Source organism: Labrenzia sp. PHM005 (assembly GCF_006517275.1).
In the GTDB taxonomy this organism is placed as follows: Bacteria; Pseudomonadota; Alphaproteobacteria; order Rhizobiales; family Stappiaceae; genus Roseibium.
Genome location: NZ_CP041191.1, coordinates 460,975 through 576,317 on the forward strand (window position 1 = coordinate 460,975; position 115,343 = coordinate 576,317).

Genomic DNA, 115,343 nt, shown 5'->3' on the forward strand with positions numbered 1-115,343 from the left:
CATCAGCAGTTGTGGTCGCTGCAGACACGCTGTTCACCGCAACAGCCGTGATTGCCCAACCGGTCAGTGGTTATCTCCTGATCCGCGAAGTTGGCTATCCCATGACCAGCGGTTGGATCCTTGCATCGCTGGCGCTTTATGGGGTTGCCGGTGCATTCTGGCTTCCGGTTGTTTGGTTTCAAATCAGGATGCGGGATTTGGCTAAAGAAGCTGCTGCGAACGATACCCGCTTGCCTGTCGCCTATTACAAATTCTTCCGCTGGTGGTTCGCGTTTGGCTTTCCAGGTTTCGGATCTGTCATGGCCATTTTTTGGCTGATGATTGCCAAACCCGATTTATGGTAGGGATTATGCAGAAAATAGCCGTTTTAGGTGCCTCCGGCCTCATTGGTGAAGCCATCACGCATGCACTTCGGATCCAGGGACATGATGTCACACCGATTGCCCGGCGATTTACGACCGGTCAGATCCTTTCTTTAGAAACAGCCGTCGAAACTGATTTCACATCATTGGATGACAGCGACCTTTTTACCCTGATCGATAGCTTCGATGTCATCATCAATTGCGTCGGCATTCTCCAGGACACGCCCTCCGGCAACACAAAGGATGTTCACACTGAGTTCGTGAGCAGACTTGTTTCGGCAATGACGCAGGATGAAAAGCCACGTTTGCTGATCCATCTCTCCATCCCCGGACAAAAGGAAAACGATACAACGCCCTTCGCGACGACCAAGCGCGAGGCTGAAGGCGTTATCTCGTCCAGTTCCCTGGACCATATTATTTTAAGGCCTGGATTTGTTTATGCTCCCGGGGCTTTCGGCGGGAGTGCGCTCCTTCGGTCGGTTGCTGCGCTGCCGATCGATCTGCCTGATGAATACCGCGCAAAACCGTTTCGTTTTACGGCCCTCCAGGATATCGCAGATACTGTTTTGACTGTCATCGAAGCCCGCAAATCCGAGAAGAAGAGCTATCGCGAAATCTGGGACGTCATGTCCCCTGACCCTCAGACGGTCGGAACGACGGTGGATGCGCTGCGCCGCTGGTTAGGTGGGCCTGGATTCCGGATGTCGTCGCCAAAGTGGCTGATTGCACCTCTTGCAAAAACCGGAGATTTTGCAGCCAAACTCGGGTGGCGTCCGCCGCTCCGTACTACAGCTATTAAAGAGCTCGAACGGGGTGTCGAAGGCGATCCCAGCCGATGGCTGGAGGCGACTGGCTTAAAACCAACACACCTTCTCGATGCCCTTCAAATAAGACCTGCAACCATTCAAGAGCGTTGGTTTTCCCGCCTGTATCTTCTCAAGGCCCTCACCCTTCCGACGCTGTTTGTCTTTTGGACTTTGTCAGGATTGATCGCGCTGACCGTGGCCTTTGATGCTGCATCTAACATTCTCACATCCCACGGCTTCCCGCTTTGGGCCGCCTATGCGATTACTGTTGTTAGCAGCTTGATCGATATCCTTGTTGGCCTGGCAATTATTTGGCGCAGAACCTGCGCAATTGGTTTGTTGGCAGGTATTGGCGTTTCAATCTTTTACATGATTGGCGCCGCCATTTTGACACCGGATATGTGGATTGAACCGCTCGGAGCTTTGGTAAAGACCGGACCGGCGATAGTCCTCATGTTGGTTGGCCTGGCGATTTTGGATGACCGCTGATCAAAGGGATTGGCCGGTTTAAGCTGCGTCACACTTCTACATATGTGGCTTCGAAATTCACTGGAAAGTTTACAGACCGGGCGATGTAACAAACCTTGTGGATCTCATGATGAATGGCATCGGCCGCACCAAGATCGGTTCCGGACGGCACGGTGATTTTGGGTCGGAGGGTTGCACTTAAAAACCGGCCGGCACCGCTTGCTTCCGTTTCACCAACGGCAACTGGCACATCTTCGTAACCGCTCACGGCAATACCCGCGTTACTGGCCAGATGCAGATACCAGAGCATGTGGCAGCTAGAGAGCGCTGACACCAGCAGGTCTTCCGGATTGTGCAGTGCCGGATCGCCGCCCAGCAATGGGTCATTTGAGCAAGGCACGGGCGGTTTGCCGGGCGTCCGGATTTCCCAAGTCCGGTCGTAGCCCTTGTAGGTCCGGGTCCCCTCGCCGCGGTTTCCGGTCCAAACTATTTTGGACTGGTATTCGTGTTTCTTTGTCATTCAACACTCCAAATGTATACATTTATACATTTCATATTGTGCGCCACTGTCAAGTGCCTTATCCAAGGTTCAAAAAGCCATCAGAAGCTGGGGAGGAAGAATGTCTGCAGAGCGCATTGCCGATCGACTTCAGGCTGACATCATTGCGGGCAGCTACCGCCCTGGTACCGAGCTGAAACAAGGCGAGATTGCTGTGCGGTTTGATGTCAGCCGCATCCCGGTTCGCGATGCCTTGCAGCTGCTTGCCGCCAGGGGTTTGATCGACCTTGTTCCCAACCGGCGTGCCCGCGTTATCTCTTTATCGGTCGACGAAATTCGCGAGATTTACGACCTGCGGATCTTGCTAGAATGCGACTGTCTTCAGCAGGCCATCGGCAAGATGGACCAAGATGATTTGGATACTCTGTCAACGGCCCTGGAACACTCTTCGATCGATGCCAAAACGGCCCGTTGGGCGGACGGCGATTGGGAGTTCCACAAAACCCTCTACCAGCCCGCCAAAAAGCCGCGGCAACTCCGGATGATCGAAGACCTGCGGCGCACTTGCCGGATTCACATCGCCGGATACGGCATCTTGCCGAACCGGACATCCGACTGGCTGCAAGATCACGCAGACTTGGTCGATGCCTGTGCGAACCGGGCCTCAGAAAAGGCGGTTACAATCCTGAAACACCATATAGAAGCAGCCGGACAGACACTTACCGACGCCCTGTCCGATGGTATCCTACCCTGACACTGCCAGTGGATCGTGAGGACCTATGCCTCTTCCACCACAAGACCTATTTTTCCGGCATACCGCTTTGATAAAAAGGCCTCTTGCGCCTTCCGCATGTCTTTCAAAGCAAACGTTTTGGCCACCACTGGCGAGATTTCACCGCGCTCAATGTAACCCACCAGATCCTCAAAAACTCTCGGGTCTTGCTTGGTGCAGCCGAAGAAAGACAAATCTTTGAGGTAAAGGGTTCTCAAATCCAGTTCGACAATTGGGCCAGCAATGGCTCCGGCCACTGCATAGCGGCCGCCGCCCTTCAGCGCGTCAATCAGCAGCGGAAACTTTGGCCCGCCCACAAGATCCAGAACCACATCAAAAGATTGCTCCGGCAGCGCATCATTCCGGCCCAATGTTTCATCGGCGCCGATACCTTTGAGTTCCTCGGCCTTTTCCGGTGACGTAATTGCTGTGACATGAGCGCCCCGGCGCTTTGCCAGCTGGATCGCGGCAGACCCAACCCCCCCGGAGGCACCAGTAATCAGCACCCGCTCGGCCTTTAGGGAACATCGTTGGATCATGCCTTCAGCGGTCGAATACGCGCAGGGAAACGACGCCAGCTCAACATCGCTCAAACGCGAAGAGACTGCGAGAGCGTCTTCTGAATACGTGACAGCATACTCGGCAAATCCACCGTCATATTCAGAACCGAATGTGACAAGCGGCAAACCAGCATGCGCGCTCTTTGGCACCTGCATAGACCTGACGAGCACCCGCTCACCGATCCGCGAGTCCGCTACGCCGCCGCCAACAGCAACGATCACACCGCAGCAATCTGCGCCTTGAATGCGTGGAAACTGGAGTGCTCCGGACCAGGCCCCATCTGCATCGGTTTGCCCGCCATAGCCCTCTGAAGCTGCAGCGGCTGTATCACCGCGCACGCTTTTTGAATACCAGCCGGTCCGGGTGTTTATGTCTGTGTTGTTGATGGCGGCTGCGCCAACCCTAATCAGCACTTGGCCCGGCTCTGGTTGCGGTACGGACAAATCTTCGCGCCATTCCAGGCAATCAAGTCCGCCATGGCCGGTTAGAACCATACCGCTCATTTGGTCGGGAATATGTGGCATCGAGTTCTCCAGCCAAAATTCATCTCACCCACACAGGTAGAATGATCTTTCTACTTGGTCAACATCGCAATAATCCCGACCCGGGCTGAATGGCCTGGCAACATTTCCTTAGATCCAGAAATTCACCGCCATCGCGCCAAGTGCCGCCGCAATCACCCAATGAGTCGCGCGCCTGACAGAATCACGATTTTCGCTTCGTTTTAGATACTTAGGCCGACTGTTCTTTATGGATGGGCACTGAAGGTCCAGCCTGGAGAACGTCACCGTCAACGAGAGTGGGTGCTGATTTTGGTTTATTAACCTCACGGAGGCCCAATTTGTGAAGCACTGTGCCCAAACTCGGCAACGACCATTGTGCCAGAAAACAATTTGAGGTCACCCAACCGGTGACAATTGCCACGCCTAGGCCTGCCAATATGTCAACAAAGTAGTGACTTCCATGGGAAATGGCCGACAAAGCCATAGCAAGGGCTGAGAAACAAACCGGCCAACGTGCCCATTTGACTTTTCTTGCGGACCAAAAAACCCAGAAACCGACACCTGCGTGAACGGACGGGAACGAAAGAATTCCAGACAAGTTCACAACAGATATTGATTGCAGATGACCGCCATAAGCGATCTGAAACTGCTCCAAAAAACCATACCCGATTGTTGGAACCATATGCTCCAATTCGCTCGCAGGAACACCGTAGGAATAAAATGCCCCCATAGACGGAAACCATATCGATATCACGCTGGAGAAGAGTGACAGGAATTCGAATCCAAAAACAAATCCAAATGCAAGTTCGATTTTCCGGCTGAAAATCAACAACAGAGGTACAGCCAATATCAGAATGAAGAAAACATCATAGATTGCGGTAAAGAACTGGATCAGAAATAAATATTGGTCGATGAAATGGATGTAGGCGACCCAATCGAACCCAATGGCTCTGTCAGCAGCGATCAGCCAATCATCAGCAAGCGGCATACGAAGCGATATGGCGAGGAATGTTGACAAGAAAATCGGGACGACCAGTAAAAACAACGCGCCCAAGATCTCACAGACAGCCGAAACATATTGGTCCTTGATAAGAACCAATAATGCGGCGGCGAAATAGAATACCATGCCGACACCCCAAAACGGGGCGAAGGACATGTAGTCAATCTCAATGGCCCTGGTCCAACTTATGAGAGCCACCGCTGCCCATGAAATCAGTACGAAAACAAACAGCCCAATCCGCTGCGTGGAGGCGACAATACCGCACATAGCAAATACAACCAGTAATTAGCAATCAATCAGCTGCTATACTGATTTTTTTAACAATGTATAAATATCGTATATTCATGCGAGGTATCGTTGCTGACCTGAGAACGGAATCCAGCCACTCTCACAAATTCAAACATCGTAGTAATTTGGAAAAGTACAAAGTTTTAAAGCGCTAACGACACCGGCAAGAACGTGAATCGCAGCGCAAAATGGATAAGGGCAGCTTGGTGAGAGTGCTGGGTGTAGCCAGAGAGAGTTTCAGGTTACCTATAGAACAACCTGTCCCCTCTCGGCCCCATCCGGATCGAAGCTATTGACAGCTCAGAACGCAAATATCAATTCAAAAACACGCTCACCGCCATCGCGCTGAGTGCCGCCGCAATCACCCAAAGCGCCGCTCGGCCAGACCGGGTGTGGCGGGCTTCGGCCTTGCCAATCGCCTCGGCGGTCTCGTCACTGAAGCGCAGGCCTTGCGTGGTCATTTTTTCGATCTCTTCAGACATACGGCCAATGCGGTCGGCAAAGAGCGGCATGTCATTGGCAATCCGCGCCAGAGAGGAGATAACATCTCCGACATCCCGCATTTTGCCAACCGGCCCCAAATGTTCCGCGATCCAACTTCCGACGACAGGCTCGGCGGTCTTCCACATATCCAGACGCGGATTGAGCGAGCGGGCAACTCCTTCGACCACGACCATGGTTTTTTGCAGCATGATCAGCTGAGTCTGAGTACGCATCTCAAAGAGCTCGGTGACCTCAAACAGCTGCGTGAGCAGCCGCGCCATGGAGATTTCACTGGCATCATGGCCATGGATCGGCTCGCCGATTGCACGAATGGCCTGCGCAAACATGTCAACATCTTGGTTGGCAGGAACGTAACCCGCTTCAAAATGCACTTCCGCAACACGATTGTAGTTGCGAGTGATGAAGCCGAACAGAATTTCCGCCAGGAACCGGCGCTCACGTTTGTTCAGCCGGCCGACAATGCCAAAATCAACAGCAACCAAGGTGCCATCAGCTTCCACGAACAAATTGCCCTGGTGCATGTCGGCATGAAAGAATCCATCGCGCAGGGTATGGCGCAGGAAGCTTTGGATGACAGCATCGCCCAGCGCCACCAAGTCCTGACCATCTTCAGCCAATCCCTCGACATCCGACATTTTGCGGCCGTCGATCCATTCCATGGTGAGGACGCTCTTAGATGTGCGCACCCAATCGACTTCCGGCACCCGGAAGCCCGGATCATCAGCCGTGTTTTCCGCCATTTCCGACAGGCCGGCGGCTTCCAGACGGAAGTCCATCTCCATAGCGACAGATTGAGCCAGTGTATCGACGACAGCGACCGGCCGCAGCCGGCGCGACGGCTCGTGAAACCGTTCCGCCAATCGCGCCACCAAATAATAGCTCTCAAGATCACGCTTGAAACGCCGCCTGACACCCGGGCGCAAGACTTTCACGGCAACCTTGCGTTCAGTGCCGTCCTTGCCGCGGACAGTGGCCGGATGCACCTGTGCGATCGACGCGGCAGCGACGGCCTCGCCAAAATCCACAAACAGGTCTTCAATCGGCTGACCAAGCTGCTCGGAAATCACCTTGCGGGCTTCCTCATGATCAAAGGGAGCCAGCTGATCCTGAAGCGCGGACAGATCCCGTGCGGCTTCCTTGCCAACCACATCCTCGCGCGTGGCCAAAAACTGACCGAGCTTCACATAAGATGGCCCGAGCCTGTTGAGCGCATCAGACAGGCGAAGCTCTGCACTTTTGTTTTTGACTGACCGGCGTTCGATAAGGCGCGCAACGGCAATTGCAATGCGCGGACCAGCTGGCAGATCCGGAAGATGCGCCAAGCCGAACACGCCCTCGCGGGCCATCACAAAACCGGCCCGTACCAGACGGAAAAAAGGCATCACAGCAAAGGCCATGGATCAGAGTTTCCATCCGGAATGTAATGCGGCGATCCCGCCGGAATAATTGCGGTAATTGACCCGTTCAAATCCAGCGTCACGGATCATCTCGGCGAAGCGCTCCTGGCTCGGGAATTTGCGGATTGATTCCACCAGATACTGATACGGATCAGCGTCACCTGTCACCCATTTGCCAAGTGGCGGGATCACGTTGAACGACAGCATGTCGTACACTTTGTCGAGACCAGGAACATCCACTTCGGAAAATTCGAGGCACATGAACCGGCCACCGCGCTTCAAAACCCGGTGCGCTTCCCGGAGCGCTTTGGGAATATCGGGCACATTACGGATACCGAAGGCGATCGTATAAGCGTCGAAACTCTTATCCGGAAACGGCAGATCTTCGGCATTGCCCTGGGAAAAAGTGATGAGGTCCGACAGGCCCGCTTTCTCCGCCCGGTCGCGCCCAACGTTCAGCATGGAATTGTTGATGTCGCAGACAACCGCTTTTGCGCTCCTATTGGACCGCTCAACCACCCGGGTAGAAATATCGCCAGTACCGCCGGCAACATCCAAAAGCCGCCAATTGGAAGCAGGTGATTTGGGCGGTGCCAGATAGGACACCATCGCATCCTTCCAAACCCGGTGCAGGCCGCCAGACATCAGGTCATTCATCAGGTCATAACGGTCAGCGACCTTATGAAAGACATCATCCACGAGGGCTTGCTTCTGTCCTTCGCCAACCTTTGTGAAGCCGAAGCTGGTCGGCATATCTTCTGGCGTGCGGTTCTGGCTCTGTGCCTGTTGCGTCATCTGCGCGGCTCCTGGCGGGTCGAAGCGTCATTCTTTTGTTAAAAGTGCGCCGGACCATAGTACAAGCCTCTGCCGAGCGCTATCGTTGCCGGTCACGGAAACACCATATGCCGCAGGCCTATATCGCGCCGGACGAATGGAGACCAGAGAATAAATGCCTGAATTGCCAGAAGTGGAAACGGTGAAACGCGGATTGGCACCAACGTTTGAGGGTGGCCAGCTTGTCCGTGTAGACCAAAATCGCCCGGACCTGCGCTTTCCATTCCCCAGTGATTTTGTGGACCGGCTGACCGGGCGTGTTGTGACATCCCTATCCCGGCGGTCAAAATATCTTCTGGCCGACATTGATTGCGGTGATGTTTTGATCATGCATCTGGGCATGTCCGGATCGTTCCGGATCGAAAACGATGCAGACAACACAACGCCCGGCAGCTTTGCTCACGAACGCAGCAAGGATCCGAAACACGATCACGTGGTATTTCATCTGAAATCGAAGGACGGCGCAGCCGCCCGGATCATCTATAATGACCCGCGGCGGTTTGGTTTTATGGATCTCGTTGCAAGGCCGGAATTAGAAGCCCATCCATATTTTAAAGACCTCGGGCTAGAACCCCTTGGCAACGCTTTGAACGGAGACGTGCTGGCGGGCCTGTTTGCCGGCCGGAAATCTCCCTTAAAAGCCGCCCTTCTCAATCAAAAACTGATTGCTGGCCTCGGCAACATATATGTGTGTGAGGCGCTCTGGCGATCCGGCCTGAGCCCCAAACGGCTTGCAGGTACGCTCGTCACAAAATCCGGACGGCCCACCGCAAAAGCCAATTTACTTGCAGAAAACATCCGCCAGACCCTGGAAGATGCCATCAAGGCAGGAGGTTCATCTCTGAGAGACCACACCCAGGCAGATGGCTCCCTTGGGTATTTTCAGCACTCTTTCGCGGTCTACGACCGGGAGGGCGAACCCTGCCGCACGCCAAAGTGCAAGGGCACCATTGCCCGGATGGTCCAATCCAATAGATCGACCTTTTATTGTCCGCTTTGCCAAGGGTAGAACCGGGTGTAAGGACTACTGCGACGCTTGCCAGACCCCGCCCCCTCGGGTACCCATGGCCCAGACTTTATAGATATCCTGCTATGGGGAGCAGACACGATGGGATACGAAAACATCCGGGTTGAGAAACGCGGCAAGGTCGGGCTGATCACCTTGGACCGCCCCAAGGCGCTCAATGCTTTGAATTCAGCCCTGGTTGGTGAGCTTGGCGCGGCCCTAGACGCATATGATGCAGACGAAAAAATCGGCTGTGTGGTGATCACCGGCTCTGAGAAAGCCTTTGCCGCTGGTGCTGACATTAAGGAAATGCAGCCGCATACCTTTTCCTCTGCCTACCAAACCGATCTGATCACACCGTTTGACCGGGTGTCACAAAACCGCAAGCCGATCATCGCAGCGGTTGCCGGTTATGCGCTCGGCGGCGGCTGCGAACTCGCTATGCTCTGCGATTTCATCATTGCGGCCGACACAGCCAAGTTTGGCCAGCCGGAAATCACGCTTGGGGTGATCCCGGGCGCCGGCGGCACCCAGCGCCTGACCCGCTTTGTCGGCAAGTCAAAAGCCATGGACATGGTTCTCACCGGCCGGATGATGGATGCCGAAGAAGCAGAACGCAGCGGACTTGTCAGCCGTGTGGTTCCAGCGGATGATCTTCTGGAAGAAGCCCTGAAAGCTGCCGAGAAAATCGCGGACTTCTCCCTTCCTGTTGTCATGATGGCCAAGGAGAGTGTCGACCGGTCTTACGAGACGACATTGTCGGAAGGTGTGCGTTTCGAACGCCGTGTTTTCCATGCAATGTTTGCTCTTGAAGACCAAAAAGAAGGCATGTCGGCCTTTTCTGAAAAGCGCTCGCCGCAGTTCAACAACAAATAAACTTGAGGTGTCAGCGACAAAGCCGTTGACGCCAGCCTTTCACGCGATTATAAGCAGCGCCCAATCGGTGGCGGTTTTCTGCCGCCGTTGTTTTTTGATCGGGTCTCACCGCCACGGCGCCCAAGCCCCGATCGCCACCGGACACAAGTCCCATTATACCGATCAGGATTGAGCCCATGGCCAACACACCATCGGCCAAGAAGGCGGCCCGCAAGATTGCCCGCCGGACGGCCACGAACAAAGCTCGCCGGAGCCGCGTACGCACATACTTGCGCCAGGTTGAAGAAGCCATCGCTTCTGGAGATCAGGCTGCTGCAAACGACGCCTTTAAAGTGGCACAGCCGGAAATCATGCGCGCTGCCACCAAGGGCGTCATGCATGCCAACACGGCATCGCGGAAAGTTTCCCGCCTTAATGCCCGGATCAAGGCACTCGGCGCTTAAATTAGTCCTTAAATGGACCAACTGAAAGAACCCGGCCTCTGTGCCGGGTTTTTTTAGCCGCGTAATTTTGTGGATTGCTTTCAAACGCCCCCACACGCGGAAAGATTGTAAATTTTTACAGGTACGCCAATATCATAAGTTTTTTAATTATTTCAATATCTTACATACATGTAGGCTCTCAGAAACCCGATCAAACCGGATTCGATACGAGTCAAGGTATCTGATCCGAAATTTTTTTTAAAAAAGTCGAAACACCCCCGCTGCGCACCCTGAAATGGCAAAAAGTTATTGCTGGGAAAAGCGTTTGCTGCATCACCCACAGTGAGCCACAGATGTGTCATTTTGGGCGCATTTGGCGTCAGAATCGATAATCGGCGAAAGCGCCTGTTGAACCAGAAGCCCTGTCTGTATATTGTCTCATTGCTGGCAGACAAAAGACCGGTGAAAAACGAAAATCAGTGCTTGGATCCAAAAATGAATAAGTTGAAACCTAACATATCTAAGCACTTGCCCAGTAGAGCTGCGGGTGAATACATTATTGTATTCAATATACCCCACTCTTAGGGACTATCCAGACAAAATTCCATTTAACATTCCATAAAAAGACTTTAGATCAACAGCCCAACAGCTGTTGAAAGGGGGCGTTGTGTTTAGTGACTTAGGGTATGCTGGCGATGTAGATGCACAAGCCGCGTTTCAGGCACTTTCGGAGGTGCCGGGTGCGGTGCTTATCGACGTGCGGACACATGCAGAATGGACCTTTGTCGGGGTGCCAGATTTGCGCCCACTCAGCAAAGAAACCCTTTTTGCAGAATGGCAGAGTTTCCCCCCAAGCGGGCCGAATTCCGGGTTTGTTCAGGAGGTTTCTAACCTCTTCACAAAAAAAGGACTTGACCCAGACACGCCGATCTATTTTCTGTGCCGCTCCGGCGCGCGCAGTCAATCAGCCGCTCAAGCGATGACGCAGGCCGGCTACACGAAATGCTTCAACATATCTGATGGTTTCGAAGGCGCTCTCAACCCCGAGAGCCATCGCGGGACCCAGTCTGGATGGAAGGCCGCCGGACTGCCCTGGATACAAAGTTGAGAAATACCCCTGGAAACAGGGGCACATGAAAGGGCTTTGCCCGATCACTAATATAACCGTCCCAAAACCGGGACAATAAGCTGCAAAAGCGGCAAGGCGTTAAATGAACGAGGAACGGCTGTGGCGGACTGTTCTTCATATACAGGAGGCAGATAACATGCAGGTTCAGGAGGCAGGCGGCTCCGAACATTGGTCGCGGGTCAAGAAACAGCTCCGCGCTGAACTGGGGGACGATGTGTTCACCAGCTGGTTCGCGCGGGTTGATCTTGAGGAGCATCAGGACGGCACAGTCCGTTTGTCCGTTCCGACCCGTTTTTTGAAACAATGGATCCAGAATAACTACAATGACCGGCTGATGGGGCTTTGGCAGCGCGAATGCGACAACGTCCACCGCATCGAACTGACAGTTCGCGGCGCCATTCGTCCGCGCCAAGTCGCAGCGGTTCAACCGAGCCTTCCTGCCGGACCGGCAGGCGCTCAACCGGCTTCCATTGAAACCCGCTCTGAGGGACTTGGGGATGCATCTTTGGTCACCCGTGCCCAGGCTGCAACAGCAGCTGTTGGTCGCGGCGACACGGTGCCGGACAACGCCCGCGATGTTTTGCAAGGCGCGGCGCTCGATCCGAAATACACTTTTGAGACATTTGTTGAGGGCGACTCCAACAATCTCGCCCTTGCTGCAGCCCGGCAGGTCGCCGCAGGCGGCGCGGTGACGTTTAACCCGCTTTATCTGCATGCATCTGTGGGCCTTGGCAAAACCCACCTGATGCAAGCCGTTGCAGCAAAGGTACGCAACAGCGGCCGCAAGGTTCTCTACCTGACGGCTGAACATTTTATGTACAAGTTCGTTGCCGCGTTGAAATCTCAATCCGCCTTAGCGTTTAAGGAAAACCTGCGCACCATCGACCTCCTCCTGATCGATGACATGCAGTTTCTTCATGGCAAGCAGGTTCAGCAGGAATTCTGCCACACCCTGAACGCCCTGATTGATGGCGCACGCCAGGTGATTGTTGCAGCCGACCGCGCACCGTCTGATCTCGATACATTAGATGACCGCGTCCGTTCGCGGCTGTCTGGCGGTCTTGTAGTCGGCATCCAGGAGCCCGATTTCGTCTTGCGCCGGAATATCCTGGTCTCCCGGGTTGAAGCCGCGCACAAGTCTTACCCGGCTTTCGATGTTCCAGATTCCGTTCTGGATTACATTGCCCGCCACGTCGCATCTTCAGGCCGTGACCTGGAAGGCGCGCTGAACCGCCTGATTGCGCACAATCAGCTGACCAATCAGCCGATTACGCAGGAAATGGCGGAAATGACCCTGCGCGATCTGGTCCGCTCCAGTGAGCCGCGCCGGGTGAAAATCGAAGACATCCAACGGGTTGTCTCCAAGCACTATAATGTGACCAAGGCAGACCTTCTGTCCGCCCGCCGTACCCGCACGATCGTTCGCCCGCGGCAGATCGCAATGTATTTGGCAAAGGTCATGACACCACGGTCGCTGCCGGAAATCGGCCGCCGCTTTGGAAACCGTGACCACACAACAGTGTTGCATGCAGTCCGCAAAATCGAAGAAATGGCCCGTGCAGACTACGCGCTGGCGCAAGAAATCGAGCTTCTGAAGCGCATGCTGGACGCCTAAGACAAATAGACTGCCTTTTCAGCGAGAATTGGGGGCGTTCCAAGCGGACGCCCCCTTGCTTTTAGAGCCCGTTGAGGGCAGTGTCTTTCCCCCGCTCCCTTGCCGGAGCCTGAGAAAATCCTTGTTTGCCGGGTGTTCTATCCGGCGTTTCACGAGTACGGATGTAACGTATGAAAGCGACCCTCGAGCGGACCGACCTCCTCAAGTCCTTGACCCATGTTCACCGGGTGGTCGAACGCCGGAATACAATTCCGATCCTCTCCAACGTGTTGCTGCGCGCTGATGGCGGCGCCTTGAACCTGAAGGCAACCGATCTGGATCTAGAGATCGTTGAAACCGTTCCGGCCATGATCGAAATGCCGGGTGCCACCACCGTTCCAGCCCACATGTTTTATGACATCGTGCGCAAACTGCCGGAAGGCTCACAGGTTGTTCTGGAAACCACCGGCGACGACACCACTTTGGAAATCCGTGCCGGGCGCTCAAAGTTCACGCTTCAGATGTTGCCGGAAACGGACTTTCCCGATCTGACAGCCGGTGAGTTCAGCCACGGCTTTACCTTGAGTGCTGCCGACATTCGCAAGCTGATCGATACGACCCAGTTTGCGATCTCGACCGAAGAAACCCGCTATTATCTGAATGGTATTTACCTGCACACGGTCGACGCGAGCAATGGTCAACAATTCCGCGCAGTCGCTACAGACGGTCACCGGCTCGCCCAAGCCGAAGTTACCGCCCCATCCGGTTCATCCGGCATGCCGGGTATCATCGTGCCGCGTAAAACGGTTGGCGAAATCCAGAAACTTCTGGAAGATCCGGAAGCCGATGTTCAAGTCGAGCTGTCTGATACCAAGATCCGTATTACCACCGACACCATTGTTCTGACGTCCAAACTGATCGATGGAACGTTCCCGGACTATGGCCGGGTAATTCCGCAAGGCAACGACAAGGAAATGCGCGTTGACCGGGACGAGTTTAAAGAAGCCGTCGACCGCGTCTCAACGATCTCCTCTGAGCGCGGCCGTGCCGTCAAGATTTCGCTCGGCGATGGCCGTATGGTGCTGACCGTCAACAACCCGGATTCCGGCAGCGCGACAGAAGAGCTGGCGGTTGAATACGATTCTGACCCGCTCGAGATTGGCTTCAACTCCCGCTATCTGCTCGACATCGCCAACCAGCTCAGCAGCGACACCGCCCTGTTCCGGCTGGCCGATTCCGGCTCCCCAACCCTCATTCAGGACAACACGGTCGATGATTGCCTGTTCGTTCTGATGCCGATGCGGGTTTAAGCTGCGGCGTTAACATCAACGGAAGCTGGGTATGACTGAGTACCGGTCGGCACGCCTGACCCGCCTGACATTGACCGGCTTCCGCAACTATGCCGCCCTGTCGATCGATCTGTCGGCAAAGATGGTGGCCTTTGTCGGCGCGAATGGTGCCGGTAAAACAAATATTCTCGAAGCAATTTCGTTTTTGACCGCCGGCCGCGGATTGCGGCGGGCGGCCCTCGCCGACATTGCCCGTAAAGGCGGCAACGGCAGCTGGAGCGTTGCAGCCAAAATCCTACTCGACGGCATCGAAAGCAGCCTCGGCACCGGCGCCACCACGGGTGTGCCTGGCCGAAAAGTTCGGATCGACGGCGAGGATATGCGCTCATCCGAAAGTCTTTTGGATTACATGCGGGTTTTATGGCTGGTTCCAGCAATGGACGGCCTGTTCACCGGTCCGGGTTCTGACCGCCGCCGATTTCTTGACCGCCTGACACTGGCTATCGACCCAGCGCACGGACGGCGGGTCAGTGATTTTGAAAGCGCCTTGCGCCAGCGAAACAAGCTGCTGGATCAAGGTGCCTCGGACGCTTATTTGAGTGCACTGGAATTGCAAGTCGCAAGTTTGGGGACGGCCGTTTCCCTCGCGCGCCAGGAAACCGTTGGCTTGTTGCGGCAAATGATTTCTGACCAGCCGTTGGAAGGCTCAACTTTTCCACAAGCCAGCCTCTCGCTTGAAGGTGCTTTTGAAGCGGAAATGCTCGAAATGAGCGCGTCTGATCAAGAGGACCACTACTGCCGGCTTTTGGAGCAGGGCCGGCCTCGCGACAGGGCCGCTGGACGAACCCTCTCTGGCCCGCATTTGAGCGACCTGAAAGTCCGCCACGCCGCCAAGGACATGCCCGCCTCACAATCTTCCACCGGAGAACAAAAGGCACTTCTGATCGGCCTTGTTTTGGCGCATGCCGAACTCACAGCAAAGGTCTCTGGATTGACCCCGGTGCTGTTGCTCGACGAGGTCGCAGCACATCTCGATCCGGCCCGGCGCGCGGCCCTTTTTGCAAAGCTAGAGTCGCTTGGAGGCCAGGTCTTTATGACCGGGACAGACAGAGCTTTATTCGATGCACTTCCCGCTCAGTCTGAGGTCTTTGAAGTTGGCAATGACAAGGCGCACCTGAGCGGCGTGTGACAGCCCCATAAATCCGCCTGAATCATATGGTTTTCCACTATATTCCCACTGTGGAACTGCTTGCAGCCCGTGGGTGGTTTGAACGCCCGTTGGAACACCGTATAACGTGGGCGAGAAACAAAAACCGATTGGTGAATGATTCGCATGAGCGATATGTCAACGTCCGAGCCTGGCGCCACTCCCGAAGCTGAAAACGGAGCCGAATATGGCGCCGACTCCATCAAGGTCCTGAAAGGCCTGGATGCTGTTCGCAAACGCCCCGGCATGTATATCGGCGACACCGATGATGGCTCCGGCCTGCACCACATGGTCTATGAGGTTGTCGACAACGCCATCGATGAAGCTCTGGCCGGTCATGCGGACCATGTGACCGTAACCTTGAACCCTGACGGTTCAGTGACGGTGTCTGACAACGGTCGCGGCATTCCAACGGATCTTCACCCCGAAGAAGGCGTCTCGGCAGCCGAAGTCATCATGACCCAGCTGCACGCAGGCGGGAAATTCGACCAGAATTCCTATAAGGTCTCCGGCGGTCTTCATGGCGTTGGCGTTTCTGTGGTGAATGCGCTTTCCACAAAACTGGAACTGCGCATCTGGCGGAACGACCAGGAACACTTCATGGTCTTTGCTCATGGTGAAGCCCAAGGTCCTTTGGAGGTGGTTGGCCAGGCAAATGGCCAGAAGGGGACGGAAGTCACCTTCTTGCCGTCTCCGGAAACCTTCACCAAAACCGAATTTGATTTCGGCACGCTAGAACACCGCCTACGCGAGCTGGCGTTCCTGAATTCCGGCGTCCGCATCATTCTGACCGACAAACGTGGTGTCGAAGATGTAGTCGAGGAACTCTTCTATGAGGGCGGCCTTGAAGCCTTCGTTCAATATCTGGACCGAGCCAAGCACCCGCTGATCGAGACACCAATTGCGGTTCGCGCAGAAAAAGACGGCATCACGGTGGAAGCCGCGATGTGGTGGAACGACAGTTATCACGAGCAGGTGCTGTGCTTCACCAACAACATTCCGCAGCGCGATGGCGGCACCCATTTGGCCGGTTTCCGTGGCGCGCTCACCCGCCAGGTCACCGGCTACGCGGAATCGACCGGTTTGATGAAAAAAGAAAAGGTCTCCCTGTCAGGGGATGACTGCCGCGAGGGCCTGACCTGCGTCTTGTCAGTCAAGGTGCCTGATCCAAAGTTCTCGTCTCAGACAAAAGACAAGCTCGTCTCGTCAGAAGTCCGGCCAGTGGTGGAGAACCTCATTTCCCAGACCCTGGGCGAATGGCTGGAAGAAAATCCGGCACCGGCCAAGACAATCGTTTCCAAGGTGGTTGAAGCCGCCTCTGCCCGTGAAGCAGCCCGCAAGGCGCGTGAACTCACCCGGCGCAAAGGCGCATTGGATGTGGCCTCCCTGCCCGGCAAACTGGCGGATTGTCAGGAACGCGATGCCTCCAAGGCCGAACTCTTCCTGGTGGAGGGTGATTCTGCGGGCGGCTCGGCCAAACAGGGCCGGCACCGGGAAAATCAGGCCGTTTTGCCGCTGCGCGGTAAGATCCTCAATGTGGAAAGGGCCCGCTTCGACAAGATGTTGTCGTCAAACGAAATCGGCACCTTGATCACTGCGCTCGGCACGGGGATCGGCAAGGAAGAATTCAACATCGAGAAGCTGCGCTATCACAAGATCATCATCATGACCGATGCTGACGTCGATGGCGCTCACATCCGGACACTACTTTTGACCTTCTTCTTCCGGCAGATGCCGGAGTTGATTGAGAATGGCTACGTCTACATCGCGCAGCCACCACTCTATAAGGTCAAGCGCGGCCAGTCCGAACAATACCTGAAAGACCAGGACGCGCTAGAAAACTACCTCATCGCACAAGGCTCAGACGATACGTCCTTGAAACTTGCCAGCGGCGAAGTGCGCACCGGCCAGGATCTGCGCCTGGTGGTGGAAACCGCCCGCGCTATCGCTGACATTTTCGATGGGTTGCATTCCCGATACAACCGCGATGTGGTCGAACAAGCCGCCATTGCCGGTGCGCTGAACACGGAAATTCTGGAAGACCAAAGCAAAGCCGAAGAGGCGGCCGCCTATATTGCCCGCCGGATGGACATTCTGGCGGACGAGTTTGAGCGTGGCTGGACTGGCGAAGCGCAAGACGATGGCAGCCTGGTGTTCAAGCGCACCGTGCGCGGTGTTCAGGAAGTCGCCACCATTGACGCTGCCCTGCTTGGCTCCGCCGACGCCCGCCGCTTGGCCGCCCATGCCGAACATCTGCACGATGTCTATGGCAAGGCTGCCGTCCTACAGCGTAAGGACATTCCGACGGAAATTCGCGGTCCGCGCGCCCTCCTGCAGCACATCTTCTCCTACGGCCAAAAAGGCATTTCCCTGCAGCGCTATAAGGGTCTTGGCGAAATGAATCCGGACCAGCTTTGGGAAACGACGCTCGATCCGAACGTGCGCTCGCTCCTTCAGGTGAAAGTGCGCGAGGCGGATGATGCCGACGACATCTTCACCAAGCTGATGGGCGATGAAGTCGACCCGCGCCGCGAGTTCATCCAGGACAACGCGCTCGCCGTGGCCAACCTGGACATCTGATCAGCTCCACCGTGCACAAAGAAAAAGCGGCCTCATGGCCGCTTTTTTTCGTTGAAGTTGATTGGCTTCCAGTTAGCTGGCTTCCGGCCAAGGTTCTGGGCGGCCGAAATAAAACCCTTGCGCGGCTTCGATATCGAGAGAACTTAGGAATTCAGCCTCGTCTCTGGCCTCGACATGTTTGGCGATGGTTTTCAGGCCAAGCTCCCGCGCTGCCGAAACGAGCGCCTTGAGCAGGCTGGCCTTGGCCGGATCGTTCATGGCCTCTTGCGGGACACCGGCAGCCAACTTCAGCCAATCAACCCGCAGACCGGTTAGCCGGGACAGAACCGGCCAGTGTCCGGCAAAATCATCGATCGCAGTTTGACACCCCAAGTCCGATACAAACTTGATGAAATAACTGATGTCGGCCGGCTCCCGCAGAAAATCCTTTTCCGAAATCTCCAGACACAGACGTGACGCCAGCAGGGGATTGATCGACAAGCGCTGATAGAGACTATCCCGGAAGTTCGAATCTCTGGCCGATTCCGCAGACACATTCATCGTCAGTATGGTGCGTGTTGGAGACCGCTCGGCGGCGTCCAACACCTTGTCGAGGGTCCAGGAGTCGACTTGCGCGATAAATCCAGACCGTTCTGCCGCAGAAATCCACGCCTTCGACGAGAGCCCCTGTGACAAGTCGCCTTGAAGGCGCAATAGAATTTCTGCGCCGCAGTTTTTTTGTTTCTTCAAGCAAACAATCGGCATGGAATAGAGCGTCAATTCATTCGCTTGAAAGTTTCCGAACTCCGGCAAGGTCTCGACACAGCCGCCAACAGATGGGCAATCCCGCGCCTGCACCGAATGAACCTGAACGGATTGCCCGCCGAACCGTTTTCCGCGCAGACAGGCTCTGTCTGCCAAAGCCAACAACCCTGCCCCGTCGCAGTTTTCAGCCGAGGCCCAGTCGGCTGCATAGGCAACGCCGATGGATCCGCCAATGGTGAACACCCTATCAGCCACTTCCAGCCGGATTCGCGCAAAGGCTTCAAGAATGTTCTCAGCCACCGCCATTGCAGCTTCTTGATTAACCGCCGGAAGCATACCGGCAAATTCATCACCACCGATCCGGGCAGCAGTGCCAAATTCGCCTAGCGTCAAGGCTAAGCTGGACGCCACCCGCTGAAGCATGCTGTCCCCAGCATCATGCCCGCCCAGATCATTGACCTTCTTGAATTCATCCAGATCGATGTAAAATACCGCCAGCCCGCTGGTCTCGTCTTTGGCAAGACGCAGCAATTCCGTATCCAACGATTTGGTAAAGGCGCGGCGGTTGGCAAGGCTCGTCAAGGGATCCTGATAAGCAAGGCGCCGGTTTTCGGCAACCTCATGCGGACAATCGACATTCCTGCGGATAATCGCCATCGTGCCGGATTCGATTTCCTCCCCGGTGCCCGGAAGAGGTACAAGACGGATCTCGCACATCCGCCGGTCGGTTTCGGTCCCTTGCAGCAAGCCTGTTTCGGGAATGTAGAGCGTCTGCGTCACCCCGACTGGATGCTCACCCAATTGCGTTGCCAAATCGGCAGCATCATAGGCGCTGTCGATGGCCTGAAGGATCCGACCAGCCTTTTCCTTTGAAGAAGCTGCTGGATCAAAGACCAGAACGTCATCTGGAAAATGTTTCAACAAAGCGCCTTCGTCATCCGGGCGGTTGCTACCCATCCCCGACAAAAGCGAACCTGAACGCCGCCCGGCTGCACCGGTGTTGGTCTGTCCAATTGTTCTTTGTTCGAATTGAACCAGCACCGCAGGCTGGTCCTTCGCCAAGGATACAAAGGATGTGCAGACCAAATGATTGCAGAGCACAGCACCACAGTTGAATTCAATTGTACCGCTCGACAAAGCCGGAAGACCATTCAACGACATGGACAGGGCGGCCTGGCAATGGCCCCAGCCAGCCTCCGACAGCATGTCTCTTAAGTTTTGCGCCGCTGCTTCATAACCGGATGCCTTGCAGATTTCCGCAAATTTGGTGTTGCTCAACAGTATCCGGCCGTCCAGACGAATGTAGGCAGCCGGCGCCGGCAGAGCTTCCAGAAGGTCCGCGTAAAATTTCGCTCCTTCAAAATCATCTGGGGAATTGGACCGCGATTGCGGGACCCGCACCAATCCATGTCTGATCTGCACCAGAACATTCCTCTTCAAAAGGCTGCTTTAAAAGACGCTGAAACTAAAACACCTACGCGTCATCTTTGTTGCAGCATCTCTAACATAATATGATGCAGATTTTTGCGTTCGAATAACTACCCACAGATGTTCGCATTAATATAGTTAATCTATTTTTACTTTATTACTCGAATATTTTACTAAAATTTTATTCAAATAGACGTCGATCCATAATTTGCCACAGTTTTATCACGGCCAACGATTAAGACTGACATCAAACAGTGGTGCTTGTACCGACAATTCACCAGCTTCTGGAGACTACCGCCGTGAACCAAATATCCATGACTTTGCTCCAAAGATGGGCCCTTGGCGCAGCCGTGGTTTGCGCAGTCTTGTTATCCCCCCAGGAACCATCCGCCAGTGAATTTGTCCAATGCGGCAAAGCCTCCTGGTATAAATTGCGTGGCAAAACGGCCAGCGGTGAGCCCGCTGATCCCCAGGGATTAACCGCTGCCCACCGAAAACTGCCTTTCGGCACCTTGGCAACAGTGACAAATTTGGCGAATGGCCGGTCGGTCACGGTCCGTATTAATGACAGAGGCCCCTTTGCAAAGGGCAGGGTAATTGATGTAACTCAGGCTGCTGCTGTGAAACTCGGGTTTGTGCAGCAAGGAATTACCCGCGTGAAAGTTGTCGCAGACACGCCTAAAAGTAGCGAAACATCTCGGCAAAATTGCCAATAATTCGCCGTTTTTTGGTGGAAGACATTAAACTAGTGACATTTGGTTCACATTTTTCAATCACTTTAAGCATCTGAAATATATAGTACATTTTCGTTATTTTTTTTCACCCATCACGATCAAGAATGAATAACGATCAGTCGCATCGCAGTAAATCAAAAAATAAAATATTTTACGGTAATGACATTCTCATTATATGCAGCTAGAGTTGCGGCCGTGGTCGATGGGGCCACGTGCACAGTAACTTGTTTCGCGCAGTCTTTAATGGCTGCGCGTTTTTTTTATACCGATCACCGCAACGCACAGATACCGTTGCGTCAACGGTTGCGTTTACAGTGTTTTAACCTTGTAATTTCTACCAATTCGCGATCTGCTTGCTCGCAAGATCCCGGGATATAAGGCCCACTATTTGGCCGCTATTTCCGGCGCAATTTCAAAGTGGAAGAGAGCAAACAGGATTGCCTAAGCGTTATATTCAACGCGGAGGTTTTGCGGACACTGCTCAAATGAAACTTGTGCCCAGATACAAATGAAGATCTCTAACTAAGAAGCGCGGGCTGTTCGTCAGAGATTGCCCTGTTGGGCCGATGGTAGATGGGGAAAGCGGCCCACCTTTGTCAAAGGGTGGACGATCATTGGAAAATCAGCATCTACGCGCCTCGCTTTTTGACGCCGGCGGTAATGAGGCATTGCGGGAAGCTGTTGCTTTTTTGAAAAAGCCGTTGCCTCACGCCGCAGTCTCTTGTATCAGAGCCCTCTATTCGCCGCGCTGATCATAGTGCGTTGCGCTAGCACCCGTAGCTCAGCTGGATAGAGCGCTGCCCTCCGAAGGCAGAGGCCAGAGGTTCGAATCCTCTCGGGTGCGCCATATTTTTCAATGACTTAGCGGCAAATATCAAGCAAGCCAAATTATGCTAGCAATCACATAGCAATCACCAAAAAAGTGTTCTGATTGCCAAATGTGATCTTGACGGAAGTTCAATGAATTTAGATATAGATCACTGAGGTTCGCATCTTGCGATACTCTTTTGACGGTTGACCTGTCGGTAAACTGTCAACGTCGAACATTCGACTCACCACTTGTGGTGAACAGAGGGTTTTAAACCCCTCCTAGACGTGGTTTCTATCCGTCCTGGGCCCGTTCGACCTACGCTCAACTTTCCGAAGTTGAGCACCCTTGTAACCCAAGGGAGGTCGCGAAGCCAATCGGACAGCGATCTCCCCAAATGAACGGAGATCGGAATGGAAGAAACAAACCTTTCTCAATTTGATACCCAGCATCCAGCTAGTGTTGAACAGGCTATTTTGGTTCTGTTGCAACACCTTTCAGGGGTCAAAACGCAACCTCGCAATACCTCGAGATCGAAAACGGGCAGCTCTCAAGCACGCCAGTCTAGAGCAACCCGCAGCCGTAAGAAGCGCCTAGCATCCTCTGCAAGCAGCACACTGCTAACTCCAGCGCAGGCGGCGAAGCGGCTTAATCTCTCTCCCAAAACGCTCGCAAACTATCGCTCCCTAGGAATTGGCCCGAAGTTCGTCCGTCTTTCCGGCCGGGCGATTCGATACTGCCCTCGCGACCTACACGACTACGTGAAATGTAGACGCTTCGACAACACAAGCGCCGCGGACAGTCTAATTCGGAGCCAAGGTGAAAACGCCCGTAGGACTGGCCAATGACTGATCAGCTCTCACCACAAAAATCCAAATTCGAAACCTACCAGACAGCCAAGACACGCTTGAAGAAGATCCAAAGCAGGCTGACCAAGCTTGACGATCTATCTCCTGACCTGAAAAAGCTGCTCAGCTGCAAACCTGGTGACCGATGCAATACCGAGGCATGTCCGGTGTGCCTCAGACAGTTCCGCAAGCAACTGCCATTGGAAGCAGTCCGACTGGGAATATCTGACGGTGATTGGACTGCGGCCTCCATTATCCCGGCGGACATGGTCTATCCGAAGGGAAAGCTTCGCGATGCAGACCTAAAGGCGATCCGCAAACGTGTGTCCAAGTGGATGGACAGGTCTAAGCTATCGGACAAAGTTGTGATCGGAGGTATCGATATTTCCTTCAACACGAGGAGCAATGTGCCTATAGGCTGGCAGCTCCACCTCTACCTTCTGATCAAGGCGCCGTGCACAGAGGAATTGAAGCAACAGATCCGGAAAGCCTTTCCTGCCTCTATTGAGGCACCTCGGCCATATCGGATCAAAGCGGTCGCCTCCGGCTCCTTCAAACGAGTTTTGACCTATTCCTATAAGTCCGGATTCTATTGCCGGTCTCAGTTTGAGAAATCTGACTGGCTGAAACGGGATGGCACTCCAAGGGTGAAGACCAGGTCTTTGTCTCTGAAGTCGGAACAGGAATTGGAGCTTCTGGGCTGGCTCGCAGAACATGCCATCGGATCGAGGTTGATATTGCGCAATCTGCGCAGAGCCACTCCACCTGGGTGCAAAAATCTGCGTTTTAGCCCAACCGCTCCACTTGGAAAACTCGATGACGGTTTGTCGCCGAGGTCGAAGGGAAGAAAGCGACGAAGATAGCTCAACGCTATGCGTAGATGCATCTAACTCGCTTATCGTTGAGGTTTAGGACTGTGGTGTTTGGTAACACTACATCTTAGCCCCATCAGCGAACTCTTCCTTCAAATCAGCAACCAATCACCCCCTTTGAAAGTGCCGCGGCAGCTGCGGCGCTGCGGCAGAGCTTTGCCGCAAGCTTGCGAAAAAGGGACGCTCAAAAAGGCAAACTCAAATGAAAAATTCTATCACCTTCACACGTCTTCAGAACCTTCAAAACAAGAAAGACAGCGTGCTGGTCACATTCCCAAGAACGAATAATCGCGAAGCTGGCAAGCTTGTCGTTGCCGTGTCTGAGCTAAGTCGCCCCCAGTCGCTTCGTGAACAGCTTTTGGATTTAGGCGCAGACATTTCCTTGAAGGAGCGCTTCCTACCTGACGAAATACCTTTCTCAAAGGAGGTTGGGTTTCTGACCGTTACGCCCGGCTGGCTCCTTGGGAGCAAACAAGTATTTGTACTGCCAACTGTAGTAGTCGGCAATTCCACAGATAAGGTCATTCACTTCGACAATCAGGCTCTCCGCACGCCGTCCACCAGCTCAGCAGGTATTCTTGACAGTTGGAAAACAGAGGTCGCATTGCCTGCAAAGGACAGCCCAATTGCATCCTTCGCGATCATGGTTGCTCTCGCATCTCCGTTGCTGCGCTTCAGTGAACTGACAGAAGCTGCAATTTTTAATTTCGCCGGCAACAGCTCTGGAGGAAAAACGACGGCCTGCCGTGTAGCTCAGTCCGTATGGAGTGATCCGGACAAGATGCCGACCTGGAATGCGACTGAACGGGCCATGGTTGAATGTGCGGCAGGGCACTCTGAGATTGGGCTCATCCTCGATGACGTTGAGCAGGCATCGCAGAAGGTCTCCGAACGTTCAAAGAGGGTACACGAACTCACCCACCTCCTGACGTCCGGCACCGGAAAAGAGGTTACAAAAGCGCTTAACGGAGAGTATCCCGACCTGTCATTCAAGACGTTCATCCTTTCATCAAGCCCCTCATTGATCGCAGAGGAGTGCAAGAAACACGGCTATCCTCGAACCGATGGGGACAGGGTCCGGTTTCTGGAGATTGTGGTACCGCATGGCGACAAAGGAGGAATTTGGCAGTCGATAGACGGAAACTTTCCAGCTCTAACCGCTCAAATGTCCGACCGACTAACGGCTGCTGCAAGAAACAACCACGGGAGGGCCGGTGTCGCCTGGATTCGAAAGTTGTGCAAGGCGGAGCCTTCAAAAATTGAAAACGCCTTGCGCACTCGAACGGAAGGTTTCCTGAAACGGCTGCATTCCCAAGGTAGTGTCGAAACCCGAATTGCCAAGAAAATTGGATTGATCTGCGCAGCAGCAGAACTCGCAGTCAACGCGAAAATCCTGCCTTGGACACATGACCATGTCCGCATAGTCGCGGAGTTTGCGTTTCGTGAAATCGCAAAGAATGCACTGGGCGTGAGACCCAATATCAACTCCACAGCGTCGGCCTTGCTAGAGGAATTCAAAGACAGGTCAAAATATCCAAAGACAGACCCACACCTGCGTTCTCAGGATGGAAACCACAAGACTGTTCAAGGCTACAGGGACGGAAAGCGCATATTCATAAGGAGCTCCGCCTTTATGGATCGGCTGAACAAGAAGTTTCGTGCTCAGTGGTCGATCTCATCGCCAACTGTTCGAGAGTTGCTGCAAGAGCTACAAACACAGGGTTCATTCCTTCCTGGCCCCCGAGAAAGACCAACCAAGGATATTCGTGTCGCCGGCAAAAACCTGAAATTCATGGAATTCGACGCAACGAAGCTTGAGAAACTGATCCTGCCGAAAACCAAATCTCACCTAAAACGACGGCCCCAAAGCAGCTAAGTAACCCAACGGCGAGTGCAAACACAGCGCTCGCCGTTTTGCATTGCCACACAAGGCTTTGCCATCGAGAAATGCGCCTAAGTATCTGATATTAAGATGCAAATTTGACAAACTGATCAAACTTTCTTATAGTTGAACTATTCTGCTGTTCGCGCTTTGCGTGTTTCTTGTGGCGCGATTGACGGATTTTTCGCCGCCAGACGGCATTTCACTTTCATAATTTGAGGATTGAAAATGGCAGAGCTTGCCAAACAAGAGCCTGTGCCCGCAGCAGCGGACATTCCCAAGATCGCCGTGTTCGGAAAGAAAGGTAATGAACCTGCCCGGGGTGCCTGGTTTCCGGAGGCCGAACGAATACTGGCCATCGAGGGCGCCTCACAGATGGGGCTTCATGCGCTTGAAGTGACATCGCCCGAGATTGTCGAGCTTTCAAAGAAGCTGCCCAAGGGTCGAACCTTCGCAAGCGGCAGCCTGTTCACACCGCGCATTCAAGGTACGGTCTTCGACAAGCTTGCAGCGCATCTTCCCGCTGAGCCCCAGAAAACGGCAGCAAACGCCAACCCGAAGCCTGAACCGGAGAAGCAGAACGACAGGGCATCGGAACAGGCGATCGACATGGAGGAAGGCACTCGGCCAAAGGACTGGCCGGAGATCGCGGTCGGCAGTCTGGTACTCGCCTACAGCGCCGATGACGAAGCGTGGTTCGAGGCCATCGTTCTGGAACTCAGTTCTGGCGAAACTATGCGGATGAAGTGGCGCGACTATCCCGATGAGCCAAGGTTCACACGTCATATTACCCGCCTTGGCCTTCTGCATCCGGAAGGAACGAGACAATGAGCGCCTGCGCTACAGCCTGTCAAGCAGAAGACCGCTCCACCTTAATTGCCCGCCTGAACGACGCGTTCCGCACCAGTTTCCAAGGTGGCTCCGTCATGCTCACCCAAAGCGTTGCCGCATTGAGCAATACCGACCAGTTCTTGCTGTTCGCCCTGGTCCAGCAGTTCGAAGATTTTACACCTGACAACGATCCTTATGGCGAACACGACTTCGGGTCAGTCGACCTTCAGGGCAATCGCTTCTTCTGGAAAATCGATTGTTACGACCTCGACATGACCTTCGCTTCACCTGACCCAGCAGACCCTGCCGTGACACACCGCGTGCTGACCGTGATGCGGACAGAAGAATATTGAGAACAAAACAGGATCAAATTCCTTCAACGCATTTGATTTGCTAGGAAAGCTCCCCTGATGAACCACTATTTTGACGCCATGCGCCTCAGCTTCACATTCAAGGGCCGGTCGACCCGGGCGCAATTCTGGAGCTTCGTGCTCGTTGTGACGCTTCTGCTCATTCTGACATCTGTCATCGATGCGGCGATTGATCCAACGACCCAGCAACCACCGGTCGTTACGGGCCTCGCACTCCTCATTCACTACGTGCCGATGCTGTCGATCTCTGTGCGTCGGCTGCACGACACAAACCGAAGCGGCTGGTGGCTGCTGATCGGTTTTGTTCCCCTCGGGTTGATCGTCCTGCTCGTTTTTTATTGCCTGCCGTCAAACCCAGCGAGCAACCGATTTAACCTAACCCAGAAGGCGACGGCCTAGCGCCGCCGCCTGAGCCATTCCCAAACCAATCTTTCACTTTCAAAACATGCCGAGCCGCACGAACGACCGGCAGCCTCAAGGATATTCGTCGCCATGAAAGAACTCGCAACCGCCGCCGCCCTCGTCGCCTCAACCGCCCTTGCTGCAAATGCGGCCCCGATGGACGCTCAAACACTTGCTGAAGACATTCTGAAAACCACACAGGCCTATGGCTTGGACAAGCCTTACGATGGCTCGCTGCGGGATCGCTATGTGTTCAATCACATCAGAGCCGACAGGTACCACGCGTTCGCCCTTGGAGACCATTGTGAGGTTGTGCCTCCCAGCATCGTGCAGGAGGAGTTCCGGCTGAACATGGAGGCCATTTCCAGCTTTCTCCAGTATGACCCCATGGAAGATCCCGTCGTGCGCGCCAATGACGCTGCAAACCACCTTATCGGTGTCTATCTTGAAAACATGGAGGGCTACTCACCCTCAGATCGCCGACGGGTCTGCATGGACTTTTTGCAAGCTTCAACTCTGCTTGCCTCGTCTATGGGAAAAAACATCTCTGATTTCGAACAGTACTTGGACGAAATCTCAACCCAAGCCGGCGCGTCAGTAGAAACCAAGGATGACCCCGTACATCTCTCGCCCGATATCATCGGCACCAAGCTGACAGCCGAAAACGCGCATCAAACGATGTATCACTACACCTATTGGAAGACCGCGCTCGAACAGGCCCTCACCTACCCGATCTGCAAGAAGGCCGTTTCCCAGGAAATCGCGGTCAAGCTTCAGTGGTCGCTGGTCGCCATGCTTCAGCTCGAAGGAGCCCCGAAGATGATGCTGCTCATTCAGCAGGGCGTGGATACCAGCGAAGCCTTCACGAAAGGCCTGGAGGACGGGGAAGCCTATTCCGACAGCGAGTTCGGTTGGGATGCTTCGATTAAAGAGTGTTCGGAGGTACTGAGGGCTGGGGCAGAAGAGATGGTGAAGTATGGTGCTTGGAGCAATCGGTAACACGAAGTATGTTCTCCGCTCCGCAATGCGACTTCAAATACATTAACCAGAAAATTGAGATTCTCTTCATTTTTTCATAATTGTAAATGAGCACAAATATTGTCACTTACTTCACTTCAAAAAGTGTATTTATTCAAATCATAGATATGTTATTACGCCACATTCGAAAGAGTATCTCGTTAAATTTTGTCATTTGATTTTGCTGGCGATGTAATCAACTCTAGAATTGAGTTTGCCATCATGAGTGCTTTTCAATCGCTTCCGAACTTCTCTAAGATACCTGCGCCCACTACCTGTCTCGGCAGCCTCATTAATTAAAGCTCGGGCAAGATTTTCATCATCGGTGAGTTTACCGAATATTTCTGGATCTAGGTCATTTTTGACAAAGCGTTTAACAACTGTCTCCCTTAATCGGGAGCAACTGTCCCAACTAAACCAACTCCCACTGTCTAGTCGCCATTTAGCTAGCCTTTCCACTTCCCAAGGTAGCCGACTAAACTGCAATGCACGGTACAGGGTGGTATAAGATATTTGGATGAGGTTAGCCTGCGATAGCGAACGATCGCCAAGCGCGCGAGACATCAGAAATGCGGAAAAGTAATCTTCATCGGGCTGACTGACCGACGTTCCCGAATAGCGACTAGCGATTACCCAAGGATCTTCACCGAACTCGTTGGGCACCGAATCCGGTTCACTGGCTCGCGCTAACCCAACAACTACAGCTTTGTTACAAATGCGACCAGAAGCAAGTACCTCGGCCGCTTTGTTAGGAAAGCTTGCCAAAGCTGCCAACCATGTGCTCAAAGCTGAACTGTTACTATGTTCTTCGAAAGCACTAGCCAGTTCGTCTGAATTTGCTCGCCCAATAAGCTGGACAGTGATGCCCGCCCTATCCGCTGCTAGAAGGGCAGCAACTACACGTCCAGCAGAATCAGGCTTTGCGCCTATCGCAAGGGTTTCATCAACACCAGAAATTTCCCAGAAATCAGGGCGTTCCAACAATTCCGGCCGAAGTTCTACGATGTACTCCGCAAACTTTACGTTTTCCCTCAATCCGACAATGAGTTTTGATGCTTCCATCGTTTCAAGAGCCTGTTGGGAAGCAAGTCCAATAGCACCGCCAATTTGAATTTCCTTCATGAAACGTTTGGGAGACCGAAGCCAAAGAGCTTGTGCTATCCGTTCAATAGGAAGCATCTTCTCGTTAGCTTGCGCGACCAAATCTAAAGAATCAACAACGAAATCAAATACTTCATTTTCAACATCTTCAATATTTTCTGTAGCGGATCGGACAATCAACGCTCGAACTAAGCGAGCTTGGTGATTTCCAAATATTGCTAAGGCGTCAAGAGCATCAACGGCGGAACGTAGGTCCGGATCGGCATTCCCAAAAAGCGATGAATATAGCCGACAGAGTGGCAACATCGCCCGACGTCCACCATCGACATCTCCACCGGCTCTTTTGAGAAATTCACGGAACTGATAGCCCTTTTTACCCGCAATGTCCGCTAGAAGCGGTTTGAGTGCCACGTTAAAATTTTTGCCTGTCGCCGTCACGGCATCTGGAAATTTTGCTAAGTTTTGCCGATCCATCGTTCGAACAAATTGCAGATCAAGTTTAACTCCTTTACTAGATCGATCTATCCCGGAAAGCGTACAAAAACCAAACGTTCGTCTCAGTCTTGGCCACTGTTGCATCCAAATGGAAGAGACCAGTAGCTCATCGTCATCTGCAGCCTCAGTCTCAGTCAAAACAATCTGATCGGGGATTGTGTAAAGAGCATTGACTATACTTTGCGCTCGATGATCTGGCAAAGCAACAGAATGAGTACGCGTAACCGGTACGTCAATAGTATTCGCATAAGTCGATTTGGAAGAAAGGCCGGTAGGCCTACAAAAAGCAGAAAGCAAGCCTTCAGCTGATGAAAAGGCGGCTAGATCAGCGTTATCGATAATAAGTGAGTGGGTCCAAACACAACCGGGTCTCGACATTTCTGGCGCAGCCCATGTCCGAGCGAGAACATACTTTCCGAGCGTCTCAAGCGGATAGCCGGTGAGATAGCCTGAATCTTCGGGTTTAACTCCAGGACCAGACAAATCACTCATAACAAGCATTATCCTAGCTTCTTGTCCTGAGATTTGCATGGAGCTAGATAGTAACCGATGTCCGTCGTTATAACCGTGCAGAGCTTGGTGAATTGTCGGAGTCATCAGCCTATTAGCCAATTGAGAGGTTGGGTGATATCTGTTGAGACCTTCTTCCCATCCACGACTTGTATGCGGTCTGAGGGCCGATCAAGCTGTCGTAATGCTTCAGTTTCTTCCAGTTGTTCGCCATTGTCTTGGTCTTCGTATGCGCCGCCTTGTGCACTTACTCCCCAAACGTGCCAGGTCCAAGGATCTCTTCTGCTTCGAAGGTATTGATCAAGCAGAGGAAGCTTAACCTTGAGCACTTCCTCAGGGTCCATGCCATCTCCTTTCACTTCGTCCCAGGCCGATATCAGAACTGCCAACCGACGTGGACCGACGCTAAGTTCACTAGACATGAGAAATTGCAACAATTCGACTACTTGAACCTGAGTAGGCGCGAGTTCCGCACTCCATTCGACGACTTCTGCATTTTCAGGTGGAAGCCCGGCTCCTTTGGCTATTGCGTTCTGTTCCACGATCCATGTGGGAAATTTTATTGTGTCGCCATTGATGAGCAGTACAATTGCCTCTGCGGACAGCATATCCCCCATACTTTCGTCGAGTTCCCGCTTTTCCCACATTCGACTGAAGTCCTCGCCGGGCATGTCGGGAAATGAAATCTCTATCGACTTTCCAACATCGTTCTTTAAATTCATTCGCACGACCTTCAGGCCGCTTGTCTGGGTGCGTTGCTGTTTTTTTGCGGCGCGCCAACGTTTTGCCAGACCATTTAGGTGTTCGTAGTTACCTTGGTTTAGACCATCGAACTTTAGAGCTGTTACAGAACCAGGTTCTCGTACCATGTGCCAAATCGCTGCAAGCAAAGTCGTTTTGCCAGACTCGGGCAGGCCAATTATCGAAACGCTTGGGTGGCCGTGACTCATGTGGCCTCCTTAACAAAGCTATCCAACAGGTCGATCATACGCGTACTGCCAGATTCAGTTGAACGTGATGCAGTCGGCGTTTTCGCAGCGAGCAACCAATATCGAAGCAGGTTATCAACACCTTCACCACGCTTTACTTCCTCCGCTTCTCTTGGTGAAGCCGCTATCGAAAACCTACCGATATCACTAAAGTATTCTCCGTGATGCTGTATGATTGCATCAACGATTTCATCGAATTCTTTTTGAACTCGCACTGTATGAGGTGATGCCACAACTGAATCTTGCTTAGTCAATACGACTGCAAGCCTCCCCCCTTGACGCAGTGCTTCGGCTTCAACTAGAGCATCCACAATCTGAGGGGTGGTTGCTTTGACCTCGTGACGGTTCTCAGACATGGTTAGATGCTCGCCATTTACCAGAAGCGTAACAACATCAGCGCGGCGAAGTTCAAAGAACTCATCCGCGCGCGAGATGTCATCGGCAGCTGCCAAATAGTCCTCGCCCGATCGATCGCTAATAAAAAGAGATACCAAATCCGATTGAGCCGACAGCAAGTCAAGGTGAAAAAATGTTGCCTCAGCGCCAGCTATGGTTCGCTCCATATGCGGTGCATCGCGGCGGGAAGCCGCGCGAGCGTCATGGCACACCTTCTCGAACCCAATCAGCGTTGACGATCCAGCAAAATTGAAAGTTGCAAAAGGGCCTTTTTGAAATAGATCGAAAATACTGGCTACGAGACTTGTCTTACCCGCATCAGCTGGACCCACTATACTAACGGCGCGCGATCTACTCTTTCGCTGTAACTCTGAAGCTTTTTCGCGACTTAGAGCTTCTCCTAAGAATAGAGAGATTATCGGATTTGCTTCGGGAGCCGATTCAGGCTCTTCGATCTCCTCAATTTCTTCTACAAGTATGCTCGATATGTGAGGGCATTCTTCCAACGCATATCCCTCTACACACTTACCATCAACCCGATAGTTGCAATCCTCATTCGAACAGTTTTTTTGCGGAACGGCCATCGCGTCAGGCACTCACGTTTATAAAAACATGTTCTCGATAGAAAAGTTCTGACAATTCTATTGCAGAAATTGAGGTGTCTGAAGCTAGTCCAGTCAAACTAGACCATCCTGCTTGCCACGAGTCATCTGAGCCTAGATCAGCGCGCTGCTCGAGTGCAAAATGTATCGGTGTAGTAACAGGAGAAACCAGTTTTGATTCCGAAGCGGACTGAGCCCACTCGAGGTTCGCTGCGTTCACAGCGTCGGAAAATTTAACTTTCTTGGTGGTCACGCCAACTCTTAAAAGCATTGCACGTATTGAAGAAGGGCCAGGCGCAACAACGGTCATATTCCCAAGTTCATGGGCCAGGGCCAATGGCTTTTCCAAATCAGTTGCTTTGGAGAATGGCTTATTTAGTAATTGGCTATACCCACCGAATAACCACCAAAGTATCTGCAACTCTTCTTCGTCCAACAAGATCTGATCATACAATCTCTGTATGATTTTATTTTGACTCAACACAACACGTTGAATAGCCGCTTCGTTCGAAGCCTGAAGAATCTTAAATTGTTCTTCAACTTTAGTGTGGTCTAAGCCTTCCAGCTCGTTTTCTTCTAATTCATAGTTTATCTTTGGCGCAGCTATCTTCAATTCGCCAACATCAATCCTAGTGTGCTTACTTGAGGCCAGTGCAATAAGAGCCTTTTCGGCCAAGCACAATAAATCCATTGGCAGGTCTGGTCGACGCGCCCCAACGAACGAAGCAGTTACTACTGTAAGCGCTGCATCGCAGTTTGTTTCAAAGAGCCTCACCAAGGCAGCAGCGGCAAGTATCTGAAGTTCACGTGCTGAATTGGTCGGATCAAAAGTGGTGTCGCCGCCTGCAAGGTCCACGATCAGCCTATCGTAGACTTCATTTAGTTCTTCGCTCTTTCGACCTCGCGCTGCAACAGGAGTTTGAAACGCAAGCCTTGTCAATACTTCAACTACTTCATGATCTGCTTTTGCAGTTGCAGCCAGTAAGCCTTTCCAACGAAGATCTCGGCGAGATCCGTCATCCATAAAAGCCTCAGTATACCATCGCGCGAAATCTGCGCTCATATCTGGAAGCTTAGCCATATTTAGCTCTCCATTCGGGCGACAGCTGCCGCAATTTCGTTGATTAGATTGCGCTCGCCGGCGCGTATGAGAGCTCTACCATAACGCTCAGGTTCGGGAAGTCTCAGCTCCCCCTCCTCTAGCAGCCCAAGTTCGGTGATGATTGTTCGTCGCTGGCCGCTTGTAAGCCGCCAAAAGCGATACAATAGCTCGCGCGTATCTGTTTCACCCATGGCAGCCTCCGCATCTAGTACGATGGAGGTATTGGAATGATTGAGTCCAGTGTCGGTTTTTGATGATGGCGCCGCATCGATTGGATTGGAAACGATTGGAAACGGCGCCTCCTCAGGGACTGGAATTACAGTACAGAACACATCGCCACCTTGTGCGTTCTTTATAGATTCAAAGCGCTCAGGGACGTCTTGCAACCTTCGCTGATGAAGTTCGACCTTAATATGACGATCACGGCCCTGTCCCTCGACTTCAAGAGCTATGAGGTTATAGCCAGGTTGATAAGGCTGTTCACCTCGCGACGGATTTACCGCGCCTGCTCCAAGTCGGACATATTCTGCCATAATGGCACGTTGCCGATGTTTATGCCCGAAAAGGTGAAATGCTGCGCGAGTAGTAAGTGCATCGTCGACTTCATCTGCGTCTGAAAGCCAGTCAATAGGGTGGTGAACTAACACAAGATTTGCGGTATTGGGGACTGGATTTAGGACGGTCTGCCTTGGGCTAAGATAAAGACTTCCTTGAATGTCGTCTTCACCATTTTGCCCTGATAGCAATGTGGAAGTTAGACCATAAATGCGAAGCGTCACGCCACCTTCAAGTGGAAGATCTTGGTGCCAGAAAGGCTTGTCAGGCCAAACTTGGCAACCAAAAGGTGCAGCAAAATCATTATATGCAGAATGGGCGGCAAAAAGAGACTGACCGCTCTCCTCATTGGCAAGCTGTTGGCCCAACCGCCATTCCCGCTGGTTGGTAGGCGCTGACGAAATCATGTGTTGTGCAGACTGCGTCGGAACGTTTTGCCTAATAATGTTTCGGTCTACGTCGTGATTACCCGGAACTGTAAAAATTCGACCTTTTGGGCATCCCGAGATGGCCGCTAGCTCCTGGATCCAATTCCAAGCGGTATGGTATTCGTCTGGATCCGCCTTAAACGCGACATCCCCACCAATTAAGATAGCGTCGATTTCACCTAGCACACCAACCTGTTGAGCAAGATCGCGCATCATCCTCGTACGAATGGCGAGGTGTGGGTCTTGTGAGGGGTCAAGGCATTCTGGCGACTTGAAATGAATATCTGAAATATGAAGCAATAGCATTAATAGCGCCCCTCAACTCTTGGCAGCATGATGGCCAAATTTCACTCAGAAATTATCTCAAACGGGAAAAACTTCAAGGCGTTAGACATAAACTTCAATTTTCAAAATCTCTGCGCCCAAAAGGAATAAAAATAGATCTACCGACCCAAAAATCTAAGATAAATTCAATGAAATTGGTAGTTGATTGAAATCAATCATGTAAATTTGTATGTTTTCAATTATATTACGCTAGTTATTTACATCTATAATCCGATAAACCTGCATCCGAGAGCAACCGAACAGTTTAGCGATCTCCGAGGCCCCCTTCCCTTCAGCATGCGCCTTTCGAATACCATCATGGTCCAGCCTGCGTTTGCCGCCCTGGTAGACGCCCTTCTGCTTTGCTCGCTCAATACCCTCTCGCTGGCGCTCCTTGATGAAGCGGCGCTCCATCTGGGCAACCATGCCGAGGATTGTCAGCACCATCTGGCCCATTTCGCCACGCGTTGAGACATGCGGGTCGAGAACCGTGACAAAGGCGCCTTTCTGCTCGCATTCGTGAATGACGTTGAGCACGTCGCGCGTATCCCTGCCCAGGCGGTCGAGCCGGCAGACCAGCAGTTCGTCTTCGGGGCGGAGAAATTCGATCACTGTTGAGAGTTCGGTGCGGCCGTCCCGGCTGGCGCCGGAGACCTTTTCGGCGCGAACGATGCCGCAGCCTTCCGCCTTCAGTTTGCCGATTTGAACGTCCAGATCCTGGTCAGTGGTGCTGACCCTGGCATAGCCTATGCGCGCCATATGTCACCTCAAGCTTTAGGCCTGAGGCTACGGTGTCACGAATAGTCGATGTCAACCCAGATGTTACATTGATCCAGTCGAACGCGTGACGTCACTTCCGGGTGTACTTTCCTGTTACAACTAAGCACACAAGCCCAGAGAACCCAATATTCTCATTGATCGGCTAGCGGGTAAGTTCCGGCCCCAAACAGAGCATCGCGAGAGATGCGCTCTATGACTTCTTTGCACGCCATTTTGGGCATTCACCTTAAATGCAGCTGATCCTAAACACCGACCACCAAGTTCCTGGGCCACCTCGATGACAGGGGACCTAGTTCGTCAACCAGCTACCTATACTTGCAGAGCTTTGAGTAGTAGGTAGGAGCCCCAGCAGCAGTTCACACAGGCCGCGCCGGTGAAAGTGGGTTCTGCTTAGAAGGCAAAAATACTTTGAGGTCTTTTCCATGCTCCAACGCCCCGCCGTCATCGACGACCTGCAGGTCATCCTCTCAGATTGGGTCACTTCGTTAGACTCGCCCAAGCTGCTGGGCGCGTTTCTTTTCGGAAGCACAGTCAATGAAGACGGCGTTCGATTTCAACCGGACATGGGCGATCTCGACGTTATCGTCGTGGTTGACTGGGAATCCGTGTCCCCGGGGGAGCGCATCGCACAAATCAACCAGTTGCGTGATGCGAAGCTAGATCTGGAAACAAATCTTTTCCGTAAGCTGAGCAGGGAGAACGGATCCAAACAAATTGTAAGTCTCGTTCCGATCACCCCATTCGAAGTTGATCAAGCTGTCCACAAGGATGGAGTGAACCACATTCTAACCGGCGCGAGGGCATACGATCTCTTCAAGAAATGTGAGATTGATAGCCTCAACGGTGGCCAATCTTCCTCTCCTCTGGAGAATCATCATCGGACGGTCCTGAATTTCGTTCAGAAGAAACGTGCCGAAGCACTGTCGGTCACGCCCAACGGTCGAGGTGGCATGGCTCCTGCTGCTCATGATGATCCGGTCCCGAAGGAGCTGATCCGAAATTTCGCCGTTGCCACCGCCGATCTGGAAAAGCATTCGGACATCTCCGAACTCAGACGCGGCTTGAAAGAAATTGGCATTTTTGCTTCCGAAGCGGCTGACTGGACTCCGCTGGCGAGCCAGTTTGCGAGTTGGTTTGAAGTTCGGCAAGGCGCACGCGGTGAGGTGGACCCGGTCATCAGCCATGACCATTACCTCCTCCTCGTCGAGGCCATCTACGATCGCGTGCGACAGCAATATGTGGGATCCAACAGCGCCCAATTCACCGGCACGATGATCGGCAGCGTGACGATACCGGCCACGGAACCCGCACTGCCCTCCTCTCACCGCTTGAAGTCAACGTTCCGAGTCACGCTTTCAGACAAGCTGGGAGGATCGAAAAGCGATGTACTTCGCTCCATTCGCGCAGCCCGCGCGAATATGAAGGCCCGAGTAACCAACCCCTTCGAGATCCTATTCGAGGAACAAGCCGACGCTGACGAGCTTCTCGCGATAGATGACGCAATGCTGGACAGCAAGAAGCACCGGAGGAAGGTGGAGGCCTTCGAGCGGAGAACTCTGATCGCAGCGAGACAAGAGCTTTGGACTCAAGGCGTTGAACTTATTCTGTATTATGGCGGATCTTTGTTCCATGGCGATGAAGAGGTGATCGAGGAGGCATGTAGGACCGCCATTCGCAACTGGTTCTCTATTGCCGCTACTAACGTAGTCAATCCAGGCGGCATGTTTGAGGCCTTTCATACCCACCTCTATCCGTCTCACGGAATGGCTCTCAGCTTCTCTGCCGAAGCGTCGCCCGCGAACCTCTTTGAACCTAAACCTCTTTGCTCACTAGAGCCGCATAACCTTGCGAAAGGCTTCGTTCCCAATCTCGTCTCGAAATATTTGTACTTCGTCTCGCAACCGGCGCGTGCCAAGCTTTGCGAAAAGAGGGACATAATCTTCAACGTGTCCTTTTGGGACTATGGCTTGAAATGAGCGAGCGGACGGTCAGCGGAAAGCTTGGATAACGATCATCCCATACTGCATCTTTGCACGATACACTCGTAGCGGCCTTCAAGCGAATGTCTCCAGTTTCGGCTCCGGCCGTAAGCGGTACTGTTATTATACGTGGTCAGCGGGAACTAGTTGTGCTTTGTGCGAACGTCAGTAACCTCCGCTGAGCACCCGTTGGGTCGGATCGCAGCAAAAGTCCGCTGCCGTCCTTTTTTGGTTTTCGTTCGCTGCGGAACGAATGGCTGCTTTAAAGACAAGTCGGAGAGCCGCTGATTGTCCGCCCTGGGGACACAAAGCGGCGGTACATTAAGTCAAAGCTGAATGATTAACCTACGCGTTATTCCGACGTCGCGAGACTTGAAGCTCAAAAGCGCTAAAAACAACTTCGCCAATCCGATCTGAAGCTTCCCTTATTGGGCTTTCTTCCAGATGCGTATACCTCTGGGTGGTGGCAATGTCCTTATGCCCTAGTAGTTCCTTAACAACATGAATAGACGCACCTGCCTCGATTGCAAAACTTGCGAAGGAGTGCCTCAAATCATGAAGCCGCAGCTTCTCGTCGCCGAGCATCTTCCTTACCTTTTTCCAGACTTTCATAGTCCCCGAATAAGACCCTTCCGTTCGGTCACTGGCAAACATGTATGTGCTATTCGGATCGCTATGACGTCTCACCCAATCGTTTAAAAGATCAAATGCAGCCCGGTTCAGCGGCAGGGTCTTTTGCCCGGTTTTAGAGTCCATCAATCTCAGCAGGCGTGCCTTCTGGTCAAACTCGCTCCACTTCAGGTTCTGGATTTCGCCAAGCCGTGCGCCGGTGACTGATAGAAGCCTTATGATCGTAATCGCGGCGGGATTGACCTCTTGGTCTTCCAGCGTTCTCAAAATCTCGCCAAGCTTACTCATCTCAGTTTTCGAGAGGAACCGATTGCATTTTTGGTCTGAGTAACGCTTAACGCCAGTCACCGGGTTCTGGTCGATAATGCCAGCTTTCTTTGCGTATGTAAGGATGCCGCCCAGCAAGCCGACGGTTCGCGTTGCCGTCCCTTTTCCGCCTTTGACCACCGCTTTGCCGCGTTTTTTGGTTTTCTCGATTTTTGCGGTTTTACCGTCCGCAACGTCCTTCAGAAACTTGGTTACGTGAGCAGCGGACAAATCCTTGACCCGCATCTTGCCAAGTAACGGCACAATGTGACGATTGATACGTCCTCGGTCGGTATCAATCGTCGATTGCTTCTTGGTACCAACGCCATCGAGAAGGTACTGATCACATAGCTCCGACACGGTGATTGATTTCTTCATTGCAGAACGTTCAGCCGCAGGATCATTTCCGCTGGCAACCAAACCCAGAAGCTTTTGTGCCTCGTTGCGCGCTTGGTCCGGTGCCCAGGGCGATCCGTGTTTTCCGATCGTAAAACGGCATAACTTGCCACGCCGTCCGCCTGCGGTTCGATATTGAACGATGTAGATCTTCGACCCGGCAGGCGTAACTTTCAGGCCAAACCCCTTTAGCGTCTCATCCCAGAAAAATGTGTCTTTGGTCAAAGGCTGAACGCCATCGACGAACTTTTTTGTGATTTTTACCTGCACTTCCAACCTCGCTAGCAATCACATAGCAATCACCTGAGTTGGAATTTTAGGCAGAGCACGGGAACGAATTAAAGCTGAATTTTCACTAAGATATTGATTTATATGTGTAAAATGATTCATATGGGTTTAGCGGGAACACACGGGAAGTCCTGTCTGGCACCCTCCGAAGGCAGAGGTCAGAGGTTCGAATCCTCTCGGGTGCGCCAAACTCACGCCCGAACAGGCACCAGCTATTACCTAACTCAATGGGCCGGCTTAGAGCGAATAACGGCAGACAACAGCTGGTCCTTAAGAGTAGGCGTTTTTCTCGTTACTTTGCGGGGGAAGGTCCTATTTGTGTGAACGGTCCGTATCCCGCTCGGTGCGCGCCCAACCACTTCGTTTTGGCTTGAAAACAGCCATTGGGTACTTCGCGAACCGGACCAGCAAATGGGCCACAAGCCCCAATAAATCCCGTACGGGGATGAGATCTCGACCATACTTCCACCAAGCTGCCAATGTCGTGATCAAAAAAGCGACCATCGCGCCAAGAGCCAATCCAAGCGGAAAAAAGGGCAGTTTCAGCAAGGCAGTGACGATCAACGCACTCACCACCGCAACACCTTGCAAAAATACTAGGATCGTCAAAGGTGGAACCAAGATACTCAAGGCTAAGGCAACCGCAGAAAACTTGCGCATGGCAATGAGCCTAGGCAGACGTTTCAGGGCCGTTCTCATTAGCGAAAGATGCCCCCGAACCCATCTTGACCGCTGCGTCGTGGCGCCATCCAAAGATTGAGGCAAAGGGCTCAGGATGATCGCCTCATTACAGAAAATGGGAGACTTGCCGGCGGAAGCGAGATCAAACCCCAGTTTCATGTCTTCCACCAGATGCCCATGCGCCAGATTTGCCCTAGCCAGAACGTTCCAAGGGAACGCCATCCCGCTACCGGTGAGCAGAGATGGACCGCCCAAGTTGAAACCCCCGAGGGGACGGATCCAGTTTTTGAGACGAAACATAAAGACGGAAACTTTCTGGGCAATATTGTCTTGAGACTCTGTCATCAAGTAACGAGCCTGGGCAGGGCGGTCACGATGAAGCGCCACCCGACGGATCCGGTCTAACGCTGAGGCTTCCGGTACACAATCAGCATCCAAAATCACCACACAGTTCGGTGGATTTGTTTCAAGATGCCGAACGCCAAAATCTAAGGCGTACCCCTTTCCGCGGCGATCCGGATCAGTTCGTTCGATCACTTCTGCCCCGTTTCGGAACGCGACCGCCGCGGTATCATCGGAGCAGTTGTCAGCAACAACCAGGATCCTATCACCCGGATACAGTCCCTTCTGGCTTGCTTTCAAGGTGTCCGCCAAACCGGCTTCCTCATTATGCGCCGGAATGAGGACGACCATCGGGACGCGCGCTTCAGAACACTGAATTTGCCGTTTTGGCAAAAAAACGGCTGCAAGAACTTCGATACAGTAGACAGCTGTCAAGACAAGGGTGATCGACACCCAAACCAAAAGCCCGGTGTAGGTGGCGGCTTCCAATAGAGCTATTGTATCGGTTGCCAGCATTCGGCAGGCTCCTGCAAGATTCACGGATGACAAGTTATCAACCCCAGCAACTGGAAGTCACCACAAGGCATCTGCACTGTCATAAGCGCTGCCGGTCAACCTGTCTTGCCTTTGATGGGATTGATTTGCCTAATCTGCATCGATTTGCCCATCGAGATAGATGGCCAGTGCAGCGACCGGTCCGATCGTCTGGTGCACGGTGTATTCCTGTTGAATGATCACCCCTGGGAACTCGATCAGATTCTCGAAATACGGGATTGCAAACCGCGATGGCTCGACCTTGGTGTTTTGACTCTGTGACTTCAACCCAACTTCGGCAAGCGGAGACCACGACGGCCCAAAGATCCACCCATAAGCAAAAGCGTTCGCCGGGGCCCAGCCGTAGATTGTGATCCCCGGTGGAGCGTGAACGCCCATCGCGCGATGGTCTTCGTGAAGCGGATGCAATATTTGCCGCGCTCCCACCCCAGTCATAAGGCTCATCCCAGTCTGGTTGGCACCCAGCAGACCATTCAGGGTATCGAGCACAAGCCCAATTATGGCGTTGTCACCTGTCAACAAGTGCGTGCGCATAGCCAACTGCGCCATGCCAGAATTTGGCGGGCCGCCTTGTCCCCAGCCCGCAGGAGCGTAGGGATGCTTCATACTGGGATAGGTGTTCGTTTCCTGGGCCTCCAGTAGAAGCGCAGTTTCTGATTTGAAGAGACTTTCCAGAGATTTGCGAATGCCTGAGTCCGTTTTCGAACTGTTGATGTAATCCCAGGCGGCATCGCTCTTTTCCTGATACAAGTCCCAATTTCCCCTGAGCTGTTCTTCTGCGGCTGTTCGAAATCTCTGTTCTCCGGTTGTGCGATAGAGGGAACTGGCTGCAACAACGCGTCGCGTTTCAGCTTCCTCCTCCAACTTCGAACGTATTTCCGGCCAGCCGTCAGAGTTTGAATAGGCTCCAGCAACCAAACCTGCAATCGCATCAGCGTAGAAGGTATCCATGTCGGAAAGCCCAACCTCAGCGGCGTCCCAGGCCCTGAAGGCACTGTCCAGATAGACAGCCGCGAGATCAGATTTGCCGTGTATTTCTAAATGCCGTGCAAGGCTCCCTGCGATTGCGGCATAAGTGTAGCTGCTACTGATATCGGGTGCATATGTAAAAACAGGAAGCGTTTCCAGAAAACTTGCGGTGCCCAGCACAGGATGCCCAGCGCTTTCAATTCCGCCCCGAATAGTTCCGTCAGGGCCTTGCAGCCTGCGGAAAAAGTCGATTGTCCAGATGGCTTCATGGAGGAGATCCGGCAGATCGGCAGTGCCGGTATAAAGCTCTGGATCCAGAAGCTCTGAGGATTTCGGAATGCCATAGGACGTACTCAAACGGTCCGCTGGCAGATAATCAAGAAGATCGAGAAACAGGCGGGACACACGAAGATGCACGATATGGCGATCCCAATCACCAGCATCCATGTAGCCTCCCCAATAGCCGGCCCCGGCCGGTTTTCCATTGCGCCAGGTGCTATTGACCGCATCCTCAAACGGCACAAGCCCCAATTTGCCATGGCTTGAGAACGACAGGGGCAAGACGCTTTCGGCGATTTCCACATTAAGACCTGGAACGAAGGCGGCCGGTCGTTCAAATCCAAACCGCCCATCCAGCGCGATCCCGCTGCGATGATTGTAGAGCCCTCCAACCGCAGTCTTCCCAATCTCTTTCCAATGATCCGAAGACACCTGAAACACATCGGACACGCCGAGTCCGTCCACACGAATTCGGTAGTTCCCGTTCTGAGTTGGCAACCAATCGCTGTAATCCATCTCAAAAACGTAGGTACCGGCCCGGCTAGCCGAATAAGCTCGACGTGCGGTGGCTCCTGGAGCCACTGTGGCTGGCAGCGGCAACTGACTGTCGAGAATTTCGATCGTCTCTAAAGAAACAGCACCGACTGTGGCGAACACTGCGGCAGCATCTTCGGCGCCGGACAGCCTCTGAAGCACAATACGCTCGCCAGTTTGAAAATCATGTCCTGGTATAGTGATTGACGCGGCCCCGGATGTCTCGATCCCGGTTACGGGCACCGGTGGCTCTCCGAGGGCCGCGTAATCGATCAGCGGTGACCCCAGTCCATTCCATGGTTCTTCCGCGTCCGGCAACGACTTGAGTTTTATTTCGGCGGAATACACAACGGAATCCGCATCATCCAGAATTGAGAACCGGTCCAGGCCGTAACTGCCGAAATCAACCGCGCCGGCATTTGGACCTCCTGGAACCCACACTGCGAGAAATGCTTTTTTTGAATGATCCTCGGCGGCGTGTCCGGCCTGTGTGGACCGGATGCCTAGTGCGCGTGTTTTGGATGGGTCATAGGTAAAGGTGGTCTCGGGAAATAGGTCACCGGGCCAGCTGAGGGTGTGTGTCCCGGGCTCCAAAGAACGGTTTAACTTCAGAAACACCTGGTGTTTCATCGCCGCTGCCGTCTGGCTGCGACCGGATGATGACCGATAGAAGCCGGAATCGTAGGGCAGCGATTTCCTGTAGACAGACGTGATGGCAGGCTGGCCGTTGAATTGATATTCGTCAGCCTGATCGATAACCGCTCTGTCAAGCAACTCAGCCGGAGGCGTATCTGCCAGCCTGAGATTACTCCTCTCAGGGCCAACAACCATCCCCCATGTGTCACCATATTCAATCCACTCACCCACTGGTTCATTGAGCGGATCTTCAAGCTTAATAATCTCTCCGCGGCCGAAGTTGGGGTCTCTAATCTCGACACTGATCATGTCGGGCGTTGCAATTGTGATTTCCCAGATGCGTAAGTCTTTCGCGGAACCAGCGTCCACAACCAGCAAAGACCAGACAATCCCCAGCCATAATCTCATACAGAAAGCAGAGCGCACATCATCCATTAACGGAATCTCGTTATTTGAAACTAGGTTCAGGCTAAGATCGGCCTAAATGACAAAAAAAGCCTGAATTAAGGTCGGTGCGAATTGTGAAGATTGCGTTCGTTCTCATCGTTTTGTGCTGCACACTACCGCTCGTGCTGCTTGTAAAGCGCTATGAAGTCCTTTCGCGCGTTTTCTGGATTTCTTTTGGCGCAGCAGCGTTTTTTATGACCATCGTCCCGCTCCTTGATATCGGTGTGATCAATGCACCCGATGGTTGGGTTGGTTTTGTCTATGGCATCGAAATATCCGTCGTAGATTACCTAGCCGTTGTTGCGTTCTTCGTCCTCCCGCGGCACAGGACCTCTTGGCTGTTTTTCCTTCCATTTGTTATTTTCACTGCCATCGCAGCGGTACCAGTGCCAAACGCCGCAAATCCAATGGTTGCGTCGTTCGGGGTGTGGCAATTTGCGAAGGTGTCCTTTATTGCCGCAATAGTTGCCCGAGCCTGCGCTTTTGAAGAAGTGCCTTACCTGCTCTTGCGCGGCATGGCGTTTGGCATTATGGCCCAATTGGTTGCATCCCTGTGGCAGCGTTTTGGTTTAGGATATACTCAAGCCCCAGGCCTTTTCCTGCATCAAAATACACTTGGGATGATCGCCCACTTCGTGCTTTATCCTTATCTGTTTATGCTCCTTACCCAAAGCCGAGGAACGTTCTGGAATGGCCTAGTAATTCTTTCCGTCTTGTGCTGCATCCTGTTAACTGCTTCTCGCGGGGCAGTTGGTTTTACGGTGATTGGTATTGGCCTCACCTTTGTGATCGCCTCACTGACTGGTCTAACCAACCGTATCATGGCAGCCGTCGCCCTGGCCGGACTCGTGGCTCTGGCACTTGCGCCCGCGACCTATATTGTTTTTGAAAAGAGATTTGAACGCTCTACACTCAGAGAAGATGTTTACGACGAGCGCGAAGCGTTCAACAGGGCCGCAGACTTAATAAGAGACGACTTTCCGGCAGGGGTCGGTTTTAGTCACTACACCTATACACTCAAGCGATACAATTATTCGCAGCTCGCAGGCGTTCACCAAAACGAAGGCAATATTAACAATATCGTTCATGACGCCTACCGGCTGATCGGTGTTGAAACCGGGCGCGCGGGTCTGCTTTCATATTACGTTATGCTCGCAGTGCCTTTAATCACTGCATTTTTTGTTGGATGGCGCCGCCGCCCGACGCCCGATGGTGGGTTGCTTTTAGGCTTTGGCATGGCATTGCTCATTGTATACCTCCACTCCCTATTTGAATGGATTTTCCTGATCAAACAGGTGCAAATCGTATTTGCTATCGTAGTTGGCATGACGTTTGGAATTGCAAGTCGGAGCTATGCTGCTGAGCAATCCATCCAACAAGTGACCGCCAGCATCAACACCAACGGTGTGCCCACGTTCAATGCCGGGGAATTGAGCAAATGAACAGGTTTACTCTTGGTGGCTCGGAATCACGCGTACGAGCGTATAGGTTTCCGTAACCATAAGGATCGATATACTGTTACAAATTTCAATGGTTAGATTTCATTCGGCTCGTTTTTACAATTTTGAACTAAATCCGACACTCACAGTGCTACGATCATACCTAAAGTATATGTGGTGGAGCGGGAATTGCGGTTTATTCCGAACACAAATACGAGACGATTTTCAACAGAGACAGTCGGCATTTTTCTATTGCTGGTTTTCGCGCTGCCGGTGCTCAGTTTAGGCGGTTCGAACCCGACTGCAGCTAATGAATACAGTCTCGGTATTCAGGACCGTCTGCGTATCTATGTGGCAGAGTGGCCTGCCCTTACCGATGAATTTGAAGTTGGCGCTTCTGGCAGTGTGGTGCTGCCTATTGTGGGCGAGGTAAACGCAGCAGGTCTTGCTCCCAGAGAGCTGGCCATGGAGATCGCTGAACGACTCCAAGAGCAAGCCAAACTTCGAACGCTTCCAAATGTAGCCGTCGACATCTCAGCCTACCGGCCGTTTTACATTCTAGGAGCAGTTACATCGCCCGGAGAATACGCATATCGGCCTGGAATGCTGGTGCTCAATGCATTGAGTATTGCCGGAGGTGTCTATCGTCCGCCTAGCCAGTCGGAATGGGGCCTTGAAAGCTCCGCTATCAACACCTTGGGTGAACTCAGAACACTTAGAAGCCAAGCCGCCGATCTGGAAGCGGAAAAAATCCGTTATCAAGCTCAAGCAAAAGGGGAAACACAGTTTCCGTCGTTTCCAGAGAATGCCGCCCCAAATCTTGCTCGGGCGCTCGCGGAGCAAGCTCTGCTGTTTAGAGCTTCGCTTCAACGGTTTAATAATGAGAAGAAATCACTGACAACGGCGATTACGTTATTTGAGGGTCAAATCACTCTGCTAAACCAGCAGTTAGAAGACGCCAAACTCAAACTGGATTCATTCCAAACGGAGTTGGAGAAGATTCAGAACTTGATCAAAGAGGGCTACGGTTCGCCTCGTCTGCTACCGCTCAACCGCGAAATCGCTGATGGACAGTTGGAGAAAAAGCGGCTTGAGATTGGACTCTTGCGCGCAAAACAGGAGCTTGAGACGGCGCGTATTGAGCTTCGAGATCATGAAGCGAACTACCTCGGCGACGCGGAAACGCAACTTGTGAGGATAAGGTCTGAGTTGCGGGCCAATCTAGAACGAGTCAAGACGCAGGAGAGCCTTGTCAATTCCGCAAGCGGTTTCACAGACCGGCAGCAGCTCGATAATCAGATTAGCCTGCCACAGAGTCTTAAGTTTACGATCATTCGTACGGTCAGCGGTGAGGTTCAAACGCTGAACGCCGAGGAAACGACAAGTGTTGACCCCGGCGATATCGTGAAGGTCGCACGCTTTGGAGACGACGACTTGTCCGGAGCAATTCCTCAGAGAGTTTCATCCGGCAGTCTTCGACTTGGAGAATAAGATAAATTGGACGTTCCTTCTCTTCCAAAAACAGCTGCAAGATCGCTGCCCGTATCAAACGGCTCTACTTATGACTGGCAGTGGATGGCACGCGCTCTGATCGAGCGTTCGTGGGTGGTCATTCTCATACCGGCGATTTTTTGTGTATTGGCAGTCGCTTATGTGCTTGTTAGACCTGCTACGTTTCAGGCATCCGCAACACTGGATGTTGTAAACTTGCGCCTTTTGCCAGGTGGAGGCTCAGGTGTGTTTCTGCCCGAAGTTCAAGCCTTGCCGACGTTTCTTGACACGCAGCAACAGATTATCGGGTCAACCTCAATCATCACAGCAGCGATTGATGCTTTGGAAGGCACACCCTCAGAAAATGAATTTGACGGCGCAAAAACTGTTTCAGCTATCAAGGAATTGGAAGCTTTCCGTCGAGGGTTGATTGTTTCCCGTATAGGGCAAAGCAATCTCATTAATATAGGCTTCCGCTCCGACGATCCGCAAACGTCAGCAAATACAGTGAATGCAGTTGTCGATGCGTATCTGGCCAAACTGGAACAGGACCGACTGGAAACCGCGGAAGCGGCAAGCGGCTGGCTTCAGGAGCAACTTCGTTCTGTCGGACCAAGGGCAACGGTTGTATCAGCGGCCTACCCGCCAATCCACAAGAGCAACACACGAGGTCTGCATATCATAGCTGTCGCGGGTATAATCGGTGGTTTCATAGGCCTGTTTTCCGCCCTTATGTTGTCTTTCTTTGACAAGCGTATCCGAAACCCAGAGCAGCTCGCCGGGATCATCGGACAGCCCTGCCTTGGAGTGGACAAGTCAAATCCTCAGACAAAAAAGAAGACTGGCGCTCTGGCCGCAGATAATGCCCCCCCGGCGTTTCACGCCAAGGGTGAGTTTGATAACTCGGCTCTGTTCAATGTTGCGTCGCTGATACAAAGTTCAGCTTCGGAAACCGGCAACCGTATGCGCTATGTCGGAATTACGTCACTGCAAAAGGAAAACAGCAGTACTGTGGTCTCCGAGCAACTAGCGCGTCTTATTTCAGCGCCTGATCACAAAGTCCTATTGGTTGACGCAGACCCGTACGGAAGTGGTACTTCGTCCGAAAACAGTATTTCGGAGAGTGGGCGAGGTTTGATCGATATGCTTGTGGGCAATGGCTCATTATCCGAAGAGAACGTCAAAAAGGAAACGGATACCGGTCTTTCGATCCTTTCCGTTGGCACTGTCAAAAACCCTCAACAGGCCGGACAACAGATCTGGTCCGATAGATTGCGGGAATTGAAACCCTCATTCCGCCAATATGATTTGGTGATTTTCAATTTGCCGCCGTTGTTTGCTTCAGCAGATGTTGGCGCGGCGTCCAAGTATCTTGATTCTATCGTTTTCGTCGCTGAATGGGCGAAGACATCACAATCTGACCTGGCAACCGCACTCGACTTGAACCCGGCCATTCATAAGAAAATTATCGGCTCCGTTCTGATAAATGCCAAAGAGAACCCGTTGATTTTTCTGTTTTCGCCAGTGGCAAATTTTTTGCGAAAGCAAAGGGTATTTCTATCCGGTGCCGCTAAGTGACATCACAAACCTCGTGCTCCAATAAGCCGAACAGCATTGCAATCGGTTACGTTCTGAACACGTATCCTGTCCCCAGCGCGACTTTCATTCGGCGGGAGATCCACGCTCTTGAGGATTTGGGGTTCAAAGTCACAAGGTTTGCCTGCCGAAAATTTGCGGAGGACCTTGTAGATCCAAAAGATCAGAGCGAAGCTGCACGAACTGAGTATTTGCTGGACGGAAGACTTACCGACCTCCTGCTGGCGTCCGTACGCGAGCTTCTCACGAACTTCACTGGTTTTTGGCGAGCGCTCCCGGTTTGGAAACAACTGGTCTCGAATGCCGGAGGGGGTTTCGTCCGGCATGTCGCATACTTAATGCAAGCAGCAAGCCTCCGCCAAAAGGCAAGGCGGGCCGGAGTTCAGCATCTCCATGCACATTTTGGAACCAACGCCGCCGCTATCGCGATGCTGTCGCATTCTCTGGGCGGGCCCAACTACAGTTTCACAGCTCATGGCCCGAATGAGTTTGAAAATCCGCCGAAACAGAGTTTTGCGCTGAAAATCCAAAATGCAGCCTTCGTGTTGGCCATTTCGGATTACTGCAAAAATCTACTCGCCAGTTTCACCCAAATGACTGAGGACGTTCAGAAAATTCATATTGCGCGCTGCGGATTAGAATTGGCCGAGTACGGTCCACAGCTCCCCGTCACCTCCACCAACAACACCTTTGTCTGCGTTGGAAGGCTATGCCCCGAAAAAGGACAGGTCCATATTCCTGCTGCTGTTTCGACACTGATAGCGGACTTTCCCGATATCAAAGTCATCCTGGTTGGCGACGGAGAGAGCCGCGCTGATGTGGAAGCTGCGATCAAAGAACATGCCGTCGAGCAACATGTCATCATGCATGGGTGGGGCTCAAACTCGGAAGTCCAAGACTTCATAAAGTCGTCACGCGCCCTTGTTCTCCCGAGTTATGCAGAAGGTCTTCCGATCGTTTTGATGGAGGCTTTGGCCCTGACCCGCCCAGTCATAACGACAACAATTGCAGGCATTCCAGAACTGGTGGATGCCTCTTGCGGCTGGCTGATTGAGCCGGGCGATGAAGAAGCATTGGCGAACGCATTCCGCTCTGCCCTGTCGGAAGATCCCAAAACACTCCAGGCCATGGGCGAGGCCGGTCATCAGCGCGTCACGGCCATGCACGATGTCAGCAAGCTGGCAAAAAACATTGGACATCACATAACCAATACCCTCGCTTCGCACGACTAACGTGAATTAAGAGTATCAAGCTCAAGAACAGCTCCCGCAGTAATTTGAAACGGCACATCACCATTCACTAAGCTGTCTTTTTGAATTGAGCCCCAGTTGTCTCATGCTTTATTTGTGACCTTGCCCTCGTTTAGTACAGTCAACACCTCTTGTTTGCACAACTCAGAAGCAGCTTTGCGACGGTAAAAAACATAGCTCTTGGTGAAACCGAACTTTCGTTCTGTCCAAATCTCTGCATCTGGAAAGAGTGATTCCAGCTCGTTTTTTAAGACTACGGTTGTTTCCATCATCATTTCAGTCCAGGCAGGAAGGCGATTGTGCCACCGCCTCAAAAAGAAACGTCGTACAAACTCAGGATAAAACCACCAAAAAAGCATGTAACAATGAGCTTCTACGGGAAACCAGATCGATGGCGTCTGTACCCAATACAGAGGCGCTAGACGTCGGACTTCTTTCGCCATGTCTGCACGCTTCAATCTGTCCCCGACATGCTCTATCACACTGTTAGAAAAGACAATGTCGAAGCTATTGTCTGCAGGTAATTTCACATGACAAGCATCTCCCTCAAGGATGGTAATGGTATGCCGAGATACGGGAGGGATTAAAGAATTATACCCCGGAAGATTCATGATGGTAATATTCAACGGTACAGGGCAATCGTCCCAGAACTGTGGTGCGCCTCCAAGATCCAGTATGCGCTCTCCACCACAAATTCCCATACGGCAAATGAAGGTGTTCATTCGGTATTTCCGCATTCGTTTCGAAAACACCGTTTTCAAAGGCTGGACAACACTAAACTTCATAAACTGCATGCTTAACGGCCTCATGTGCATAAATACATCAGTCTTGTACCAGGCTTCTCCCTAAAACGACGCGCTAGGACACTAGGTAAACGGAAAATATGTCCTTAGTATTTTCTTATGCTATTGATAATGAATAACACGCTATCCAAAGCGCAAATCTATTTATATTCAATAAGTGTTGCCCTGCGGGCGAGATGCCTATTCAAATGAAACATCAACACGCCCCTTGCTTCTGCAAACTTCCCTAAAACGTCGTAAAAACCGATCAAAGCAGGTTGACCGTTCTTAGAGGAGCGAATTGCTAATCTGGCAATTTGTGCTGGATATGCCAGCAACAACAGCCAAGTTTCTGGAAAGAGAAAGCCGCCAAGACCAGCGATCACAGGAAGAACACCGCCCCAGAAAACGGCCCGAACGACATTTGTTTGCCAGATTTTCTTTGGTGAATTTCGGTGCCGCCAGGAAACTTCCGCGAATGCGTGCCCAGCCCGGACCGAACGTTTCCACCATTGGGTTATCCGGTGCATATTGGCATCGTGGAGGGTCATCTCTGCGTCAAGCCGCCAGATTCTCCAGCCCTTCTCCCGCAGTCGCAAGCACATCTCCGGTTCTTCACCAGCGATCAGGTCATCATGGTATCCACCGACATCATTGAACGCTGATCCGCGGACCAAGCAGTCTCCCCCGCATTCCTGCCGCTCGCCGATCGGAGTATTCCACTCAATATCGCACATGGTGTTGTAAATAGAAGCTTCGGGAAACCGTTCCCGCCGCCGGCCAAACACAACCGCGACATCAGGGTTCGTCTCCAAAAACTCCTGAGCGGCCTTTAGCCAACCTGCATCCAATTGACAGTCTCCGTCAATGAACTGAATGAAATCGGTACTTGGATAGTCTCGAAGAAGCCTGCGATAACCAGCGTTTCGGGCCCGGGCTGCGGTGAAGGGGCGATCCGACGGTAAGATTTCAACTTGAAAACCGGCATCCTCGGCCCATTGGACGCTATCGTCCGTTGATCCGGAATCGACATACACGATCCGGTCAGACCGCCCTTGAACAGATCGTATGCAGGTCTGAAACCGCTCACCTTCGTTCCGGCCTATGATCACGATTCCGATCGTCATCCACATAGATCCATTATCATCACACCGCACCAGTTGAAAGGAGCGGGAAAACAGCCTCTAGCGATGTTCCATAGCCTGCTGCTGCGCGTCCCCACATCAAACCCGCTGTTGCCGCTATGACAATCAACGTCATTAACAAGTCATGCCAAAGGAAGGATGTCTTCTCCCGAACAGCTCCAACCGCAAGCGGCAGATAACGAATGACTTCGCCAGCAGCTAAACCTATCAATGCACCGGGAAGCCCCAGCCATTGGTAACCCAACGGAAGTAAAAGGAGGATACCAACCAGCTTGAAAGAGTTTGCCACCACGCCGTAAACAGGTTTGCTCAGCCCAAGAAGGGTATATTCTGAAAACCTGGATATAATTGCGCCCCATGTGCCGACGAGAAGCATGGAGAGGATCCAGCCTGCATCTGCATAACGCGGGTCGTAAATGATCCATACGGCAACATCTGAAAAAGCAATACCGAAAGCAACGCCGAAGGCCGCCAGCGTTAGAAGCTTTGTTCTGAGCGCAAGAAGGTCTGTACGTATCTCGGAACGCGTCGCCGCATGTTTGGCGGATACCATCGGAAAAATAAGCGAATATCCCAGTCGCCCGGCCAAAAACGCAGGTAGATCCGCGATCGTTCGAGCGATGGCGTAAACGCCTACGGTTGCCAGGGGAATGGTCTTGGCCAAGTATAATTTATCGAAATTCATACAAAGAAACGACAATAAGGACGACAGGAACATCCATTTCCCGAACGAAAAGATCTCACGGACATAACCCCGGTTCCATTCTAACCAGTTCCGCGCCCTAGGAAGGAGATAGCTGAGCCCGACCCGGAAGAATGCGGCAAACAGTCCAGAAATCAGGATCGACCATATTGTTGGGCTCATATAGGCAAAGAAGATGATTAGCATTGCAGTCACGAAATCGCACGAAAGCTCGAAAAGGTTCATGCGCGCAAACTGAAGGTTCCGCTGCAGATAGAAGATAGACGTCGACGTCAGACCAAGAATGATGATCGTAACCGCGCTCAGTTGAATTGCAGTCGCCTGAATCTCATACAAATTGGCCAATGGATAAGCTGCGACACAAAGGATCGCGCACAAAAAGAGAGACCGCACAAACTGCAAGGTCCAAGCGGCGTTTTGGAAAGACCGATCGTCAGCGTTCCGGCTACGGACAACATTCTGCGCAAGGCCCACATCGGTCAAAAGTTCGATGCCTGATCTGAAAGTTGAAAGCACCATAGCAATGCCGAAGATTTCCGGCGTGATGAGCCTTGACAGCACCACATTGGAGATAAAGCGTATTCCGGTCGTTCCACCAAAAGAGGCGATTGTCCATATCGCCCCGGTCATCGCTTTCTTTTGCGTAATCGCCACTTGGGCTAAGCCTCTCGAAACAAAGTATGAATCACCTCGACAATTGGACGAGATGATGCGCTTTCTTTAAACATGCGTTTTCTAACTTGTCGATTTTTGGGAGCTATGTTTTTTGTTTCCGCAATTGAAGTAGCCAGTTATTAAGGATCCAATCGCGATCTCATTGAAGGAGCCTTAGATACTGTATATCTTTCAGCTGGTTAAAAAATCTGTCTTTCTAACCTAATACACGCCTGCTTGCAGTTTGTTAATCTCGTTTACATATATGCAAAATATTGAGATTTCTGAGGTTTTCCAATCCCGGAATTGGCCCCTGTTGAACGAGTCACATGACGATTAGCACAGATCAATCGCCAAAGGATCCGCTGCCCTCAGCACGCCAGTCGTCATTCTCTCAATGCCAGTTTATGGGATTGGAGTTTGATATAGGCGAGCAGGCAGAATGGTTGCCGCTCATCCTTAATATGAAGCCACAGACATTCGAGTTTTTTGTCACTCCGAACGTTTATCACGTCATCCTTCTGGAGCGCGATATGCAGGTCGTATCGGCTTATGACGATGCTCGTTGGAAGGTCTGCGACAGCAAGATCTTAAGCCGGCTGGCACACTCCCAGAATTTGGATCTGAAAGTGTATCCGGGGGCCGACATCGTACAGGACCTACTCGCAGATCCGAAGGCCCAAGATTTGCGTTTCGCTATCATAGGCCCCGACCTTTCCCAGATTGATACGCTGCGAACCAGATATCCCGATGTGGACATACAACACATACCGTCTGGGATCATGGACCGAAGAACACCAGAATGGGAGAAGGTTTTGACTGCTGCCGAAGCATGTCATGCGGACATCTTCCTGATTTGCCTATCGTTTCCAAAACAAGAGTATTTTGCTCAGGACCTGAAACGCCGTGGGAATGCCTCGGGTGTCGGCCTGTGCGTTGGCGCGAGCATTGACTTTCTGACCGGCCGGCAAAAACGCGCACCGGAGTGGATCCGTGCCTGTGGAATGGAGTGGGCTTTCCGGCTAGTGACGAACCCAAAACGGATGTGGCGCCGCTACCTCTGGGATGGCCCAAAAATCATATGGATGTTTTTAAAATGGCGCCATCAATCCTGAAGATCAAAAAATAAGGGACCTTGGTTCCTGACAGGTGGAAAACAGCGCGTTGGCAGGGTCGCAGCGAAGCGGTTATGCATCTCGCTTGGGAGATACAATTGAAAAAACCTCGCGTCCTAATCCTTGCGGATGATTGTAATCCTGATTGGCCTTCGCTTCCGGTCGTTGGCTATAAATATGGGCTTTCCTTGGCAAAGTTCTGCGATGTCACCATCGCCACCCATCTCCGGAATCGCGAAAACATTGAGAAGGATCCGCGATCTAAGGGTGTCGACTTTCGTTACGTTGATAATGAATACGTCGCAAGACCGATCCACCGCTTCTCAACCTGGATCAGAGGCGGCGGTAAGGTGGCATGGTCCTTGGCAATGATTTTTAAGTATCCGGCGTATCTCACTTTTGAGTGGGAAGTTTGGAAAACCTTCAAAAACGCTCTTATATCCGGCGAATACGATTTGGTGCATCGGATTACGCCAATGTCACCGACAATGCCAAGCTACATTGCCGGCAAATCGCCGGTTCCATTTGTCATCGGACCTTTGAACGGCAACCTGGATTGGCCGAAAGAATTCCGCTCTGAACAAAGTCGGGAAAAAGAGCGGGCCCGGGCGCTCAGAGACTTCTACAAGTACCTCCCCTATTCTTCCGCAACGTACAAAAATGCCAAGCTGATCCTTGCTGCCTTTGACCACACAGCAAGGGACTTGCCGGAAAGCGCGTCCTCAAAGGTCGTGAGCTTTCCTGAAGTTGGCTTCGATCCTGAGTGGTTTAACACAACGGATAGGAAACCAGCATTTGCCGGAGATACGCCATACAACTTCGCCTTCGTCGGGCGCTTGGTGCCTTACAAAGTCCCAGAGGTCGCAATTCGTGCCTTTTGCGAAAGCGACATTCTGGCAAGGCACAAGCTTCACATTGTCGGTGAGGGGCCAGAACGAGACCGTCTCGAAGAGATCGTCAGGCAAACCGGGCGCACTGATAGTGTCGTTTTTCATGGCTGGATCGACCAGAAGGACGTCGGTCAATTTTTCAAAACCGTAGACGGGTTCGTCTTCCCTTCCATTCGCGAACTTGGCGCCGGTGTGGTGGTCGAAGCCATGGCGTCGGGGTGCGTGAATTTCGTAACCAACTACGGCGCCCCCGGTGATCTAGTGTCGGCAGATCGCGGCTTTCGTATAGAACTAAATAACCTCGATACAATGGTCGCGGGATACCGGCAAGCTATGGAAGAGGCTGTCACCAATCCAGGCAACCAGCACCTGAAGGCCAAGACTGCCGAGGAGTACGCCAGTGCCTGCTTGACCTGGAACCGTAAGGCTGCGCTGACTGTTCTCTATTATGACGACATAATAGCCGGCCGGCCGGTTACCGACCGCCGAGACTACACTTAATTTACGACAAAACCGATGCTGGTCTCCATCAAGTTATCCCGCATCATTCAGCAGCAATCCTGGGCTTATCAGCGTCAGTTGCGTGCGCAGTCCCTTTTTCCAAAGATTTCCTCATTCGGCTAGCCAGTACCTGAATATACGGATTGAGCACCATTGAGTCATGGTCTCCAGGTACCTCGACAATCGACAGTTCTGAAACAAACGGGGACCAGCCGTTGTCTTCACGAAGAATGTTCAGACCATCCTGAAGACGACGGCCGCCGGAAATCTTATAAAGCACCTCAGCCTTTGGCCGGTACAGGACAACCGGTCCACTATATGGCCGAACCTCATAAGCATTATGCGCCCGCATGAAGGCCACACGGATCCGTTCGTTGTTAAAACTTTCTGCGGTTGCTTGATCCCCGGCCGCATTCTTTTGAGCTTCTGTTCGAGCGCGCCACTCTCTCCGGTTGCGCAACCAAACACTGAAAAACTTGGCTTTATTTTTTTGAAGATCCTGCCACTTGATCATCACACGATCAATGAGGGAGAGGTGAACCTGTTCGGGTACAGGTGTGTCCAGCAAAATGACTTCGGCAACCTCTTCACCTTGTGCAGCAAGCTGTTGGGCCATTTCATAGGCAACGATCCCACCACCTGAGAACCCGCCGAGCATGTACGGCCCGTGTGGCTGGACCTGGCGGATTTCGGCAAGGTAATCCCGCGCCATCTCTTCGAAGGTTTCGTGGGGTTCTTGATTTCCGAAGAGGCCGCGGGCCTGAAGTCCATAGACTGGCCGGTCGCGCCCAACGAGAAGGGCCAGCTGACGCAGGTTCAGGATGTTGCCGAACATGCCAGCGCAGATGAACAAAGGTGTCGCCGCAGTTCCGGGACCTTTGCTCATTGAAACCAGATGCACAGTTTCATCGGCTTTCGCCGTTTGTTCAGGTGTCGCCCCAGCTGATGTATCCCCTTCACTGGCGACACCATGTGAGGCCAGCAATTCGGCGCACTCGGCAATTGTCGGAGCGTCGAAGAGGACGGACATGGGCAAATCGACACCATAAGTCTGGCGGATCATTCGGAACAGACGGACCGCGATAAGAGAATGTCCACCGATATCAAAGAAGTCATCGTGAATACCAATCTTCTCAATTCCGAGCAGCTCGGACCAGTATTCGGCCAGCTTGATCTCAAGTGGATTTCTTGGTGCTTCGTAGGCACTGTCAAGGTCGGGACGCTCAAAGAGCTGTCCATCCTGTACTTCTCGCGATTGCGCCTCAGCCTCGGCATTTTTCTTCAGCAGATCCAACGGCATCGTCGAGATGATCGGCTGTGCTTCGCCCGTCGCCAATGCCCGCTGCAGGGTCTCAAATCCTTGCTCTGGCGGAATGCCCTGCTTGACTTGGGCTGCAAGCTTGTAGAGCGCGGTTGCGTCCTGGCTTGCCCCGGTTTTAACGTCCTTTGCAAAACCAATGTCATTTGAGAGGCGTTTTACCGTCAAACAATCGGCTTCAATAACCACCGTCCCATCGGGCCGCATGACGGTAATATCAAAACTGCCGAAACCGTCACCGTGTGCATTCTCATCGACAAATCGGACATGTGCGATCACGTCGGATGGCAACGTTTCATACAGGCGGATCGCGGTGTAGGAGACGGGCGCCCAGAGGACACCGGAGCTCTTGAAGTCTTCAATAAGCTCCATTGCACAGCCGGTCGCGATATCGAGCAAGCCGGGATGAGCGTGAGTTGTTTCCGTATAATCTGTCTCGAAATCAGAGGCGGCGGTCAGGCGTGCCAGCGCTTCCCCACGCCCAAGCGACAGACTGCGCAACACATCCCACCGCGGCCCGAACCTGATATGATGCGCCTGAGCTGACGGCATCGTACCGTCGTCAGGTGCGTATCGGATATCGGTCCAGCGCGCCTGAGCTTGAAGGTCTTCAAGTTGCACAGGCAGTGGGATCGATTTGAGCGGACAAACCAGAGCTTCGGCGTAAACCTCCATCTCGGCGGACGGATCTTCAGTTTCTGTTGCCGCGACAATGGCTTTCAAGGTGCCATTTCCCTGGGCCTGGAAACGGACCCGTATGTTCCGAGCCTGACCGTCGTCCAGGCCAAGCGGCTTAAAGAACACAAGATCGCGGATATCCGGGCGCTGGTCCAAATCCAGTTCTGAATAGGCTTGCGCGATCAGCTCGATGTACCCGGTGCCCGGCAATATCGCATCGCCTGAAACGAGCCTGTGCTCGTTCCACATCCAGTGCTTTTGCGTGCTTGCCGTGAATTCCAGCCAGCGCGTGTTGGAAGCATCGGCAATCCAGCGCTCGAACAAGGGGCCCTTGGCCGCCCCAAGCGTTGTTGCCGTCTCTGAAACAGCCGCCTCACTCGAAACCGCGCGCGCGGCCAGACCAACATCGCTCCAGATGCCCCAGTGAACCGCGACCGTCCTGCGGCCACTGTCCCCGCTCTTGCTCTCAGCATAGGCGTTCAGAAACGCATTGGCAGCGACGTAATCAATCTGGCCAATGGGCGCAGTGTCCGTGCTGGTTGATGAGAACAACACCATCAGATCCAAGGGCTCGTCGGCAAACACCATGTCCAGAACGCGTGTGCCGTGAACCTTGGGCGCCAGAACTTTCTGAGTGTTTTCAAGGCTCTTCAGTTGCACGAGATCATCGTCAACAATGCCCGCCGCGTGCAAGACGCCACTGATAGAACCAAACCGGGCCTTCGCTGCGGCAACAGCTGCGGTCACCTCTTCTGGGTTGGTGACATCAGCCGTTGCGTAAAGCACCCTCCCGCCCAGCACCTCGAGTTCAGAAAGACGGATCAACGCCTGGACACCCGGGTCATCACCGGAATGCGTGCGCAGATAGGTCTCCCGCTCCTGCTCCTCCGGCAGGCTGCGGCGTCCGACCAAAACGATGTTCGCATCGTATTCTTCAACGAGAGCCTTTGCGAAAATCATCGCCAGATCGCCAAGACCGCCAGTGATGAAATAGGTGCCGCCTTTTTGGAACTGACCTTCGAATTGCCCGTGTTCTAAGGACAAACGCCCGTAGGTCCGCTGCCATCTGCGGCTACCCCGATGGGCCACAATCTCGTTGGACGGCTTTGCGAAAAGCTCGTCCCACAGGTCGTCGAGCGCGCTCCATTGGGACTGTGTATTCGCAACCACTTCGATATCTAAGTCAATCAAGCGAGCCGAAAGGCCGGAAAGCTCCTTGGGCAAGACCTGAACCGGACCGAGGACCGTCGATTTGGACGGATACACGACAGGCTCGTCATCCACGCTCATCATTTTGTTTGTCAAAACAGTAAGGTGCACCTCCTCGACGGCAGATTGCTCGTCAAGTGCCTGAGCAAGATAAAGCAGACTGTAGAAGCCGTCTTCCTGCATTTTTTCAAAGAAGTTGGAACCGGGCCGGTGGCTTTCATCCTGTGTCAGCAGCCAGCCGTGAACGATGTTTCGAGGAAAAGGGCCATCCTCGAGGATCCCCGTCACCAGGGCGTCGTAGCCCGGTTTGCCTTCCTCGCTGCACAGGATGTAAGTGTGGGGGTCGACCTTGGCGAACACATCTCCGCGCTGAACGGCCGTGACCTGATGTCCTGCGCTCTTCAACCTGCCGACAAGCTGTTCTCCTGTACCGGTATCGTCGAGAAAAATCAGCCAGGACTGAGGCTCTTTATCCGCCCCCGTGACAAAATCGGGAATCGACCGTTTCCAAGCCGGACGGTATCCCCAGTCGCGCATGTCCTTTTGGCGCAAGAGAGGAATATCCATCCCTGCCTGATCGCCCTGCGTAACACTGCGCTTGACAAAATAGTGCTGCTGCTGAAACGCATAGGGCGGCAGTGAAACCCGCTTGGGGCCAAAGTCCCGCCAGCAACGCTCGACATCCGCCTTCAAGCCTGTGGCCCAGCACCGTCCGACTGCAGTCAGGAAAGACAGACGGTCATCCGTATTATCGTCGGCATGCGGCAGCGTGTTGAAGACCTGATTGGCGGTCACGTCCGCTTGCAACTTGGCCAGCGAGGACAAGGTTTTTCCCGGACCAACCTCTATATAAATCCGCTTCGGATCTGCGCTCAGACGGGTCATGCCGGCGCCGAACTGAACGGTCGAGCGCAAATGCCGGACCCAATAGGACGGATCACAGGCCTCCGCATCCGTGAGCCAGTCTCCCGTAAGATTGGACATGATCGGAATTTGCGGTCGATTGAGTGCAATGCTGCGCAAGTACCGTTCAAACTCGGGCAGGATTTCCTCAAGCATCCGCGAATGCGCCGCGATATCGATGGCAATGCGGGTTGCGTCGATATCCTTTTCAAGGAGCGCATTCTGGAAGTCTGCCAGATCCCCGTCCCGCCCGGAAACAACGCAGAGTTCTGGCGCATTGACCGAAGCCATATCGAGAGTTTCCGGCATCAGCGCGCGGACTTCGGCCTCACTCAATGGGATGCTGAGCATGCCGCCGCGGTCGACCGTATCAAAGAGTTTGCCCCGGAGGTGAACAAGGCCAACTGCGTCGCGATAGCTGAGGACGCCCGAGATACAGGCAGCTGTGTTCTCGCCCATGGAATGGCCGATCAATGCGGTCGGCTGGACACCCCAGCTCATCCACAAACGGGCCAGCGAAACTTCCAGGATCAAGATGGCCGGCAATTGCAGGGACGGTGTCAAGAAGCCATCGGCCGCCTGCCCAAGATCGGAGCCATCGGGCGGGAACCAAAGCTCCCGGATCCGGGCAGCCGTTTCGGACGGAAGGAAGCTTAGTCCTTCATCGACACTCTGGCGGAATGAACTGTCTTCCTGATTGAGCCGGTAGGCCATGCCGGGATGTTGTGCCCCGCCCCCCGGAAACAGGTACGTCGCGGTGCCGGGATGATCGCTGGCCTGATGAAGGGCGAGCCTTTTGGGCTGTTCACCGCGCAAGACAGCAATCGCATCGGCACGGCCCCGCACGGCTGCGATCTGACGGTGTTCGAAAGGCTTCCGACCATGAAAGAGCGTCTCGGCCGTGCTGGCCAGAGACAATGCTGGATTATTTTCCAGAGCATCCGCAAGACGCATGGCTGTGCCCGCCAGCCCCTTTTTTGCCTTGGCCGACAAGAGAATGAGTTGGGGCTCTTCGTCAAACCGCCCGCTATCATCGGCAACCATCGGCGCCTTTTCCAGAATGACGTGGGCGTTTGTTCCGCCAACGCCAAGTGAATTGACGGCGGCCCGTTGAGGACCGGCGGCCACCGGCCAGGGGGTCAGCGTGTCATTCACAACAAACGGGCTGTTCGCAAAATCGATTGATGGATTGGGTTTCTCGTATCCAAGGCTTGGCGGTATTTCACCATTCTTCAGCGCCAATGAGGCCTTGATCAGGCTAACAACACCGGCAGCCGTGTCCAAATGGCCAATGTTGGATTTCACGGATCCGACACGGCAATAGCCGGTTTGGCTGGTGCTTTGACGAAACGCCTGGGTCAGGGCTTCGATTTCAATCGGATCGCCGAGATATGTGCCGGTTCCGTGACATTCGACATACTGAATGGTGTCGGCTTCGATCCCGCCGAGCGCCTGCGCCTCGATGATCGCTTCCGCCTGTCCGGTCACGCTCGGTGCAAGGTAGCCTGCCTTGCTGTGACCGTCGTTGTTGATGGCCGACGCCTTGATCACCGCATGAATGTTGTCGCCGTCAGCAATTGCGTCCTCGAGACGTCGCAGGACGACAACCCCAACGCCACTGCCAAAGATCGTGCCTGCAGCCCGATGATCGAACGGTCGGCAATGCCCGTCCGGCGAGAGGATTTCGCCATCCTGAAAGACATACCCACGACGATGCGGCAGATCGATGGTCACACCGCCGGCCAGAGCCATATCGGTTTCGCCGTTCAACAGGCTTTGACAAGCGTAGTGAACCGCGACAAGCGAGGTTGAGCAGGCCGTCTGGACGTTGACACTCGGGCCTTTGAGATCGAAAGCGTAAGAGGCGCGGGTCGCCAAAAAGTCCTTGTCGTTACCGGTATGGCGAAGCAGGAACATGCCCACCTGATCCATCAGCTGCCGGTCACTGCAGACGTTGAAATAGAAATAGCTGCCCATGCCGCAGCCGGCATAAACACCAACAGGACCTTCGATGGTTTCAGGCGGACGCCCGGCATCTTCGATCGCTTCCCAGGCACACTCGAGAAAGTGCCGGTGCTGCGGATCCATGATCGCGGCTTCCTTCGGGCTCAGCCCGAAAAACTCCGGATCGAACAGCTCCATGTCCGGAATATCCGCCGTCCGGGGAATGTAATTCGGCTGTGCGGCCTTCACCGGATCTTCGCCAGATGCTTCGAGTTCCGCGTCGCTCAGCGTGCGCACCGATTCAACACCGTTTCTGAGATTTTCCCAGAATTCGCCGGTGTTCCGTGCACCTGGAACACGAAGAGCCATCCCGACGATTGCAACATCGTTCAGGCCGGCATCGGTTGATCCTATTGTCATTTCAATTTTCCGGAAACGGTATTTCGCCTCAATTTGTTGCGCGCACCATATCTGTAAATATTTAGCATAGTGTTAGGCCGACTGAGATATGCAAACGGCAATTTGGTTTTCGTGTGATCAAACGCAGATCACCAAAATACACCCAAACGCCGACCCTAAATCTTAATTAATTTTAATAAACAGGCCCTTTCACGTGTGTATTAAGAGAATTTGGACAAACATCCGTAAATTCTCGGATAAATTAACGTGTTCTTCGAGGGTATATGCATACTTGTCCTCGAACTCTTTTCACAAAGAATTTGCGAATGCCCAGATTGCGTCATCCAAGGGAACCTAAATGCTTGATTGTCTCCTAATAGGCGATGAATCCCTCCTTGTTCAGTGTGGCGAACACCTGAAAGATCGCGGACACCGCATTGTTGCGGTTGTTTCATCCAATCCGGCTCTTCACAACTGGGCAGAAGCCCAAGGTATTTTGGCAACAGAGTGGGGCAACTCTCTTGAGGATGCTACGGCAGGCTTTCACTTCGACTGGCTATTCAGCATTGCCAATCTGAGGATGCTTCCCGACACCGTTTGGCAACGGGCGCGCGCCGGTGCGGTGAATTTTCACGACGGACCTCTGCCACGATACGCAGGTCTCAATGCACCGGCTTGGGCCATCCTCGAGGGTGAACAGCGCTTCGGTGTCACCTGGCATGAGATAGTGTCAGGTGCGGACAAGGGCCGGATCTACACGCAAGCTGACTTTGACATCAGCCCCGACGAGACCAGCCTCACCTTGAATGCCAAATGCTTTGAGGCCGGTTACACAAGTTTTGTCGATCTCATCGCCAAAGTGGACAGCAATACGCTAAACGGAATTGCGCAGGATTTTTCAAAACGCAGCTACTTCGGAAAAAACAAGCGCCCGACGCTTTCCGGAACACTCGACCTATCCCGGACATCAGAGGAGCTGTCGCGGCTTTTCCGGGCCCTTAGCTTCGGAGAGGGGTACGCGAACCCACTGGTCACGCCAAAATTGCGAACCAATCGCGGTCTATTCAAGATTACCAAACTCGATTTAACGCCGCCCGGTACTCCAAACGGGCCTGCCGGGACTGTTCTGCAGACCGGTCCAGACGGCGTGCTTGTAGCCACCGGCGACCAACCGATTTTGCTGGACGGTATTGCGATTGGCTCGGACGCAAACCTGGCACAGTCCGTAACGCTCAATGAACAACTACCTATCTATTCTGCCGAAGAAGCGGCCGTCCTCGATGCCGCAGTCCTCGATGCCGTCCGTCATGAAGATGCAGATATTGCCACGATCAAAACGCTCGAAATACCGAGCCTTTTCGGAATCAAGGACGACGCTGAACGTGTGGCTGCGCCAGAAGTCCTGCCGTTGTCACTTCCCTCCTCAATGGCATCGCAGGACACCATTGCGGCAATCGTCCTGTTTGTCGGAAGGTTCTCGGGCCAAGACCATTTTGGTCTCGCTTATCTCGGACCAAAGAGCCCGTCGGTCGCGGATCAGTTTCCTGGCCATTTTTCGGAAAGCCTTCCATTTCCGATCAATATCGATTGGCAGCGGCCCTTAAGCGCCCTTTATGACGACATCAATGCCAAGTTGGCGCAATTGCGGGACAGGACTGCCCCCCTGTCCGATCTGATCTCCCGGGTGCCCGGGATGGCGCGGCCGGCATATACAATCGGAATTGTTGAAACCGAAGCAGCGAACACGCGGCCGGAGCTTCTGGCCGACTGTGCACTGACATTTAACGTTTCTGCCCAGGGCAAGGCTGCGCTGATCTTCGATCCGTCGCGGCTCTCGGCCGAAACGGCAAGACAGTTTGCCAAGCGCGTTGAACTCGTTGCTGCTGTCCTATCTGACAAGGAACAAGTGGCCGCAGATGTCGCCATGATGTCCGAGGACGAGCGTGACCTTGTACTCAATCGCTGGAACGCGTCTGCCACGGATGTGGATCTGGAGATCTGCGTTCATCAGATGATTGAACGTCAGGCGGAGGCAACGCCGGACGCTCCGGCAGTTGCGCTGCACGATCAGTCCATCAGCTACCGGGAGCTGAACGGGCGCGCAAATCGCGTTGCCATGGAACTGCAAACACTCGGCGCAAGACCGGACAAGCTTGTCGGGTTGAACATTCCCCGGTCCATTGAGATGGTCTGCGGTGCCCTTGGAATTTTGAAATCGGGCGCTGCTTACGTTCCACTCGATCCCGACTTCCCAAATGATCGTCTGACCTACATGGTCGAAGACAGCGGTGCATCGGTTATCCTGTCCAGCCGCGCACTTCCAGAGCCGCTTACGGCGCCTGGTGTCCGGACCGTGTTCATTGAGGACGTTCTGGCGCGCATTGCCTCAGCAGAACAGCCACAGACCGGCGTTCAATCAGACAATCTCGCTTATGTGATCTACACATCAGGTTCGACCGGACGGCCGAAGGGCGTGATGGTCGAGCACCGGAATGTCGTCAATTTCTTTGCAGGAATGGACGATCGCATTGAAATCGATCAGCAAGAACAACCGGTCTGGCTTGCTGTCACAAGTCTTTCCTTCGACATCTCCGTCCTTGAACTTTTCTGGACCCTGACCCGCGGCTTCAAGGTCGTCATTCATTCCTCTGAAACGGCAACCTCGCAGGACAGCACAACACCTGAAGCGCAAGGCTCCGGGAAGGCGGCAAACGTCGATTTTGGGCTGTTTTTCTGGGGCTACAATGAAGGCGCCGGTCGCGACCTTTACAAGCTGCTCCTGGAGGGTGCCAAATTTGCCGACGAAAACGGCTTCACATCGGTCTGGACGCCAGAGCGCCATTTCCATTCCTTTGGTGGCCTTTATCCCAATCCGTCCGTTTCCGGTGCAGCGGTTGCGGCCGTTACGAGGAATCTCTCGATCCGAGCCGGCAGCTGCGTGCTTCCCCTTCACCACCCGGCACGGGTTGCCGAGGAGTGGTCGGTGATCGACAACCTTAGCAACGGCCGGGTCGCCCTTGCTTTTGCGTCCGGCTGGATGCCCGAGGACTTTGTGCTACGCCCGGAAAACAGGCCGCCGAACAACAAGGCGGCCATGTACCGGGACATTGAAACCGTTCGGAAACTCTGGCGTGGAGACGCGGTGGACTTTGATTCCGGCGACAAGACTGTCAGCGTCGTCACGCAGCCTCGACCCGTTCAAAACGAACTGCCGGTCTGGCTAACCACAGCTGGTAACCCTGAGACTTATCGGGATGCAGCCCGCAACGGGGCCAATGTTTTGACCCACCTTCTCGGGCAATCCATCGATGAGCTGGCTGGCAAGATCAAGATCTATCGGGACACCCTGATTGAATGCGGCCGCAATCCGAATGACTACAAGGTCACCCTGATGCTGCACACGCTCCTCGGAGAGGACCGGGATGAGGTGATGGACCGCGCGCGTGGTCCAATGAAGGAATATCTACGCAGCGCGGCAGCGTTGATTAAGCAATACGCTTGGGCGTTTCCAGCTTTCAAGAAGCCGGAAGGTGCGAGCAATCCAATGGATATCGACCTGCAGACGCTCTCGGAAGACGAGCTGGACGCGATCCTGGAGTTTGCATTCCTACGCTACTTTGAAGACAGCGGGCTGTTCGGTACGGTCTCCGATGCGCTCAAGCGCGTGGAACAAATCAGTGCCATCGGTGTCAACGAGGTCGCCTGCTTAATCGATTTTGGTGTGCCTCAGGACATCGCCCTTGACCGGTTGAAGCCCTTGGCCGAGGTTGTTCGGCGCGTAAACGCGGGCGAAGTACAAATGCCCGTCGAGCATACACCGCCCGTCGGCGCGGGCCTCGCCGCAGACCTTGCCCGCCACAACGTCACGCACATGCAGTGCACGCCGTCCATGGCGCGGATGTTCCTCACCCGCGAAGAAGATCGGGCAGCATTTTCCAGGATCCAGCATCTCTATATCGGTGGGGAACCGTTCCCGGGGTCGCTCCTGAAGGACATTCGGGCATGCACTTCGGCCTCGGTCACAAACATGTATGGCCCGACCGAGACGACGATCTGGTCATCGACTGCAAAAGTGGGCGCTCCTGAGCAGACAATTCCGCTGGGAACGCCAATTGCCAACACCCAGCTCTATGTGCTTGACGCCAGAAATGAACCTGCAGCTCCGGGCCAACCCGGCGAACTGTTCATAGGTGGCGAAGGAGTCACACGCGGATATTTCCAGCGTCCGGAGCTGACCGAAGAGCGGTTCGTGACAAACCCGTTCGCGCCCGGCCGCATGTACCGTACCGGAGATCTCGTATGCAGGCTTGAAGATGGCAGCCTGCAATTCCTGGGGCGAACGGACCACCAGGTTAAGGTGCGGGGATACCGGATCGAGCTTGGTGAAATCGAGTCCCGGATTGCTGCGCATTCCGGCGTGGTCGAGACCGTTGTCACCGCACGCGAAGACCGGGCTGATGATGTCCGGTTGGTCGCCTATGTTCGGACCCGGTCTGGATCGCTCGACGAAGCCGTGTTGCGCTCGGAGCTGCATGACGCGCTGCCGGAATACATGGTTCCCGCTCATTTCGTCGTGTTGGAGGCTTTCCCGCTCACACCAAATGCAAAGATTGACCGGAAAGCTCTGCCAGCACCTGATGCAACGGTTCGCGAGACGGCCCAAAGTGCCTTTGTCGCGCCAGAGAGCGACATGCAGAAATCCATCGCGGATGCATATCAGCGGATCCTCGGGCTGAGCCAGGTGGGGCAGAACGACAACTTCTTCAACCTTGGCGGACATTCCCTGCTTGCGGTCCAGCTCCACCGGGACCTGAAAGTCAGTGTGGCTCCAAATCTAACAATCACCGACATCTTCCGTTTTCCGACCGTTGGCGGCCTTGCCGGACACCTGACGGACGGCGGCCGCGCTGATGAGCGCCTCGGCGAAGTTGCAAGCAGGGCGGCCAAGCGCCGGGCGGCGCTAAGCGCACGGCGGCAAGCCCTCTCCGGGAACCGGGGGTGACGGCACAGCCATGCTTTGGAATCTCTTTCCGAGCGAGGTTAAGATCGCCGTGGGAGATCCGCGCGCCAGAAAACCGACCGGATATCCGGATGAGGAAACCCATGTGGCCAATGCGGTTACGTCGCGCCGGTCGGAGTTTTTTGCTGGACGGGAGTGCGCCCGCAAAGCGATGCGAGACCTTGGCTTTCAGCCAACTGCCATTGGTGTACGCCCCGATCGCAGTCCGATCTGGCCCAACGGTTTGATTGGCACCATCAGCCACAGCAGAACACTGTGTCTCGCGGCGGTCGCGCTGCAGAATGACGATGCTCTCTCAATCGGACTCGATATTGAACCCGATTCACCTCTCCCCGAAGACATGTGGGACACCATTTGTACTTCAAACGAACGTAGCTGGCTTGCCGGGCTACCTAGTGACCAACGGACTCGGCAGGCACTCAGGATGTTTACGGCCAAGGAAAGTGCTTACAAGGCGCAGTACCCGCTCACGCAGGAGTTTTTGGAGTTTGAGGATCTGGAAATCGCATTTTACGGACATGATTTCTCCGCAGTGTTCCAGCGCAGTGTCCCGAGCTTTGCCAAGGGGACAAAACTGCGGGGCCGCCAGGTGATTTATCACGGGCATGTCGTGTCAGCGGTCTGTGTCGGATCTGATCAATTCAACAAAGGCGCAGTGTCATGAGCGAAAGAGCAGACCAGCGCGGTGGACGAGTGCTTTTCGTCACCGCTGTACGGTTGCGCAGAGGACCGAGGGGTTTGCAGCTGGATGACCAGACCTGCGCCGGCCTTTCCCAGTGGGCCAAAAGTTTCGAACATGTCACTTATATGGGCATTGAGCAGCCCACCGATCTGGAAGACGACACCACGGTCACCTGGATCGATATTGCCGACCTTGACTGCCGCGACCAGCTCACGGTCGTTGCGCTCCCGTTCGCATATAAAATCGGACGATTTTTCAAAGACTACACATCAACCCGGCAGGCGCTTGCCGAAGAGATCGCCAAAGCAGATCACTTGTGTTTCACGCTCGGCTACTTGTTTGGTGACTGGGCCGCTGTGGCAGCTCTGGAAGCGATCAAACAAAATCGGGACTATGCCGTTTGGTTTGACCGGGTCGAGCACGATGTTATTCGCAGAACGCTGCCCGCGATACCGCTTAAGCGGCGGATCAAGGAAGTCGTGACGCTGCCCGTGATGGTCCGGTACCATGAGTATCTGATCCGGCACAGCAAACTAGGCTTGTTTCAGGGGCAAGATACGCTGAGGGCCTATGCGGCCCATTCAGACAACCCCCATTGTGTTTATGATGTTCACACGCAGTCCAGCGATTTGATCAGTGCGGCAGCGCAGGAAGAGAAAACCAAACGCGCGCAACTCGGCGCGCCGCTCAAAATCCTTTATGTGGGGCGCGTCTCGGAGATGAAGGGACCGCTCGATTGGGTCGAGGCTATCTCGAATGCGGTCCAAGCCGGTGTCCCATTGCAAGCAAAGTGGATCGGAGACGGTCCTCTTCTGACAGATATGAAGCAAAGAATTTCAACGCTTAAGCTGGAAACTCAAATCGAATTGCCAGGATTTTCGTCTGACCGGAAGGCAATTCTTACGGAAATGCGCGATGCCGATCTTTTCGTCTATTGCCACAAGACGCAGGAATCGCCCCGATGCCTTATTGAGGCGCTTGTCTCAGGGTGCCCGATCGTGGGCTACCAATCGTCATACTCCGATGACCTTGTAAGCCAAAATGGCGGCGGGATCGGCACGCCGCTCAATGACCCAGCAGCCCTTAGTGTGGAACTCCAGAACCTGAACCATGATAGGGGCCGTCTGGCTCAGCTTGTAAAGGCTGCCGCCGCAGATGGAAGCCGGTTCGACGAACAAACCCTTTATGCCCATAGAGCCGGCCTCATTCGAGAGTATGCGTGATGACCTGGGTTCGGGTATTTTTGATTTTGGGCTGTGGGCTGTTCCTGACAATCGCCGTTACCGTTACGGTCGTCTCTTTGTCCAGTGGACCGGCCCTGACGACAACCGGCTTTCCATCCCTGCCTCAAGACGGTGAGACACCTGCCGTGCAAAAGATCTTCATTTCCGGGCACAGCCTGACCGATCGTCCAATGCCCGAGATGCTGGCGGCAATTGCTAAGAGCTCCGGACAACCGGTCACCTGGAACATGCAGCATATCGGCGGCTCTTCGATCAAACAGCGCAGCCATGGACTGGACGACCAGTCGCCCTGGTCCGGATACAGTGACGGGACGGATCGGGACGGTGCCCCCATCAATGTCTTGGAGACGCTCGCTGCCAGTCCTGCAGAGGATACCCAGCCTTATGATGTATTCTTGATCACCGAACAACACCGTCTGCTGGATTCCCTCGTGTGGCAGGAAACCCCTCGGTTCCTCCGGGCATATCAGGATGTGTATCACGCGCATAATCCGACTGGACAAAGCTACTTCTACGCGCCCTGGCTGGATGTTGCGAACCTTGAAGATCCATCTTCATGGATCACCTATGAACGCAAGGCCTGGCCAGTCTGGCAATGTGCCGTTGCAACTGTCAACGCAGGGCTCGCGAATGACGGCCGGGAAGACAGGATCATGCTGGTCCCGGCTTCGCTGGCATTGGCCGACCTAGTGGAGCAGCTGACCTCTGCGCCGGCAGGGCTGCCAGGTTTCAAGGATATGCCTGCGCAAGATATCCTTGCCGCATTGTTCAGTGACAGTGTTCACCTGACCCCCTTGGGCAACTCGTTCATGGCAGCCATTGTCTATGGCACACTGTCGGGACGTTCCATACCGCAGACAGAATTTGCAAACCTGCCCGATGACCAGTCAGCAACCCTTCAGGACATCGCCAATCGTTTCATTACGACCTATCGCACCCAGATGCCAACCTTCGGCGAGAGCTGCACGGAAATGGTGCCACCCTCCTTCAAGGTCGCCTACCCGGCCTACACCGAAGAAATGGCGAGACAAAGTGGAACCGGTTTCTTAAAGGCCCGGCTCCAGCGTCTCAAGGAAACCCTGAGCTATTTCCGGCGCCTTTGACGGTGCATGGACGATGTCACCATCTGGCGTTGTTTCCTGGCAATCAGTCCGCGATCACTTCCTGGCGTTGGGAGCCAAGGCCCTCGATGCCGAGTTCAACGACATCTCCGGCTTTCAGATAACGGGGCGGTTTCATGCCCATGCCGACACCCGGAGGTGTCCCGGTGGAGATAACATCTCCGGGATGGAGCGTCATAAACTGGCTCAGATAGGAGATGAGGTGCTTGACCGAATAGACCATGGTGCGGGTCGAGCCGTCCTGAACCTTTTCGCCGTTCACCGACAGCCAGAGTTTCAAGTCCTGAGGATCGGCAACTTCATCGCGTGTGACCAGCCATGGGCCGAGCGGACCAAAACTGTCACAGGATTTCCCCTTGGTCCATTGACCGGCACGCTCGGCTTGATAGGCGCGCTCGGAAACGTCATTGGCGACAGCATACCCAGCAATGTGAGCCAACGCGTCGTCTTCAGTGACGTATTTGGCCGTTTTACCGATGATGACCGCCAGCTCAACTTCCCAATCGGTTTTCTCGCTGCCACGCGGTAGCAAGGTCGGATCGTTGGGGCCACAGATGGCGCTGGTGGCCTTCATGAAGATGATCGGCTCCGGTGGCACTTCCATGCCCGCTTCTTCTGCGTGATCCGCATAGTTGAGGCCAATGCAAATGAACTTGCCAGTCCCGGCAACAGCCGGTCCAAGGCGTGTGCCGGGGGTAACCTCCGGCAGGTTCTGCGTGTCGATGCCGTGCAATGCGGACAGGCCAACATCGGACAGAACCGCACCGCTGATATCCGGCACGATGCCAGTCAGATCCCGGATCTTGCCATCACCGTCCAGAAGACCCGGTTTTTCGGCGCCTGGCGCTCCATGCCGCAGCAGTTTCATGTCTTGGTCCCCCAGTCGGCCCGATCACTTGCACTGGCAACTAAATCGCATGTTCGAAGCCGAACGGAAACCACAGTTATTGAAAAAAATACGGAGCTTCTGACGAAGGCGGGAGACTACGGATAATACCAGAGCCTCCAGCCGACAGTTTCAGGATCTGTTATGCGCCCGGGATTTTCATCGCTGAGAAATCAATCATGATGTTTTCACGATAGGCCGGTCTCAAGCACAAATTGTCGTAATAGGCCTTCAGTCCGGGTAAGTCGGCCCGGTCGAAATCGAGTTCGAAATAGCGGTAGAGCAAGCCACCGATTTGGAAATCGACCAAATTCAACTCCTCACCACCAAAATAGGGGCCTTTGATGTTGGCCTCAAAGATCGCCATAGCCTGCTTCAAGGCGGCTTCCGCCTGGGCAACGGCAGCATTGTTGCGGTCTTCGACCGTCACCCGGATTTTCTGCAGGAAAATTGTCGGGATCAAGGGAACATATATGTGCTGGCGGGACATGTCCGCCCATCGCTCGATTTGGGCCGCTGCCATCGGATCGGCAGGATGATTGCCGAACTTACGCATCAAATAACGAAGAATCGTGGCAGCTTCCGCAATCGACTGGCCATCCTCTTCAAGAACGGGAACCAGTCCCAGCGGGTTCATCGCGCGGAACTCCGGTGTGTCGGTCCCGCCAAAGGGCCCGCCAACATCCAGGCGCTCATAGTCAACACCCAGTTCTTCCAGACACCAGATGACTGGCTGCACATTGGCGGAGGTGATGCGTCCATGAATTTTGATCATTGAGAAAGGCTCCCGAATTCTGGCAAGGAAAAATCAGTCGCCGGGATAATGGCGTTTCAAGTCCGATCCGCCAATATCCCAGAATTCGGATTGCTGCACAATTCGTCCGATCAACCTGTTGGCGAAGGACAATTCGCATCGCCTTCGCCAACAGGAGGCGCCTTACCGCTTTGGAATAATGTTGTGCTCAGGACCAAACGGAAAGCCGGTGATGTTTTCCGCGCCGTCGTCACCCACGATCAGGATGTCATGTTCGCGATACCCACCTGCGCCCGGCGTGCCCTCCGGGATCATGATCATCGGCTCCATGGAGACAACCATGCCCGGTTCCAGAACCGTTTCAACGTCTTCACGCAGTTCTACCGAGGCTTCCCGTCCATAATAATGGCTGAGCACTCCGAAGGAGTGGCCATAGCCAAAGCTGCGGTACTGCAGCAGGTCGTGACTGCGGTAGATGTCGTTGAGCTCTGCTGCGATCTCTGAGCATTTGGCGCCAGGCTTGATCAGCTTCAGGCCTTCTCGGTGGACATGACAGTTGACCTCCCAAAGGCGCAAATGTTCATCCGAAGCATGTTCACAAAACAGGGTGCGTTCTAGGGCTGTGTAGTAACCGAAGATCATGGGGAAACAGTTGAGGCTGAGGATATCACCGGCTTCGACCACCTTGTTGGTGACCGGATTGTGGGCACCATCGGTATTGATGCCAGACTGGAACCAGGTCCAGGTATCCATCAGTTCGACAAACGGGAAGGACTTTGCGATTTCGCGGATCATGGCATTGGTGGAGGCGATCGCAACTTCATGCTCGGGCACACCCGCCTGAACCGCATCCACCAAGGCTGCCCCGCCCAAATCACCAATACGGGTGCTTTCGCGGATGAGTTTGTGTTCTTCTGCGCTTTTGATCGTCCGCTGCGCCATAGAATCGGCTGCGACATCAACGAGCTCGACCCCCGGCAATGCGGCTTCGAGAAGTTTGAGGAGATCCAGGGAGACGTGATCGAACTCAATGCCAATGCGCCGGACACTAGCGTTCGGCAGGCCGAGCAACTGCTGGATGGCGTAGAAATAATTGTCCCGGCGCCAGTCGGTGTAGATCAGTGTATCGCCATGGGTGCGGCGCCAAGGCTGACCGCCGTCGATCCCGGCAGCAATGGTGGTTGCCTTGTCCTGGGTGACGAGAAAACCGTATTTCCGGCCGAAATAACAGTACAGGAAGCCGGAGTAGTAGCAGATGTTGTGATAAGAGGTGAACAGGCAGGCGTCGATATCACGATCAGCCATCAGCTTTCTAAGCTTTGCCTGGCGGCTGTCCATCTCCTGAGGCGAGAACGGCGAAAAAGCTTTTTCGCCATTATTCATTTCATAAATGCGGATCATGTCGTCGCTCATGGCGGTCTCCTTTTGTGCGCCAGTTTCTCCATTGAGCCTGGAAACAAAAAAAAGCGGGCCGGCTTCTTGTCAGAAGCCGGCCCGCCAGGCCCAATATTCAATTGTCGTGCTGCCGGAACGGTGATCCGTCCACCCGGTGACTGGCGTTCCGCCACCGGTCTTTAAGAAACAGCTGAACTGATCCATACCTTATGTTTCTTACAAAGGCACGCTCAATTCCGTCATTCTTTGAGCAATTCCGGACGGATTGCTCCGAAAGATTAGCCGGGTGACAAACCTCTCAAACGTTCCGACCGGCGCCGCAGCAGTTCAAGAACCGTCAGCAGTGCGATTGAGATGGCAACCATCAGAGAGGCCACGGCCAAAATGGTTGGCGAGATTTGTTCGCGCAGCCCGGTGAACATCTGCCACGGCAAGGTCTTTTGACCCGCCGACCCCAGGAACAGCACCACGACCACTTCATCGAACGAGGTGATGAAGGCGAACAGCGCGCCCGAGACGACACCTGGAATGATCAACGGCATCTGCACCTTGAAGAAGGTGGTCACCGGATTTGCGCCCATGGAGGCTGCTGCCCGGACGAGGCTGCGGTCAAAGCCGACGAGAGTCGCTGTCACTGTGATGATGACAAACGGTGTTCCGAGCGCCGCATGGGCCAGAACCACGCCCCAGTAAGTGCCCTGCAGGCCGATGCGGGAGTAGAAGAAGTACATGCCGGCCGCAGAAATGATCAGCGGAACGATCATAGGGGAAATCAGAACCGCCATGATCGCCGGCTTGTAGGGCACATGGCTTTGCGACAGGCCGATCGCTGCCAGTGTGCCGAAGCCTGTCGCCAGGATGGTCGCCACCGGAGCAATCAGAACCGAGTTTGTCAGCGCCTGCTGCCAGTCCGGGTTGGTGAAGAAGTCGTTGTAGTGCTTGAAGGAGTACCCTTCAGGACTCAGCGCCAGCATTTCCTTTGTAAAGGTGAAGAAATCCTGGGCGTTGAAGCTCAAGGGCAAGATCACCAGGATCGGAAAGATCAGGAAAAAGAAGATCAGTCCGCAGATGATCCGGAAGGTATAGAACCACGTCCGTTGCAGGGGGGACGCATAGGGAGGAAGTGCACTCATATCGTCCTATCCCAGTTTAACGTTGTCAATGCCGACGATGCGATCGTAGACGACGAAAAGAACAAGAACCGCAACGAGCAGCAAGGTTCCAAGCGCGGCCGCCAATCCCCAGTTCAACGACGAGGAGATGTGGTACGCGATCCGGTTGGAAATAAAGATGCCCGAAGTCCCGCCCACCAATTCCGGCGTGATGTAGTAGCCGATGGACAGGATGAAGACGAGAACAGCCCCCGCGCCGATACCTGGCACAGACTGCGGGAAGTAAACCCGCCAGAAGGCGATCCAGTCATTGGCACCAAGGCTCTTGGCCGCCCGTACATAGGTCGGTGAAATGGTTTTCATCACCGAGAACAGCGGCAGGATCATAAACGGCAGCAGAATGTGCGTCATCGCAATGATCGTACCGGTCTGGTTGTTGATCATCACCAGCCGGTTGGCATCGCCGACGATACCGATCCAGACAAGGAAATCATTGATCACCCCCTGTTGCTGGAGCAGCACCTTCCAGGCAGAGGTCCGCACAAGCAGTGATGTCCAGAAGGGTAGAAGCACCAGGATCATCAAGAGGTTGGATGTTCTTAGCGGCAAAGATGCCAACAGGAAGGCAATCGGATATCCGAGCAGAAGACAGGATATCGTAATCATGATGGACAGAAACAGCGTCCGCCCAAACAAGAACATGTAAATGCGTTCATCGGCCGGTTTGAGCTCTATGCCCTCAGCGGTGCGGTGCGCATCAACGGAATTCAAAAAATAGCCATCGGTGTACCGCGGCGAGAACTGTTTGAGCACCTGCCAGGTGCCCACCTGACCCCATTTTTTGTCTGCCTTGACGAACTGCTCCATGAACGGACCAGCTTCATCCATCCGTTTGATCCGGCGGCCGGTCTTACGGAACAAGCTAGAGATACCGCTCTGTTCATAGTTCAAACGGGATCCCAAACGGGTGTGGGTCTTTTCTTCAACGGCAACAACCATGTCGCCATAAAGTGCGGCAAAGACAGCTTCATCGGGCACGTTGCCGCTTTCAGGATCCCAATCCTGCAAGGCAATCACGGTCCGCGGCAGCGTGTCCGCCATGATGCCGTTTTCCACTGAGCGGAACAGCATGTCGGCGATCGGCGCGACGAAGGTGATAAGAACAAAAATCAGCAAAGGCGCAATCAGCGCAAGGGACCGCATCTTTTCGCGGCGCAACGCAGTCGCGAGCGCGGCCTTTAGCGGTTTGCCGTCTTGCGTTGTGAGAACTTCACCGGCAGTGGTATCGCTCATGAAACATGTCTTCCGAACTCGAAGGTAAGTTCCAGGCAGAAGACCCGCCTGGAACAAGGGCTAACCAATTTTACTGGGCAAGCCATGCCTGGAATTTCGCGTCGATGTCGTCGCGATAATCCGCCCACCACTCATAGTTATAGAGGAAGGTGTTTTTGGCGTTGTTCGGATCGGTCGGCATGTGCGGAGCCATGTCGATGCCGAGGGATGCGTGCTTGCCGACGAGCGGTGCAGAGGACTTACGTGCCGGGCCATAGGAGATGTACTTGGCCTGGTCAGCAAGACGCTGCGTGTCGGTTGCGAACTTCACATAGTCCTTAACAGCGGCAAGGCGCTCATCGGAAAGACCAGCCGGGATGATCCAACCGTCAAGGTCGAACACCTGAGCGTCCCACAGCATTTTCACCGGCTGCTTCTGCTCTTCGATCAGAGCAAACAGACGGCCATTGTAGGTAGAACCGATCACGACTTCTTTGTCAGCCAGCAGCTGCGGAGTTTCCGCACCAGCAGACCACCAGATGACGTCGTCTTTGATAGTGTCGAGTTTTGCCAGCGCGCGGTTCAAACCTTCTTCGGTCTCAAGAACGCTGTAGACGTCTTCTTTCGGCACGCCATCACACAGGAGGGCCCACTCAACGTTGTTGATCGGACGCTTTTCCAGAGACCGCTTGCCCGGGAAGGTGGCCGTGTCGAAGACTGCACAAATGTCGCTAGGCTCTTTTCCGCCCCACTCGGCAACGTCAGAACGGTAGCCGAAAGTAGTGGAGTAAACGATCTGCGGAATGAAGCACTCGGAGACAAGCAGGTCGCCAAAGTCGTCAGCAGCAGATGTTCCATCTGGAGCAGCGGCCAGATCGGTTGCCGGGTCGATTTCCAGAGCCAGGCCTTCGTCACACAGACGGATGGCATCAGACGCTACAACGTCAACCAAGTCCCAGGTGATGTTGCCGGCTTCGTTCATGGCGCGCAGCTTGGCGACAGCTTCAGCGGACGATTCATCATTGATGATGTTCACGTCCGGATTCTTTTCCATGTACGGCTTGTGATACGCATTGTTCTGCGATGCAGAATATGCGCCACCCCAAGATACGATCGTCATGTCTGCCGCAAGTGCCGCAGTGCCGGCAAAGGCCATAGCGGTACCGGCAAGAACCAAAGTCTTGAGCTTCATTTTGAATAGCTCCCTCTTTTAGGAATTAACGGATTTATCTCCGTTGATTTCGCTGACGGCCGAAGTCCGGCCGCCTTGCGACTTTAGACAACAGCGTCGAGCGCTTTACAGTCATTCAACGCCCAGCCCACTGGGACTGTGTCGCCGACATGCAGCTTGCGCTTCTCTCCGCGGTTGCGAACTTTTACGATGAACTCATCATTTCCAGCGACATTCATGCGAACGCGAATATGATCGCCGAGGTAGATCAGTTCTTCGATCCGGCCATTGACCAGGTTGTCCATTTCGTCGTGGGTATCGAACTCCACGCGTTCTGGACGCAAAGACAGGGTGGTTTTGTCACCGACAGCTGAAACGTTGACCTTGTCGGCCTTCAGCTGAGTCCCATCATCCAGCTCGACCAGGCACTCCTCGCCCTGGATTTCTTTTACCTTGCCGTTCAGCTTGTTGTTTTCACCGATAAACTGAGCAACGAAAGAATTCTGCGGATCTTCATAAAGATCATCCGGCGTCGACAATTGTTGAATAACGCCATCGTTAAAGACCGCGACCCGGTCCGACATGGTCAGGGCTTCAGTCTGATCGTGGGTCACATAGACGACAGTCACGCCCAGATTTTCGTGGATGTGTTTGATCTCATACTGCATCTGCTCACGCAGTTGCTTGTCGAGTGCGCCGAGCGGTTCATCCATCAGAACCAGCTCCGGATCGAACACAAGCGCACGGGCCACTGCGACACGCTGCTGCTGACCACCAGACAACTGGGCTGGACGGCGGTTGCCGAATGTACCGAGCTCAACCATGTCCAAAGCCCGTTGCACTTTCTCCTGCTGTTCAGCCTTGCCTACATTCCGCACTTGAAGCGGGAACGCCAGGTTTTCAGCCACCGTCATATGCGGAAACAGCGCATAGTTCTGGAACACCATGCCAATGCCCCGCTTGTGCGGAGGAACATTGTTGATCGGGCGATCATTCAGGTAAATCTCGCCATGTGTGGCAGGCTCAAAGCCCGCCAGCATCATCAAGCAGGTGGTTTTGCCGGAACCGGACGGACCGAGCATGGTCAAAAATTCGCCCGGCGGGATATCCAGATTGAGATTCTTTACGACAAGGCTTTCGCCGTCATAGCTTTTTTGAACGCTGTCATACTTAACAGCAGCGCCCCGAGTATCCGCCATTGTGTCCCCAAATCTGGTTTGTTCGTTTTTATATCCACTTTGACAATATCCATCCCGCAAGCCCCCTCACCGAATGTTATCGTTTCAGCAGTTCGCGTAGAAAAACAAAATTCCTATCCCTTTGAAAGGGGTCGAGGAAAAAAAATGGATATTTTTTAATCACATGCCGATTTAATATTTTGCAGCGCGGCATATTGCGGGAAAGAATACTGGTCAATTTGTTCCAGATCGAAAAATATATTCACCCTTGCATGAGGCCCTTTTAATCCCTGAACTGGCCTCACTTAGCGGCAAGGCGCGGCACTTTTCACGGATAAGTTGCCACGCATGTTTCCAGCTCCCAACCATCCCGCAGCGCAAAACACTCTTCGGCACCGCAAACAGAGCTTGTACCGTTTTAACGATCTGCAAATCTGCAAAAAGCGTCGACCGGCGAAAAAGTGCTCGTACCGGGAACCCCGGGCGATCCGTCTCCATGTGGTCGGCCCAAAAAATATGATCCGAGCCTAAAATACAAAAAGGCATATTGATCAGGGTCAGCGGCGTGGCGGGCAGTCTGTGCAGACGCCTCAAAAACTTCATCATCAAAGACTGAGCCAATGTCTTTAAGACAATCAGGTGGAGCGGCGCTCTGTCCCCTGTGCAAGTCTTTGATGATCCGGTAAGTTCCGCTTCGATCTATGGGGACGCATGTGACACAGACTGACGGACAGCAGCCGGATTATCTAACGACACGCGAGGTCGCCGACCTCCTGCGTGTCAAGGAACGCAAGGTCTATGATCTTGCGGCTGCAGATGAAATCCCGCATAGGCGGATCACCGGAAAACTGTTGTTCCCCGCATCCGAAATCCGTGCCTGGATTGAAGGGTCCGGTTCACTGGTGCCCGAAGATCGCCCGGCGGTTGTCACAGGGTCCCACGACCCGCTGCTTGACTGGGCCATTCGGGATTCGGCCTGCGGCCTGGCCACCCTGTTCAACGGCAGCCGCGATGGCCTTGATTGTTTTGCCGAAAACGGCGCCGCCCTTTCCGGGCTACACATCCCGGAAGACGATGGCTGGAACAAAAAATCGGTTGCCGGGCTTGGCATAGGTTATTGTGTTCTTATCGGCTGGGCCGTGCGCAAACGCGGCCTGTTGTTGTCGGACGCAGCACAGGGATCTGTAAGCTCCATTGCGGATTTGAAGGAAAAACGTGTGGTCCGCCGCCAACCTGGGGCTGGCGCCGCCGCGCTTTTTGTAAAGCTTCTTCAAGATGCCGGGCTGGACGAAACCGATCTTCTACCATCCGGCGGTTATGCACATACAGAGAGCGAAGCGGCTGCGGCCGTTGCCAGCGGGGATGCGGACGCCGCTCTGGGCGTTGAAGCCATGGCACGGCAATACAAACTCGGGTTTGTGCCACTGATGGACGAAGGGTTTGATCTTCTGATCGACAGAAAATCTTACTTTACCGGTCCCGTGCAGCGCCTCTTGAGTTTTACCCAAACAGAGCAGTTTCAAAGCAAGGCCGAGACTATGGGCGGTTATGATCTCAGCCCACTTGGCCGCGTCCGCTGGCTCTCTCCATAACGACTGAAACCCGGAACCCATGACAGATATCCGTCCACACGAAGTTTTTGTCCCCACAACACCGCCAGACGATGCCCAATTGCGGTTTATCGGTAAGATCCACACGCCGTGGAACGACCGCAAAGAGTGCCCGCGTCGCGGTGATCCGGATGAGGGACCTCTTTGCAAAATCGAGATTTATGAGCCCTGGGTTCAGGCCCTGAAAGGTGTGGAATCCTTCGACAGCATGGAAGTGTTATACTGGCTGGATCAGGCACGGCGGGATCTGGTGATCCAAAATCCGGCGCATTCCGGCGACGTGCGTGGCACTTTTGCCCTGCGCTCGCCGAACCGGCCAAACCCGATCGCAACGTCAATGGTCAAACTTGTTTCGGTTGAGGGTCCGATGCTCACAGTACGTGGCTTGGATTGCCTGAATGGGACACCCTTGGTCGATCTGAAACCCGACCGCTGCGCCTTTACCGACAAACCACGGTCCAACGGCTGATCCACGGAACAAACGCCTTTTTGGTGGCTTGACAGACGCTCCGTAAGATTGCCAATCCTTGGGCCACAATCAATTGGGAGGGTTCTTATGGGAACGGCACCGCAGGCTCCGGTCAGCACAGTGAATGACGTGGTTTCCGTTGAAAAACGGGGCGCTATTGCGCTGATTGCGCTTAATAATCCGCCGGTGAATGCGGCATCTCATGCCCTGCGCCAGGGCATTCAACAGGCCGTCGAAGCTCTCCAAAAAGACCCAGATGTCGAAGCTATCGGCCTCTATGGCGAGGGCCGAACTTTCATTGCCGGCGCCGATATTCGCGAGTTCGGCAAACCACCCCAGGACCCTTGGCTGCCGGACCTCTGCAGCTTCCTGGAAAACTCGGAAACACCAATCGTCTGCGTCATCCACGGCACCGCGCTTGGCGGTGGGCTGGAAGTCGCGATGAGCTGTCATGCCCGCATTGCGCTGCCGGGAACCAAAGTTGGCCTTCCAGAAGTAACGCTTGGCATTTTGCCGGGCGCCGGCGGCACCCAGCGTGCGCCGCGCCTTGCTGGCGTTGCGGCATCGCTTGACATGATCACCAGCGGCAAACCGATTTCAGCCGACAAAGCGCTTGAGATCGGGCTGATCGACAGAATTGAAGATGGATCGCCGCGCGACATTGCACTCCAAGCCGCTCAAGAGCTGGCGGCAGCCACCTTGATCCATTGCAGGACGGGAAATCTGGAAACAAACCCGGATCCAGAAGCCATTGCAGCCGTGCGGCAAAAACTTCAGAAAACCCAACCGCTGCTGTTTTCGCCGCACAAATGTGTCGATGCAGTCGAAGCCAGCACGCTGCCGCTTGCTGAAGGCCTGAAAAAGGAACGAGGCTATTTCCAGGAATGTATGGAAAGCCCGCAGCGGGCCGGTCTGATCCATGCATTTTTCGCCGAACGCGCCGTTGCGAAAATCCCCGAAGCCAAAGAAACACCGCGCGAGATTGGCAGTATCGGCGTAATCGGTGGCGGCACCATGGGCTCCGGAATTGCGACGGCCTGTTTGCTGGCCGGTTATGACGTCACATTGACCGAACGCGATCAGGCCGGGCTCGATCGCGGACTGGCAACGATCACCAAGAACCTTGAAGGGGCGGTCAAACGCGGCAAGCTGGCAGCCGACAAAAAAGACCTGATCCTGTCTGGAAAACTGTCGTCGGCCGTAGACCTCAGCGCCCTATCCCAAGCAGACCTGATAATCGAGGCCGTTTTTGAAGAAATGGACGTGAAGCGCAGCATCTTCACGGAGCTCGACAAGGTGGCGAAAGACGGCGCGGTGCTGGCGTCCAACACCTCCTATCTCGACATCGACGAGATCGCCTCCGTCACCAACCGGCCGCAGGACGTGATCGGCCTGCACTTCTTCTCGCCAGCCCATGTCATGCGCTTGCTTGAGGTCGTTGCCGCCAACAAGACCGCGCCTGATGTGGTCGCGACCGGCTTTGCCCTGGCCAAGAAACTGAAAAAAGTTGCTGTCCGCGCTGGTGTTTGCGACGGCTTCATCGGCAACCGCATCCTGTCTTTCTATAAGCGCGCAGCGGACTACATGATGATGGACGGCGCTTCGCCGGTGGAAATCGATACCGCGATGACCGATTTCGGTTTTGCCATGGGGCCTTATCAAGTCTATGACCTTGCCGGGCTCGACATCAGCTGGGCCACCAACAAACGGCGCGCGGCGACTCGTCCCGCAATTGAACGCTACATTCCGATCCTCGACCGGATTTGCGAAGAGGGCTGGTTCGGCCGCAAAACCGGACGCGGTTTCTACATCTATGACGACGACGGCATCCGCCCGAATCCGGACGCGCTCAAGATCATCGATGAAGAACGGGCAAAAGCCGGTATCACGCCGAAGAAATTCACACCGGAGGAAATCGTCAGCCGGTTCATAACGGCAATGATTTCTGAAGCGATCCGGGTGCTGGAAGACGGCATCGCGCTGAGGCCAATCGACATCGATGCGGTCTATCTCTTTGGCTATGGCTTCCCGCGCTTCCGCGGCGGCCCGATGCACACAGCCGACCAGATTGGTGCGGCGGAACTGGTCAAACGGATCGAAAAATTCGCCCGCGAAGATGGGTATTATTGGCAAGTTCCAGGTCTTCTCCGCCACATGGCTGAAACCGGCGGAAGCTTTGCTGAAAAGAATTAGCCGCTAAATGCTGCCCTTGAAGCCAGCCCCTTCAAACATCCTCTCCGGATTTGTCGCCCCAGCGAAGGCTGGGGCCCAGTAATCTCAAGAATAGCTATTCTTGTAAGTCTCTGACGTCCTCGAGTACTGGATCCCAGCCAGCGCTGGGATGACATTCTTGGTGAGGGTGGCTCCGCAACGTTAAACCGCAGTCAGGCCGCCATCGACCGAGATGGCCTGACCGTGGACCGCTGTGTTGTCGGAGGCCGCAAGCCAGAGCACTGCCGATATAACCTCTTCTGACCGAATGACCCGGCCCATGGGGCTGCGTTTTGTGAAAGCCGCATCAATCTCGCCGACCGGTCTGTTCTGGCTTTCCGCCATGGCTTCTGAAAAATTCTGATACATCGCGGTTTGTGCAAAAGACGGACACACCGCATTGATGCGCACACCGGTTCGCCCGGTCTCATCTGCAGCAGATCGGGTCAGGCCGATGACCGCGTGTTTTGAGGCCGCATAGGCCGACAACATCCCCGCGCCGACCAGGCCACCGGCCGAGGCCATGTTGATGATGGCGCCCCGGCCGGCCTTCTGCATCACCGGGATCTGATACTTCATGCCCAGAAACACGCCGCGCACATTGACGGCAAACATCCGGTCGAGATCTTCGACAGGTAGGCTGGTCAACGGTTTGAGATCATGACAAATCCCGGCGTTATTGAAGGCAATGTCGAGGGATCCGAACCGGTCCATGACCTGCCCGATGTGCGCTTTGGTCTGCGTCTCATCACCGACGTCATAGGTTTCAATCCAGACATCCGCTCCGGTCTCCTGAAGCTCCGCCTTGATCCGCTCAAGACCCGCTTCGTCCCGGTCCGACAAAGCCAGCCGGGCGCCGGATTCAGCGAATTTCCGCGCAGCTTCTGCCCCGAACCCACCAGCGGCGCCGGTGATCATCACTGTTTGACCAGAAAATCTCTGTTCAGCCATGCTGGATTGCCTCCAGGCCGCCCGCTGCAAACATTGGAACGGCCTTCCCCAATCTCAAGCCTTGTTCTGGATTGGAAGCATTGCCGTCGAGCGCGCGTTTTTTGACGCCTTGCAGAATGGCGCCCATGCGGAAGAAACAGAACGCTAGATAGAAACCAAAATCCGGAATGCCGGAAAGCCCCATGCGGGCGCAATAAGCTTCGACAAACTCTTGATCTTCCGGGATGCCCAGCGCTTTCCGGTCAACACCGGCAAGGCCGCGGCCTTCTTTGCCGGTCGGGCACTGCCACTGCATGATCAAAGCCGCCAGATCGGCAAAGGGATGGCCGATGGTCGAGAGTTCCCAATCCAGCACCGCAACACATTTGGGGCTGTCTTCGGCAAACAGCATGTTATCGATCCGATAGTCGCCATGAACCAGGGTTCTGCGGCCGTCGTCCTCAGGAATGTTGCTGTCCAGCCAGGCGATCAGCTCATCCATTTCCGGAATGGTCCCGGTTTCACTGGCCCGGTACTGCTTGGTCCAGCGATCAATCTGACGGCGATAATAGTTTCCGGTTGGACCGAAGTCTGACAAACCAACAGCCTCCAGATCCACCGAATGGATCGCGGCCAGAACCCGGTTCATTTCGGCATAGATCGCGGACCGGGTGGTATTATCGACTTCCTGAATTCTCGGATCATCGAAGTTCCGGCCGGCCACCAAATCCATGATGTAGAAGGATGAGCCGATGACACTGTCGTCCTCACACAGCACGTGCATGTTGGCGACCGGAACGTCTGTCGCCGCCAGCGCTTTTTGCACCCGAAACTCGCGGTCAACCGCATGCGCGGATTTCAGCAATACACCGGGAGGTTTGCGGCGCAAGACATAAGCGCCCGACAGCGAAGTCAGCCGGAAGGTCGGGTTTGACTGCCCCCGGTTGAACTTATCCGCCGACAGCGGCCCTTTAAAGCCTGGCAGGTTGTTTTCCAGCCAGGGTGTCAGCCCTTCAAGATCCAGTCCGGTGGCAGTCATGATCCGGTCCCTAAGTGGCGTTGGAGTATTTGCGCAGTTCGACACGAGCAACCTGCCGGCGGTGCACCGCATCCGGGCCATCGGCAAAGCGCAGGGTCCGGAGATTCGTCCACATGGAAGCCAGCGGGAAGTCCTGGCTGATTCCGGCAGCGCCATGCACCTGCATCGCTTCATCGACAACCTTGAGCGCCATCAGAGGCGCTACAACCTTGATCTTGCTGATCCAGGGCTGTGCTGCCCGAGTACCTTGGGTGTCCATCATCCAGGCGGCTTTCAGACAGAGCAGCCGGGCCATTTCGATTTCCATACGCGCATTGGCGATGATGTCGTGGTTGGCTCCAAGATCTGCCAGTTTCTTGCCAAAGGCTTCGCGGCTGAGCGCCCGTTTGCACAAAAGCTCCAACGCCCGTTCCGCCTGGCCGATGGCGCGCATGCAGTGATGAATGCGGCCCGGACCGAGACGGCCCTGCGCCACCTCAAAGCCGCGCCCCCGGCCGAGCACCAGATCAGCCTCCGGCACACGGACGTTGGTGAAGCGGATGTGCATATGGCCGTGCGGGGCATCATCGGTGTTGAAGACATGCATTGGCCGCAGGACTTCCAGCCCCTCCGTTTCCGCTGACAGCAGGAACATGGAGTGGCGACTGTGCTTGTGCGCGTCTGGATCTGTGCAGGCCATGACGATATAGAGCTGGCAGCGGCTGTCGCCGGCGCCACTCGCCCACCATTTGTCGCCATTCAGAATCCAATCATCACCATCTTTGACTGCCGAAAGCGCGATGTTGGTGGCGTCGGAAGACGCTTCATCCGGCTCTGTCATCAGGTAGGCCGAGCGGATTTCGCCATTCAAGAGCGGCTTCAGCCAGCGCTCCTTGTGGGCTTCGGTGCCGTACCGCTCCAGCACCTCCATGTTGCCGGTGTCCGGCGCGTTGCAGTTAAAGACCTCTGCCGCAATCCCGACCTTGCCCATCTCCTCGGCGAGATAGGCGTATTCCACGGTGGTCAGGCCGTAGCCGCGTTCGCTGTCGGTCAGCCAGAAATTCCAAAGCCCGCGTTCCTTGGCCTTGGCTTTCAAGCTCTCAAGAATTTCGATCTGCCGGTCTGTGTGCAAGAACCGGTCGCCGGAGGGATGACGGCCGATTTCGTCATGATATTCGGTGTCGAGTGGGGCAATTTCGGTTTCCACCATCCGGCGGACTTGCTCAATCAGCGGACGCACCCGGTCCGTTACTCCAAGATCCATGTTCATTTCCTCAACAGATTTCGGCGCGCATCCGGGCGATGGCGGCCTCGTATTCTTGTTCCAACCGGTCGACCAGTTTTCCGGTTGGTTCCACAGCCTTGATGGCAGCGATGCCCTGACCTGAACCCCAAATGTCCCGCCAGGCTTTGGGTTGGCTCCCCCCGTCCGGCATTACAGACGGCTGCCATTCGGCTGGCAGGTTGTTTGGGTCCAGGCCGTGCTGGCTGATGGACGCTTTCAGATAGCTCGCAGGGTGACCGGTAAAGAGCGAAGTAAGGAAAACGTCTTCCGACGTCCCCTCCACCATCATCTGCTTGTAATTATCGCTGGCATCGGCTTCTTCCGTGGCCACAAATGGCGATCCGATATAGCCGAGGTCCGCCCCGAGAACCCGGGCTGCCAACAAGGCTTCGCCCGTTGAAATCGACCCCGCAAGCAACAACGGTCCGTCAAACCATTCCCGGATTTCCCGAACGAAAGCAAAGGGTGACAGAGGTCCGGCATGCCCGCCAGCTCCCGAACAGACGGCAATCAGACCGTCCGCCCCTTTGTCGATGGCCTTTCGGGCGTAGGTGTTGTTGACGACGTCGTGCAGGGCAATGCCGCCGCAGGAATGGGCCGCCTCATTGACGTCGACACGAGCCCCCATGGAAGTGATCCAGATCGGCACTTTCCAGCGCGCACATATCTCAACATCACGTTCCAGCCGCTCATTGGATCGATGTACAATCTGGTTCACTGCAAAAGGTGCGGCCGGTTTGTCTGGATTGGCCTGATTGTAGCAGTCCAACTCCTCGGTGATTTCCTTCAACCACGCCTCGAGTACCACGGGCCCGCCAGGTTCGTCCCGGGCATTTAGCGCGGGAAAACTACCGATCACACCAGCCTTGCACTGAGCAATCACCAGCTTGGGGCAGGAGACGATGAAGAGCGGCGCAGCGACGGCCGGCAGCCTCAAGTTTTGCAGAGCTTTGGGCAGCTCCCGTTTTTGCAGCATTGGTCCTCCCACCAACGAAATCCGTTTTCTTGGCCTTAAGTCGAGCCGTCTTTCAGATAAAAGCGGTTGAGCCAGTCCGCGGACAGGGCTGGCCGGTTTTCGCCCTCAATCTCAACAGTCGCAGCCCAGGTAAAATCGAGTTCCGCCGGTTTCAGAGACTTGAGGTTTTTCAAGGTAAAGCGGCCGCGAATGCGCGCACCCGCCTTGACCGGGCTTAAGAACCGCACACGGTCAAAACCGTAGTTGATGCCCATGACAGCACCGGCAATCTTTGGCTGTGCTTCCAGCCCCATTGCAGACAACAGCGAAAGCGTCAGAAACCCATGCGCGATTGTGCCGCCAAACGGTGTTTTGGCGGCGGCAGTTGGATCGACATGAATGAACTGATGATCCTTGGTCACATCTGCAAATCCATCGATCATAGGCTGATCAATAAGATGCCAGGACGAGACACCCACTTCCTGGCCGATGAGGCTCTCGAGAGCCTCAACCGGCAAGACGTTTTCTTGCACGTCCGGGATCACCCATAGGCCTCCTGGAAGAGATCCGGGCCGGTCTCGACATTGATGCCGCCGCTGACCGGGATGATCGCCCCTGTGACATAGCCGCCGCCAGCCCCGCACAGGTACTGCAGTGCGGCCGCAATATCTTCCGGGCAGCCGACACGGCCGAGTGGAACCTGGGCACCAACTTTGCCACGGACATTTTCATCCGCAGTCGCAAAGGCGGTCATCTTGCTGACGAAAGGTCCGGGAGCCAGGGCATTGACCGTAACCCGCCGCCCGGCAAGCTCCTTTGCTAGAATTTTCGTGAGGTGATGGACCGCCGCTTTGGAGGCTGCATAGCTGTAGGCCCGGTCACCATGGGGTGTTTCGCCCATCACAGAGCCGACATTGACCACCCGCGCTGGATTGTCATCTGACGCGGCTGCATCAAGCATCGGCAACAAGCTCTGCGTCAGATGAAAAAGCCCGGTGACATTGAGACGCATCACCCGGTCCCAAGCTTCATAGGGGAATTGGCCAAGCGGCATGCCCCAGCTGGTGCCGGCGTTATTCATCAAGATATCGAGCCGGTCGGCGCGCTTGCCGATTTCTGCAGTGAGCGCAGCTATCCCTTCTTCGGTTGCCACATCACCACTAAAGCCCTCTGCCTTGCCCGAATATCCGAGGTCATTCAGGTCCTCTGCCGCCCGCAAGCAGGCCTCTTCTTTGCGGCTGGCGATGAAGACCCGGGCACCAGCTGCAACCAGACCTTCGGCCGCCATACGGCCAATACCGGTTGCCCCGCCGGTGACCAGGGCAGTCTTGCCGGCAAGGCCAAACAGTTTTTCAGGTGTCATGCAGTCCCCTCAGCGAATTCTTTGCGAAGGGTCAGTTTCGACACCTTGCCGGTTGCGGTCAGTGGCAAGGCATCGACGTAAACAACGTCATCGGGCAGCTGCCATTTGGCAAAATGTTCTGCCAGCATATCGATGAGCTCGTCCTTGTTAGGTTGTGCCCCATCCCGGCCTTGCACAATGAGAAGCGGGCGCTCGTCCCATTTCGGATGCGGAACCGCAATTACTGCGCAACTCGCCACTTCCGGATGGGACATGACGATGTTTTCCAAATCCAGCGAACTGATCCATTCACCACCCGACTTGATCAGATCTTTCGAGCGGTCAGTGATCACCAAAAAGCCGTCATCGGTGATGGCAGCGATGTCGCCGGTGCAAAACCAGCCCTCAGCATCAAACACCTGCTCAGAGGCTTCAGCGTTCTCAAAATAACCGGAGGTGATCGTGTTGCCGCGCACATAGAGATGGCCCGGCGTCTTGCCGTCATGCGGTAGGCGGTTGCCTTCATCATCAACAATCTTCAAGTCCACACCGAAAACCCGTCGGCCCTGGGACTGTTTGCGGTCAATACGGTCGCTCAAGCTCCAGTCGTCCATGCTCGGCGGCAGGTTACCCTGCGTACCTAACGGGCTCATCTCCGTCATGCCCCAAGCATGACAGACATTCACATTTCGACTTTCAAAACCCTCGATTAGCGAGCGCGGTGCGGCGGATCCGCCAACGACAATGTCTCCCAGACCTTCCGGCAAACGGCCTCGCTGATTGATTTCATTCATGAGACCTAGCCAAACTGTCGGAACGCCCCAAGCTGAGAAAACCTTTTCGCGGTCCAGAAGATCAAACAGGCTTTTCCCGTCCAATGCACCGCCCGGGAAAATCATGCTGGCACCGGACAACGGCGCTGAATAGGGCAAGCCCCAGGCATTTACATGGAAGAGCGGCACGACAGGCAGAATTTTGCTGCCTTCTTGAAGCACCTTGGGAAGCGTTACACATAGACTGTAAGCATGCAGAACCGTGGAGCGGTGCGTATAGAGTGTTCCCTTGGGATTTCCGGTAGTGCCGGAGGTGTAACACAGGCCCGCGGCAGTATCTTCGGGGAAGTCCGGCCAGTCCATCGACTGGGACTGACCCTCCAGGATTTCCTCATAACAAAGAACACCATCCAGAGATGTCTCCGGCATATGCGCCCGGTCTGTCATAATGACGACCCTAAGGTCTGCCGGCAGGTGCTCGCGCAGCTTTTCAATGATCGGCACAAACGTCACATCGGTAAACAGCAGCCGGTCCTTTGCATGATTGATGATGTAAATCATCTGCTCGGCCGACAAGCGCGGGTTGATCGTGTGGCAGACGCCCCCGATCCCGGAGATGCCATAATAGAGTTCAAAATGCCGGTAGCCGTTCCAGGCCAGGGTTGCGACCCGGTCGCCAAGCCCGATCCCTAAGCCTTGAAGCCCATGAGCCAATTGCGCGATCCGTCCGGTTGTTTCCTTGTAGGTTGTCCGGTGGATGTCGCCTTCGGTCCTGACCGAAACGATTTCGCTGTCTGGAAACGTATCCGCAGCAAATGTGATGAGGTCCGCAATTTTCAGCGGACGATGCATCATCTGTCCCTTCATGTGTTTCCTCCCAAAAACACTAAAGTAATTATCCCGCGATCATAGGCAGGTTTTTCAAGGTGAGACAAACGTCTCCTTGAGAAAAATGCCCTGCCGCAACGTCGGCCTGACTTGCAGCGCAATCGACTGCCAAACATTCTAAGGTTACGAAGCCGTTCGCAAGCGAATCAATTGCTGGGCGGTACCCACTTAGAAAGTGGCAACACCGTCCGCGGTCACCTTACGGCCAGTCTGAGGCGCCTGATAATTCTACTAAGGATCGAGTTGAAATGCAGTTCAACTGCGCTAGCAGCGGTCGAGGTCGGCTTAGCGAATGAGATTGATCCGGGCCGGATGGGTTTCGATTGCAAGACGAGTTTCATGGAGTGGTTCACCGTCAAGGTTCATCTGGATCTCGTCGCGCGTCTCAATCGTCACCGACCGCACCCGGCGCATGATCGCAATGTCCTGAAGGCGTGCTGGATCGCCCTCGAATAAGACCGCAAGCAATTCCGAGACTTTTCCCCGGTCGGGCATCGGCAGGATGGTCAAGTCCAGCAAACCATCGTCCAATTTGGCTTTGGGGCACAAGCGGATCCCGCCTCCCGCGCGGCGGCCATTGCCAATAGCAAGCGCCAGAAACGCGCCTTCCCATTGAAACCCTTCGGCTTCAATGCGCCCAGCGGAGGCGGCCAATTCTGAAAACCGGTGCAGCCCTGTGAAGAGATAGGCTGCCCCGCCAAACATTTTCTTCAGTTTGGGATCGGTTTGTGAGGTCACCTTGGTGCCAAAGCCGCCGGTTGCCATATTTACAAACACCCGGCCATTCACAGTGCCGATATCGGTCGGCTTTGGCGTCGCCCGGGCGGCAAAACGTAAACACGACATGATATCGGCCGGGTCTAGCCGGATGTGCCGGGCAAAGTCGTTGGCCGTTCCGAGCGGCAAAACTGCAAAAGCAAAGGGTGGAACCTCATTGCCCGGCAACTGACCCAACACACCATCAACCACTTCATGGATCGTGCCGTCTCCGCCAGCACTCACCAGGACGTCGATTTTTGCCTCCTGATGCTCCCGCAATGCCTCTGCTGCAAACCTTTCCGTGTCTCCGGCCTCATACGTCACCCGGACAGAGACTTCATGGCCCATGGCCCGAACCGCTTCGACGGCAGAGCGGACATCAACCCGCCCTGCGGATTTGCCGTTGAGGATGAGGCGCAGGTGACGTTTGTTCAAACTGATCTCCTAAGGTTCAAGGAAATTATCCAGGCAACATGGTTTCGCGATCCGTGCGGGCCGATCTCGCCTCTTCCGCCAGCCATTTGCGGAAGGCGGCCACAACCGGTCGCATGGTCCGGCCTTCCGGATAGACAAAGAAATAGGCTGTCTCATGGCCGGGTGCGATATCGAACAGGCGCACCAAACGGCCAGAGGCCAGTTCCTGTTCAATGAAAAACCGCGGGATCAAGGCAGCACCGGCATGGTGGATCGCCGCTTCCGTGATCATGACGAATTGTTCGAATCGGGCACCTTGAAAGGCTGTGTCCGTTTCTACGCCCGCGCTGTCGAACCATTGCCGCCAGGCCAAAGGCCGGGTCGCCAACTGCAGGCGCGGGACACGCGTTAAGTCTTTTGGTGTACGGATATTGTGCCGGTCTCGGAAAGCCCGGGACGCCACCGGAATGACTTCCTCATCAAACAGCTTTTCTGCAATTGCGCCGGCCCAAACCGGATCACCATGGTGAATTGCCCCGTCGAAGGGTTCTTCGTCAAAGTCAAACGGCTGCAAACGTACACTGAGATTTAATCCAGCATCCGGATATCGGCGGGCGAAGTCAGCAATCCTTGGCGCCAGCCAACGCGTACCGAAGGTTGGTAAAACCGCAAGATTGAGCACGTCCGCACTGCCGGCATAAGACATGACCTGGCGCGTCGCCGCTGTCATTTGCTCCAAAGCACCCCGAATATCATGAAGATAAAGACGCCCCGCATCGGTCAAGACAATGCGTTGACGCACCCGGCGGAACAGCTCCACACCTAGCCGGTCTTCCAGATGACGCACCTGTTTCGAGACAGCCCCTTGCGTCAGATGCAGTTCTTCTGCCGCACGGGTGAAGCTCAAGTGCCTGGCCGCACATTCAAATGCGATCAGCGTATCGGCCGGCGGCACAAAAGCCCGCTTCATCTCTCTTTCCTTCACTTCATTCCATTTCGTCATGAATGATGGAGAAGGTTTCGCTTTTCTGCAAATGAATTTTGGGTATTTTTGCCGGAAATAGAATGACCTGCCCAACTAAGGGTGCCCTTCGAACGATAGCGGCCGGCATATTCGCGGCCCGGGAGATCCATTATGAATGCACCGGCAAATGTAAAATCGTCCCCTGCTGGCGGCGGCACCTTCAATTGGCAGGACCCGTTCCGCCTGCGCGATCAGCTGAAGGAAGACGAGCAGCTGATCATGGATACTGCGCACGCCTATGCGCAGGACAAGCTTCTGCCACGTGTCATTGAAGCTTACCGCGAAGAAAAGACCGACCGGGAAATCTTCAATGAAATGGGCGAACTGGGCCTGCTTGGCGTTACCCTTCCGGAAGAATATGGCGGTGCTGGTGCGTCCTATGTTGCCTATGGCCTGGTGGCACGTGAAGTTGAAAGGGTCGACAGCGGCTACCGCTCCATGATGAGCGTCCAGTCCTCTCTCGTCATGTATCCGATCTACGCCTATGGCTCGGAAGAGCAACGCAAAAAGTACCTACCGAAACTGGCCAGTGGTGAATTTGTCGGCTGCTTTGGCTTGACCGAGCCGGACGCAGGATCTGACCCGGCCGGCATGCGCACCCGTGCAGAAAAAATCGACGGCGGCTACAAGCTCACCGGTTCGAAAATGTGGATCTCCAATTCTCCGATTGCGGATGTCTTTGTGGTCTGGGCGAAATCCGAAGCCCATGATGGCGCCATCCGCGGTTTTGTCCTTGAAAAAGGCATGAAAGGCCTCAGCGCACCGAAAGTTGGCGGCAAACTCTCCCTTCGTGCCTCGATCACCGGCGAAATCGTCATGGACAACGTCGAAGTCGGCGAAGATGCCCTCTTACCGAATGTGTCCGGCCTGAAAGGCCCGTTTGGCTGCCTCAACCGCGCCCGCTACGGTATCGCCTGGGGTTCCATGGGTGCTGCGGAAGACTGCTGGACCCGGGCTCGCCAATACGGCCTCGACCGCGAACAGTTCGGCCGCCCACTGGCACAAACCCAGCTGTTTCAGAAAAAACTGGCCGACATGCAGACTGAAATCTCTCTAGGCCTTCAGGCCGCGCTGCGAGTTGGTCAGCTGTTCGACGCTGGTCAGATGGCGCCAGAAATGATCTCCATCATCAAGCGCAACAACTGTGGCAAGGCCCTGGACATTGCCCGTCAAGCCCGCGACATGCATGGCGGCAACGGAATTTCCGAGGAATACCATGTCATGCGCCATGCCCAGAACCTGGAAACGGTCAACACCTACGAGGGCACGCACGATGTTCATGCCCTGATCCTCGGCCGTGCCCAGACCGGCTTGCAGGCATTTTTCTAAGATTTTTCTTCCTTGAGAAGCGGGCTACTCAGCCCGCTTCATTTTTCTCGGGGGCCAAATGGCAAACCAAACTGCGGATGCCGTGATTATTGGCGGAGCCGTGATGGGCTCGTCTGTGGCGTGCCATCTCGCCCAGCGCGATGATTTTTCCGGACGGATCGTCGTCGTCGAAGCCGACCCAACTTACGAGATCTGTGCGTCCGCCCGGTCTGCGGCCTCCATCCGCCAGCAATTTTCCAGCGCAATCAACATCGAAATTTCGCTCTATGGCATCCGCTTTCTGCGCGAGATCGGCGCTGCACTCGCCGTTGATGGCGACCAGCCCGCCATCGATCTTCATGAAGGCGGCTATCTGTTTCTGGCGACGCCGGACAAACTGTCCATCCTTGAGGAAAATCATAAGCTTCAGCAGGAGCTTGGCGCGAATATCGGGTTTTATGACGCGGCCGGACTATCCGAGAAATTCCCTTGGTTGAACACGGACGATCTAACCGCCGGCTGCCACGGGATCACGGGCGAGGGCTGGTTCGATGGTTACGGCCTGATGCAGGCCTTCCGCAAAAAGGCCCGTTCTCTTGGTGTTGACTATGTGTCCGGAAAAGCAGGTGTTGAACGCACATCGAACAGCGATTGGACGGTCCATCTGCCCGACGGGTCCACCATCAGCACTCCTGTTGTAGTCAACTGTGCGGGTGCGTCTGGGGGCGCCGAAATTTGCCGTCAGGCTGGGATCGACGTGCCCATCGTGGCCAAAAAACGCTGTGTCTTTACCTTCGAATGCCGCGATCAGCTTGAGCGGGTGCCGCTTTTGATCGATCCGACCGGCACCTATGTGCGTCCTGAAGGAACCGGCTATATCTGCGGCTCTGCGCCACCGGAAGATCAGGATCCGGACTGCTCCGATTTTGACGTCGATTACGGTCTATTTGAAGAGCACATCTGGCCGGTTCTGGCTACGCGCGTTCCGGCCTTTGAAGCGATCAAGCCCGGTGCGGCTTGGGCCGGAACCTATGACATGAACCTTTTTGATCACAATGCTTTCCTGGGCACTGTCCCGGATATCGACGGGTTTTATCTGGCACTCGGATTTTCTGGTCACGGGTTACAGCAATCGCCAGCCGTCGGCCGCGGCCTCGCCGAACTGATTGCAGCCGGCAGCTATCAGACCCTTGATCTGACGCCTTTATCTATCGAGCGATTGGCCGCTGACCAGCCGATCATCGAGAAGAACGTGGTCTAGGCGCAAGTTACACAAGGCCATTTTCGCTTTGCCCCAAAGCGAAATAGATCGGCAATTGAATTCCGAAATTGTTTTGATTTTTAAATGAAGGCAGGCTGCCTTTAAGGCCTCGTCAGGTAGACGAAGCTTGGCTGCTCCAACAATGTTCGCGCTCTAGCCCAGTGCAGAAGACAGAAATAGGTCTGGTGAGAGTCTTGCTCGGCGGGTTTTAGGCAGCAAGTCAGCTTCCGTGATAGTATTCAGTTGAAACTGTCTCGTCAGTCTGGTTTTCGAACCGAATTCACCTAAGAGTAATTTTTTGTGTTCATTGAGATTTCTCGCAATGAGGAGAGCTTGGGTGTTTTTTGGGCTAAGTACTAATTCGATATTGCGGCCACAATATTTGACCGGCGCAACTCTGGGCGCCTTTGTGTTTGGGATCGCGACATCTGTACTTCTGCCTTCAAATGTCTATTCCCAAGAAAAGAGCAAATTTTCAATTGTTTATGCTGCCGATTGGCCACCCATATCATACGGAGTCGGCGGAGAGGTCGATGGGATTCTACCGCGTTTGATGGGCAAAATATTTACCGGAAACAATATCGTTGAAGTTGTTCATCATGGACTTCCGTGGGAACGGGCGCAGCATTTGTTTCGCCAGGGGAAGGTCGACGCGATGGTGGCCACGCCCACCACAAAGCGTTTGTCACATTCTGCGCGAAGCGCCGAAATTGCGATCCAAATTCCTTTTCAACCAATTGTTCGTCAGGGCAGCGAACTGGCAGACATAAGCCTGTTTGATGAGGACCTGAGCGCCCTGAAACATTACCGCTTTTGCGATGTTCTCGGGAATGGGTGGGCCAAAGAGTTTTATGGAAAAAGAGATATCAAGTATTCAGTCGCACCAACAATAGAGCATTGTATTCAACAACTTAACTTGAATCGTGTAGACATTGTGATTCATGCCCTTCCAGTATTAGAAGTCATCAGAGCTAAACTTGATTTGGAGATAGAATTGGAGATTCTTGATCTAACAGTAGATGGTGGTCATAGGTTTCCATTGATGGTTTCGAATAAATTCGAAGATCAAAAACGAGTCCTAGACAGTTTTGACACCAAGGTCACAGATTGGCAGCGGACAAACCGGCTAAATGAAATTATGGAAGAATTGGTGAATATGGAGAAGCAAAAAGTAGGATCGTGAATATTCTTACTTATCTATTTGAAATCGAATTCATTCCGCTACTTGCAGAGCCGACTTCGAGCCTTGTCCATCATCACTCTCCGCCTCTTCAGAAGCACCATCTAATACTTCATCAAAACCGTCACTTTCCGGCTCGGCGACAGTCATTTCATCGGCTGGGGACGTTTCCGTTTCTAAATCCTCACCTACCGCCGACCCATCAGCCGATCGAAGAGCCTCACCTTTCATCTCTGCCCAGTCGACCGCCCTGGAAAAACAGTCCTCAAGGAACGCGCTTAGCCTCTGGATGCGGGTTTTGTCCGGTTCAAACGGTGGTGATTCGTGCCGCAGATAGGCCCGCTGGGCAAACAACAACGTCAACGCATGAAGACCCAGGTCCGGCCGCCCAAAGGACTGGGTCAAAAATCCACCCTTCACCATCTCGTCAACGCCAACCGTATAGCCCTTCTGGCTTTTGAAAGAGCCGACCAGCAAATTGCGCAGATCCGGATCGCACGAAGTGCCATCCATGCTGCCAACGCTGATCACCGGCAAACCTTTGTCAGTCACCCCCTTGATCGTTGAGCGCATCGACTGACAATCCAGCACAATAACCTTGTGGTGAAGTTTGAGAAGCCTGTCCACCTGTTGGCGCAGAGCCTTCAGGAAGGGCGTTGAAAACAGCAACACACGTTGTTCGACTTCTGTTTCTCCCGGCTCCTCCCCCTCTAGATAGAGCCGCTTTCCGTCCAGCGTTGTGACAGGACATAATGCGGAGGCCGGATCTTCAGATACATTCAGTGGTGTTTCCGGGTCGCGGTCGAGATCGATGACATACCGCGACACGGTTGATCTAACGACGGTTGCGTCAAGGTCCGGACTGAAACGCATGACATCTTCAAGGCGCCAGGAGACATCCGTCTGCAGCCGCCCGGTCGCATTTAACCGGCGTTCAACAACAGCAGGAATCTCCGTCCCGCTGTGTGGCAGGCATAAAACAAGTGGACTCTGCCCCTCATCTATCAAAATCATGCTGCACCGCCTAATTGACGATCCCGACGTGTCGTTACCTTGGATAATTTCCTTTGCGGAAACAAGACAATTTCGAGCCGCTGTGCCCGCGAGGTCTTCTCACGAGGAGAGCCACCGGGGATCTTTTATTAAATACAACAAATTATTCATTATCGACAAAATACGCACATATCGTCGCAACTGGCAATCAGGCCAATCGATCACAAAGATGGCAATTATCGACGTTGGAGGCAAACATCCATCGGCCTGACAAAGTCCTCTTGACCGGCGCTGATCAGCGCGCGATGTTGCACGAAACCTACCCGGCCCGCGTGGCTGCATTACTTTCAGCTCCGTAAGGGCACAGCCCTAATCACATGAGGACACCGCCATGCCGCTTCGTTATGGCAAGGAATTTTTGATGATTCCGGGACCCACCAATGTTCCGGACGAAGTTTTGCGGGCCATGCACCGGCCAGCAATTGATATCTATGAAGGCCCCTTGCTGGAGACGACGGATTATTGCTTGTCCGGCCTCAAAAAGCTGTTCCGCACAGACGGCAAGACCTACATTTATGCCGCAAACGGCCATGGTGCCTGGGATGCAGCACTGACCAACACCCTAAACAGGGGCGACAAGATCCTTGTTCTCCATTCTGGTCTGTTTGCTGCAGGATGGGGCGAAGCATCCAAACTTCTAAATCTGAATGTCGAAGTGATGCCTGGAAGCTGGCAGGCAGCGGTCGATCCGGTAAAACTGGAAGAGCGTCTTCGGCAGGACACAAACCACGAAATCAAAGCTGTTCTGGTGGTCCAGGTGGACACGGCCTCGGGCGTATGGAACGACATCGCCGCATTACGCAAGGCGATCGACGCTGCCAGTCACCCCGCTCTCTTCATGGTCGACACCATCGCGTCTCTGGGATGCATGCCTTTTGAGATGGACGAATGGGGCGTCGATGTCGCCCTGACAGGGTCGCAGAAGGGATTAATGTCCCCGCCAGGGCTTTCTTTTGTCGCCGCTGGCCCGAAAGCCGACAAAGCCCATGAAACGGCCGATCTTCGCACAAATTATTTCGACTGGACCTTCCGCCAAGGGCCCGTGCACTACCAGAAATATTGCGGCACACCTCCAGAACACATGCTTTTTGCATTCCGCAAAGCATTGGAGATCGTATTCGAAGAAGGGCTCGAACAGGTTTGGCAGCGCCATGCTCTGCTGGCTGATGCGACCAGAGCTGCAGTCACCGAGTGGGCTAAAGGCGGAGGCCTGGAATTCAACATCGAAGATCCACGCAACCGGTCGAACAGCGTGACCGTGGTTCGATTAACGGACAGCAAGCCGGAGCCGCTCAGAACCTTCACCCAGGAAGTCTGCGGGGTCACCATTGGCGGCACGATTGGCGAACTGGAAGATCAAGGCATCCGCATCGCCCATATGGGACATGTCAACGCGGTGATGCTGCTTGGCACACTGTCCACCATCGAACTAGGGATGGCAAAGCTTGGCATTGCGCATGGCAAGGGCGGCGTTCAAGCCGCGATCGACTATCTCGGCGGGGCGTTGTAAAGCGCCTGCCCGCCGGATGTCAGAGCCGCTCTTCCAGCCGGTCGCAAATCGTCCTTAGTACCTTGATCCGTGCATGTTTTTTGTTTTCCGACGAAACAAGCGTCCAAGGGGCATAATGGGTTGATGTCCGGTCAACCATATCCCCGGCTGCAATGGCATATTGGTCCCATTTCAGCCGGTTGCGCCAATCTTCGTCGGTGATCTTGTGTTGCTTGTATGCAGTCTCCTCACGCGCTTTGAAACGCTTGAGCTGCTCTTCTTCGGAAATCGCCAGCCAGAATTTGCAGACGAGGTAACCGAAGTCGGTGAGTTCCTGTTCGAACTCATTGATTTCGTTGTAGGCGCGCAGCCAGTCGTCGTGTCCGGCAAAACCCTCGACCCGCTCAACCAGCACCCGCTCATACCAGGACCGGTCGAAAATCGCGAAATGGCCCTTTCGCGGTAAGCGCCGCCAAAACCGCCACAGATAAGGCCGTGCCTTTTCTTCGTCCGTGGGGGCGGAAATTGGATGAACCTTGTAGATGCGCGGATCAAGCGGCCGGATCACCCGCCGGATCGCGCCGCCCTTGCCGGCGGCATCGTTTCCCTGAAACACCAAAACAACGCCCGTTTTGGACATGGATTTGCGGTCAGACAGCTCCGAGAGTTTTGCCTGATACCGATCCCGAAGCTCTTCGTATTCCTTTTTTTCCAGCGTCTCGGTCAGATCGATCGCATCAACCGCTGTTTCCCGCTTAAGCCCCCCAACGACCGGCGGGGCGGCGACAGAAGTTGGCTCCCCATCTTCGAGCTTAAGTGTCATCGACCGGGCGACCGTTTGCCCCAGCGCCGCATCCCGGTATTCCGGATCTTGCGATGGGATCACAAACCAGGGCGCAAACCCCATGCTGGTTTCCAGGATGATTTTTTCACCTGTCTCACTGGCTTTCTTGTGGTGCTTAACCGCCGCCCAATCGGCAAGCACATGCCGGGCAGCATTTTTCTTTTCAATTTTCTTCAAGCGGTCTTTTTGAACGTCTTTGGGTAGAACAAACCAAAATTTCAGGATCAACACATCTTCATTTGCCAGCATCTCTTCAAATCGACGTATCCGGACAAGCGCCTTTTCAAACGCATCCTCATCGATCTTCTTGTAGATTCTGTCGCGCAAAACCGACTGATACCAGCTGCCGAAGACAATCGCTGTATCCCCTTTTGCCGGCAGATCCCGCCAGTAGCGCCAGAGCGGCGGGCGCAACCGCGCTTCGTCCATGGGGTCTCCGTAGGCGTTACAGACCAGATGGCGCGCATCCATCCAGCCATAAAGCCGGGCCACCGCTTCACCCTTTCCCGCACCATCGAGACCGTCGACCAAGATGAGCGTGGAAAATTGTTTCTTTTCAATGACTGGGAGTTGAGCCGCCAGTAGAGCTTCGCGAATTTCCGGTTCCAATTTCTTAAAGGACTTTTTGGTCATCTTTTGCGGCATGCGCGCTGATTCAAACATCCAGCCCTCCAATTCCGGGTAATCTGAGGACATCTTGAAACAGCATTCACGAAAAAACCACACTTCGACGCGTCCAAGCGCACCTTATGTGGCCGGAAAAAGAAAAATCCCTGTTGGAGGATGCAAACAGCACATATATGAAATCATGCCGAAGCCAAATTCGCGGCCTCGCCCTATTCGAGCATCTATGCCATTGAGCATTTTCAGACCGATGGACTTTCGTGACAGACTTTCTTGATCCCGTCCTGACTTTCATCGCCGACAATCCGTCTTTGGCCGGACTGATTTGTTTCCTGGCGGCAATGGGGGAGGCTTTGTTCCTCATAGGCTTGTTTGTGCCGACCACCGTCGTCCTCGTCGGAGCCGGTACGCTTGTCGGCCTCGGCAAACTCGAGCTGATGCCACTGCTTATTTGGACAACCCTAGGCGCAACCGCCGGCGACGCAGTCTCTTATTGGATCGGCTGGAAGTTCAAGGACACGATCAAAAACATTTGGCCGCTCTATAAATACCGAAGCATGATCGAAAGCGGCGAAGAATTCTTCAAACGGCACGGTGGCAAGAGCGTGTTCATCGGCCGTTTCGTTCCTGGTGTAAAATCCGTGGTTCCCGGTATCGCCGGCATGGTCGGCATGAATTTCACCCGCTTTTCAGTGGTGAATGTGACGTCTGCCGTCGCCTGGAGCATCGCTCACATAGCGCCCGGAGTTATTGCCGGATCGGCACTTCATGCCATTAGCCAAATCAGCGTCAGGCTTGCGTTGGTACTGGGTGCGCTGCTGTTCATCGTCTTTCTCAGCGTCATGCTGGGCCGGTGGCTGATCCTGATCATCCTTCCCTTGTTTCCGAATGCGCATGCGGCAATCGCTCGCTGGTTCTCACGGCGGCCGGATCGGATCTCACAATGGATCGGGCATAATTTTGACCCAGCCCATCCGCGCTCAACTGGTATGCTGGCCTCCACGATCATTTTGCTGGTCTCGATGCCAGCCTTTTTCTGGCTGATCGGCGAAGTGGCACCAAACGAGCCGATGGTGCGGGCCGATCTTGCGATCCTCAATCTGTTCGACAGCTTGCGCACACCGCTTGGCGACAAGATCATGGTTTTCATGACAACGCTCGGGGACGGCGTCGTCGTCACCGCGGTCGCAGTTGCTGTTGCGCTTTATCTGTTTGCCAAAAAAGCCTGGCGCCGGGGCATCGGTTTTGTCATTGCCATTGCAGGCACAGCAATCTTCGTTCCGCTTCTCAAGCTCATGCTGCACCGCTCGCGGCCAATGGAACTCTATACCGGCGCCGATGCCTACAGCTTTCCAAGTGGACACGCGACACTAAACGCGGTCCTGTTTGGCATCTGTGCGGTTCTAATTGCCCATGAGCGGAGCCGCTGGGCTAAAGCTGCCATATTCTCGGTTACCGTCACCTATGTGATCGCGATCGGCTTTTCCAGGATCTATCTTGGCGCCCACTGGATGTCGGATGTTCTGGCTGGCCTTTTGTTCGGAACTGCAATTGTTTCCGCCTTCGCCTTCGTTTTTGGTCCCATTCATAACGAAAAGATCGGCCGGCTGACTGTTGCAGGAATCGTTTGTGCCGTGCTTGCCGGGTTCGGCGGCTGGCACGTCCATCGTTCATTTGATGCGGCTCTGGTGACCTACGCGCCTCAAGTCCATAAAGAAATCCTGCAAGCAGCCGATTGGCGCCAGACCACGTGGCGAAGCCTGCCTGCACAGCGGATCGGGTTGAACGGCGATGCTGAAGAGCCGCTGGTGATCCAATATGCCGGGTCGCTCTCGGACTTTGCCGGATTGGTCGAAAAGGACGGATGGGTGCGTCCGCCGAAATGGTCACTTTCCACCGCCGGCGGATTTGTCGAAGGCGAAACTCCGCCAGACTCGCTGCCGATCCTTCCGCGCAGTCAGAACGGGCGTCAGCCGGCACTCGTGCTGATCCGCAATGATCCGAAAACTGCGAAAGGCGGGCGGTGGGTCTTACGCCTCTGGCCGAGCCGGTTCGAAATCATGGAAGGTGGCACACTTGAACCACTTTATGTTGGAAGTGTCGTCCATGAAGACATTCTGCGACCTATGGGTGAGTTCTCCGGGCCCAAGACAGATCGCGACCTTCCGGACGCTGACAACAATCCTGCCCGGCTTGTGCCAGGTGCCGTTGTCCGTCAAAGGCCCGGCGGCACCCCGGTGGTTCTGGCGCGCAGGCCTGAGCAACCAGGTTTGGCGTCACAGACAGGCAACTAAAACCTTTGCACGTCAACAGCCCGAATTTGAATGAATGCTAATTCGGGACTGTACTTCTTTCTACTCAAGTGCTTGATTAAATTTATCTTTGGTACTCATCTGCGAACTGCTTAACGGTATGGCTACCTACTTTTAATCTAAACTAATTTTCTCACAGATGGGGCGCAAATCCCTCTTGCGCTTCAAGCCTTATATTCATATATTCGAAAATAACATTGTGAGGATTTCAATGACTGAATTTACGCCTGTTCTCAGTTTTGGTGGCGGCCTTCTGATCGGCCTTGCAGCCGTGGCCCTGATGATGATGCATGGTCGCATCGCTGGTATCAACGGCATCGTCGGTGGGCTGCTCAGCCTGCAGATCAACTCCGATTGGGCCTGGCGCGCGGCATTCCTCGCCGGCATGGTGGCCAGCCCGCTGGTTCTGCTCGGGATTACCGGCCAGATGCCGCAAATCAGTATCCCCTCCTCACCGGCGCTCTTGCTGGCCGGCGGTTTCCTGACCGGTGTCGGCACAACACTCGGATCCGGTTGCACCAGTGGCCACGGTGTTTGCGGCATGTCCCGCCTGTCCACCCGGTCCATCGTCGCAACCATGACCTTTATGGCGACCGGTGGGATAACCGTGTTCCTCATCCGTCACGTTTTTGGAGGCTAATTATGTTGCGACTGATATCTGCTTTCGGCATTGGCCTCGTATTTGGTGTCGGCATTTTGGTGTCCGGCATGGGCAATCCTGCCAAAGTTCTCAACTTCTTTGATATTGCAGGAACCTGGGATCCAAGCCTTGCTTTTGTCATGGGCGGCGCCTTGTCTGTTGCTGCGATTGGTTACCGGCTAGTTTTCCGGATGGGGGCCCCAGTTTTCGCTGCCCAATTCTCGCTTCCGACCCGGACAGAACTGGACATGAAACTGATCGGTGGATCGGCTATCTTTGGCATTGGATGGGGCATGAGCGGATTTTGCCCGGGCGGGTTGGTTCCTGTCCTTGGCATTGGACTGAGTGAACCATTGATGACTGCGGGCGCAATCGTTGTTGGAATATTGACCGCGCGCTGGATCATCAGCATTGGTCAACGCCACAAATCAGCCCCTGCCTAACTGTATATTTGGTCCTGTCAGACACAGGGAGACCCTTATGAGTTCTTCGAATTACCCGGTCGATATGGCCCTTGTTCCAGTCGTCAAACCCTTTTTTGATCCGGCAACCAACACCATCAGCTATGTGGTCAAGGATCCCTCATCGGATGCCTGTGCCGTGGTCGACAGCGTCATGGACATCGACTATGCGGCCGGCCGGATTACCTATGATTCCGCCGATGAAATCATATCCTACATCCAGGAAAACGGCTTGGAAGTGGAGTGGTTGATCGAAACCCACGTCCACGCCGACCATCTATCGGCCGCACCCTATATTCAGGAAAAACTCGGCGGTAAACTTGGTATTGGCGAAAAGATCACCGTCATTCAGGAAACCTTCGGCAAGGTCTTCAACGAAGGCACAGAATTTCAACGCGACGGCAGCCAATTCGATATGCTGTTCAAGGACGGTGATACCTATCAGATCGGCGAGATGACGGCCTTTGCCATGTATACGCCTGGGCATACACCAGCTTGTATGGTCCATGTCATGGGGGATGTCGCCTTTGCCGGAGACACCTTGTTTATGCCCGATGGCGGATCGGCACGGGCGGATTTCCCGGGCGGCGATGCCGGAACGCTTTACGATTCCATTCAAAAGGTCTTGTCTCTACCAGACGACATGCGCCTCTTCATGTGCCACGACTATGGCCCCAACGGTCGCGACATCGCCTGGGAAACCAGTGTCGGAGATGAAAAGGCCCACAACATTCATGTGGGCGGCGGCAAGTCACGGGACGAATTTGTCCGCTTCCGCACCGAACGCGATGCGCAGCTCGACATGCCCAAACTGATCATCCCATCTTTGCAGGTCAACATGCGCGCCGGAAAGCTGCCGCCTGCCGATGAAAGCGGCAAGACCTTCTTGAAAGTGCCGGTCAACGGCCTCTGACTTGAAACGACAAGGATGGTGGCAGCGATGAAACTTGCAGCAATCGACAAGCAAGTCTCGGTTAGCGCCCAGATTAAGCCGGAAGACCTGGCCGACATTGCGCAACAGGGCTATCGGTCGGTGATCTGCAACCGGCCCGATGGCGAAGCTGCCGACCAGCCGACCTTTGAAGAAATCGAGACTGCAGCCAAAAAACTAGACCTAGAAATCCGTTACCAGCCCATCACGGCCGGCAAGGTACGCGACGAAGATGCGGACGCGTTCGGCACGCTTCTCAATGCCTTACCAAAGCCAGTTTTAGCCTATTGCCGGACCGGAACCCGGTCCGCAACGCTTTGGTCGCTATCGCAGGCAGAAACCCTTCCGCTTGCCGGGATCCTGTCGAAAACCAAATCCGCAGGCTACGACATGGCCGGTGTTGTCCGCCGTATTGCCAACGGCGGCCGGACGCCGACTGAAAGCGCTGAAGACGCGCGGTTTAATGTTGTGATCGTCGGCGGAGGGGCAGCAGGAATTTCAGTTGCCTCGAGCCTTTTGTCCCGCAAGTCAGATCTCAATATCGCGGTCATCGATCCTGCGGACGTCCATTATTACCAGCCGGGCTGGACGATGGTCGGCGGCGGTATCTTCGATGCTTCTGACACGGCCAAGACCATGGGATCTCTGATCCCCTCCGGAGTCCATTGGCTAAAGTCGGCGGTCGCGGCTTTTGAGCCGAAGGACAATGCGGTGGTTCTGGATGGCTGCCGAGTGGTGAAATATGATCGCCTGGTGGTTTGCCCGGGGTTGAAACTCGATTGGCACGGGATTGAAGGACTGGTCGACACGCTCGGCAAGAACGGCGTCACCTCCAATTACCGCTACGACCTTGCACCTTACACCTGGAAGCTCGTACGCGAGATGACATCCGGCAGAGCGCTCTTCACCCAGCCGCCTATGCCGATCAAATGCGCCGGGGCACCACAAAAGGCGATGTATTTGTCTGCAGATCATTGGACCAAATCCGGACGGATCGGTGAGATCGACATTCAGTTCATGAACGCAGGCGGGGTTCTTTTTGGTGTCAAAGATTATGTCCCGGCGTTGATGGATTACGTGGACCGCTACGGTGCGAACCTCAACTACTTCCACAATCTCATCGCGGTTGATGGACCTGCCAAGAAGGCCCGGTTCGAGATCCGGGAACCGGACAAAGACCCGCTACATGTCGATGTCGAGTTCGACATGATCCACGTGACCCCGCCGCAATCGGCACCGGACTTCATTCGCGTCTCGCCGCTGGCCGATGCGGCTGGCTGGGTCGACGTGGATCAAGCAACCTTGCGGCACAAGACATATGACAACATCTGGTCGCTCGGAGATGTGATGAACGCGCCCAATGCCAAAACGGCGGCGGCCGCGCGCAAACAAGCTCCAGTGGTGGCAGAAAACATTGTGTCCGATATCAAGGGGCATAGTGCGACTGCGCAGTACGACGGTTACGGCTCCTGCCCGCTGACTGTGGAGCGCGGAAAAATCGTCCTTGCAGAATTCGGCTATGGCGGAACGCTGTTGCCGAGCTTTCCACGTTGGTTGGTGGACGGGACCAAACCAACGCGGACCGCATGGCTTTTAAAAGAACGGATCCTGCCCCCCATTTATTGGCGCGCCATGTTGCGCGGCAAAGAATGGATGGCGAAACCGGAAAAAGTCACTGCAGCCTAGGGGGACTCCTTGCCCCCATAGGACCACAGATCGGCGTTCTGTGGCCCCATCACCCTTCCGAGCCGGGCAACCGGCTCGGATTCTTTTTTTAACTGCGCCCTTGTAACAACGCTGCAAAGCGCAGCCCCCACGACCATCAGGCAAACCTTATGAGCGGACTGAAACGTTATTTCCCCATTCTTGAATGGGGAAAAACCTATGACAAAGAAACCGCAACCAGCGATCTGGTTGCGGCTGTTATCGTAACGATCATGCTCATTCCGCAATCGCTTGCTTATGCCTTGCTGGCGGGACTGCCCCCGGAAGTCGGTCTTTATGCGTCGATTGCACCGCTTGTGGCCTATGCGCTTTTCGGAACCAGCCGGGCGCTGGCGGTTGGACCGGTTGCCGTGGTCTCTCTGATGACGGCCTCCGCCGTTGGTCAGTTCGCCGAACAAGGAACACCGGAATATCTGGGTGCGGCCATTGCGCTCGCCTTCATCTCCGGTCTCATGCTGATGGTGATGGGCTTTTTCCGGCTCGGGTTTCTGGCCAATCTCCTGAGCCATCCGGTGATCTCCGGCTTCATCACAGCGTCCGGCTTGCTGATTGCCTCCAGCCAGCTGAAACATATTCTCGGTGTTCCGGCGAACGGTCATACGCTTTACGAAATCCTGTTATCCATCGTTTCAAATTTGAATTCGGTGAACTGGATCACTTTGGTGATTGGCGCGAGCGCAACGGCCTTTTTGTTCTGGGTACGCAAGGGCCTGAAGAAACTGCTGCTCGATTTGGGTTTGAATCCCTTTCTTGCCGACATCCTGACCAAAGCGGGCCCGGTGGCCGCTGTTGCCGTCACAACCCTGGCTTCGGCGGTGTTTTCACTTAGTGAGAAAGGCGTGAGGGTTGTCGGCGATATCCCGTCCGGCTTGCCCGTCCCGCAACTGCCGAGTCTTGACAGCGAGCTCTGGCTCGCGCTTGCCGGGCCGGCGCTGCTGATCTCGGTAATCGGTTTTGTTGAATCTGTGTCCGTTGCCCAAACCTTGGCGGCAAAAAAGCGCCAGCGGATCGAACCGGATCAGGAACTGATCGGCCTTGGCACCTCAAACATCGCCTCTGCGCTGTCCGGCGGCTATCCGGTCACCGGCGGGTTCGCCCGTTCCGTGGTGAATTTCGATGCGGGAGCGGCAACCCCTGCGGCCGGAGCCTATACGGCGGCCGGTATTGCGCTCGCTACATTGTTTTTAACGCCGCTGCTGACCCACTTGCCTCAGGCGACACTCGCCGCCACGATCATCGTTGCGGTGTTGTCCTTGGTGGATTTTGGCGCTGTTAAACGGACTTTTGCCTACTCAAAAAGCGACTTTTCGGCGATGGCGGCTACCATTCTGATCACGCTCTTCTTCGGCGTTGAACAAGGGGTTGTTGCCGGTGTTGGCCTCTCAATTGCGCTATACCTCTATCGCAACAGTCGGCCCCATATGGCAATCGTAGGCGTGGTTCCGGGCACCGAACACTTCCGCAACATCGACCGGCACAAGGTGGTGACCGGTGACCGTGTCCTGACGCTCCGGGTCGATGAAAGCCTGTTTTTCGCCAACACAAGGTTCCTTGAAGACAAAATCTATGCGCTGGTTGCCGACCGGCCGGACATTGAGCATGTCGTTCTGATGTGCCCGGCGGTCAACGAGATCGACGCCAGTGCACTGGAGAGCCTGGAAGAAATCAACCACCGCCTGTCCGATTCCGGCGTCTCTTTTCACTTGTCGGAAGTTAAGGGCCCAGTGATGGACCGGCTCAAGAGAACGGACTTCCTGGACCATCTGACCGGCCAGGTCTTCCTGAGCCAATATGAGGCGCTGGTGACCTTAGACCCGCTGACAGCCCATATCTCGGAATCGCACACGCCGAAAAAACCGGCCCGGTCAGATGTCTGGGCAGGCCCTGAAATCTGATTGACCAGAGGGTTAATCTTGGATGTTTTGCGCGGATTGAAGAACCGGCTGGATCGCTTCACAAAAGCGGAAATGCACAGGCGGACGTTCGCCTTCCTGCACCATCAGACCGTTCGTGCCTCGCGGCTGCACAGTAACCAATTCGATTGCCTCACCGCCATCGTTCAACAGGCAATTGATCGCCGCGCGCTGGGTTCTCAGCTTGTCTTTCTCCGCACCATAGACCTGGCAAATCCGGCCCGGCGTTTCCAAAAGGCCGCGATAGATCGCAATCGCTGATCCGGGTGCATTGCGGTCAATACGGGGTGCCGGGCAGTTGCTCATATCCCGGACCCAAATGCCTTGGGCAAACTCTGCGAACCGCAAATCCAGCGTCTTGCCCTTTAGCAGCGGCGCCGACCGGGGAACCGACAGTTTCCGGTCACCCTTTCCCGCGACCGCAGGTGCTGAGAACGCCGCCGTGAGCGCAAGAATAACCACACCCAAGATGCACCGGTTCATAGAAATTCCCCTCCAGTGGGACCGCCCCATGTTCCTCACGCGTCCCGCAAACCCAAATGGAGACAATTTCTCGGCGGACGTCAACTTCTGCGATATGCCAGCTTGCATTTTTCGAACAAAAATGGAACAAAAAAGGAATGAAAACCGATAATCATTCGGCAAGCGGGCGAATTGAGCTGAATGACCCGCTTGCAGACGGCCGCCAATCGGAGACCGCGATCAAGGTCTGGCGCGGGGCGGCCCGGCTCATGCGCCAGCGCCAATTCGCCTGTGCGGCCGAAGTTACACTCGCATCAGCCCGGCGCGCCGACCTTCTGGCGCTTGGTCCAAAACACGAGCTTTGGATCATCGAGGTCAAATCCTCGGTGGCTGATTTTCGGGCCGACCATAAATGGCCAGACTACCGGCAGCATTGTGACCGGTTTTATTTTGCCACCCATCCAGATGTGCCTTTGGACATTTTTCCAGAGGAGGCAGGCCTGATCGTCTCAGACGGGTTTGGCGCTGAAATTCTGCGGGAAGCACCCGAGCACAAAGTCGCGGCCGCCACACGAAAGGCGGTCACTCTCCGCTTTGCTCAAGCCACAGCCAACCGGCTGCATGATCTTCTCGACCCCGACGGGCGCCGGTTTTTCGACGGCCTTTAAGCACCGCTATCCTATTCAAGAACGGATCAAGGAAGGTTGCAGTGAAACGGCCACACAGGGTCAACGCGGACGTTGGCCATTTCCATAAAAGCACAAATTGCCACCCCGGCCTTGAGCCGGGGTCACGACGACATCGGTCCCGGCTCAAGGCCGGGACAGCTACTCCTAAGAAGAAAGATCAAACAAACAGGTTCGTCAGACTTTCTAGATATTCCTGTTTGCCGGAGACCGGCTGCGGTTCCAGATCTTTCGCGTGCACCCGCTCGGCTAAAGTTTCCAAAGAACCGCCACCGTTCAGGATTTCCTGGTTTTCCGGTTTTTGCCAACCGGCATAGCGGTCATCGACAAAACCTTTCAGGCGACCATCTTCAATCATTTCGGCAGCTGCCTTCAGGCCGCGGGCAATAGCATCTGCCGAGCCGACATGGGCCTGGATCAGATCGACCGGGTCGAGTGATTGCCGGCGCAGTTTGGCGTCGAAGTTGGTGCCGCCGGAGGTAAAGCCGCCGGCCATCAGGATCTCGTAATAAGCCAGTGCCAGTTCCGGCACATTCATACCAAAATGATCGGTGTCCCAACCGCATTGATAGTCATTGCGGTTCATGTCGACAGAGCCGAAAATGCCGAGCGAGCGGGCCATATGCAGCTCGTGCTCAAACGAATGACCGGCGAGGATCGCATGGCCCTGTTCGATGTTCATCTTGACTTCGTGTTCCAGACCATAAGCCTTTAGGAAGCCGTAGACGGTCGCAACATCATAGTCATATTGGTGTTTTGAAGGTTCTTGCGGCTTCGGTTCGATCAGGATGGCGCCCTTAAAGCCAATCTTGTGTTTATATTCCACCACCATGTTCAAGAACCGGCCCAGCTGGTCCAGTTCCTGTTTGATGCTGGTGTTGAGCAGGGTTTCATAGCCCTCTCGGCCGCCCCAAAGCACATAGTTCTCGCCGCGCAGGCGGTAAGTGACGTCCATGGCGTTTTTCACCTGAGCCGCCGCATAGGCAAAGACATCCGGGTTCGGATTGGTCGCAGCCCCGGACATGTAGCGCCGGTTGGAGAACATGTTCGCTGTACCCCAGAGAAGCTTCACGCCAGTATCAGCCATCTTCTTTGCAAAGATATCGGCAATGGCATTCACATTCGCATTGCTTTCGGCCAGCGTCTTGCCTTCCGGCGCAATATCGCGGTCGTGGAAAGTGAAGAACGGCATCCCGAGGATCTGGAACATTTCGAAAGCAACATCGGCTTTGAGTTTTGCTTGTTCCATCGGATCGCCGCTGGCTGCCATCCAAGTGCGGTTGAAGGTCTCACCGCCAAAGGGGTCAGATCCCGGCCAGCAGAAGTTATGCCAGTAACAAACGGCAAACCGCAGATGGTCTTCCATGCGCTTGCCGAAGACCACTTCATCCTTGTTGTAGTGGCGGTAGGTCAGCGGGTCGCGGCTGTCGGGTCCGGCAAATTGGATCGGCTGCAAATCGCCGAAAAAACCAGTGCTCATGAATTTTCTCCTTAGAAACCGGCTTGCTTGAGCGCCGGATAAAGCTTGCGCCACCGCTGATAAGCATCGGCGTAGGCGGGAATGAGGGTGGGGTTTGGATCAATGGTCGTTTTGAGGGCGGGTTTGGAAAAAATCCCGTCCGCTGACCCAAGCGCAGCGGCTTGTCCCAACCGGGCAGCACCCAGCGAAGCGCCAAAGTCACCGTCGATCGGAACTTCGATCGTTACTTCCAAAAGACTGGCGATGATTTCCAGCCAAGTTTGTGAGCGGGACCCGCCCCCGACGGCCAGAAGACGATCCACCTTGGTCCCTGCAGCGCTTAAGGCGCTGAGGCAGTCCTTCAAGGCGAAAGCAACACCATCCAAGACCGCATGGGTTAGCTCTGCATCATCCGTCTCATGCGAAATACCGGCAAAACCGGCGCGGATCGCAACGTCATTGTGCGGTGTGCGTTCACCGCCAAGATACGGCAGAAAAGATACGTTCGAAGGCCCGGATACAGCACCAAGCGCCGCTGTCAGATCACCAGGGGCCGCCTTCAGCCGGCCGGCAAGCCAATTCAGGCTATCGGTCGCCGACAGGATCACCCCCATCTGATGCCAGGTGTTTGGGACGGCATGGCAAAAGGCATGAACAGCGTTGTCTACATTGGGCGAGAACCGGTCGTTGGTGACAAAGAGAACCCCCGAGGTGCCGAGCGACACAAAACCGGAACCGGGCTCGACCGCCCCGACGCCGCAAGCGGATGCAGCATTGTCACCACCGCCGCCCGCGACAACAGGAGCGGTGTCAAAGCCCCAACGGGCACAAAGGTCTGATTTGACCTGACCGGAAACTTCCGACCCCTCAACAAGTCTTGGCATGTTGCCGCGGGACAAGCCTGTCGCGGCCAGAAGATCATCACTCCAGTCCCGTTTGGCAACATCAAGCCACAACGTGCCGGCACTGTCGGACATATCGCCAGCATAGATGCCAGTCAGCCGAAAACGCACATAGTCCTTCGGCAGCAAGACCATTTCGGTCCTGGCGAAGATCTCGGGTTCATTCTCGCGCACCCACTGCAGTTTCGGTGCTGTAAACCCTGGCATCACACGATTGCCGCCAAGGCTTAGAAACTTCGGTTCAGCTTTTTCCAGATCTGCACATTGCTTGGCCGACCGGCCATCGTTCCAGAGAATACAGGGACGGAGCGGCTTGTCTGCCGCATCCAGCAGCGTAGCCCCATGCATGTGGCCGGAGAGGCCGATACCCTTAACGGCTGCAAGCTCCTTAGGCACTTGATCCTTGAGGCTGTCCAAAACGGTTTCGCAGGCCGTCCACCAACTGTCCGGATCTTGTTCAGACCAGCCGGGATGCGGGCGCTCCACCGTCAGATCCGCAGTCGCAGAAGCAATCAATGCCTGATTTTCATCCAATAGGATCGCTTTGACAGAGCTGGTGCCAATATCAAGGCCAATGTTCATGAGGTGCGTTCCTCATTTGAGTTCAAAAGAATGTGCCAGCGGTGAACTGGCACGCATTTTTTTGCCCCGGCCGGAGGCGGTTCACTCTCCGGCCAAAGCTCTATACTTAAGCGGCGGCGATCTCCGGATTGATCGCGCCCGGACCCGGGATGGCGCCCGGAGGGCATTTGCCGAGAATGATCATGCCCAGAAGATCGTCTTCGCTGACCTTGTCGACCTCTACGATACCGACAACCTGGCCGTTTTTCATCACGGCCGCCCGGTCGCACATGGCTTTCACCTGGTGAATGTCATGGTCGATCAGGAAGATGCCGAGGCCCTGTTTTTTGAGCTCCTGGATCAGGTCAGTCACCATCTGGGTTTCATGAACGCCGAGGGCTGCTGTCGGCTCATCCATGATCAGGATCCGGGCATTGAAGTAAACCGCTCTGGCGATCGCCACCGATTGGCGCTGGCCACCCGACAGAGCCTTTACTGGCGCCTTGAACTTTTTGAAGTTCGGGTTGAGCCGGCCCATGATCTTCCGGGTTTCCGCTTCCATGGCGTCGTCGTCGACAAACCCGAGCGGGGTAGTCAATTCCCGGCCAAGGAACAGGTTTGAAGCTGCATCGAGATTGTCCGCCAGAGCGAGCGTCTGGTAGATCGTCTCGATATTGAGCGCGCGGGCATCGCGCGGCGAATGGATGTTGACGGTTTTGCCGTCGATCCGGATTTCGCCGCTGTCGGCCTTATAGGCGCCGGACAGGATCTTGATCAGCGTCGATTTTCCGGCGCCGTTGTGGCCAAGCAGACCGACCACTTCGCCTGGAAACAAGTCCACCGTGGCGTGATCGACAGCATGCACCCCACCAAAGGAAATGCAGATGTCGTTGAGTTCAACGAGAGGCGTTGTCATGTTCAGTCTCCCGTACGTTTGCGGTAGATGATGTCAACCAGGACGGCGAGTACAAGCACAACGCCAACCACGATGTTTTGCAGCGGCGCATCAACGCCAACCATGGCCATGCCCGATTGCAGGGATTGCATGATCAGTGCCCCGAGGATCGCGCCATAAATGGTGCCTACGCCGCCGGCAAGTGCGGTGCCGCCAATTACGGCGGCGGCGATTACTCTAAGCTCATCGAGTGTGCCGATATCATTGGTTGAAAAACCAAGACGGGCCGAGGCCACGGCCGCAGCGAGCGCACAGAGGCCGCCCATGATAGCGAACACCTTCACGGTCAGGAACCGTGTGTTGATACCAGAGAGTTCCGATGCGTCCGGATTGCCGCCGGTGGCGAAGATGTACCGTCCCAGCCGGGTCCGTTGTGCAACGACAGTCATGATGACGGCAATCACAATCAAGAGCAGGACTGAATAGGGAATGCCATAGCCCATGGTCAGACCTTCCGGCAGAGTTTCTCCAGAGGCTTCGAAAATCCGTTTCAAGCGGGCTTTCGGAATGTCGTAGGCGTTCAGGATCGCAACAAAGCCAAGAATGGAAACCGTTGTGATACCGGCCATAACAACCTCGGCCCACATCGGCTTAACCGGGAAGCCGTGCGCGGATTTCCTCCGGCGCGAGGCAACTTGCAGCCAAAGCACTGCGCCAACGGCGAGGACGCCGAGGATCCACGACCCGGTTTCACCCATAGTACCGCCGATGCCACCAATCATGGTGAAGGTTTCATCGAGCGGACCAATTGTCTGGCCGCTGGTGATGAACCAGGCGACATTGCGCCAAACCAGCAGTCCGCCAAGAGTGACAATAAAGGCCGGGATTCCAAGATACCCGATCATCCAGCCCTGGAATGCACCGATGATACATCCAACCACAACGCCGGACAGGATCGCGAGAACCCAGATCCCCGAGTGACCAAGACCCATGAATTGGGGCAGAACATCCGTCTGTACCACTGCCATAACAGCTGCGACGGTCGCCAGAAGCGAACCCACAGACAGATCGATATGGCGGGTGACGATGACAAAGACCATGCCGGTTGCCATGATGGCTACAGATACGGTTTGGATCGTCAGATTGAAGATGTTGCGCGGGGTCAGAAACCGGCCATCAGTAAACACATTGAAGACCAGACACAGGACGATGAACGCCCCGATCATCCCCAGAAGGCGCGTGTCGAGCTGCAACGCGGTAAAGAAGTTTCGTGCTGCCGGGCTTTTTGAGCCGGACAGTGCCGTATCGGACATTGAGGTTACTCCTGCTTGGAGACCATTTGCTTTTACGAGCCGGGTGGCCTGCCCCCGGGGATTCAGCCGTTCCGGCGTCCCTGTCGGGCGGCCCGGAAAAGGTCCCGGGCCGCGCGTTTTTGAAGGTGTTTAGTTACAAGGTGCAGGGCCGTTTTCGACGCCCTGGCAGAGATCTTCCTTGGAAATCCAGCCCGCATCGACGACAGCCGTCAGGTTGTCTTGCGTGACCGGAAGCGGTGCCAGGAACTTTGCGGTCAGCTCTGTACCACCTGGAGAGGTCCAGGCGTTTGCACCGTCCACGGAGGACATGTCACCGCCTTTAGCGAGCGCTACAGCGATTTCCCCGGCTGCTTTGCCGAGATCGCGGGCGTCTTTCCAGACGGATACGGTCTGGGTGCCACGGGCAACGCGGTTCAGCGCGGCATGATCGCCATCCTGACCGGACACAGGCGTGCCTTCCATGCCCTGGGCCGTTAGAGCGGCAACAACACCACCGGCGGTGCCGTCGTTGGAGGCCACAACAGCATCAACCTTGTTGTCGTTCGCGGTCAGGATCTGTTCCATGTTGCGCTGAGCATTCGCTGGCAACCAGCCATCGGTGTAGGCTTCACCAACAATCTTGATATCACCGCCATCAATTGCAGCCTGCAGGATTTCCTGCTGACCGCCACGCAGGAAGTCCGCGTTCGGATCCGTTGGGGACCCTTTGATCATGACGTAGTTGCCCTTCGGCTGAGCAGCCAGAACAGCGCGTGCCTGCATGCGGCCAACTTCGACGTTGTCAAACGTCAGATAAAACGCACGATTGTCGTCGATCAAACGGTCGTAACCGACAACCGGAATGCCTTCGTCAGCGGCAGCCTGAACAGCTGGGCCGATCGCTTGAGCGTCTTGAGCCAGAATGATCAGAGCGTTGGCACCCTGTGCGATCAAGGCTTCAACATCAGACAGCTGTTTTGCAGACGAGCTTTGTGCATCGGCGGAGATGTAGGAAGCGCCTGCAGCCTCCAGAGCACCCTTGATTGCAGCCTCATCAGTTTTCCAGCGCTCTTCCTGGAAGTTTGACCAGCTGACGCCAACAACAATGTCAGCAGCATTGGCCGCGGTCAAAGCGGTCGCGGACATAAGGGCGCCCGCCAGCAGAGTGGTGAACTTGCGCATCGTGTTACTTCCTCCCGTTGGCGCAGCCTGAGTGTCTTTTAGCTCCGCCCAAAAAATACAATTTTGTCTGGACCGAAACGTTTCCGGCCATAGATGGGTCAGCTTTGTTGTTATTTTTTTTGGACCCCGAAAAAAAGTTGCTCTAAAGCGCGGCTCCTGTCAACATGGTTTTGTAAAACTTTCCGTGCGAAGAGGGGACTTCGGACGTAAAAGATAATAAAAGCCCGGAAAACGCGGCGTAAATATACAATTTGGGAGCGAGCGCTAGCAACATGACACGCAAAGCGGACAGGGATCAAATCCGGCGGCAGAACAGAAGTATTGTTCTTCAGGCCCTTCGCCGGAACGGCCCGACAGCGCGGATTGACTTGGGCAAAATCACCCGGCTGAGCCCGGCGACAGTGACGGCGATCACGTCTGACCTTCTGGACCAGAAACTGGTCGTCAGCGTTGAAAGCGAGGAGCCGAAATCGCATCAGTCCAGAGGGCGGCCGCGGACGCTTTTGCGGCTCAACCCAGGCGTGGCTTACACCGTGTGCATTCGTTTGTCGGTAAATACGATCGACCTGTCTCTGGTCGACTTTGCCGGCACAATCACTGCAAATCGCAGAACCAGTTTCGACAGCGCTTCGGCGGACACAAACACTTTTCCCCCGGCCTTGATTTCAGCCATTCAGGACTTTTTGACAGATTCCGGTGTTCGCATTGATCAACTGCAAGAGATCGGTGTTGCAGCACAGGGTGTGGTTGAAACAGAAACGGGGCTTGTTGCCTGGAGTCCAGCCTTCTCGGGCCGGAAAGTCCCTATCATTGCTCCGCTTGAGCAAGCCTTCGGCGCTGACTGCTATATCTCTAATGATACCAACATGATCACCGAGGCCCTCCATTGGTCCGATCCGGAACGCTACAGCGGCACATTCGCCGTTGTCATGCTCGATTACGGTGTTGGCATGGGACTTTATCTCGACGATCACTTGTTTTCCGGCGCCAGCGGAACAGCAGCAGAGTTCGGTCACGCCAATCATATTCCCGGTGGAGCCCTGTGCCGATGTGGCAAAGAAGGCTGCCTTGAAGCCTATTTGTCCGACTATGCACTGGTACGTTCAGCGTCGCAGCTTCCGGAAGACACCGACCCGGCAACCATTGAAGCCGGGGTATCCGGATTAAAGAAACTGATCGAACGCGCAGATGCCGGTGATGAAAATGCACGTAGAGCCTTTCATCAGGCCGGACGTGTGCTCGGCTATGGTCTAGCCCGTGTGATTGCGCTCATCG

Annotated in this window: 90 protein-coding genes, 1 tRNA gene and 1 pseudogene (2 of these 92 only partly in view); 47 read left to right on the top strand and 45 right to left on the bottom strand. The window is 54.5% G+C overall.

The window, feature by feature from the left end; genetic code table 11:
- Positions 1-344: the 3' portion of a DUF2269 domain-containing protein gene (locus FJ695_RS02260; RefSeq protein ID WP_141183924.1), read on the top strand. The gene continues 127 nt to the left of window position 1, outside the view; the window shows 344 of its 471 coding nt (coding positions 128-471); its start codon lies beyond the left edge, outside the window; the stop codon is at positions 342-344.
- 5 nt (positions 345-349) lie between these two features.
- Positions 350-1,657 carry an SDR family oxidoreductase gene (locus FJ695_RS02265; protein WP_247653779.1) on the top strand — a complete coding sequence of 436 codons (1,308 nt, stop codon included), beginning with the start codon at positions 350-352 and terminating at the stop codon, positions 1,655-1,657.
- A gap of 28 nt (positions 1,658-1,685) precedes the next feature.
- Here the strand turns inward: FJ695_RS02265 and FJ695_RS02270 are convergent, their stop codons facing one another.
- Positions 1,686-2,156, bottom strand: coding sequence for an OsmC family protein (locus FJ695_RS02270; RefSeq protein ID WP_141183926.1), 471 nt, complete (start codon positions 2,154-2,156; stop codon positions 1,686-1,688).
- A gap of 100 nt (positions 2,157-2,256) precedes the next feature.
- Here FJ695_RS02270 and FJ695_RS02275 point away from each other — a divergent pair, with 100 nt between their 5' ends.
- The gene (locus tag FJ695_RS02275) at positions 2,257-2,889 is read left to right on the top strand and encodes a GntR family transcriptional regulator (RefSeq protein ID WP_141183927.1); all 633 of its coding nucleotides are present in this window, start codon (positions 2,257-2,259) and stop codon (positions 2,887-2,889) included.
- A gap of 23 nt (positions 2,890-2,912) precedes the next feature.
- On the opposite strand, the gene FJ695_RS02280 is transcribed toward FJ695_RS02275, so the two are convergent.
- The 4 genes from FJ695_RS02280 to ubiE form a co-directional block, all read right to left on the bottom strand.
- Positions 2,913-3,992 carry an alcohol dehydrogenase family protein gene (locus FJ695_RS02280; protein WP_141183928.1) on the bottom strand — a complete coding sequence of 360 codons (1,080 nt, stop codon included), beginning with the start codon at positions 3,990-3,992 and terminating at the stop codon, positions 2,913-2,915.
- 208 nt (positions 3,993-4,200) lie between these two features.
- Entirely contained in the window at positions 4,201-5,127 is a 927-nt protein-coding gene (locus FJ695_RS02285) for a phosphatase PAP2 family protein (protein WP_168206236.1), read from the bottom strand.
- A gap of 446 nt (positions 5,128-5,573) precedes the next feature.
- Entirely contained in the window at positions 5,574-7,160 is a 1,587-nt protein-coding gene (ubiB, locus tag FJ695_RS02290) for a 2-polyprenylphenol 6-hydroxylase (protein ID WP_141183930.1), read from the bottom strand.
- Between the two features lie 3 nt (positions 7,161-7,163).
- Positions 7,164-7,955: a bifunctional demethylmenaquinone methyltransferase/2-methoxy-6-polyprenyl-1,4-benzoquinol methylase UbiE gene (gene ubiE, locus FJ695_RS02295; RefSeq protein WP_141183931.1), complete on the bottom strand. Its 792-nt coding sequence runs from the start codon at positions 7,953-7,955 to the stop codon at positions 7,164-7,166.
- A gap of 154 nt (positions 7,956-8,109) precedes the next feature.
- Between ubiE and mutM the strand changes: the two genes are divergently transcribed.
- The 8 genes from mutM (at position 8,110) to gyrB (ending at position 18,097) form a co-directional block, all read left to right on the top strand.
- Complete coding sequence (gene mutM, locus FJ695_RS02300; protein WP_141183932.1) at positions 8,110-9,003, top strand: bifunctional DNA-formamidopyrimidine glycosylase/DNA-(apurinic or apyrimidinic site) lyase; 894 nt, start codon at positions 8,110-8,112, stop codon at positions 9,001-9,003.
- A gap of 99 nt (positions 9,004-9,102) precedes the next feature.
- Positions 9,103-9,876: an enoyl-CoA hydratase gene (locus FJ695_RS02305; protein ID WP_141183933.1), complete on the top strand. Its 774-nt coding sequence runs from the start codon at positions 9,103-9,105 to the stop codon at positions 9,874-9,876.
- Between the two features lie 176 nt (positions 9,877-10,052).
- Positions 10,053-10,319, top strand: coding sequence for a 30S ribosomal protein S20 (rpsT, locus tag FJ695_RS02310; RefSeq protein ID WP_141183934.1), 267 nt, complete (start codon positions 10,053-10,055; stop codon positions 10,317-10,319).
- Positions 10,320-10,965: 646 nt separating this feature from the next.
- The gene (locus FJ695_RS02315; RefSeq protein ID WP_141183935.1) at positions 10,966-11,406 is read left to right on the top strand and encodes a rhodanese-like domain-containing protein; all 441 of its coding nucleotides are present in this window, start codon (positions 10,966-10,968) and stop codon (positions 11,404-11,406) included.
- Between the two features lie 157 nt (positions 11,407-11,563).
- A complete protein-coding gene (gene dnaA / locus FJ695_RS02320) occupies positions 11,564-13,042 on the top strand; it encodes a chromosomal replication initiator protein DnaA (protein WP_141183936.1) in 1,479 nt (492 codons plus the stop codon).
- Between the two features lie 170 nt (positions 13,043-13,212).
- A complete protein-coding gene (gene dnaN / locus FJ695_RS02325; protein ID WP_141183937.1) occupies positions 13,213-14,331 on the top strand; it encodes a DNA polymerase III subunit beta in 1,119 nt (372 codons plus the stop codon).
- Positions 14,332-14,362: 31 nt separating this feature from the next.
- Entirely contained in the window at positions 14,363-15,499 is a 1,137-nt protein-coding gene (recF, locus tag FJ695_RS02330; RefSeq protein ID WP_141183938.1) for a DNA replication/repair protein RecF, read from the top strand.
- 144 nt (positions 15,500-15,643) lie between these two features.
- Positions 15,644-18,097 (top strand): DNA topoisomerase (ATP-hydrolyzing) subunit B, encoded by a 2,454-nt coding sequence (gyrB, locus tag FJ695_RS02335; RefSeq protein ID WP_141183939.1) that lies wholly within the window; start codon positions 15,644-15,646, stop codon positions 18,095-18,097.
- Positions 18,098-18,169: 72 nt separating this feature from the next.
- Here gyrB and FJ695_RS02340 read toward each other — a convergent pair whose 3' ends face one another.
- Positions 18,170-20,263: an EAL domain-containing protein gene (locus tag FJ695_RS02340; protein ID WP_209010890.1), complete on the bottom strand. Its 2,094-nt coding sequence runs from the start codon at positions 20,261-20,263 to the stop codon at positions 18,170-18,172.
- Between the two features lie 320 nt (positions 20,264-20,583).
- On the opposite strand from FJ695_RS02340, the gene FJ695_RS02345 reads away from it, so the two are divergent.
- From FJ695_RS02345 to FJ695_RS02385, 9 genes are all read left to right on the top strand, one after another.
- On the top strand, positions 20,584-20,985 hold the full coding sequence (locus tag FJ695_RS02345) for a septal ring lytic transglycosylase RlpA family protein (protein ID WP_141188538.1): 402 nt from the start codon (positions 20,584-20,586) through the stop codon (positions 20,983-20,985).
- A gap of 788 nt (positions 20,986-21,773) precedes the next feature.
- Positions 21,774-21,850, top strand: a tRNA-Arg gene (locus tag FJ695_RS02350).
- A gap of 374 nt (positions 21,851-22,224) precedes the next feature.
- Complete coding sequence (locus tag FJ695_RS28465) at positions 22,225-22,659, top strand: AlpA family transcriptional regulator (RefSeq protein WP_141183940.1); 435 nt, start codon at positions 22,225-22,227, stop codon at positions 22,657-22,659.
- On the top strand, positions 22,656-23,522 hold the full coding sequence (locus FJ695_RS02360; RefSeq protein WP_141183941.1) for a hypothetical protein: 867 nt from the start codon (positions 22,656-22,658) through the stop codon (positions 23,520-23,522). Before FJ695_RS28465 ends, FJ695_RS02360 begins: the two co-directional genes overlap by 4 nt.
- Positions 23,523-23,733: 211 nt before the next feature.
- The gene (locus FJ695_RS02365; RefSeq protein ID WP_141183942.1) at positions 23,734-25,407 is read left to right on the top strand and encodes a DUF927 domain-containing protein; all 1,674 of its coding nucleotides are present in this window, start codon (positions 23,734-23,736) and stop codon (positions 25,405-25,407) included.
- 234 nt (positions 25,408-25,641) lie between these two features.
- Positions 25,642-26,244, top strand: coding sequence for a hypothetical protein (locus tag FJ695_RS02370; RefSeq protein WP_141183943.1), 603 nt, complete (start codon positions 25,642-25,644; stop codon positions 26,242-26,244).
- On the top strand, positions 26,241-26,597 hold the full coding sequence (locus FJ695_RS02375) for a DUF3768 domain-containing protein (RefSeq protein WP_141183944.1): 357 nt from the start codon (positions 26,241-26,243) through the stop codon (positions 26,595-26,597). Before FJ695_RS02370 ends, FJ695_RS02375 begins: the two co-directional genes overlap by 4 nt.
- Positions 26,598-26,654: 57 nt before the next feature.
- Positions 26,655-27,014, top strand: coding sequence for a DUF805 domain-containing protein (locus tag FJ695_RS02380; protein ID WP_141183945.1), 360 nt, complete (start codon positions 26,655-26,657; stop codon positions 27,012-27,014).
- 93 nt (positions 27,015-27,107) lie between these two features.
- Positions 27,108-28,016: a hypothetical protein gene (locus FJ695_RS02385; protein ID WP_141183946.1), complete on the top strand. Its 909-nt coding sequence runs from the start codon at positions 27,108-27,110 to the stop codon at positions 28,014-28,016.
- Positions 28,017-28,205: 189 nt separating this feature from the next.
- Here FJ695_RS02385 and FJ695_RS02390 read toward each other — a convergent pair whose 3' ends face one another.
- The 6 genes from FJ695_RS02390 to FJ695_RS02415 form a co-directional block, all read right to left on the bottom strand.
- Entirely contained in the window at positions 28,206-30,227 is a 2,022-nt protein-coding gene (locus FJ695_RS02390) for a hypothetical protein (RefSeq protein ID WP_256370144.1), read from the bottom strand.
- Positions 30,227-31,090 (bottom strand): hypothetical protein, encoded by an 864-nt coding sequence (locus tag FJ695_RS02395; protein WP_141183948.1) that lies wholly within the window; start codon positions 31,088-31,090, stop codon positions 30,227-30,229. The genes FJ695_RS02390 and FJ695_RS02395 overlap by 1 nt, the downstream gene beginning before the upstream one ends.
- On the bottom strand, positions 31,087-32,109 hold the full coding sequence (locus FJ695_RS02400; protein WP_141183949.1) for a hypothetical protein: 1,023 nt from the start codon (positions 32,107-32,109) through the stop codon (positions 31,087-31,089). The genes FJ695_RS02395 and FJ695_RS02400 overlap by 4 nt, the downstream gene beginning before the upstream one ends.
- 4 nt (positions 32,110-32,113) lie before the next feature.
- Positions 32,114-33,208, bottom strand: coding sequence for a GTPase-associated system all-helical protein GASH (locus tag FJ695_RS02405; protein WP_141183950.1), 1,095 nt, complete (start codon positions 33,206-33,208; stop codon positions 32,114-32,116).
- A gap of 2 nt (positions 33,209-33,210) precedes the next feature.
- The gene (locus tag FJ695_RS02410) at positions 33,211-34,518 is read right to left on the bottom strand and encodes a metallophosphoesterase (RefSeq protein WP_141183951.1); all 1,308 of its coding nucleotides are present in this window, start codon (positions 34,516-34,518) and stop codon (positions 33,211-33,213) included.
- 228 nt (positions 34,519-34,746) lie between these two features.
- The gene (locus tag FJ695_RS02415; RefSeq protein ID WP_141183952.1) at positions 34,747-35,295 is read right to left on the bottom strand and encodes a recombinase family protein; all 549 of its coding nucleotides are present in this window, start codon (positions 35,293-35,295) and stop codon (positions 34,747-34,749) included.
- 443 nt (positions 35,296-35,738) lie between these two features.
- On the opposite strand from FJ695_RS02415, the gene FJ695_RS02420 reads away from it, so the two are divergent.
- Positions 35,739-37,292, top strand: a complete 1,554-nt coding sequence (locus FJ695_RS02420) for a hypothetical protein (RefSeq protein ID WP_141183953.1) — start codon at positions 35,739-35,741, stop codon at positions 37,290-37,292.
- A 348-nt stretch (positions 37,293-37,640) separates the two neighbouring features.
- Here the strand turns inward: FJ695_RS02420 and FJ695_RS02425 are convergent, their stop codons facing one another.
- The 4 genes and pseudogenes from FJ695_RS02425 to FJ695_RS02435 all read right to left on the bottom strand — a co-directional run bounded on the left by FJ695_RS02425 (position 37,641) and on the right by FJ695_RS02435 (position 43,346).
- On the bottom strand, positions 37,641-38,609 hold the full coding sequence (locus FJ695_RS02425) for a site-specific integrase (protein WP_305778404.1): 969 nt from the start codon (positions 38,607-38,609) through the stop codon (positions 37,641-37,643).
- A 12-nt stretch (positions 38,610-38,621) separates the two neighbouring features.
- A pseudogene (locus tag FJ695_RS28440) lies at positions 38,622-38,897 on the bottom strand (Arm DNA-binding domain-containing protein); the annotation flags it as partial.
- 330 nt (positions 38,898-39,227) lie between these two features.
- A complete protein-coding gene (locus tag FJ695_RS02430; RefSeq protein WP_141183955.1) occupies positions 39,228-40,454 on the bottom strand; it encodes a glycosyltransferase family 2 protein in 1,227 nt (408 codons plus the stop codon).
- A 129-nt stretch (positions 40,455-40,583) separates the two neighbouring features.
- On the bottom strand, positions 40,584-43,346 hold the full coding sequence (locus FJ695_RS02435) for a glycoside hydrolase family 9 protein (protein WP_141183956.1): 2,763 nt from the start codon (positions 43,344-43,346) through the stop codon (positions 40,584-40,586).
- Between the two features lie 86 nt (positions 43,347-43,432).
- Here FJ695_RS02435 and FJ695_RS02440 point away from each other — a divergent pair, with 86 nt between their 5' ends.
- The 4 genes from FJ695_RS02440 (at position 43,433) to FJ695_RS02455 (ending at position 49,116) form a co-directional block, all read left to right on the top strand.
- The gene (locus FJ695_RS02440) at positions 43,433-44,800 is read left to right on the top strand and encodes an O-antigen ligase (protein WP_141183957.1); all 1,368 of its coding nucleotides are present in this window, start codon (positions 43,433-43,435) and stop codon (positions 44,798-44,800) included.
- Between the two features lie 186 nt (positions 44,801-44,986).
- Entirely contained in the window at positions 44,987-46,288 is a 1,302-nt protein-coding gene (locus FJ695_RS02445) for a polysaccharide biosynthesis/export family protein (RefSeq protein ID WP_168206237.1), read from the top strand.
- Between the two features lie 6 nt (positions 46,289-46,294).
- Positions 46,295-47,866, top strand: a complete 1,572-nt coding sequence (locus tag FJ695_RS02450) for a Wzz/FepE/Etk N-terminal domain-containing protein (protein ID WP_141183959.1) — start codon at positions 46,295-46,297, stop codon at positions 47,864-47,866.
- Between the two features lie 356 nt (positions 47,867-48,222).
- Positions 48,223-49,116 carry a glycosyltransferase family 4 protein gene (locus FJ695_RS02455; RefSeq protein WP_209010891.1) on the top strand — a complete coding sequence of 298 codons (894 nt, stop codon included), beginning with the start codon at positions 48,223-48,225 and terminating at the stop codon, positions 49,114-49,116.
- 101 nt (positions 49,117-49,217) lie between these two features.
- Here FJ695_RS02455 and FJ695_RS02460 read toward each other — a convergent pair whose 3' ends face one another.
- The 3 genes from FJ695_RS02460 to FJ695_RS02470 all read right to left on the bottom strand — a co-directional run bounded on the left by FJ695_RS02460 (position 49,218) and on the right by FJ695_RS02470 (position 52,346).
- Positions 49,218-49,856, bottom strand: a complete 639-nt coding sequence (locus FJ695_RS02460; protein WP_168206238.1) for a methyltransferase domain-containing protein — start codon at positions 49,854-49,856, stop codon at positions 49,218-49,220.
- A gap of 221 nt (positions 49,857-50,077) precedes the next feature.
- Positions 50,078-51,043: a glycosyltransferase family 2 protein gene (locus FJ695_RS02465; RefSeq protein WP_141183961.1), complete on the bottom strand. Its 966-nt coding sequence runs from the start codon at positions 51,041-51,043 to the stop codon at positions 50,078-50,080.
- A gap of 19 nt (positions 51,044-51,062) precedes the next feature.
- The gene (locus FJ695_RS02470; RefSeq protein ID WP_247653838.1) at positions 51,063-52,346 is read right to left on the bottom strand and encodes an oligosaccharide flippase family protein; all 1,284 of its coding nucleotides are present in this window, start codon (positions 52,344-52,346) and stop codon (positions 51,063-51,065) included.
- Between FJ695_RS02470 and FJ695_RS28210 the strand changes: the two genes are divergently transcribed.
- From FJ695_RS28210 to FJ695_RS02480, 3 genes are all read left to right on the top strand, one after another.
- On the top strand, positions 52,255-52,488 hold the full coding sequence (locus tag FJ695_RS28210; protein WP_247653898.1) for a hypothetical protein: 234 nt from the start codon (positions 52,255-52,257) through the stop codon (positions 52,486-52,488). The genes FJ695_RS02470 and FJ695_RS28210 overlap by 92 nt on opposite strands.
- 259 nt (positions 52,489-52,747) lie before the next feature.
- Positions 52,748-53,533, top strand: a complete 786-nt coding sequence (locus FJ695_RS02475) for a WecB/TagA/CpsF family glycosyltransferase (RefSeq protein ID WP_141183963.1) — start codon at positions 52,748-52,750, stop codon at positions 53,531-53,533.
- Between the two features lie 98 nt (positions 53,534-53,631).
- Complete coding sequence (locus FJ695_RS02480; RefSeq protein ID WP_141183964.1) at positions 53,632-54,924, top strand: glycosyltransferase family 4 protein; 1,293 nt, start codon at positions 53,632-53,634, stop codon at positions 54,922-54,924.
- A 43-nt stretch (positions 54,925-54,967) separates the two neighbouring features.
- Here the strand turns inward: FJ695_RS02480 and FJ695_RS02485 are convergent, their stop codons facing one another.
- Positions 54,968-61,396 (bottom strand): type I polyketide synthase, encoded by a 6,429-nt coding sequence (locus tag FJ695_RS02485; RefSeq protein ID WP_141183965.1) that lies wholly within the window; start codon positions 61,394-61,396, stop codon positions 54,968-54,970.
- Positions 61,397-61,733: 337 nt separating this feature from the next.
- On the opposite strand from FJ695_RS02485, the gene FJ695_RS02490 reads away from it, so the two are divergent.
- From FJ695_RS02490 to FJ695_RS02505, 4 genes are read left to right on the top strand one after another with little or no spacing between them, the layout of a single operon-like run.
- Complete coding sequence (locus FJ695_RS02490; RefSeq protein ID WP_141183966.1) at positions 61,734-66,377, top strand: MupA/Atu3671 family FMN-dependent luciferase-like monooxygenase; 4,644 nt, start codon at positions 61,734-61,736, stop codon at positions 66,375-66,377.
- 10 nt (positions 66,378-66,387) lie between these two features.
- Positions 66,388-67,059: a 4'-phosphopantetheinyl transferase gene (locus FJ695_RS02495; protein ID WP_141183967.1), complete on the top strand. Its 672-nt coding sequence runs from the start codon at positions 66,388-66,390 to the stop codon at positions 67,057-67,059.
- A complete protein-coding gene (locus FJ695_RS02500) occupies positions 67,056-68,300 on the top strand; it encodes a glycosyltransferase (RefSeq protein WP_141183968.1) in 1,245 nt (414 codons plus the stop codon). Before FJ695_RS02495 ends, FJ695_RS02500 begins: the two co-directional genes overlap by 4 nt.
- Positions 68,300-69,424: a hypothetical protein gene (locus FJ695_RS02505; RefSeq protein WP_141183969.1), complete on the top strand. Its 1,125-nt coding sequence runs from the start codon at positions 68,300-68,302 to the stop codon at positions 69,422-69,424. The genes FJ695_RS02500 and FJ695_RS02505 overlap by 1 nt, the downstream gene beginning before the upstream one ends.
- A 43-nt stretch (positions 69,425-69,467) precedes the next feature.
- Here the strand turns inward: FJ695_RS02505 and FJ695_RS02510 are convergent, their stop codons facing one another.
- The 8 genes from FJ695_RS02510 to FJ695_RS02545 all read right to left on the bottom strand — a co-directional run bounded on the left by FJ695_RS02510 (position 69,468) and on the right by FJ695_RS02545 (position 77,816).
- Positions 69,468-70,310: a fumarylacetoacetate hydrolase family protein gene (locus tag FJ695_RS02510; RefSeq protein ID WP_141183970.1), complete on the bottom strand. Its 843-nt coding sequence runs from the start codon at positions 70,308-70,310 to the stop codon at positions 69,468-69,470.
- Between the two features lie 160 nt (positions 70,311-70,470).
- Positions 70,471-71,103, bottom strand: a complete 633-nt coding sequence (locus FJ695_RS02515; protein WP_141183971.1) for a glutathione S-transferase family protein — start codon at positions 71,101-71,103, stop codon at positions 70,471-70,473.
- A gap of 162 nt (positions 71,104-71,265) precedes the next feature.
- The gene (locus FJ695_RS02520) at positions 71,266-72,495 is read right to left on the bottom strand and encodes a M24 family metallopeptidase (RefSeq protein WP_141183972.1); all 1,230 of its coding nucleotides are present in this window, start codon (positions 72,493-72,495) and stop codon (positions 71,266-71,268) included.
- A 260-nt stretch (positions 72,496-72,755) separates the two neighbouring features.
- Positions 72,756-73,610 (bottom strand): ABC transporter permease, encoded by an 855-nt coding sequence (locus tag FJ695_RS28215; protein WP_141183973.1) that lies wholly within the window; start codon positions 73,608-73,610, stop codon positions 72,756-72,758.
- A gap of 6 nt (positions 73,611-73,616) precedes the next feature.
- Positions 73,617-74,882 carry an ABC transporter permease gene (locus tag FJ695_RS28220; protein WP_141183974.1) on the bottom strand — a complete coding sequence of 422 codons (1,266 nt, stop codon included), beginning with the start codon at positions 74,880-74,882 and terminating at the stop codon, positions 73,617-73,619.
- Positions 74,883-74,952: 70 nt separating this feature from the next.
- Positions 74,953-76,053, bottom strand: coding sequence for an extracellular solute-binding protein (locus tag FJ695_RS02535; RefSeq protein ID WP_141183975.1), 1,101 nt, complete (start codon positions 76,051-76,053; stop codon positions 74,953-74,955).
- Between the two features lie 83 nt (positions 76,054-76,136).
- Positions 76,137-77,231, bottom strand: a complete 1,095-nt coding sequence (locus tag FJ695_RS02540) for an ABC transporter ATP-binding protein (protein WP_141183976.1) — start codon at positions 77,229-77,231, stop codon at positions 76,137-76,139.
- 213 nt (positions 77,232-77,444) lie between these two features.
- Positions 77,445-77,816, bottom strand: coding sequence for a hypothetical protein (locus tag FJ695_RS02545; protein ID WP_141183977.1), 372 nt, complete (start codon positions 77,814-77,816; stop codon positions 77,445-77,447).
- A gap of 107 nt (positions 77,817-77,923) precedes the next feature.
- Here FJ695_RS02545 and FJ695_RS02550 point away from each other — a divergent pair, with 107 nt between their 5' ends.
- The 3 genes from FJ695_RS02550 (at position 77,924) to FJ695_RS02560 (ending at position 81,482) form a co-directional block, all read left to right on the top strand.
- The gene (locus tag FJ695_RS02550; RefSeq protein ID WP_247653780.1) at positions 77,924-78,802 is read left to right on the top strand and encodes a helix-turn-helix transcriptional regulator; all 879 of its coding nucleotides are present in this window, start codon (positions 77,924-77,926) and stop codon (positions 78,800-78,802) included.
- A gap of 19 nt (positions 78,803-78,821) precedes the next feature.
- Positions 78,822-79,289: a tRNA (N6-threonylcarbamoyladenosine(37)-N6)-methyltransferase TrmO gene (tsaA, locus tag FJ695_RS02555; protein WP_141183979.1), complete on the top strand. Its 468-nt coding sequence runs from the start codon at positions 78,822-78,824 to the stop codon at positions 79,287-79,289.
- An 87-nt stretch (positions 79,290-79,376) separates the two neighbouring features.
- Entirely contained in the window at positions 79,377-81,482 is a 2,106-nt protein-coding gene (locus FJ695_RS02560; RefSeq protein ID WP_141183980.1) for a 3-hydroxyacyl-CoA dehydrogenase NAD-binding domain-containing protein, read from the top strand.
- 180 nt (positions 81,483-81,662) lie between these two features.
- On the opposite strand, the gene FJ695_RS02565 is transcribed toward FJ695_RS02560, so the two are convergent.
- From FJ695_RS02565 to gcvA, 9 genes are all read right to left on the bottom strand, one after another.
- Complete coding sequence (locus tag FJ695_RS02565) at positions 81,663-82,451, bottom strand: SDR family NAD(P)-dependent oxidoreductase (protein ID WP_141183981.1); 789 nt, start codon at positions 82,449-82,451, stop codon at positions 81,663-81,665.
- On the bottom strand, positions 82,444-83,469 hold the full coding sequence (locus FJ695_RS02570; RefSeq protein WP_141183982.1) for a phosphotransferase family protein: 1,026 nt from the start codon (positions 83,467-83,469) through the stop codon (positions 82,444-82,446). The genes FJ695_RS02565 and FJ695_RS02570 overlap by 8 nt, the downstream gene beginning before the upstream one ends.
- 10 nt (positions 83,470-83,479) lie before the next feature.
- The gene (locus FJ695_RS02575; protein ID WP_141183983.1) at positions 83,480-84,712 is read right to left on the bottom strand and encodes an acyl-CoA dehydrogenase family protein; all 1,233 of its coding nucleotides are present in this window, start codon (positions 84,710-84,712) and stop codon (positions 83,480-83,482) included.
- A gap of 10 nt (positions 84,713-84,722) precedes the next feature.
- A complete protein-coding gene (locus tag FJ695_RS02580) occupies positions 84,723-85,709 on the bottom strand; it encodes a nitronate monooxygenase family protein (protein ID WP_141183984.1) in 987 nt (328 codons plus the stop codon).
- A gap of 35 nt (positions 85,710-85,744) precedes the next feature.
- The gene (locus FJ695_RS02585; RefSeq protein WP_141183985.1) at positions 85,745-86,233 is read right to left on the bottom strand and encodes a MaoC family dehydratase; all 489 of its coding nucleotides are present in this window, start codon (positions 86,231-86,233) and stop codon (positions 85,745-85,747) included.
- Positions 86,230-87,051 (bottom strand): SDR family NAD(P)-dependent oxidoreductase, encoded by an 822-nt coding sequence (locus tag FJ695_RS02590; RefSeq protein ID WP_141183986.1) that lies wholly within the window; start codon positions 87,049-87,051, stop codon positions 86,230-86,232. The genes FJ695_RS02585 and FJ695_RS02590 overlap by 4 nt, the downstream gene beginning before the upstream one ends.
- The gene (locus FJ695_RS02595) at positions 87,048-88,670 is read right to left on the bottom strand and encodes a long-chain fatty acid--CoA ligase (protein ID WP_141183987.1); all 1,623 of its coding nucleotides are present in this window, start codon (positions 88,668-88,670) and stop codon (positions 87,048-87,050) included. Before FJ695_RS02595 ends, FJ695_RS02590 begins: the two co-directional genes overlap by 4 nt.
- Before the next feature lie 306 nt (positions 88,671-88,976).
- Positions 88,977-89,885, bottom strand: coding sequence for a lipid kinase YegS (gene yegS, locus FJ695_RS02600; protein WP_141183988.1), 909 nt, complete (start codon positions 89,883-89,885; stop codon positions 88,977-88,979).
- Between the two features lie 25 nt (positions 89,886-89,910).
- Complete coding sequence (gene gcvA, locus FJ695_RS02605) at positions 89,911-90,834, bottom strand: transcriptional regulator GcvA (RefSeq protein ID WP_141183989.1); 924 nt, start codon at positions 90,832-90,834, stop codon at positions 89,911-89,913.
- Between the two features lie 165 nt (positions 90,835-90,999).
- Between gcvA and FJ695_RS02610 the strand changes: the two genes are divergently transcribed.
- From FJ695_RS02610 to FJ695_RS02620, 3 genes are all read left to right on the top strand, one after another.
- Positions 91,000-92,217: an acyl-CoA dehydrogenase gene (locus FJ695_RS02610; protein ID WP_141183990.1), complete on the top strand. Its 1,218-nt coding sequence runs from the start codon at positions 91,000-91,002 to the stop codon at positions 92,215-92,217.
- Positions 92,218-92,275: 58 nt separating this feature from the next.
- A complete protein-coding gene (locus tag FJ695_RS02615) occupies positions 92,276-93,457 on the top strand; it encodes an FAD-binding oxidoreductase (RefSeq protein WP_141183991.1) in 1,182 nt (393 codons plus the stop codon).
- 337 nt (positions 93,458-93,794) lie between these two features.
- Positions 93,795-94,640, top strand: a complete 846-nt coding sequence (locus FJ695_RS02620; protein ID WP_168206239.1) for an ABC transporter substrate-binding protein — start codon at positions 93,795-93,797, stop codon at positions 94,638-94,640.
- Positions 94,641-94,670: 30 nt separating this feature from the next.
- Here FJ695_RS02620 and FJ695_RS02625 read toward each other — a convergent pair whose 3' ends face one another.
- Positions 94,671-95,651 (bottom strand): N-formylglutamate amidohydrolase, encoded by a 981-nt coding sequence (locus tag FJ695_RS02625; RefSeq protein ID WP_141183993.1) that lies wholly within the window; start codon positions 95,649-95,651, stop codon positions 94,671-94,673.
- A gap of 370 nt (positions 95,652-96,021) precedes the next feature.
- Here FJ695_RS02625 and FJ695_RS02630 point away from each other — a divergent pair, with 370 nt between their 5' ends.
- Positions 96,022-97,200 (top strand): alanine--glyoxylate aminotransferase family protein, encoded by a 1,179-nt coding sequence (locus FJ695_RS02630; protein ID WP_141183994.1) that lies wholly within the window; start codon positions 96,022-96,024, stop codon positions 97,198-97,200.
- 19 nt (positions 97,201-97,219) lie between these two features.
- Here the strand turns inward: FJ695_RS02630 and pap are convergent, their stop codons facing one another.
- Complete coding sequence (pap, locus tag FJ695_RS02635) at positions 97,220-98,686, bottom strand: polyphosphate:AMP phosphotransferase (protein ID WP_168206240.1); 1,467 nt, start codon at positions 98,684-98,686, stop codon at positions 97,220-97,222.
- A 221-nt stretch (positions 98,687-98,907) separates the two neighbouring features.
- Between pap and FJ695_RS02640 the strand changes: the two genes are divergently transcribed.
- From FJ695_RS02640 to FJ695_RS02665, 6 genes are all read left to right on the top strand, one after another.
- Positions 98,908-100,941 (top strand): bifunctional DedA family/phosphatase PAP2 family protein, encoded by a 2,034-nt coding sequence (locus FJ695_RS02640; protein ID WP_141183995.1) that lies wholly within the window; start codon positions 98,908-98,910, stop codon positions 100,939-100,941.
- Between the two features lie 229 nt (positions 100,942-101,170).
- Positions 101,171-101,599 (top strand): YeeE/YedE family protein, encoded by a 429-nt coding sequence (locus FJ695_RS02645; RefSeq protein ID WP_168206241.1) that lies wholly within the window; start codon positions 101,171-101,173, stop codon positions 101,597-101,599.
- Positions 101,600-101,601: 2 nt separating this feature from the next.
- Complete coding sequence (locus FJ695_RS02650; RefSeq protein WP_141183997.1) at positions 101,602-102,042, top strand: DUF6691 family protein; 441 nt, start codon at positions 101,602-101,604, stop codon at positions 102,040-102,042.
- A 37-nt stretch (positions 102,043-102,079) separates the two neighbouring features.
- Positions 102,080-102,973 carry an MBL fold metallo-hydrolase gene (locus tag FJ695_RS02655; RefSeq protein ID WP_141183998.1) on the top strand — a complete coding sequence of 298 codons (894 nt, stop codon included), beginning with the start codon at positions 102,080-102,082 and terminating at the stop codon, positions 102,971-102,973.
- 27 nt (positions 102,974-103,000) lie between these two features.
- A complete protein-coding gene (locus tag FJ695_RS02660) occupies positions 103,001-104,677 on the top strand; it encodes a bifunctional protein tyrosine phosphatase family protein/NAD(P)/FAD-dependent oxidoreductase (RefSeq protein ID WP_141183999.1) in 1,677 nt (558 codons plus the stop codon).
- Between the two features lie 149 nt (positions 104,678-104,826).
- Positions 104,827-106,611, top strand: coding sequence for a SulP family inorganic anion transporter (locus tag FJ695_RS02665; RefSeq protein ID WP_141184000.1), 1,785 nt, complete (start codon positions 104,827-104,829; stop codon positions 106,609-106,611).
- A 12-nt stretch (positions 106,612-106,623) separates the two neighbouring features.
- Here the strand turns inward: FJ695_RS02665 and FJ695_RS02670 are convergent, their stop codons facing one another.
- Positions 106,624-107,112 (bottom strand): hypothetical protein, encoded by a 489-nt coding sequence (locus FJ695_RS02670; RefSeq protein WP_141184001.1) that lies wholly within the window; start codon positions 107,110-107,112, stop codon positions 106,624-106,626.
- Between the two features lie 137 nt (positions 107,113-107,249).
- On the opposite strand from FJ695_RS02670, the gene FJ695_RS02675 reads away from it, so the two are divergent.
- Entirely contained in the window at positions 107,250-107,759 is a 510-nt protein-coding gene (locus tag FJ695_RS02675; protein ID WP_141184002.1) for an MmcB family DNA repair protein, read from the top strand.
- Between the two features lie 178 nt (positions 107,760-107,937).
- On the opposite strand, the gene xylA is transcribed toward FJ695_RS02675, so the two are convergent.
- The 5 genes from xylA to xylF form a co-directional block, all read right to left on the bottom strand.
- A complete protein-coding gene (xylA, locus tag FJ695_RS02680; RefSeq protein WP_141184003.1) occupies positions 107,938-109,257 on the bottom strand; it encodes a xylose isomerase in 1,320 nt (439 codons plus the stop codon).
- Between the two features lie 11 nt (positions 109,258-109,268).
- A complete protein-coding gene (gene xylB / locus FJ695_RS02685) occupies positions 109,269-110,720 on the bottom strand; it encodes a xylulokinase (protein ID WP_141184004.1) in 1,452 nt (483 codons plus the stop codon).
- A gap of 106 nt (positions 110,721-110,826) precedes the next feature.
- Positions 110,827-111,615 (bottom strand): ATP-binding cassette domain-containing protein, encoded by a 789-nt coding sequence (locus FJ695_RS02690; protein WP_141184005.1) that lies wholly within the window; start codon positions 111,613-111,615, stop codon positions 110,827-110,829.
- A 2-nt stretch (positions 111,616-111,617) separates the two neighbouring features.
- Positions 111,618-112,907 (bottom strand): sugar ABC transporter permease, encoded by a 1,290-nt coding sequence (locus FJ695_RS02695; RefSeq protein ID WP_141184006.1) that lies wholly within the window; start codon positions 112,905-112,907, stop codon positions 111,618-111,620.
- A 129-nt stretch (positions 112,908-113,036) separates the two neighbouring features.
- Entirely contained in the window at positions 113,037-114,068 is a 1,032-nt protein-coding gene (gene xylF / locus FJ695_RS02700) for a D-xylose ABC transporter substrate-binding protein (protein ID WP_141184007.1), read from the bottom strand.
- 272 nt (positions 114,069-114,340) lie between these two features.
- On the opposite strand from xylF, the gene FJ695_RS02705 reads away from it, so the two are divergent.
- Positions 114,341-115,343, top strand: the 5' portion of a protein-coding gene (locus FJ695_RS02705) for an ROK family protein (RefSeq protein WP_141184008.1). It continues 239 nt past the right edge of the window; only the first 1,003 of its 1,242 coding nucleotides appear in the window; it begins with the start codon at positions 114,341-114,343; the stop codon falls past the right edge of the window.

Coding starts and splice junctions, on each gene's coding strand:
- FJ695_RS02430 (WP_141183955.1), bottom strand. CDS start 40,454: ATGCTGGCAACCGATACAATAGCTCTATTGGAAGCCGCCACCTACACC.
- FJ695_RS02275 (WP_141183927.1), top strand. CDS start 2,257: ATGTCTGCAGAGCGCATTGCCGATCGACTTCAGGCTGACATCATTGCG.
- FJ695_RS02370 (WP_141183943.1), top strand. CDS start 25,642: ATGGCAGAGCTTGCCAAACAAGAGCCTGTGCCCGCAGCAGCGGACATT.
- FJ695_RS02405 (WP_141183950.1), bottom strand. CDS start 33,208: ATGGCTAAGCTTCCAGATATGAGCGCAGATTTCGCGCGATGGTATACT.
- FJ695_RS02590 (WP_141183986.1), bottom strand. CDS start 87,051: ATGACACCTGAAAAACTGTTTGGCCTTGCCGGCAAGACTGCCCTGGTC.
- FJ695_RS02265 (WP_247653779.1), top strand. CDS start 350: ATGCAGAAAATAGCCGTTTTAGGTGCCTCCGGCCTCATTGGTGAAGCC.
- FJ695_RS28220 (WP_141183974.1), bottom strand. CDS start 74,882: ATGAGCGATACCACTGCCGGTGAAGTTCTCACAACGCAAGACGGCAAA.
- FJ695_RS02565 (WP_141183981.1), bottom strand. CDS start 82,451: ATGGCTGAACAGAGATTTTCTGGTCAAACAGTGATGATCACCGGCGCC.
- xylA (WP_141184003.1), bottom strand. CDS start 109,257: ATGAGCACTGGTTTTTTCGGCGATTTGCAGCCGATCCAATTTGCCGGA.
- FJ695_RS02675 (WP_141184002.1), top strand. CDS start 107,250: ATGAAAACCGATAATCATTCGGCAAGCGGGCGAATTGAGCTGAATGAC.
- FJ695_RS02410 (WP_141183951.1), bottom strand. CDS start 34,518: ATGCTATTGCTTCATATTTCAGATATTCATTTCAAGTCGCCAGAATGC.
- FJ695_RS02270 (WP_141183926.1), bottom strand. CDS start 2,156: ATGACAAAGAAACACGAATACCAGTCCAAAATAGTTTGGACCGGAAAC.
- FJ695_RS28210 (WP_247653898.1), top strand. CDS start 52,255: ATGCCTGATCTGAAAGTTGAAAGCACCATAGCAATGCCGAAGATTTCC.
- FJ695_RS02545 (WP_141183977.1), bottom strand. CDS start 77,816: ATGATGAAGTTTTTGAGGCGTCTGCACAGACTGCCCGCCACGCCGCTG.
- FJ695_RS02520 (WP_141183972.1), bottom strand. CDS start 72,495: ATGAGCGACGACATGATCCGCATTTATGAAATGAATAATGGCGAAAAA.
- FJ695_RS02285 (WP_168206236.1), bottom strand. CDS start 5,127: ATGTCCTTCGCCCCGTTTTGGGGTGTCGGCATGGTATTCTATTTCGCC.
- FJ695_RS02560 (WP_141183980.1), top strand. CDS start 79,377: ATGGGAACGGCACCGCAGGCTCCGGTCAGCACAGTGAATGACGTGGTT.
- xylF (WP_141184007.1), bottom strand. CDS start 114,068: ATGCGCAAGTTCACCACTCTGCTGGCGGGCGCCCTTATGTCCGCGACC.
- FJ695_RS02460 (WP_168206238.1), bottom strand. CDS start 49,856: ATGAACACCTTCATTTGCCGTATGGGAATTTGTGGTGGAGAGCGCATA.
- FJ695_RS02650 (WP_141183997.1), top strand. CDS start 101,602: ATGTTGCGACTGATATCTGCTTTCGGCATTGGCCTCGTATTTGGTGTC.
- ubiB (WP_141183930.1), bottom strand. CDS start 7,160: ATGGCCTTTGCTGTGATGCCTTTTTTCCGTCTGGTACGGGCCGGTTTT.
- FJ695_RS02575 (WP_141183983.1), bottom strand. CDS start 84,712: ATGGATCTTGGAGTAACGGACCGGGTGCGTCCGCTGATTGAGCAAGTC.
- FJ695_RS02595 (WP_141183987.1), bottom strand. CDS start 88,670: ATGAAGGGACAGATGATGCATCGTCCGCTGAAAATTGCGGACCTCATC.
- mutM (WP_141183932.1), top strand. CDS start 8,110: ATGCCTGAATTGCCAGAAGTGGAAACGGTGAAACGCGGATTGGCACCA.
- FJ695_RS02665 (WP_141184000.1), top strand. CDS start 104,827: ATGAGCGGACTGAAACGTTATTTCCCCATTCTTGAATGGGGAAAAACC.
- FJ695_RS02365 (WP_141183942.1), top strand. CDS start 23,734: ATGAAAAATTCTATCACCTTCACACGTCTTCAGAACCTTCAAAACAAG.
- gyrB (WP_141183939.1), top strand. CDS start 15,644: ATGAGCGATATGTCAACGTCCGAGCCTGGCGCCACTCCCGAAGCTGAA.
- FJ695_RS02505 (WP_141183969.1), top strand. CDS start 68,300: ATGACCTGGGTTCGGGTATTTTTGATTTTGGGCTGTGGGCTGTTCCTG.
- FJ695_RS02535 (WP_141183975.1), bottom strand. CDS start 76,053: ATGAAGCTCAAGACTTTGGTTCTTGCCGGTACCGCTATGGCCTTTGCC.
- FJ695_RS02660 (WP_141183999.1), top strand. CDS start 103,001: ATGAAACTTGCAGCAATCGACAAGCAAGTCTCGGTTAGCGCCCAGATT.
- FJ695_RS28215 (WP_141183973.1), bottom strand. CDS start 73,610: ATGAGTGCACTTCCTCCCTATGCGTCCCCCCTGCAACGGACGTGGTTC.
- FJ695_RS02465 (WP_141183961.1), bottom strand. CDS start 51,043: ATGACGATCGGAATCGTGATCATAGGCCGGAACGAAGGTGAGCGGTTT.
- gcvA (WP_141183989.1), bottom strand. CDS start 90,834: ATGAAGCGGGCTTTTGTGCCGCCGGCCGATACGCTGATCGCATTTGAA.
- FJ695_RS02510 (WP_141183970.1), bottom strand. CDS start 70,310: ATGAAACTGCTGCGGCATGGAGCGCCAGGCGCCGAAAAACCGGGTCTT.
- ubiE (WP_141183931.1), bottom strand. CDS start 7,955: ATGACGCAACAGGCACAGAGCCAGAACCGCACGCCAGAAGATATGCCG.
- FJ695_RS02610 (WP_141183990.1), top strand. CDS start 91,000: ATGAATGCACCGGCAAATGTAAAATCGTCCCCTGCTGGCGGCGGCACC.
- FJ695_RS02625 (WP_141183993.1), bottom strand. CDS start 95,651: ATGATTTTGATAGATGAGGGGCAGAGTCCACTTGTTTTATGCCTGCCA.
- FJ695_RS02390 (WP_256370144.1), bottom strand. CDS start 30,227: ATGACTCCGACAATTCACCAAGCTCTGCACGGTTATAACGACGGACAT.
- FJ695_RS02615 (WP_141183991.1), top strand. CDS start 92,276: ATGGCAAACCAAACTGCGGATGCCGTGATTATTGGCGGAGCCGTGATG.
- FJ695_RS02375 (WP_141183944.1), top strand. CDS start 26,241: ATGAGCGCCTGCGCTACAGCCTGTCAAGCAGAAGACCGCTCCACCTTA.
- FJ695_RS02695 (WP_141184006.1), bottom strand. CDS start 112,907: ATGTCCGATACGGCACTGTCCGGCTCAAAAAGCCCGGCAGCACGAAAC.
- FJ695_RS02435 (WP_141183956.1), bottom strand. CDS start 43,346: ATGGATGATGTGCGCTCTGCTTTCTGTATGAGATTATGGCTGGGGATT.
- FJ695_RS02690 (WP_141184005.1), bottom strand. CDS start 111,615: ATGACAACGCCTCTCGTTGAACTCAACGACATCTGCATTTCCTTTGGT.
- FJ695_RS02540 (WP_141183976.1), bottom strand. CDS start 77,231: ATGGCGGATACTCGGGGCGCTGCTGTTAAGTATGACAGCGTTCAAAAA.
- FJ695_RS02515 (WP_141183971.1), bottom strand. CDS start 71,103: ATGATCAAAATTCATGGACGCATCACCTCCGCCAATGTGCAGCCAGTC.
- FJ695_RS02500 (WP_141183968.1), top strand. CDS start 67,056: ATGAGCGAAAGAGCAGACCAGCGCGGTGGACGAGTGCTTTTCGTCACC.
- tsaA (WP_141183979.1), top strand. CDS start 78,822: ATGACAGATATCCGTCCACACGAAGTTTTTGTCCCCACAACACCGCCA.
- FJ695_RS02385 (WP_141183946.1), top strand. CDS start 27,108: ATGAAAGAACTCGCAACCGCCGCCGCCCTCGTCGCCTCAACCGCCCTT.
- FJ695_RS02670 (WP_141184001.1), bottom strand. CDS start 107,112: ATGAACCGGTGCATCTTGGGTGTGGTTATTCTTGCGCTCACGGCGGCG.
- FJ695_RS02415 (WP_141183952.1), bottom strand. CDS start 35,295: ATGGCGCGCATAGGCTATGCCAGGGTCAGCACCACTGACCAGGATCTG.
- FJ695_RS02280 (WP_141183928.1), bottom strand. CDS start 3,992: ATGCCACATATTCCCGACCAAATGAGCGGTATGGTTCTAACCGGCCAT.
- FJ695_RS02655 (WP_141183998.1), top strand. CDS start 102,080: ATGAGTTCTTCGAATTACCCGGTCGATATGGCCCTTGTTCCAGTCGTC.
- dnaN (WP_141183937.1), top strand. CDS start 13,213: ATGAAAGCGACCCTCGAGCGGACCGACCTCCTCAAGTCCTTGACCCAT.
- FJ695_RS02630 (WP_141183994.1), top strand. CDS start 96,022: ATGCCGCTTCGTTATGGCAAGGAATTTTTGATGATTCCGGGACCCACC.
- FJ695_RS02380 (WP_141183945.1), top strand. CDS start 26,655: ATGAACCACTATTTTGACGCCATGCGCCTCAGCTTCACATTCAAGGGC.
- FJ695_RS02475 (WP_141183963.1), top strand. CDS start 52,748: ATGACGATTAGCACAGATCAATCGCCAAAGGATCCGCTGCCCTCAGCA.
- FJ695_RS02490 (WP_141183966.1), top strand. CDS start 61,734: ATGCTTGATTGTCTCCTAATAGGCGATGAATCCCTCCTTGTTCAGTGT.
- FJ695_RS02455 (WP_209010891.1), top strand. CDS start 48,223: ATGCAAGCAGCAAGCCTCCGCCAAAAGGCAAGGCGGGCCGGAGTTCAG.
- xylB (WP_141184004.1), bottom strand. CDS start 110,720: ATGAACATTGGCCTTGATATTGGCACCAGCTCTGTCAAAGCGATCCTA.
- FJ695_RS02495 (WP_141183967.1), top strand. CDS start 66,388: ATGCTTTGGAATCTCTTTCCGAGCGAGGTTAAGATCGCCGTGGGAGAT.
- FJ695_RS02420 (WP_141183953.1), top strand. CDS start 35,739: ATGCTCCAACGCCCCGCCGTCATCGACGACCTGCAGGTCATCCTCTCA.
- FJ695_RS02425 (WP_305778404.1), bottom strand. CDS start 38,609: ATGAAGAAATCAATCACCGTGTCGGAGCTATGTGATCAGTACCTTCTC.
- FJ695_RS02360 (WP_141183941.1), top strand. CDS start 22,656: ATGACTGATCAGCTCTCACCACAAAAATCCAAATTCGAAACCTACCAG.
- FJ695_RS02570 (WP_141183982.1), bottom strand. CDS start 83,469: ATGACTGCCACCGGACTGGATCTTGAAGGGCTGACACCCTGGCTGGAA.
- FJ695_RS28465 (WP_141183940.1), top strand. CDS start 22,225: ATGGAAGAAACAAACCTTTCTCAATTTGATACCCAGCATCCAGCTAGT.
- FJ695_RS02400 (WP_141183949.1), bottom strand. CDS start 32,109: ATGGCCGTTCCGCAAAAAAACTGTTCGAATGAGGATTGCAACTATCGG.
- FJ695_RS02580 (WP_141183984.1), bottom strand. CDS start 85,709: ATGCTGCAAAAACGGGAGCTGCCCAAAGCTCTGCAAAACTTGAGGCTG.
- recF (WP_141183938.1), top strand. CDS start 14,363: ATGACTGAGTACCGGTCGGCACGCCTGACCCGCCTGACATTGACCGGC.
- FJ695_RS02645 (WP_168206241.1), top strand. CDS start 101,171: ATGACTGAATTTACGCCTGTTCTCAGTTTTGGTGGCGGCCTTCTGATC.
- pap (WP_168206240.1), bottom strand. CDS start 98,686: ATGTTTGAATCAGCGCGCATGCCGCAAAAGATGACCAAAAAGTCCTTT.
- FJ695_RS02485 (WP_141183965.1), bottom strand. CDS start 61,396: ATGACAATAGGATCAACCGATGCCGGCCTGAACGATGTTGCAATCGTC.
- dnaA (WP_141183936.1), top strand. CDS start 11,564: ATGCAGGTTCAGGAGGCAGGCGGCTCCGAACATTGGTCGCGGGTCAAG.
- FJ695_RS02305 (WP_141183933.1), top strand. CDS start 9,103: ATGGGATACGAAAACATCCGGGTTGAGAAACGCGGCAAGGTCGGGCTG.
- rpsT (WP_141183934.1), top strand. CDS start 10,053: ATGGCCAACACACCATCGGCCAAGAAGGCGGCCCGCAAGATTGCCCGC.
- FJ695_RS02395 (WP_141183948.1), bottom strand. CDS start 31,090: ATGAGTCACGGCCACCCAAGCGTTTCGATAATTGGCCTGCCCGAGTCT.
- FJ695_RS02345 (WP_141188538.1), top strand. CDS start 20,584: ATGACTTTGCTCCAAAGATGGGCCCTTGGCGCAGCCGTGGTTTGCGCA.